This is a genomic window from Kocuria sp. CPCC 205263, assembly GCF_040981075.1.
In the GTDB taxonomy this organism is placed as follows: Bacteria; Actinomycetota; Actinomycetes; order Actinomycetales; family Micrococcaceae; genus Kocuria; species Kocuria rosea.
Map to the genome: position 1 here is coordinate 1 of NZ_JAVKPV010000001.1, position 113,945 is coordinate 113,945.

A 113,945-nucleotide genomic window follows, 5' to 3' on the forward strand; every position below is an offset into this window, starting at 1 on the left:
GCCTGCGCGCCAAGCTGGGCGCCGACCACGAGCACCTGATCACCACGGTGCGTAACGTGGGCTACAGCTTCGCCACGACGCGGGCCCGGGAGGGCTGAGCACCTCCCGACCCGGTCCGCGCGCCCCACCCCGTTCCGCAGGAGGCCCCCATGTCCCGTTCCGTGCCGTACGACCTCGACCGCCCGGACGTCCCGCCGGCCGAGGAGATCGTGGCGCTCGCGTCCCGCGCCGCCGCCGCGGACGGCGACCCGCCGTTCTCCGACCAGACCCTGGTGGACCTGCGCTCGGCGCGCGACGGCCGGGTCCGCGCCGTCCTGGCGCGCTCGCGCGAGGGGGAGCTCCTCGGCGCCGCCGTGCGCGTGCCCGAGCCCGACGGCGCCCACCTCGTGGAGCTCGTGGTCGACCCCGCCCACCGCGGCGCCGGGATCGGCGCGGCGCTGGCCGGCGCCGTGGCCGCCGGGACCACCGGCACGGTGCGCGCCTGGGCGCACGGCGGGCACCCCGTCGCCGCCGCGCTCGCCGCCCGGCACGGCCTGGCCCCCGTGCGGGACCTGCACCGGCTGCTGCGCCCGCTGCGCGGCGCGGCGGACCTGCCCCTCCCGGAGACGATGCCCGAGGGCTTCCGCCTGCGCGCGTTCGAGCCCGGCCGCGACGAGCAGGAGTGGCTGCGGGTCAACGCGGCCGCGTTCGCCGAGCACCCGGAGCAGGGCAGGATGACCCTCGACGACCTCCGGCAGCGGGAGGCCGAGCCGTGGTTCGACGCCGCCGGCTTCCTGCTCGCCGTCCGGGAGGACGAGCCCGGGACCGTGGCCGGCTTCCACTGGACCAAGGTGCACGCGGCCGACGCCGAGCGCGGTCCCCTCGGCGAGGTGTACGCCGTGGGCGTGGCCCCCGGGCACCAGGGCACGGGGCTGGGCCGGGCGCTGACCGCCGCCGGCGTCAACCACCTCGCCCGGCAGGGGCTCGACGAGGTCATGCTCTACGTGGACGGGGACAACGCCGCCGCGATGCGGCTGTACGAGGCGCTGGGGTTCCGGCCCTGGCACCTCGACGTGATGTACGCCGGCACCCTCCCCGGCTGACCCGCCACCCGATCCTCCCGCGCCCGGACCGCCGGGGCGGGCACGACGAGACAGGACCGTGATGACCACCCACCAGCAGGACAGCCCGCAGTCCGCGCCGGCCCCGGGCGCCCCCGGGGCCCCGGCCGCCGAGCCCGGCACCGCACCCCTCGGGGGCCCCGACGAGCTCCCCGACTCCGCCCGGAGCCACGGGGACCGGGACCGGATCGACGACCCCGTGCCAGCGGCCCGGCAGGTGCTGGAGGGCCGGCACGGGCCCGAGCGCTTCCTGGACCGCGAGGCCAGCTGGGTGGCGTTCAACTCCCGGGTCCTGGAGCTCGCGGAGGACCCGGACCTCTTCCTCCTGGAGCGGGTGCACTTCCTGTCCATCGTGGCCTCCAACCTGGACGAGTTCTTCATGGTCCGGGTGGCCGGGCTCAAGCGGCGCATCGCCACGGGCATCGCCCGGCCGGCCGCCTCCGGGCACTCCCCCGCGGAGCAGATGGCCACCATCGCCGCGCGCGCCCACGAGCTCCAGGAGCGGCACGCGCGGGCCTTCCACGACCTGGTGCGGCCCGAGCTGACCCGGCAGAACATCCACCTGGTCGGCTGGGAGGACCTGGACGCCGCCACCCGGGAGCGGCTCACCGGGGACTTCCACCGTCAGGTGTTCCCCATCCTCACGCCGCTGGCCGTGGACCCGGCCCACCCGTTCCCCTACATCTCCGGGCTGAGCCTCAACCTGGCCGTGATGGTCCGCAACCCGCAGTCGGGCAAGCGGCTGTTCGCCCGCGTGAAGGTCCCGGACCAGCTGCCCCGGCTGCTGTCGGTGGACGGGTCCCGGGCCTCGCGCCTGCCGAACGGCCAGGCCCGGTTCATCCCGCTCGAGGACGTCATCGCCCAGCACCTGGACGACCTGTTCCCCGGGATGGAGGTCGAGGAGCACCAGGTGTTCCGCGTGACCCGCAACGAGGACCTGGAGGTCGAGGAGGACGACGCCGAGAACCTCCTGCAGGCCCTGGAGAAGGAGCTGCTGCGCCGCCGCTTCGGTCCCGCGGTGCGCCTGGAGGTCACGGACAGCATCAGCACGGAGGTGCTCGAGCTGCTCGTCTCCGAGCTGGGCATCGACGAGTCCGAGATCTACCGGCTGCCCGCCCCGCTGGACCTGCGCGGGCTGGGGGTCATCGCCGGCATCGACCGCCCCGAGCTGCACTACGCCCGCCACGTGGCCCACACCTCCCGCTACCTCAACGCCGCGGAGACCGCCAAGGCGGCGGACGTCTTCGCCGCGACCCGGGCCCGGGACGTGCTGCTACACCACCCCTACGACTCGTTCGCCACGAGCGTCCAGGCCTTCCTGGAGCAGGCCGCCGCGGACCCGAAGGTCCAGGCCATCAAGCAGACCCTGTACCGGACCTCGGGCGACTCCCCCATCGTGGACGCGCTCATCGACGCCGCCGAGGCCGGCAAGCAGGTGCTCGCCCTCGTGGAGATCAAGGCCCGCTTCGACGAGCAGGCCAACATCTCCTGGGCCCGCAAGCTCGAGCAGGCCGGGGTGCACGTGGTCTACGGCATCGTGGGGCTGAAGACCCACTGCAAGCTCTCCCTCGTGGTCCGTCAGGAGGAGCACGGGCTGCGCCGGTACGTGCACATCGGCACCGGCAACTACCACCCCTCCACCGCGCGCTTCTACGAGGACCTGGGATTGCTCACGTGCGACCCGGAGGTCGGGGAGGACGTCTCCCGGCTCTTCAACCAGCTCTCCGGCTACGCGCCCAAGACCACCTTCCAGCGCCTGCTCGTGGCGCCCCGCTCCGTGCGCTCCGGGCTCGTCGACCTCGTGGAGGCCGAGATCCGCCACCACCGGGCCGGCCGCCCGGCCCGGATCCAGGTCAAGTGCAACTCGATCGTGGACGAGGCCGTGATCGACGCCCTCTACCGGGCCTCGCAGGCCGGGGTGCCCGTGGACGTGGTGGTCCGCGGGATCTGCGCCCTGCGCCCCGGGGTGCCGGGGCTGAGCGAGAACATCCGGGTCCGCTCGGTGCTGGGCCGGTTCCTGGAGCACTCCCGGGTTTTCGCGTTCTGCAACGCCGGCGAGCCCCTCGTCTACATCGGCTCGGCGGACATGATGCACCGCAACCTCGACCGCCGGGTGGAGACCCTGGTGCGGATCACGGACCCCCAGCAGGCGGCGGCTCTCGTGCGGCTGCTGACCCGCTACGTCTCGGACACCACGGCCAGCTGGCACCTGGACGCCGAGGGCGTGTGGACCCGCCACCACCGGGACGCCGAGGGGAACCCGCTCGTGGACGTCCAGGAGCACCTGCTGCGCAGCAGGGCCCTCGGCCGGCCGACGATCTAGTCGGCGGTGGAACCGGTCAGCGGTAGCATCGTGGGGGTGCCGCCCGACGGTCCGGACCGCGGGCCCCGGCACGCCCGTGCACCACGGACAGGGGACGAAAGAGGGGCCATGCCCAGGACCGCAGAGAAGACCGCCGAGCAGCGCACGGCCGAGAGCCCCGGCCGGGCGAGCGGCAGGACCGGCACGAGCGGTGCGGCCGGGAGCGGGCGGCCCGCCGACGTGCTCGCGGCCGGGTGCCTGTGCTGGCGCCGGACGGGCGGCGGGCTCGAGGTGCTGGTCATCCACCGGCCGCGCTACGACGACTGGTCCTTCCCTAAGGGCAAGCAGGACGACGGCGAGACGCTGCCCGAGACCGCCCACCGGGAGGTCAGCGAGGAGATCGGCCTGCTCCCGCGCCTGGGCGTGCCCCTGCCCACGATCCGCTACGACGTCAAGGACGGGTGCAAGGACGTGCACTACTGGGCCGCGGAGTTCGGCCCCGGCGCACGGCCCGAGCCCGACGGCAAGGAGGTGGACGCCGTCCGCTGGGTCTCGCCCGAGGACGCGCACCGGATGCTGACCAACCCCTCCGACCGGGAGCCGCTGGCGGCCCTGGTGGACCTGCACCAGCGCGGGGACCTCGCCACGCGCCCGGCGATCGTGGTGCGCCACGCCAAGGCGAAGCCGCGCTCGGCCTGGTCCCGGGCCGAGGGCGACAGGCCGCTGGCCGCGACCGGCAAGCGCCAGGCCCTCGCCGTGACCCGACTGCTCCGGGCGTGGTCCCCCGAGCGGGTCCTCACGTCCCCCTGGCTGCGCTGCCTGTCCACCGTGGTGCCGTACGCGCGCAAGGCCGGGGTCTCCGTGCGGGAGCGCCCGCAGCTCACGGAGGCCTCGCACAAGCGCCACCCCAAGAAGGCGGCCGCCGTGGCCCAGACCATGTTCGACAAGGACACGCCGGTGGCGCTGTGCACCCACCGCCCGGTGCTGCCCACGGTCCTCAAGGTCATCGCCCGGCACGCGAGCCCCGAGCTCGCCGCCCAGCTGCCGGCCAAGGACCCCTACCTCTCCCCCGGCGAGATGATCGTGCTGCAGGTCTCCCGCCGGCACCGCCGGCGGGTGGTCTCCGTGGAGCTCGTGAAGCCCTTCGACGACTGACCTCCGGCCCGGCGCCGCAGGACCCGCGGCGCACCGTCCCGCAACCGCCGGGACCGCAACGCACCACCCGCCACGAGCCACCCGCTACGGACCGCCCGGCCCCGACCGGCCCGCCCCGACTTCCCCCGAGGAGACCCGCATGACCTCCCCCGACCCCGTGCCCGCCCCGGTGCCGACGCCCTACGAAGACCTCCTGCGCGAGGTCCTCGAGCAGGGGGTGCACAAGTCCGACCGCACGGGCACCGGGACGCGCAGCGTCTTCGGGCGCCAGATCCGCTTCGACCTGGCGGAGTCCTTCCCGCTGCTGACCACCAAGCGGGTGCACTTCCGGTCGGTGGCCCTCGAGCTGCTGTGGTTCCTGCGCGGGGACTCGAACGTGCGGTGGCTGCAGGAGCGCGGCGTGACCATCTGGGACGAGTGGGCGGACCGGGACGGGGAGCTCGGACCCGTCTACGGCGTGCAGTGGAGGTCCTGGCCCACCGCCGGCGGCGGGTCGATCGACCAGATCGCCAAGGTCGTGGAGCAGATCCGCACGAACCCCGACTCGCGGCGCCACGTGGTGACCGCGTGGAACCCCGCCGAGGTGGACGAGATGGCCCTGCCGCCGTGCCACGCCCTGTTCCAGTTCTACGTCGAGCCCCGGGAGGACGGGCCGGGGCGGCTGTCCTGCCAGCTCTACCAGCGCTCCGCGGACATGTTCCTGGGCGTGCCCTTCAACATCGCCTCATACGCGCTGCTCACCGTCATGATCGCCCAGCAGACCGGTCTGGAGCCCGGGGAGTTCGTCTGGACCGGCGGGGACTGCCACGTCTACGACAACCACGTGGCGCAGGTCCGCGAGCAGCTCTCCCGGGACCCCTACCCCTATCCGCGGCTGCGGCTCGCCCGGCGGCCCGCCACCGTCTTCGACTACGAGCTCGAGGACTTCGAGGTCCTCGACTACCGCCACCACCCCGCGATCAAGGCCCCGGTGGCCGTATGACCGCCGCGCCGGGACGGGCCCGCGCGTCCGGCCCTGCCGGGACGGCCGGGGTGATCGGGGCGATCTGGGCGCAGACCGCCGACGGCGTCATCGGCCGCGCCGGGGCGATGCCCTGGTCGCTGCCGGAGGACATGGCGTTCTTCCGGCGCACGACGACCGGCCACCCCGTGATCATGGGCCGGCGCACGTGGGAGTCCTTCCCGGAGCGCTTCCGGCCCCTGCCCGGACGGACCAACATCGTCATCACCTCCTCCCCCGGCCGGGTGGACCGGGGCGAGGCTCCCGGCGCGGTGCTGACGGCGTCCTCGTACGCCGAGGCCGTGCGCCTGGCCCGGACGAGCCCCGGCGCGGAGCGCATCTGGGTGATCGGCGGCGGGGAGGTCTACCGGCAGGCCCTGGCCGACGCCGAGCACCCCGTGACGGAGGCGCTCGTGACCGTCATCGACCTCGACACGGACGGGGACACGCATGCCCCGGTGCTCGACGACGGCTGGGCCACGGAGCCGGTCCTCGGCCCGTCGGTGTCCCGCACGGGCGTGGGCTACCGGATCGAGCGGCGCACGCGCGACCGGCGGGGACCGGGCGGAAGGACGCCCGGTTCCGGTAGCCCGGCGGCTCCGGTAGCGTGAGCTGCACCACGACCAGGAGGAACACCGTGACCGACCGGCACCCCGACCCCGCGATCCGGGACGACGAGCAGCTGCGCGTCGTGAAGAACACGGACCTCGACCGCTACGAGCTGTGGCGGGGGGAGCAGTTCATCGGCTTCGAGGGCTTCCAGGACCACGAGGACGGCACGGTCGAGCTCCAGCACACCATCATCGGCGAGCAGTTCGGCCGGCAGGGCTACGCGCGCACCCTCGTCACGCTCCTGCTGGACGGCTTCCGGGAGCAGGGCGTCGCGGTGCGCCCCACGTGCACCTACGTCCAGGACTACCTCCACCGCTTCCCGCAGTACGGGGACCTGGTGGTGCCCGGCCTCGAGCTCCCGCCGGCGCAGAAGGTGAAGGAGAAGCGCCGGCGCTGGGCCCTGCACCGCGCCCACTAGACTGGGGGCCATGACTTTTCGCTCGGGTGATTCGGTAGGGTTCGTCGGCTGGCGGGGCATGGTGGGTTCCGTGCTCATGCAGCGCATGCAGGAGGAGGGGGACTTCGGGGGCATCACCCCGGTGTTCTTCTCCACCTCCAGCGCCGGCCGGCCCGCCCCGTCCTTCGCCGGGGACGCCGGCACGCTGCAGGACGGCTACGACCTCGAGACCCTGGCGAAGCTCCCGATCGTCGTCACCGCGCAGGGCGGGGACTACACCAAGGACGTGCACGGGAGGCTGCGCGCCGCCGGCTGGGACGGGCTGTGGATCGACGCCGCGTCGACCCTGCGGATGAACGACGACGCGATCATCGTCCTCGACCCCGTCAACCGGGACGTCATCGACCGCGGTCTCGCGAGCGGCGTGAAGGACTTCGTGGGCGGCAACTGCACGGTCTCCTGCCTGCTCGTGGGTCTCGGCGGGCTGTTCCGCAACGACCTCGTGGAGTGGGCCACGTCGATGACCTACCAGGCCGCCTCGGGCGGCGGGGCCCGGCACATGCGCGAGGTGCTGGCCCAGTTCGGCGCCCTCCACGGCGTCGTCGCGGACGAGCTTGCCGATCCCGCCTCGGCGATCCTGGACATCGACCGCAAGGTGCTCGCCGCCCAGCGCGGCGACGCCCTCGACACCTCGATGTTCGGTGCGCCCCTGTCCGGCTCCCTCATCCCCTGGATCGACGCTGACCTCGGCAACGGGCAGTCCCGCGAGGAGTGGAAGTCCGCGGCCGAGACCAACAAGATCCTCGGCCGCACGGACCGGTACGCCCAGGACTGGGTGCCCATGGACGGGCTGTGCGTGCGGATCGCCACGATGCGCTCGCACTCCCAGGCCCTCACGATCAAGCTGCGGGAGGACCTGCCCGTGGAGGAGATCGAGCGGATCGTCGACGCCGACAACGAGTGGGCCACCGTGGTGCCCAACACCAAGGAGGACTCGATGCGGGACCTCACCCCCGTGGCGACCTCCGGCACCCTGGACATCCCCGTGGGCCGGATCCGCAAGCTCGCCATGGGGCCGGGCTACATCAGCGCCTTCACGATCGGCGACCAGCTGCTGTGGGGCGCGGCCGAGCCGCTGCGCCGCATGCTGCGCATCGCCACCGGCACCCTGTAGCCGGTGGAGGAGACCTCGATCCCGCCGGGGCTGTCGCTCGACGCGGGCGACGACCGCCCGCCCTCCGAGCAGCTCAGGCACCGGGTGCAGCAGGGCCGCGCGGACGGCACCCTGCCGGCGGGCACCCGGCTCCCACCGGTGCGCCGGCTCGCCGAGGCGCTCGGCCTCGCGGCCGGGACCGTGGCCAAGGCCTACCGCGAGCTCGAGGCCGCCGGCGTGATCGAGACCCGGGGCCGCCGGGGCAGCTTCGTGCGCGCCGCCGACCGGACCGAGGACCTGGCGGTGCAGGCCGCCCGGCGCTTCGCCGACGAGATCGCGGACCTCGGGATCCCGGCCGAGCACGCGCTGGAGCTGGTGGCCGCGCAGCTCGGCCGCGCCCGCTGACCGGGAGGACCCGTCCGGAGGGCTCAATGCGCGCACCGGCGCGGGCCCGTGCGACCGCGGCCGCGGGGCTCCCCGGCAGGAGGCCGTCCCGGCTCAGGCTCCCGGGGACCGCAGGTGCCGGGGGCCCGGCACGAGGTTGCCCGTCCCGGCGAGGGCCCGGCGGTGCCGCCCCTCGGCGGTGCGCCCCAGCCACCACCGCCAGCCGCGCACCACCTGGCCCTTCGCCCACTGGTTGAGCCGGTGCGCCCAGTGGAACTCGGTGCCCCAGATGCCGAGTCCCAGGAAGATGGCGAGCCACCCCGGGCCCGGCGTCACGAGCATGATCAGGCCCGCCAGCACGAAGACGCCCCCGAGGACCGTCACGAGCGTCCGGTAGGCCACGAACAGCAAGGGGTGGCCGCGGGACCAGCGGCGCAGCCGGCCGAGGGCCTGCCGCACGCGGCTGTCGGAGCTCTCCCCCTGGGCGATCTCCTCCTCGAGGCTGCTCACGGCCGCCGCCTCAGACCGCCGTGCCCACGATGACGGGCTCGGCGACGAGGTCCACCCCGTAGACGGACGCGACGCCGTCGCGCACCGTCCGGGCCAGCGCCATGAGGTCCTGGGCGGAGGCGCCGCCGCGGTTGGTGAGGGCGAGCGTGTGTTTGGTGGACAGGGAGGCGCGGCCCCCGGCGACGGCGGCGCCGTCGAGGTCCAGGAGCTCGTTGCGGGTCCCGGGCAGGCCGAAGCCCTTGCCGAAGCCGGCGTGGTCGATGAGCCACGCGGCGGAGAGCTTGACCCGGTCCTCGAGCGGGCGCCCCGCGGCGTCCACCACGGGGAAGCGGGGGGCGTCGGCGGGCAGCCGCTCCCCCAGGGCGTCGGCCGGGAGGATGGGGTTGGTGAAGAACGACCCGGTGCTGTAGGTGTCGCGGTCCTCCGGGTCGAGGACCATGCCCTTGCCCGCGCGCAGGGCTAGGACCGTCTCCCGCACCCGCTCCAGCGGGGCGCGCTCCCCCACCTGGACGCCGAGCCGGCGGGCGAGCTCGCCGTAGCGCACCGGGGCGCTCTCGGCGCCGCGCTCGAGCCGGAACCGCACGGCGAGCACCACGTGGCGCGGGGAGCCGGCCACCGTGCTGCGCTTGAGGGCCGAGTCCCGGTAGGAGAACGCCAGGTCGGCCGGGGCGAAGTCCCGCACGCGCCGCTCCCGGCGGTCCCAGACCCGCACCAGCTCGACGGTCTGGGCCACCTCCTGGCCGTAGGCCCCCACGTTCTGCACCGGGGTGGCGCCCGTGGTGCCGGGGATCCCGGACAGGGCCTCGATGCCGACCAGCCCCTCGGCCACGGCCTGCGCCACGAGCTCGTCCCACGGGTGGCCGGCCTGGACCTCGAGGAGGGCGCCGGCGGGGTCGTCGGCGAGGACCTCGACGCCGCGCGAGAGCACGTGCACCACGGTGCCCGCGAACCCGGCGTCGGCCGCGATGAGGTTGGAGCCGCCGCCGACCACGAGCACGTCCCGACCGGCGGCGTCGGCCGCCGCCACGGCGTCGACGACCGCCTGCTCGGACTCCGCCCGCACGTAGTCGCGGGCGGGCCCGCCCACGGCGGCGGTCGTGAGGTCTGCGATGCGAGGGGACGTCATGGCGACCACCCTATCGGGCGGCCCGCGGTGCCCCGGCCCGGACTCACGCCAGCCGCACCACGGCCTGGGCCTTGACCAGCACCTTCAGCGCCGCGGCGGTCGCCGGGTCGGCTCCCGCCGCGGAGAGGTCGGGGGCGGTCACGGTGAGGTCGACGCGCACGGTGCGGGCAGCGTCGTCGAGGGCGCCGATTTTCCCGGACACCGTGAGGGCCGTGGAGGCCTCGACCGCGGTCCCGAACCGGTTGGGGACGACCACCGGCTTGGTGAAGCGCGTCTGGTAGTCGACCACGGCGCCGGGGTCGCCCACCCAGTCGGTCACGAGCTGCACGGCGGCGCCCATCGTGAGCATCCCGTGCGCGATGACGTCGGGCAGGTCCACGGAGCGGGCGAACTCCTCGTTCCAGTGGATCGGGTTGAGGTCCCCGGACGCCCCCGCGTACCGGACCAGGTCCGCGCGGGAGAGCTCGATCCGGCGCTGCCCGATCTCCTGGCCCTTCTCGAGGCTGTCGAAGGCGATGCTCACGGTCACTGGTCCTCTCCGCGCACGAGCAGGGACGAGACGGTGGTGGCGACGTGCTCGCCGCCCGCGGCGCGGATCTCGGCGCGGGACGTCACCATCGCCCCGGAGCCCATGGCCCGGACCTGGTCGACGTGCAGCTCGGCCACGAGCTCGTCCCCGGCGACGATCGGGCGGTGGTGGGTGAAGCGCTGGTCGGCGTGGACCACGCGGGAGAAGTCGATGCCGGCCTCGGGGTCGGCGATCAGGGCGGCGTCGGCGCGCTGGGCCACCACGATCGCGAAGGTGGGGGGCGCCACGAGGTCGGGGTGGCCGAGGGACCGGGCCGCCTCGACGTCGTGGTGGGCGGGGTGGGCGGCCTGGACGGCGCGGGCGAAGTCGCGGATCGCCTCCCGGCCGACGCTGTAGGGCTCGGCCGGCGGGTAGGTCCGCCCGACGAGATCGGGGTTCACGGGCATGGCAGCTCCTCGCTGGACGGGCCGCGCGCGGGCGGCGGGACCCGTCCAGTCTACGGCGGCGCCCCGCCCCGCCGGGCGCCGCCCGGGGCACGTACACTCCTGCCCATGGATCTCCTGGACGTCGGCCGGATCGTCGCAGGACTGGCTCTGCTGGTCCTCGGCGGAGAACTCCTGGTGCGGGGGGCGTCCGCGCTCGCCCGGCGGGTGGGGATCTCCTCCCTCGTGGTCGGGCTCACCGTGGTCTCGGCCGCCACCTCGGCGCCGGAGCTCGCCGTCACCGTCGGCGCCGTGCTGCGCGACGAGCCGGGCCTGGCCGTCGGGAACGTGGTCGGCAGCAACATCGTCAACGTCCTGCTCATCCTCGGGCTCTCCGCCCTCGTCGTTCCCCTCGCGGTGAAGCAGCGGCTGGTGCGCTTCGACCTCCCCTGGATGGTCGTGCTGTCGATCGGGCTGCTGCTCGTGGCCTTCGACGGGCGGATCGGCGCGGTGGACGGAGTGGTCCTCCTCTCCGCCGTGGTGCTGCACACGGTGCTGACCGTCGTGATCGGCCGGCGCGGTGCCCACGTCCCCGCGGCGGCATCGTCCGGGGACCGCGAAGCCGGCGGCGGCATCGGCGGTGCCGAGGACGTCAGGACCGAGGGGGAGCCTCCCCCGGCCTCGGTCCCCCGGTCCGTGCTGCTCGTGGTGCTGGGGATCGCCCTGCTGGTCGCCGGCGCGACCCTGCTCGTCGACGGGGCGGTGAGCATCGCCACGTCGCTGGGGGTCAGCAGCCTGGTGGTCGGGCTGACCGTGGTGGCCGTCGGGACATCGCTGCCCGAGCTGGCGACCTCCGTCATCGCGGTGCGCCGCGGTGAGCGCGACCTGGCCGTGGGCAACGTGGTGGGCAGCAACATCTTCAACATCGGGGTGGTGCTCGGCCTGCCGGCGCTGATCTCCCCCGGGGGCATCCCGGTGTCCGGTGCCGCGGTGGCCCTCGACATCCCGGTGATGCTGGCCGCCGCGGTCGCCCTGCTCCCCATCGCGTTCACCGGGTTCGCGGTGGCCCGCTGGGAGGGCGCCCTGTTCGTGGCCCTGTACGCCGCCTACACCGGCTACGTGGTGCTCGCGGCCACCGAGCACGACGCCCTGGAGGGGTTCACGTGGACCATGGCGTGGTTCGTCCTGCCGCTGGTCGCGCTGACGCTCGCCGTCTTCACCGCCTACGAGATCGGCCTGCGCCGGGGCCGCCGGGATCCGCTGCGCTCGCCGTGACCGGCCCGCCAGGGGACGACAAAAGCCCGTGACCGGAGGGGTCACGGGCTTTTCGCCGTAGCGGTGGACGGGCTCGATCCGTCGACCTCACGATTATGAGTCGTGCGCTCTAACCAGCTGAGCTACACCGCCAGAGGGATGGGACACCGCGGCTGACGGCCTTGACGGCCGGGCCACGGGATCTCATCACGAGAGCCCCGACCGGGAATCGATCCCGGGACCTCCATCTTACCAAGATGGCGCTCTACCACTGAGCTATCGGGGCAACGACGAAGACTCTACCAGCACGTTTCGGGAGAACCAAAATCGCCGGGCAGCCCTCTCCAGCACCTCCGGAACCGTACTGCCGGCCCCGGACCGGACAGGGTTCTCCGGCCCGTCGGCGCCGTCCAGCCCGTCCGGGCCGGGGCCCCCCGGCCCGGCCCGGCAGGCGCCCCGGACCCGGTGCTCAGTCGTCCACGTCGTCGTCCCGATCGTCGTCCCAGTCGTCGTCCCAGTCGTCGTCGAGCGGGGCGGGCTGCACGGGCAGCGGGACCTGGGCCGGCGGGGCGGGGACGGGGGCGGCCGGCGGGGCAGGATCGGGGGCGGCCGGCGGAGCGGGCGGGGCCGGCGGCGGCTCGACCGGAGGGAACGGCGCCGCGGAGCCCCCCGCGTCCCCGGTGTCCGGTCCCGGGGCGTCTCTCCCGTCCTGCGCGGGGCCGGTGGGGGACGGCGACGACGACGGGTCCCCGGCCGGCGGCGCCGTGCCGGCCGACGGCCCCGGAACGGGGCCGCCGCTCACGGAGACGCCGCCGCGCACGACCTCCACGCGGTCCGAGCCGCTCGCCGCGTTCCACAGCAGGAGCGCCAGGCCCGCGACGACCAGGAGGGAGACTGCCGACCAGAGGATCCTCATGCCCACCAGTGTCCCGGAACCGGTTGAGGGAGGCATGAGAACATGAGAGCCCTCTCAGGAACGCAGCCCGTCGAGCAGGTCCTGCCCCACACCGCGCCACCGCGGGCGGAACGCGTAGACGCAGGCGAGCCGCAGCCGGGTCGCCTCGGCGTGCACGGCGAGACGGCCGGGGTCGGCGCCCAGCACCCGGGCCACCGCGGTCACGGCCTCCTGTCCCGCCGCCCGGAGCGCGGGGTCGAGCAGACCCTGCGCCGCACGCAGCTCCAGGTGCACGGAGAGGTTCGCGAGGTCGAGCTCGGGCTCGCCGAGGGCCGCGGTGTCGAAGTCCAGGAGCCCCAGCCGTGCGCCGTCGAAGAGCAGCTGCTGGTCGTGCAGGTCCCGGTGCAGCACGACCCGGCCCCGCCGGTCGGCGGGCAGGGCCGAGAGCTCCGCCCCGATCCGCCGTGCCCGTGCGGCGACCGCCCCCGGCGGGGCCTCGAGCAGACCCGGGAACGCCTCGAGGTGGCCTGCCCAGCGGGCCAGCGTGCGGGCCTCGTCCTCGGCCGTGTGCGCGGGCAGCGGCTCCGTGCCCGGCGCGGCGGTGGCCAGTGCCGGCCAGCACCGCGCCCACTCCGTCCAGGCGGCACGGTAGGCGTCGTTCCGTCCCGCGGCCCCCAGCTCGTGCAGGCTCCGGCCGGGCAGCACGGAGAACTCGACCCGGTCCTCGGCTCGGGTCAGGACCGCCGGCACGGCGAAGCCCGTCGCCGTGCCCAGTCCGTGCAGCCGGTCGGACAGCTCGGCGACCCGGACGGCCCGGCCGCGGGCCAGGAACTTGACGAAGCGGTCCGGGGTGCCGACCACCGCCCGCCGGCGGTGCCGGTGCACGACCACCCGGCCGCCGGCCGCGGCCGCCGCGGCGAGTCCGGGGAGGCGGGGGTCCTCGCCGTGGGGCAGGACGCGGACGGCCCACGGCCGTCCCGCGCCGGGGGCCGCCTCGCCCGCGCGGACGCGTCCGTGCTCGTCCTCGAGCTCGAGCACGAGCCGGGTGCCGTCCGCCGGCCAGGCGCGGCGCACCCGCAGCGGCCGCCCGTCGGCGTCCGGCACGGTCTCCGGCACGCGCACGGGGCGGGTCCGCGGGATGCGCGCCCCGTCGGTGTGCACGCCGTGCACCGGGTCCGCGCCGGCAGGCACGGGGCCGGCGGGCACAGGGCCGGTGGGGACGGCGCCGAGCGGCACGGACGGCGGGGCGACCGGCGCGGACGGCACGGGCCCCGGCGCGGGAGTCGCGGTCACCGGCGCCCGGCGCGCCTGCTCCACCAGCCGCTGCGCGAGCGCGATCCGCCGGTCCGTGCGCTCCCGCCAGTCGGCGGCGGCCGAGCGGAAGGGCTCCATGCTCCGGGCGAGGACGTGGAACGCGGCCCAGGCCAGGATCTCGGGCCACGGCGGCAGCGCCACCCCGGTCCCGTACCCGCGCAGCAGGGCGCCCGTCAGGGGGAGCTCCTCGGGTGCGGCAGGGGCCTGTCCGGCGCCCGGGCCGAGGAGCTCCACGGCGAGGAAGCTGCCGAGGTCGTCGGCCGCCGTGCCGGTGCGGATCCGGTCGAGGTCGGCGAGCCGGAGCTCCGGCGCCCCCGGGCCCCCGTCGCCGCGCACGAGCACCTGGTCCGCGGAGAAGTCCCCGTGCAGCAGCCGCTCGGGGGCCCCGGTGCGGTCCGCCAGGGCCTCCGCGACGGCCCGGCCGGTCCAGGCGCAGCGCGCGCCCGACCGCCGGTCGAGGGCGGACAGGTCGGCGGCCAGCGAGCGCAGCTTCCGGCCCGCTTCCAGGGGGGCGCCGACCCGTGCGGGGCCGAGGAGCGCCGGTCCGCGCCCGTGCAGCTGCGCCAGTGCGGCGCCCGCGACGGCGGCGGACTCGAGCACGGGCCCTCCGGGTCCGGTGCCGGGGCCTGGGCCGTCCGGGGCCGCGGCCCGGGCCGCGAGGTCGCCGGCCTCGAACCAGGGGTAGTGCAGCACGTGCGGCGACACGGGGAGGCCGGGGACGGGCACCGGGGCGAGCACCGGGAGCCCGGCGGCGGCGAGCCGGGTCAGCAGCACCGGGTCCGCCGGCGCGGCGCCGGCGGTGAGCTTCGTGACCCGGCCGGCCCCGTCGTCGTCGGCGCCTGTGAGGACCGCGCGGCGGCGGGGGTTGTAGCGCAGCAGCCGGGCGGGGTCCCCCGGCTGCCCGAGCCGCCGGGCCCGGGCCGGGCCGAGCACGGCGAGCGCGCGCCGCAGCTCGGGGTCCGTGCCGATCGTCCCCACGGCCAGGCGGTGACCGGTGCGTCCCGGCACGTCCGCGACCAGCACGGGTGCCGGCCGGCCGTGCCGCGCGGCTCGGCCGGCGCGGGCCAGGACCTTCTCGAGCTTGTCCCGCCCGTCCCCGGCGGGGGCGTAGGCCGCGACCCAGTGCACCGCGCCCGTGGTCCCGGCGTCCACGCGGGCCACGACCGAGACGCCGGGCTTGTAGCGCAGGTGGCTGGTGCGCAGCGGACCGCCGAGCTGGTGGCCGAAGAGCTCGGTGAGCCGGCCGGGGTCGAGGACCGCGGCGAGCGCGGGCAGGCTCTCCCAGGAGTCGGGCAGGTGCCGCGTCACGAGCGGACCTCCCGGCGGTCCTGCGCCCGCTGCTGCTCGACCCACGCGGCGAACACGCCGTCCGGCCGGGCGAGCAGCTCCTCGGGGGCGCCGTCGAGCAGGACGCGCCCGTCCTCGACCCACAGCACGCGGTCGGCGGCGAGCGCGAGCGCGGCGTCGTGGGTCACCGCCAGGGACGTGCGGCCGCGGACCAGGCGGCCGAGGGCGTCCAGCACGTCCCGGGTGGACCGGGGGTCGAGTCCGGTGGTGGCCTCGTCGAGCAGCACGACCGGCGCGTCGCGCAGCAGGGCGCGCGCGATGGCCAGCCGCTGGCGCTGCCCGCCCGAGACGGTCGAACCGCGCTCCCCCACCGGGGTGTCGTAGCCCTGCGGGAACGCCGTCACGAACTCGTGGGCCTGGGCGGCGGACGCGGCGGCCTCGACCTCGGCGTCGGTGGCCCCCGGGCGGCCGAGCCGGATGTTCTCCCGCACGGTGCCGTGGAAGAGGACGGAGTCCTGCAGCAGGAGGGCGGTGCTGCCGCGCACCGTGCCGAGGCTCAGGGCGCGCAGGTCGTGGCCGTCGAGGGTCACGGACCCGGCGACCGGATCCATCATCCGCACCAGCAGGGAGACGAGGGTCGACTTCCCGGAGCCGGACGGGCCGACGACGGCGACGTGCTGGCCCGCCGGGATCACGAGGTCGACGTCGCGCAGCACGGTGCGCCCGCCGTGCTCCGGGTCCCCGTACGCGGCGTCCACGTGGTGGAGTGCGATCTCCCCGCGCACCCCGGGCAGGACCAGGGCGCCCGGGGCCTCCCGCACGTCCACGGGCTCCGCCACGAGGTCGGCCACCCGCTCCCCGGAGGCCGCGGCGCGGGCGATGCGCCCGGTGTACTTGGCCATGTCCCGCAGGGGCTTCATGCACGTCTTGAGATAGGTCGTGAACAGGACCAGGTCGCCCAGGCTCATGGCGCCCTCGAGCACCCGCAGGCCGCCGCCGAAGATCACGGCCGCGGTGGCCACCCCCACGATCACGTCCGTGGCCCGCTCGAGCGCGGCGGCCAGACGGCGGGACTGCACGCCCTGGGTGAGGGCCTGCCGGTTGGCGCGGCCGAAGGAGCCGGCCATGTGCTCCTCCAGCCCGTAGGCCTGGACGGTGCGGATCGCGCCGAGGGACTCGTGGGCGGTGTTCGCCAGCGCGCCCTCCCCCTGCCGGGTCCGGCGCGAGGCCTCGGTGATCCGCCCGGAGGACCCTCGGCCCACCAGCAGGAAGGCGAGGATCGCGACGACCACCACGAGGGCCAGGAGCCAGTCGAGGAAGAGCATCACCGTGCACATGACCACGAGGGTGATGACGTTGGCCAGCAGCGGCAGGCCCGCGGTGACGGCCACCTCCTGGAGCTTGCCGATGTCCGAGACGAGGCGCTGGACCGTGTCCCCGGCACGGGAGACCGAGTGGTAGCGGTCCGACAGCGCCTGGACGTGCGCGAACACCCGTTCGCGCAGGGCGGTGGAGACCCGGGCGCCGACGAGGGCGAACGCGACCGTGGCGAGGTAGTTGGCGAGCGCGCGGAACCCCACCACCGCGACCGTGGCCAGCCCGGCGGCCGCGAGCAGCTGCCACGAGGCCTCCGGGATCCACGGGTCGACGTTGTCGGCGCCGAGGGAGAGGGACACGGCGTCGACGACGATCTTCAGCGGCCACGGCTCGAGCACGCGGAAGGCCACCTCGGCCAGGAGCACCACGACGCCGCCCGCGGCGAGCAGCCGGTGCTCGCGCAGGTGCGGGGTGAGCAGCCCGAGGGTGCGCCGGAGGGCCCGGCGGTCGAGCCGCCTGTCCCCGCTCACCGCGGCACTTCCTGTAGTGCTCCCGGGGCGGCCGGGCGCGGCGGGGCGGCGGCGCCGCGGGGCTGTGTGCCGGTGGGATCCGGACGGGCGAGGTCCGTGCCGGCGAGGATGCCGTCGAGCACCGCGGTCCAGGAGCGCCGGGCGACCGCGTCGCGGCGGCCGGCGCGTCCCAGGGCACGCCGCCGGCCGGGATCGGCCACCAGCGCGTCGACGGCGCCGGCCAGGGCGGTGGGGTCCGAGGGCGCCACGAGCAGCCCGGTCACCCCGTCCTCGACCGCGGCCGGCACCTGGCCCACGCGGGACGCGACGACCGGCAGGGCCGCGGCGGCGTACTCGTAGATCTTCAGCGGCGAGAAGTACTGGTCCGCGGCGTCCTCCGTGGCGGGATAGGGCGCGACGGCCACGGCGCAGTCGGCCAGCAGCCCGGGCACCGCGGCGGGGGTCACCGCGCCCGCGAACTCGGCCTCGACACCCAGCTCGGCGGCCAGCTCCTCGAGGGACGCCCGCTGGGGGCCGTCCCCCACCACGCGCAGGCGCCAGTCGGCGGCGGCCTCCGCGCGGGCCCGGAGCAGGTGCTCCACGCCGTGCCAGGGCTTGAGCGTGCCGACGAACACGACGACCGGCGGCACGCGGTCCGGTCCCCTGGCGGCGGAGTCGCGGCACGGACGGATGCGCTCCAGGTTCACGCCGTTGGGGGCGACCAGGACACGGCCGGCCCGCCCGCCGGTGGCGGCCACGGTCCGCTCCACCCAGCGGGCGACCGGCTCGGAGACGCAGGCCGTGCGCTCGGCGGCGGCGACCTGCGCGGCGAGCGCGGCGCGGGCGGCCGTCCCGTCCACGAGGTCGCGGTGGGTCCGCTGCTCGTCGATCAGGGGCGAGTTCACCTCGAGGACGCCCGGGACGCCGAGCGCGCCCGTGATCCCGGCCAGGGCGGTCGAGAACAGGGAGTGCCGCTCGTGCACCGCGTCGGCGCCGTCGGCGACGACGCGCTCCGTGATCCGGCGGGCGGCGTCGGCCTGGGCCCGCTCCCGGGCGGCGACGCGCGCGGCGCGGCCGGGGGCGGTGGACGCGGGGGCCTCCGGGACCGGGACGTGGACGACCGGGACGTCGGCGAGGTCGGCGGGGACGTCGTCGCCGACCCGGGTGGCGTAGAGACGGACCTCGGCGCCGCGGGCGCGCCAGGCGCGCAGGATCTCCTGGACGTGGACGGAGGCGCCCTTGGTGCCGAACACGGGGACGCCGGGGTCGGCGCAGACGTAGGCGAGGCGCATCAGCGGTCGGCTCCTTCGGGGACCGGGTCGAGGCCCGGGACGGGATCGGCGGCTTGGGCGGTGGCGGGCCCCGGGACCGGGGCGGGGCGCTGGGCGGGCGCCGGCGGCAGCAGCGCCCGCAGGGCGGCGGCCCGGCCGGTGGAGTCGTGGTTCCGGGCGACGAGCGCGCGGGCGGCGCGGGCGGCGCCCACCCGGTCGAACGCGGGGTCGGCGACCGCGGCGAGCGCGCCGAGCAGGGCCTCGTCGTCGTCGGCGGGGACGAGGACCCCGGTGCGCGGGGCCGCGTTGCGGACCACCTCGGGGATGCCGGTGACGTCGCTCGCGATCACGGGCACGCCCATGGCCATCGCCTCGAGCAGCACGGTGGGCAGGCCGTCGGCGTTGCCGTCGGCGCCCACCGTGCACGGGGCCGCGAAGACGTCCGCGGCGCGCAGCAGCCGGCCGACCTCGGCCTGGGTGCGGGGCCCGACCAGGTCGACGACGTCCCCGGCGCCGAGCTCCGCGACCAGGGCGCGCAGCGGCTGCTCCAGCTCGCCGCCGCCGGCGACGGTGACGGACAGCCGTCCGCCCTGCTCCCGGTACCGGGCGGCCGCCCGCACGAGGCGGTCGAAGCCCTTCTTCTCCACGAGCCGCCCCACGGCCACGACCCGCAGGGTCTCCCCCACGGGCGCGGGGTCCCGGTAAGGGAAGCGGGCGAGCTCCAGGCCGTTGCGCACGAGCCGCAGCCGGTGCGCGTGCGCGGGGAACGCGGAGGCCAGGTGCCGCCGGTTGTACTCGGAGATCGCCACTACGTGCTCCGCCCGCTCGAGGGTGCGGCGCAGCCGGGCGGGGTCCACGGACTCGTGGAAGATGTCCTTCGCGTGGGTCGTCACGGAGAACGGCACCCCCGTGAGCCGGGAGGCGATCTCGGCGACGTGCGCGGCGAGGGTCGCGAAGTGCGCGTGCAGGTGCGTGATGCCCTGCTCCACGACTTGGGTGGCCAGCGCCACCCCCTGGTGGACCTCGGAGGCCTCCGTGCCGGCCAGCTCCGGGAGGAGGGCGGCGAAACGGGGGCCGAAGCCGGGGACCACCTCCGCCGCGCGGGCCAGGACGGCCCAGCCGGCGGAGGCCCGCTCGGGACGCTCCACCTGGTGGACCGGTGCCTGGACGCGGGCCAGCTCGGGGTGGAAGCGCGGGTCGGTGCTGTGCCGGAGGGCGAAGATCGTGAGGTCCTCGCCCTGGGCCTCCCGGGCCAGGACCTCGGTGACCACGAAGGTCTCCGAGAAGCGGGGGTAGACCTTCAGCACGTAGCCGATGCGGTGGCCGCTCACCGGAGGCCCCCGGCACGGGCCGGCACGGCCTGCGCGGGCACCGGCGGCGGGCCCGCGGGCAGGAGCCGCGCCGCGAGGACGGGCACGGCGTGCAGCCCGTCGAGCGCCAGGTGCCGGCGCAGCCGCACGGTGCCGACCACGCGGTGCAGCCAGCCGCTGAGCGCGGCGCTGGTGAGGGCGTCGGCGGTCAGCACGTCCACCGCGCCGTGGGCCTGGAGGGCGCGGGCCCGGATCAGCTGCTCCTGCCGGGGCCGGTCTCGCGGCACCAGGAGCGCGGGGGTGTTCGTGGTGAGGATCTCGGCGACCGAGTTGTAGCCGCCCATCGACACCACCGCGCTCGCGTCGACCACCTCCGCGAGCGCGTCGGGCACGGACGGCAGGACGAGGGTGCCCGGCACGGCGGCGGCGCGCACCTGCTCGGCGTGCTCCTCCGGCATCTGCGGACCCGTGATCACCACGTGCCGGTGGCCGTGGGGCACCCGGGCGCGCGCCGCCGCGAGGGTCAGGCGGTGGCCGTCGGAGCCCCCGCCGGCCATGGTGAGGACGTAGGGGCGGTCCACGCCGCTCGTGCGCCGTCCGGCGGCCCGGCCGGTGGCGAGGTAGCCGGTGTGGCGGACCAGGTCGGCGAGCTCGGCGGGGATCTCGCCGGAGGCCACCGGGTCGTGCACCGCGCGGTCGCCGTAGACCCAGACCTGGTCGTAGACCTCCCGCACGGGGTCCAGGTCCCCGAGCGCGGCCCACTCGCGGGTCGCGGCCGCGGGCTCGTCGAGGACCTCGCGCAGGCCGAGGACCACCGCTGTGCCGGGGCTCCGGTCCCGCAGCCTCCGCAGCGGCTCCAGCAGCTCCCGGTCCACCCCCCAGGCGTGGCGGTCGACGACGACGAGGTGCGGGCGGAAGGCCGTGAGCGCGGCGTCCACCATCCCGGAGCGCAGGGCGGTCAGGTGGCGCATGTCCACGGAGAGGTTGCGGGGCGCGTAGCCGCCCGCGCCCTTGCGGATCCCGGGCAGCACCACCCAGTCGAACCCGTCGGGGCGCCCGTAGGAGGTGGCGGCGTCGATGCCGGTCAGCAGCATGCCCGTCACCGGGCGCCCCGTCAGCGCCGGCAGGTGCTGGGCGAGGGACCGGGCGAGGGCCAGGTTCCGGCGGGTGTGGCCCAGGCCCTGGGAGTCGTGCGAGTACAGCACCACCCGCAGCTCGTCGTCGCTCATCGTGTCCTCCTCGGGGGATCAGCGCCGGTGGGTCCGGCGCCGGTGCGGCTGCCGCCCACTGTGGCCGAGGGACATGATGAGAACATGAGCCGTCGATGAAAAGGTTCTCATCTGAGGACGCCCGGTCCGCCGGGACCGGCCCGGAGGCCCCGGCGGACCGGTTCGCCCGGGTGGATCTGCCGCGGGCCGGCTCAGCCGCCGAAGACCGGCGCGACCGCCTTGACCAGCTGCTGGCCGCCCAGGACGGCGAAGAGCAGGGCCGTGATGCCCAGGGCGATGTTGGTGTGGAGCTTGTTGGCCCACTCCTTCGGGATCCGGCTGCCGTTGAGCAGTCCCAGCAGCGTGAGGGCGAGGAACGGCATGAAAAGCGAGCCGAGGACGCCGTAGGCCAGGATCAGGCCGATCGGCTGCCCCAGGGCGAAGAGGACCATGGGCGGGAACGTCAGCCACAGCACGTAGAAGCGGAAGTACTTGCCGCCCACTCGGGTGTCGGGGTGGCCGGACTCCTTGCCGCGGATGTTGCCCCAGAAGTCCGCGAACATGAGGGAGACGCCGTTCCAGACGCCGATGATCGAGGAGAAGGACGCGGCCCAGAAGCCGATGAGGAAGCCGGTGCCGACCACGTCGCCGTACTCCGCGCGCAGCACGGCGTAGAGGTCGAGCAGGCCCTCGTCACCGGAGCTGAGCGCCACCCCGGCGGAGCGGACCACCTCGGCGCCCACGACGAGCATGGCGATGACGAAGACCCCCGTCACGACGTAGGCCATGGAGTTGTCGATCCGCATGACGCGCATCCACTTGGGCGTGTACCACCCCTTCTCGCGCAGCCAGTACCCGTAGGCGGCCAGCGTGATGGTGCCTCCCACGCCCCCGGCGAGCGCCAGCGTGTAGAGCACGCCGCCCTCCGGGATGACGGGGACCAGGCCCGTCAGCATCTCGGGGACGTTGGGGGCGGCGATGACCGCCAGCCCCACCACGGTGACGAACATCAGGCCGACCAGGGCTGCGGTGACCTTCTCGAAGAAGGAGTACTTGCCGAACCACACCATGACGAACCCGAGCAGCCCCATGATGACGGCCCAGGCCCACAGGGGCAGGACGGGGAACACCGCCGCGAGGGGCAGCGCCGCCGAGGACATCGCGGTGGCGCCGTAGACGAAGCCCCAGATCATGATGTACGGGCCGAAGTACCAGGTGGTCCACCGGCCCAGTGACCGCCAGCCCTCGAAGATCGTCCTGCCGGTGGCCAGGGTGAAGCGCCCGGCGCCCTCCACGAGGATGATCTTGAGGATCACGCCGAGGATCACCGCCCACAGCAGTCCGTACCCGTACCGGGACCCGGCGACCAGGGTGGCGACCATGTCGGCGGCGCCGACGCCCGTGGCGGCGACCACCAGGCCGGGGCCGACGATCTTCCACTTGGCGGGTGCCCCGCCGTCGTCGTCCGTGCGGGCACGATGGGCCGCGAAAGACTTCTCGTTCGCTTCGCTCATAAGGATTCCTCATAGGGTCGGTGGATCGGATGGCTGGGTTCGTGGCACGGCCCGGCGGCGGCCGGGGCGTCGTGGAGCGCGGGGTCCGGGGTCGGGGAGGGGTGCCGGACCGCTCGGGGGCGGCCGGGATCGTGCGGTGCTCCGCCCGGCCGGCTCCGGTGCACGCCGGACGCGGCTGTGCACCGGATCACCCTACCGGGCCGGTGCCGCTCAGAGCTTGGCGAGGCGGTAGCCGGCTCCGCGCACGGTGACGATGCGCTCCGCGCCGAGCTTGTTGCGCAGGTAGCGGACGTAGACGTCCACCACGTTGGACGAGCCGTCGAAGTCGTAGCCCCATACCTTGTTCAGCAGCTGCTCGCGCGTGAGCACCTGACCGGGGCTCTCGAGGAACGCCCTGGCCATGGCGAACTCTCGGGCGGAGAGCTCGACCTGCCGGTCCTCGAGCACCGCGCACCGGGTCCCGACGTCGAGGGCGAGCCCGCCGTAGCGCAGCCCGTCGGCGGTCTGCTCGGTCACCGCGCGGTCCCGGAGCCGGGCTCGGACGCGGGCCAGCAGCTCCTGGAACCGGAACGGCTTCGCGAGGTAGTCGTCGGCCCCCTGCTCCAGCCCCGCGACGGTGTCCTCGACCGAGTCGCGGGCGGTGCACATGATCACGGGGATCGAGAAGCCCAGGGACCGCAGCACCGAGAGCACCTGGAAGCCGTCCATGCCCGGCAGGCCCACGTCGAGGACGAGCAGGTCGAACTCCCCGGTGCTCGCGTAGTCGAGGGCGCTCGTGCCGTCCTCGACCACGGTGGTCGTGTAGCCCGCGGCGCGCAGGCCCTTCTGGATGAAGCGCGCGATGCGCTCCTCGTCCTCGGCGATGAGGATGCTGGCCATGGGGTGCCTCTACTTCCTGGAGGGGGCGGTGCTGAGGTCGGGACCGGGCACGGGGGCCGGAGACACCGCGGCGCCGGGCCCGGCGGCACCGGACGGGGGGACCGGGGCCGCGGCGGGCGGGGACTCCGGCAGCCGGAGCGTGAACGTGGCGCCGCGGCCGGGGCTCGACCGCAGCCCCACGGTCCCGCCGTGCCCGTGGGCGATGGCCGCCACGATCGCGAGGCCGAGCCCGGAGCCCTCCACGGTGCGCCCGGTCTCGGCCCGGCCGAAGCGCTCGAAGATCCGCTGCTGGTCCTCCGGGGCCACGCCCACGCCGGTGTCCCGGACCCACACCTCGAGGCTGCGCGCGGGGGCGTCCTCGCCGGGCGCGGCGGGCCCGGTGGCCCAGGCGGCGCCGAGGGCCACGAGGTCCCCGGGGGCGGAGAACTTCACCGCGTTGGCGGCGAGCTGCACGACCGCCTGGGTGAGCCGCTGCGCGTCGGCCACGACCTGCCCCTCGGTCCGCGCCTCGAGCTCCCAGCGCCGGTCCCCCAGCGCGCGCAGCCGGTCCATCGTGTCGTCGAGCCAGGCGGGGACGTCCACGGGGCCGGGGCGGATGAAGTCGGCGCGCTGGGCCTTGGCGAGCAGCAGCAGGTCCTCCACGAGGCGGTTCATCCGCTCGATCTCGTCGAGGAGCATGGCCCGGGTCTCCTCGACGTCGGCGGGGTCGTGCTCGTCCATCAGCTCGAGGTTGCCGTGCAGGATGGTCAGGGGGGTGCGCAGCTCGTGCGCGGCGTCGTCGAGGAACTGGCGCTGCTGGACGAAGGCCGCCTCGATCCGGCTGAGCATGCCGTTGAAGTTCACGGCGAGCTGGCCCACGTCCGAGTCGTCCTGCGTGACGGGAACGCGCCGTCCCAGGTCGTCCGGGCTGATCTGCTCCGTGGCCCGGCGCAGGCGGGTGATCGGGGCGGTGACCCGGCCCACCAGGACGTAGGCCACCAGCCCCGCCACGACCGTCGTGAGCGCGGCGATGCCGAGGTAGCGCCACAGCGAGTCCAGCACGATCCGGCGCTGGGCGCTCATGTCGAAGCCGACCACCAGGTAGCCCTGGCGCGGGTCCTCGTCCAGGACCACCGAGATGACGCCGAGGCGGAGCGTCCGGCCGCCCTGCTCGAGGTCGAAGACGACGGTCTGCCCGGGCCGGGCCCGCTCCACGGCCGCGGCGAGCGTGGCAGGGGCGTCGAGCTGGAAGCGTGACCGGTCGGCGTGCTCGAACGCCGGCTCGCCGCCGACAAGCGCGAGGATGCTCTCGTGCTCCCCGGGCACCGTGGTGGTCATGAAGGTGTAGAAGAGCTGCGGCAGGTCCGTGAACGGCTCCTCGGCCGTGGCGTCCAGGTCCTCCGAGAGGGAGGCGTCCGGGCCGAGGGGTCCGCGCTGCGCGAGCCGCTGCAGCTCCCCCGCCTCCTGGACGATGTCCTGGCGGACGGACTCGTCGAGGTCCACCAGGCGCAGGTAGTGGGTGATCCCGCCCACGGCGAGGAGGGCGACGGCCAGGAAGGCGATGGTCGTGGCGAGCACCCGGCTGCGCACGGACCGCAGCTCCGTCCGCGCCCTCTCCCACCGCCCGCCCGACATGCGCCCCAGCCTATCGACGGCACGTGAGAGGCAGATGAAGGAGGGGACGGGCCGTGCGGCCCGTCCCCTCCTTCCGGTCCGGGGTCCAGCCCCCGGGCTCAGTACTTCTTGCTGCGCGGCTTGCGGAACGGCTTCTCGCCGTCCCGGTCGCCCGCGGAGTACCCGGAGCGCTTGCCCTGGTAGCCGCCGCGGGAGTCGTCGCCCCGGGCGCCGCCGCCGCGGCGGGGGCGGTCCTGGTAGGAGGACGAGGTGCTGCGGGGCCGGGTCCGGGCGCCGGCACCCGGGCCGCGGTCGGCCTCGAGCTGGATAAGCTCACCGTTGATGCGCGTGCGGGAGAGCCGGTCCAGGGTGGAGGCGGGCAGGTTCTCGGGCAGGCCCACGAGGGTGTGGGTCGAGCGGATGTCGATCGCCCCGATCTGCTCGCCGCTCAGCCCGCCCTCGTTGGTGAGGGCCCCCACCACGGAGCCTGGCGAGACGCGGTGCCGGTGGCCGACGGACATCCGGTAGGTGGCCATGCCCTTCTCGGTACGCGGCTCGCGCCGCGGACGGTCGTCGCCGTCCCGCCCCGGACGGTCCCGGTCGCGGGTGCGCTGCACCGGCTCGGGCAGCTCCTCCACGAAGAAGGGCCGCCCGTCCTGGGCCATCACGGCGATCGCGGCGGCGATCTCCACGGCGTCGACGTCGTGCTCGGCCTGGTACTGCTCGACGAGCTCGCGGAACTGGCCGAGGTCCTCGGACTCCATGGTGTCCGTGATCTGCTGGGCGAACTTGTCCTTGCGGGTCTGGTTCACGTCCTCCGTGGAGGGCATGCGCATGAGCTCCACCGGCTGGCGGGTGGCCTTCTCGATCGCCCGCAGCAGGTACTTCTCCCGCGGGGTCATGAACAGGATCGCCTCGCCGGAGCGCCCGGCGCGGCCGGTGCGCCCGATCCGGTGCACGTAGGACTCGGTGTCGTGCGGGATGTCGTAGTTGACCACGAGCGAGATGCGCTCGACGTCGAGCCCGCGGGCCGCGACGTCCGTGGCCACGAGGACGTCGATCTTGCCCTCGCGCAGGGCCTCGACCGTGCGCTCGCGCATGTTCTGCGGGATGTCGCCGTTGATCGCGGCGGCCGCGTAGCCGCGGGCCTTGAGCCGGTCGGCGACCTCCTCGGTGGCGGCCTTGGTGCGCACGAAGACGATGACGCCGTCGTAGTCCCCCACCTCGAGGATGCGGGTCATGGCCTCCATCTTGTGGGAGCCCATGACCTGCAGGTACCGCTGGCGGGTGTTGGTGCCCGTGGTGGTCTTGCCCTTGACGGCGATCTCCTGCGGGTCCCGCAGGTACTGCTTGGCGATCTTGCGGATCGCGGGGGGCATGGTCGCCGAGAACAGCGCGACCTGCTTCTCGACGGGCGTCTGCGAGAGGATCTGCTCGACGTCCTCGGCGAAGCCCATGCGCAGCATCTCGTCGGCCTCGTCGAGGACCACGTACTGCAGGTGGGACAGGTCCAAGGACCCCTTCTTGAGGTGGTCGATCACGCGGCCGGGCGTGCCGACGACCACCTGGGCGCCGCGGCGCAGCCCGGCCAGCTGCGGGCCGTAGGGGGAGCCGCCGTAGACCGGCAGGACGGTGAAGTCCTCGAGGTGGGTCGCGTAGGAGGAGAACGCCTCGCCGACCTGGAGGGCGAGCTCGCGGGTCGGGGCGAGCACCAGGACCTGGGTGTCGCGGGAGACGCCGTTGACGTCGGAGAGCTCGGCGAGCCGGGACAGCGCGGGCACGGCGAAGGCCGCGGTCTTGCCGGTGCCGGTCTGGGCCAGGCCCACCACGTCCTTGCCCTGCAGCAGCACCGGGATGGTGGCGGCCTGGATGGGCGTGGGGTTCTCGTAGCCGACCTCGTCGAGGGTGGCGAGCACCCGGGAGTCGATGCCGAGCTCGGCGAAGGTAATGGTGTGCTCCTCGGCGGTGCCGGGGGTGTCGACGGTCATGGAGAAGTGCCTCGTTATCTGTGCGGGTGGCGGCCCGGGAGCATGCCCAGGGGCGTCGGCCACGGTCGTGGTGTCCGGACGTCCCTGCCAACCACTTGGAGCCCCGCACGGGGCGGGAGCGTCGGACTCGGCGCGGCGCGGGCCGCGGCCGAACACGATGCGCGGACGGCATCGCGTTGCACGAGAAAGTGAGGGAGTGACCGGATTCGGTCCGTCCAGTCTAGCGCACGCGGCGGCGCGGTCAGCCCCGGCGGCGCACCAGCACGAGGTGCTTCTCGTCACGCACCTCGGTGTAGCCGGCGCCGTAGCGCTGCCGGGCCCAGTCGGCGACGTCCCCCGGCGGGCTCCCGCCCCACGCGGCCCCGAGCCGGTCGACCACCACGTAGTCGGGGGCGGGATCGCCCTCGGACCCCAGCCAGTGCACCTGCGCGCCGGGCACGAGGTGGTGCAGGAGGGACAGGTCCGTGGCCACGCTCGCCCCCTCGGGGACGGCCGCGACGACCGCGGCCTTGGCGTCCGCCCGGGGGTCCGGACGGTAGGCGGCGGGGTCCACGAGGTCGGCCAGCGGGCGCCCCGGGACCAGCAGGAGCGCGACGACGAGCGCCAGTGCCGGCGCGGCCCGGGCGAGCCGCCGGAGGCGTCCGCCGCGCAGCCGCAGCACGGCGTCGAGCAGGGCGACGAGGACAATGGGCATGAGGACGGCGCTGTAGTGCCAGCCCGTGCCCCAGTAGCCGTGGTTCGGCGAGAGCATCCGCCAGAGCAGCGTGGGCAGCGCCACGAGCGCCAGCGGCGAGCGCACGGCGACCACCACTCCCACCGCCAGCACGGCCAGCCAGGTGAGCGCCTTCTGGCCCGGCAGCACCAGGGAGACCAGGGCCCCGGCGGGGTCGGCCGCCACCGCCGCGAGGTCCAGCCGGTCCGCGTACGCGAACCGGCCGTCCGGGTTCAGGGCGGGCAGCACCACGGTCACCGCGAGCGCCGACCAGGCCGCGCCCCACGCGGCGAGGGCGAGCCCCAGCGCCACCGGGCGCCGGTCCCCGTCCGCCTCGCGGTGCGCCCGCCAGGCGAGCACTAGGCCGAGCACCGCGACCGTGACGCCCAGGTCCTCCTTGACGAACGCGACGGGGGCGGCCCACAGCGCGGCCGCCGTCCACCGCCGCTCCACCAGGCAGCCGAGGGCGAGGACCAGCAGCGGCAGGGCGAAGGCCACCTCGTGGAACTGCACCGCGACGGCGGCCTGCAGCCCGAAGCTGATCCCGTAGGCGAGCCCTAGGGCCGCGCCCGGGCCCGGGCCCAGCGCCCGGACCGCGAAGCCCGTCAGTGCCCCCGCGGAGACGGCCACGAGGACGTCCTGGACCACGAGGAGGGTCAGCGCGGACGGGAACAGCGCGTAGACCGGTCCCAGCAGCACCAGGATCGGGTGGAAGTGGTCGCCCAGCAGGTTCGCGCCGTGGCCCTTGATGTGCACGACCGGGCCGTCCCCGGCGGCGTAGGACTTGGCGAGCTGGGTGAAGATCCCCAGGTCCCAGGACGGGACCTCCCAGCGGTGCCACTGGAGCAGGGACCACCACACGTACAGGACGAGCACGAGGAGCCCCACGCCCACCGGCACCAGCCGCGCCCGCCCGGTGAGCGGCGCGGGACGGACCGGCGGGGCGGCACGACGGAGCGCGGTGGCGGGCATGGCCTCCTCGGTGGCGGGGGGGGGCGCCGTCGGACAGGACTGCCATCATGGTCTCATGGCCGTCACCGCTCCCCCGCCCGCCCGCTGGCTCCCGGTGGCCCCGGACGCCGAGCTCGTGTGGGACCCCGAGGGCGCGCTGCACCTGGGCCAGACGCTCGGCGTGCTGGGCCGGGGCAGCGCCGATCCCCTGGTCCGGGTCGCGGCGCCCGACGCCGTGTGGGTCACCGCCCGGACCCCGGCGGGCCCGGTCACGGCGCTCTTCTCCCGCACCGGCGCCGGCCGGCCCCTGCAGCGGCCCGTGCGCGTGCGCGCGTGGGGACCTGGCGCCGAGCAGTTCCTGCCGGAGGCCCCACGCTGGGCGGGCGCGGAGGACGCGTGGGAGCGGTTCGAGGCCTCGGACGCCTTCGGCGCCCTCCCACACCGGCTGCGCGCCGCCCGGCACCACCACCCGGGGCTGCGGCTGCCCTCGACCGGTCGGGTGCTGGACCGCGCCGTGCTCTCGGTGCTCGAGCAGCGCGTCACCGTGCGCGAGGCCGTGGCGGCCCACCGGCAGCTCGTCCGGCGCCACGGCGAGCCCGCCCCCGGCCCGGCGCCGGAGGGGATGCGGATCGCCCCGACCGCCGAGGCGTGGTGCCGGGTGCCCGTGTGGGAGTGGCACCGGGCGGGGGTCGACGGCGCCCGGGCCGCCACCGTCCGCCGCGTGGCCGGACGGGCCGCCGCCCTGGAGCGCCTGGGCCGGGCCCCGCTGGACGCCGAGCTGCACCGGGGGCTGCGCTCGATCCCCGGCCTCGGGCCCTGGACGGTCGCGGAGATCGTCCAGTGCACGCACGGGGACCCGGACTCGGTCAGCGTCTTCGACTTCCATCTCGCGGACACGGTGTGCTGGTTCTTCGACCGGCGTCCCGGCGACGACCGCCGGATGCTGGAGCTGCTGGAGCCGTGGCGGGGTGACCGGCAGCGGGTGGTGCGCCTGCTGCGGGCCTCCGGCTTCCGCAAGCCCTCGTTCGCTCCGCGGCTGCACCCGGAGGACCACCGGCGCCGGTGAGGACACCCTGTCCTTGCTGGCAGGGCCGCACCGGCGGGCGTTCAATGGAGCCATGACCACCGAACACGTGATCCAGGAGCCCCACGGCGTGGGCTACACCGAGCGGATGAACAAGCTGCGGGCCGGGGTGCTGGGCGCCAACGACGGCATCGTCTCGGTCGCCGCGACGGTCGTCGGCGTCGCGGGCGCCACCGCCAGCTCGAGCGCGATCCTCACCGCGGGCGCCGCCGCGCTCGTGGGCGGGGCCCTGTCCATGGCCCTGGGCGAGTACGTCTCCGTGTCCAGCCAGTCGGACTCCCACCGGGCCCTGATCGAGAAGGAGGAGCGGGAGCTCGCCGAGATGCCCGAGGCGGAGCTGCAGGAGCTCGCCGAGATCTACCAGGCCAAGGGACTCTCCGAGGCCACCGCACGGCGGGTCGCGGAGGAGCTGACCGAGCACGACGCCCTGGCCGCGCACCTCGACGCCGAGCTCAACATCGACGCGGAGGACATCGTCAGCCCCTGGAACGCGGCGGTCGCCTCCGCGCTGTCCTTCCTGCTCGGCGCCCTGCTGCCGCTCCTGGCGATCCTGCTGCCGCCGGAGGACTGGCGGCTCCCCGTGACGTTCGTCGCCGTGCTCGCGGCGCTCGCCCTGACCGGCTGGCTCGGGGCCCGTCTCGGGGGCACGCCGCAGACGGGTCGCGCGGCCCTGCGCGTCGTCGTCGGCGGCGCCCTCGCCCTCGTCGCGACGTTCGCCGTGGGCTCCCTGCTCGGCGTCACAGGCCTCGTCTGAGCTGCTCCGGTGCCCCTGCGCCCGGGGCACGGGGGCACCGGGGGTGCCGGGCACGACGACGCCGGGCCCCGCCTCTCGGAGAGGCGGGGCCCGGCGCGGTGGTGCGGGAAGGGTCAGGCGTTGGGCGCGTCCTGGGACTGCTTGGCGACCTCGGCGCGGACCTCTTCCATGTCGAGGCCCTTGACGGCGTCGATGACCTGGTCGAGGGCGGAGGCGGGCAGGGCGCCCGGCTGGGAGAAGACCAGGATGCCCTCGCGGAAGGCCATGAGCGTGGGGATCGACGAGATCTGGGCCGACGCGGCGAGCATCTGCTGCTCCTCGGTGTCGACCTTCCCGAAGACGATGTCCTCGTGCTTCTCCGAGGCGGCCTCGTAGGTCGGTGCGAACTGCTTGCAGGGTCCGCACCACTCGGCCCACCAGTCGAGCAGGACGATGTCGTTCTCGGCGATGGTCTGGCCCAGGGTGTCCTGGGTGATGTCAACAGTAGCCATGCCCTCCAGCGTAGAGGCAGAGCCGTCCGAGGGCACAGGATTTCACTGCCGGCTCAAGACCGCACCGCGGGCGCACACTAGACTGGGCGTCCGGGCCGGGCCTCCGGCGCGGGCTCCGGGACCGGGACGCCGGTCCGGGGCGGACCCCGTGCACGCCGAGGTGCGCCATGAACTTCGAGATCGGCATCTTCTCGCTGGGCGAGGTGGTCCCGGACCCCGTCACGGGCACCCGGCCCGACAGCCGCCAGCGCCTGCGGGACATCATCGAGCAGGCCGAGGCCGCGGAGCGCGCCGGGCTCACCGTGATCGGCGTCGGGGAGAACCACGGGACGGACGTGGTGGCGGCCTCCCCCGTGGTGCTGCTCTCCGCCATCGCCGGCCGCACCCACCTCCTGCGGCTCACCACGGCCGTCTCCGTGCTCACGGCCGGGGACCCGGTGCGGCTCTACGAGCAGATCGCCATGCTGGACAACATCTCCGGCGGCCGGGCCGAGATGATCGTGGGCCGCGGCGCCTCGCAGCGCGTGCTGCGCGCCCTCGGGCTGGAGCAGCAGGACCACGACGCCCTGTTCGAGGAGAAGCTGCGCCGGCTCCTCGCGCTGCGGGAGACCAGTCCCCCGGCCTTCGCCGGTCCGCTCGCCCAGGACGGCGTCGAGCTCGAGCTCGAGCCGCGACCGCTGCAGCCGTGCCTGCCGATCTGGCTGGGCAGCTCCGGCACGCCGGCCTCCGTGGCCCGCGCCGGCGCCCTGGGGCTGCCCCTCGCCCTGCTGCGCACCCACGGCCCCTTCGCCGGGGCGGTGCCCGTCGTCGCGGCCTACCGGCGGGCCCTCGAGGCGTCCGGCCGGGACGTCGGCACCCCGGTGGGCCTGAACGTGCCGGGCTTCGTCGCGCGCACCCCGGCGCAGGCCCGGGAGCTCAGCCACCCCTACTTCGCGGCGGGGGCCCGCAGCCACGGGCCCGTCGAGCCGGCGGATCCCCGCTGGTCCCGGGAGGAGTACGGCCGGGAGTGCGGCCCGGACGGGACCCTCGTGGTGGGGGACGTGGACGAGGTGGTCGCCAAGATCGTGGCGCAGCAGCGCGCGCTCGGCCACCAGCGCCTCCTGCTCCGGATGGACGCGGGGGGCGTCCCGCACCACCTGGTGCTCGAGTCGACCACGCTGCTCGGCGCCGAGGTGGTGCCGCGGGTCCGCGCCGCCCTGGGCTGACGCCCGGTGCCGGGACCCGGCGCTCGGGGCCCGGGCTTCGGCTCAGGCCTGCGCGGGGGACGCCGTGAGCACCACGTTCTTCCCCCAGAGGTCCTCGGTATAGCAGCTGACGATGACCAGCCGGTCCGGGACGATGCGCCAGATGTCGCTGTCCTTCAGGGTGTTCTTGTCGTGGGTGACCACCGAGTCCACCACGTACTCCAGGGTCCCGGACCCGGTCTCCAGCTCGATCTCGCTGCCCACGAGCCCGGGATCGCTCAGCCGGTTGAACGGGGCGTCCCGGTCCTCCCAGCTGTGGCCGGTGATGTACGTGGTGTTCTCCGAGCCCTCGCCCGGCATGCCGTACGGGGTGAGCCAGTAGCCGTCCAGGGTGTCCGGCGGGACCAGCAGCTCCGTGGCCAGCTCCTGCTCGCTCGGCGTCAGCGGCAGGACGGTCACGTCGAACCGGGCGTCCTCGACGGTCAGCCGCACGGGGGCCGCCGCCGCCGGCCGCTCGGAGGTGGCCGCGGCCGAGGGGGTGCCCGTGGGCGCCGCGGTGGGGGGTGCCGCCGAGACGGCCTCCACCGGGGCGGTCGCCGTCGCGGCCGGGGAGCCGGTGTCCTCCGCGCCCCAGGGGTCCGTCAGCAGGACCGCGGACAGGGCGGCCACGGCGCCGAGACCGCCGACGGCGGCCCAGCGCGTGCCCGAACGACGGCGCGGCGCGGTCTGCTGCTCGGGTGCGTCCATGCTCTGGTCCTCCGGGGGTCGGCTCGGGAAATGGCTGCGCCCTGGTGCCGCGCGAGCGCGGCACCAGGGCGGTCAGCGGATCGGGATCAGGCGCGTGCGCGGCGCACCCGGAAGGCCACGGCCCCGGACACGGCCGCACCGGCGGCCAGCAGACCGGCCAGCACGCCGGTGCTGAGCCCGCCCTCCTCGGCGGTCTGCATGTTGATGCCCTGGTTCACGCCGGAGTCGGTGCCGGTGCCGGCTCCGTCCTCCGAGTCGCTCCAGTCGTCGGAGTCGCCCCCGACGCCCAGGACGTCGCAGTTGCCCTGGAAGAGCGCCACGAGATCGGCGCCGTCCTCCATGAAGACCTCGCCCTGCGCGCGGGCCTCCAGGGCGGCGGTCTGGAAGTCGGCCGCGGCGGCGGAGCTCGCCGCGTAGGCCTCGTCCACGGCAGGGTCGCTGCTCGAGGCGGCGTAGGACTCCTGCAGGCGCAGGATCTCGGTCCAGGCAGCCTGCGCGCGGTCGACGGTGTCGTCGTTCACGATGGCATCCTCCAGCACGGCCTGCTGGGTCTGGAGCTGCCCCAGGACCGCCTGGTCGGTGACGAGGGAGTTGAAGTGCGTGCCCGCGTCGTAGAGGTGGTCGGCGGCGGTGACCAGGTTGGTCACCGCGGTGCTGGCGGCGGGGGCCACACAGGTGTCGGCGTGGGCGGCGGGGGCGCCCAGGAACAGGCCTCCGGCCAGGACGGCAGCCGACGAACCCGCGGCCACCCACTTCTTCACAGCAGTCATATCGGTCTGTCTCCTCAATCAATCAGAACCCCGGGCCTGCCCCTGGGGTACCAGCGCGCGGCACAGTCCTTCCCAGCGTCCTCGGCGTGGCACACCGGCGGGAGCGCTGCGGGGTCGGTCGTGCTGCTGGTCATCCGGAGTGGGGGGTCCCGACGTGCCGGCTCGGGGTGTGCTGGCACGTGGCCGGATGATGCTGTCGCCTCAAGCTACAAGGATATTCATGCTCTTAGCAATTGTTAAGGCTGGAACGGCGCGGCGGCCCCTTCGGCGTGTCCCCGGATCGGGGGACTCAGGCACGGAATTCCGCACGAGCCGGGGGGCTTCCGGCACCGGCCCGGGCACCGCCCCGGCGCTCTCCGGGCGGCCAGGGAGCGGCGAGTGCGTCCCGGCGGCGGGGGACGCGGCGACTCCGCCGTGACCGGGGACGACGAAGGCCCCGGTCCGCGGACCGGGGCCTTCGTGGTGGAACTCGTGGCAGATGAGGGATTCGAACCCCCGTAGGCATTGCCAGCTGATTTACAGTCAGCCCCCTTTGGCCGCTCGGGTAATCTGCCGGGGTGCTCCCGCCGGCTCTTCCGGACCGGTGGTGGCCGCCCCCGCGTGCGGGAGCAGTTCAACAGTACAGAAGATCCGGCGCGATGCGAAATTGCCGGGGACGGCTCAGGCGGCGAGCCGCTCGCACACCTGCTGGAGGAACTTCTCCGCCTGCTCCGCGGTGATCTCGCCGTGGGTCACGGCGTCCGCGAGGTCCTCGGCGACGCCGATCAGCCGCTGCGCCGCCTGGGGGTCGAGCCGTTCGGTGGCCGAGGCCCCCGTGCCCGGTCGGGCCGGCGGCGCCGTCCCGTCGGCGGTCGCGGCCGCCGGTCCCAGCCCGATGCCCATCAGCAGGACCGCCGCCAACGCGGTGGCCGCCACGGCGCTTCCGCGCCGGGTCCGCCCCGGGCCGGGCGTCACGTCGTCGTGACCCTCGGATGTGCTCATGCCGCCATCCTGGGAGATCGACCTGGACGGATCCTTGGGCGCAGGTCACGAAACGGTGACGGGGCCCTCCCCGGTAGGCTGGGACACAGTCCTGCGGGCCGCACGCCGCCCGTCCACCGTCCCAGCCCAGGAGGCAGCATGGCCAGCGATTCCTCGTTCGACGTCGTCAGCAAGGTCGACAAGCAGGAGGTGTCCAACGCCCTGAACCAGGCCCAGAAGGAGATCGCGCAGCGCTACGACTTCAAGGGCGTGGGCGCCGAGATCGACTTCTCCGGCGAGAAGATCCTCATGAAGGCGAACTCCGAGGAGCGCGTCAACGCCGTCCTCGACGTCTTCCAGTCGAAGCTGGTCAAGCGCGGCATCTCCCTGAAGTCCCTCGACGCCGGGGAGCCCTTCGCCTCCGGCAAGGAGTACCGGATCGAGGCCTCCGTGAAGGAGGGCATCGCCCAGGACCAGGCTAAGAAGATCACCAAGCTCATCCGCGACGAGGGCCCCAAGGGCGTGAAGGCCACCATCCAGGGCGACGAGCTCCGGGTGTCGTCGAAGTCCCGCGACGATCTCCAGGACGTCATCACGCTGCTCAAGGGCTCGGATCTCGAGGTGGACCTGCAGTTCATCAACTACCGCTGAGCTCGTCCCGGGGCGCGGCTCGTGCCGCTCCCCCGGTGCGACGACGGAGCCGCCCACCTCGCGAGGTGGGCGGCTCCGTCGTCGGCGGGCGGGCTCAGCGGCGGCCGATCCCCGCCATGCCCTCGAGCCGGGCCACGCGGTCCGCGGTCGGCGGGTGGGTCCGGAACAGGCTCGAGGCGCCCCCGCCACGGAACGGGTTGGCGATCATCAGGTGCGAGGTGTTGACGAGCTTCTGGTCGGCGGGGTTCAGCGGCCGGGCGTTCGTGCCCATCTCGATCTTGCGCAGGGCCGAGGCCAGCGCGAGCGGATCGCCCGTGAGCTGCGCGCCGTCCTCGTCGGCGTCGTACTCGCGGGTGCGGGAGACCGCGAGCTGGATGACGGTCGCGGCGAGCGGTGCCAGGAAGGCCAGGAGCAGCCCCACGAGGGGGTTGCCGCGGTCACCGCCCCGCCCCCCGCCGAAGATGGCCGAGAACTGGAGGAACTGCGCGGCCGAGGTGATGATGCCGGCCACGGCCGCGGCGATCGAGGACGTGAGGATGTCCCGGTTGTAGACGTGCATCAGCTCGTGGCCCAGCACGCCCCGCAGCTCGCGCTCGTCGAGCAGCTGGAGGATGCCCTCGGTCACGCACACCGCCGAGTTCTCCGGGTTCCGCCCGGTGGCGAACGCGTTGGGGCTCATCGTCGGGGCGATGAACAGACGGGGCATCGGCTGGTTCGCCCGCTGCGAGAGCTCCCGCACGATGCGGTAGTAGCCCGGCGCCTGCTGCTCGGTGATCGGGATGGCGCGCATGGAGCGCAGGGCGAGCTTGTCGCTGTTCCAGTAGCTGTACGCCGTGGACGCCAGGCCGATCAGCGCGAAGACCCAGATGAAGACGCTGCTGCCCGTCCCGCTCGCCACGACCCACCCGATGGCCAGCAGCACCGCCCACAGGCCGCCGAGCAGCAGGACGGTCTTGAGCCCGTTGTTGTGGCTGTGCATCGCGGGTGCGGCTCCTTCATCGGGAACGGGGTCTTTCGTTGGGCACAACTGCGCCGGCGGCGCCGGTCTTCCCGGGCCCAGCGACGCCCAGAAATCTCCCAGCCAGCGCCGGGCGTCCTCGTCGCCCGGCGCCGGAAGGAGCGCCGCGGTCACCCGCCGGGGGTGGGAGGAGTGGCACTGCCGGGACCGGGCTCCGGGGACGGGGTCCCCGGCCCGGTTGCTCCGGTCGACGGGAGCTCCTCGGCCGGAGGCACCGTTGCCGGGGGCTCGGACTCGGGAGCCCCAGGGTCCACCGGCGACGGGGCCCCGACCGGGGGCTGTTCCGCGCCCGGGGTCTCCGGAACCGGGACCTCCTCCGCGGGGGGCTCGGTGTCCGGGCTCTCGGTCACCGGCGTCCTGGGCTCGGTCGGCCCGGCGCCCGGAGGCTGCTCGACAGGGGCGCCTCCAGCAGGGCTGCCGTCGTCGTCGGCCGCGGGCGGCGGCGCAGGAGCACCGCCCACGGCCGACGAGGAGCCGCCGGAGGTGCCGCTGCCCGAGGCCTGCCCACCCGGCGCCGCGGGCCGGGTCGCTCGGCCGTCGCCCTGGACGCTCCCCCGGGTGGAGGGCGCCGCCTCGGTGCGACCACCGGTCGACGCGCCGGCATCGGCCGCGGCCTCCTGTGAGCCGTCGGCCGGTCCGTCCGTCGTGGCCGCGGTGGTGATCGTTCCGCCGTCCGCCCCGGCGGTCCGTGCCTCGGCCGCGGCCTCGGTCAGGGGGCCGGGGGACGGCTCGGAGGTCGGCAGCGACAGCACCCCGCCGGCACCACCGGGCACCGCGCCACCGGCGCCGCGGGCCATGGCCGCCGAACCGTCGTCCCCGGCGGAGGCTGCGGGCGCGGAGACGGAGGGGGCCGTCGCGCCGGAGCCTCCGAGACGCCCTGTGGCCTGTGTCGTCCCGTCGCCGGGACCGCCGGAGCCGGTCACGGCGACCCCGGCCAGCGCCGCCGCGGCCGCCAGGGCCCCGGCGCCGAGCAGCACCTTCCGGCCCCGTCGGGTGACGTGGACGGCGGCGAGGGCCCCGCCGGCGACGTCGGTGCCCGGGGCCGCGCCGAGTCGTCCGGCGCTCATCCGTCCCGCGGCCCGGACCAGCTCCACGAGCTCGTCGGTCCGGACGTCCCACAGCGGCACCCCGGCGAGCACGGGCAGCAGCCAGCCGCGCAGGCCTGCTTCGGTGTCCTGCAGATACAGGTGGTCGGCGGTGCAGCGCGGGCACTCGTCGAGGTGGTCCTGCACGGCCTGCGTCCGCTCGGCGGACAGGCCGCCGTCGGCGAAGGCGCCGAGATCGGCCGCGCAGTCCCAGCACCCGGGGAGGGTCGGCAGCTCCTGCCTGGCCCGGCGGTAGGCGGCCCGCAGCCCGGCGCGCGCCTCGAGGTGCAGCGCGGTGGTGGCGGCGGGGCTCAGCCCGAGCACCGCGGCCGTCCGCTCGAGCCCGAGGGCCTCGACCTCCAGGTGCCACAGCACGGCCTGCCACGAGGCGGGAAGGCCGAGATAGATGCCGGTGACCGTCCCGGCCGCGCTCGCCCGCTCCACGCCGGCCCGGCCTACGACGGCGACCAGCCGTGCCCGCAGGAAGACTCCCGGCCCGTCCTCGTCCCGCGCCTCCTCGCCGAGCTCCGCGAGGACCTGGTCGAAGGCCGTGCCGGCCAGCTGCTCCGCGTCCTGGCGGCTCGGCGTGTGGAGCCGGGCCACGACCACGGCGGTGTGCCAGTGCCGGTCCCGCAGGTCCGGGAAGGCGTCGGGCTGCTGCGCCCGCACCGCGGCGAGCAGCTCCTCGTCGGTGCGCGGGGTGCGCCCCTGGGCGAGCGGCTCGGTCGTGCGCGTCATGGGGTCTCCGTCGGTCTCGGGAACGCTCGGTCACCTTGCGGTGCGGGCGACCCGGGAGCGGTGCCGCAGGGCCGTGCCCCCGGCGAAGACGATGACGGCGCACGCCGACGGCGCGCGGTTCCAGAACTGTGGACCCCCCGGTCCCCCGAGCCCATGGTAGAGCGCCCCGGCGGAGGGCGGCACGCCGCCCCTGTCACGAGCTGTTCCCGTTCGTAACACAGTGCCGCCGAGGGTAGCGGGGCCGCCGGGCGACGCCCGGTCTCCGGGAGCCGCGGGCGGGGCGGTGCGCTCAGCGGTGGGAGCGGCCCTCCCCCTGGTCGGCGTGGCCGCCGGAGCGGCCGGGCGCCCCGTCCGACCCCCGCTGGTGCTCGCGGCTGTGGCGCCCCGAGTGCTTCCGCTCGCGGGACCCGTCGTCGTCCCAGCTCGTCCCACGGTGTCGGGGCCCGCGCTCGGCGTACCGCACCCCGGGGGCGCCGGTCCCCTGCTGCGCGTGCCGGCGTCCGGGAGCGGCGTCCGAGCTCGTGGGGTCGCTCGGCGGTCCGGCCGTCCGGGCCGGGGGCGCCGGCGCCTTGAACGGCGCGGGGCTCGCGTCCACGGCCGGCCGCGGGATCAGCACCGACGGGACGGGCGCGGGGATGCCCGCCTCTCGCGCCGGTGTGGGAGCGGTCGCGGGCGCGTCGGCCCTGCGGGCCGGCGGCGCGCTCGTCGGCGCGTCCCCGGACGACGCGTCCCGGGCAGCTCCAGCTCCATCGCTCGACGCCGCGCCGGGCGCCCCGGTCTCCGGGGCGGGGGCCCCGCCCGGCACGGACGCCGGCCGCTCCGCACCGGACCGCGGCAGGGTTGCACCCTCGTCCGCGGACGGACCTTGCACGCCGCCGGCGCCGCCGGCCGCCGCAACGCCCGCGTCGTCACCGCTGCGGCCGGCACCGGCCACGTCGTCACCGCCGCCACCGGCGTCGGCCACGAGGGCCGCGGCCTCCGGCCCGGCACCGTCTCGGGACACGCCGGCCGGGGCGTCGCCCGGCGCCTGCCCGGCCGCGGCCTCGTCCGACCCGGACGGGCTCCCGTCCCTCTCCGCCGCGGAAACCCCGGCACCGGACTCGTCGTCCTCTTGCTCCTCCCCGGCCGCAGGAGCGTCCGCGCGCGGCTTCTCCAGGTCCTCGGCGGTGCGCGGCGCCCGCTCGGCGGCGAGGCTGTCGGCGGCCGGCACCGGGTCGCCCCCGCCGGACACGCCCACCGCGGCGACCACCACGGCGGTCGCCAGGGCCCCGGCGCCCAGGAGGACCTTCGTCCTGCGGCTCGACCACGGCGAGGTCCCCGGCGCGTCCTCCGGACGGGAACGGGAGGCCCCCGCACCGACGGCGGCGGCACCGGCCGGGGCATCCGCACCGGCCGCGGCGGCGCTCGTTCCGGCTCCTGCTCCGGCGGCCGCGCCGGTCCCCGCACCCGCGGCGGCGATGAGGTTGGCGAGCTCGAGGGACTCGGTGCCCCACAGCGGCAGACCGGCCAGCACGGGCAGCGTCCACGTGCGCAGGCCCGTCCCGACGTCCTGTCGGCTCAGGTACTCGGCGGTGCAGCGGGCGCACCCGTCCAGGTGCGCCTTGACGTCCCGCCGGCTCCGCTGCCCGCGGGTGCCCCGGACGAAGTGGGGCAGCTCGGCGGAGAACTCCGCGCAGTCCGGTCCGGCCGCCCGGTCCGCCGCTGCCTGGCCGTAGAGCCCGCGGAGACCCCGGACCATGTCACGGTGCAGACCGGCGGCCGCGACCGCGCCGAGCCCCAGCGCCGCCGAGGCCCGGCGGGCGCTCTGGCCCAGGACCTCGGTGCGCCAGAGGAAGCCCTGCCACTCGGCGGGCAGGCCGCTGAAGACGCGGACCAGGGACGCGGGGTCGGCGGGATCGTCCGGCAGCGCGACCGGCCGAGTGCCGCCGTCGGCCTCCCGTCCGACCATCCACACGACGAAGGCGCCGAGGAAGGCGCGGGGTCCGCCGCCCTCGCCGACGATCTGCTCGATCCGTCCGAGAGCCGCCGCGGCGACGCCCTCCGCATCCTCCGTGCTGCCGGTCCGCGACCGCGCCACGGCGAGGGCCGTGCCGTGGTACCGCTCCCGCAGCACCCCGAAGGCGTCGGCGTCCCCGGAGTGGGCGGCATCGAGGAGGACGTCGTCACGGAGCGCCCCCGGGTCGCCGGTGGGGCCGTTCGGACGGGCGTGGGCAGGACGCGTCATGTCTGTCTCCGTGGTGGTCGCGGTCGTTCGGGAAGAAAGTGCTCCGGGAACGTCCCGTCCGACCCGCGGGCGCGCACGCCACGACGACGGTGCCGGACCCCCATCCCCCGCGCACATCGTAAGCGCAGGTCAGAGGCGGGTGAAAGCCGGTGCCCGCCGGTGCGACCAGAACTGTCACGAGGGATCGACCTTGTCGGACACGGGCGGGGCGGATGCGCACCGCTATTGTGAGTCCATCGTGATAACGCTACGGTAGAAGGATGCAGACAACGGAACGCCCCGCACCGGACACCGCCCGGGCCGCCGCGTGGTCGGACCTGTTGCGCTCCCACGGCCGCCGGGTCACCAAGCAGCGGCTGGCCGTCCTCGACGCGGTGGACCGCCGCCCGCACTCCACCGCAGACGAGGTCCTCGCGGACGTCCGCACGGTGCTGCCGGCGATCACCCTGCAGTCCGTCTACGTGGTCCTCTCCGACCTCACGGCCGTCGGCATGCTCCGCAAGTTCGAGCCGCCAGCGTCCCCGGCCCGGTACGAGACCCGCACCGGGGACAACCACCACCACGCGTACTGCGTGCGCTGCGGAACGGTGGCCGACGTCGACTGCGCCGTCGGCCACGCCCCGTGCCTCACGCCCTCCGAGCACCACGGCATGCAGCTGCTCACCGCCGACGTCGTCTACCAGGGCATCTGCGCCGACTGCCTCGCGGCCGGCGCCTCCCGCGAGCAGGCCGCCCCGGAGCAGCCCTCCGCAGAGCAGCCCCTCCCCGCCGCGGGCTGAGCCACCCGCCGGGACTCAGCTCCGCCCGGTGCCGTCCCCGGCCGGACCCGGCCCGGCCTCGGCGCCCCCTGCCTGCCCCGGCTCCTTCTCCACGAGGGCCAGGAGCTCCCGGAGCTGGTCGGCGGTCAGCGTGGCCACCGGGGGGTGCGCGTTGATGCTGACCTTCCGCGCCCCGGCGTCGAGGGCGAAGCGCAGCGCCTGGCGGGCCGGCGCGGAGCGGACCTCCAGGGTGGTGTCCAGCACGGCGACCTCGGGCGCGGACGTGAACAGCAGGAGGGTGTCCGGTGCGGCGCCCTCCTCCTGCGGCTTCGCGTAGACCGGCACGGCGCGCCCGTCCTGCACGCGCGCGCCGAGCAGCAGCACCGCGTCCGGGGCCAGGAGCCCGGCGAGCAGCTGCGACATGTTGTTCTCGAGCATCGCGGCCTTCACGGCGTCGTTGCGCGGCGCCCGCATCGCCCACTCCACCTGGGGGCGGCTGATCCGGCAGCCGCTGTGGGCCGGGTCGATGACCAGGTGGTCGTGCTGCGGGTCGTCGGCGAGCATCTTCAGGACCTTCACGGCGGACTCGCGCAGCAGCACGGGCTTGCCGCCGTCCGGGTGGTGGCGGTCGAACATGGCCTGGGCCTCCGCCGCCGAGGTGTAGGCGGCGAGGGATCGCGTGCCGTCCGGCTCTCCCAGGGTCTGGACGCGCAGGGTGGACTCCGGTCCCACGGCCTCCCCGCCCGGGCCCGCCACGAGGTCGCTGGCCGTGACGTCCAGCAGCAGGGAGCCCGCCATGCACTGCCGGACGACCTCGATCATCGCCTTGTTGTCGGGGGCGCTCACGAACCGGTCGACGGCCGCCCGCACGAGGGGGTTGACGACTCCCTCGGGGTCGGCCTGCTGCTCGGCGCCCGGGGCGAGGGCGGGCAGCTCGACGCCGTCCCGTCGGGCGAGCTCGAGGGCCCACGCGGGGATCCGGGCGCGGGTGCGGGGGAAGCGCTCGAGGTGCGCCAGGACGTCCTGGGCCGTGAACGGCCCCTCGGTCCCCCACTGGCTGGGCTCGCCGTCGAGGTCGTAGGTGCCTCCGATCCGGTGGGTCGGCTCGGGCCAGCCCTCGGCGAGGATCACGACCGTGGCCGTGAACCACGTCCCGCGCCCGGGGACGTGGACGTTCTCCCGCAGCTGCTCGACGGCGGGGATGACGGCGCTGTCCTCCTTGATGGGCCCGGCGGTGCCGGGCACCACCTCGTCGCCCCGCTGCTCGCGCACGCGCAGGTGCACGCGCCCGTCCTGAACCTTGAGGTCCACGACCATCCGGTCCCATCCCGGCTCCGTGCGCAGCACGGAGAGCACCCACGAGCCGATCGTGTTCAGCAGCTCCTGCCGGGCCGGTCCGGGGGTCGGGGTGGCGGGGGTCTCGCTCATGCGGTGGCTCGTTCCCGGCCCGCGAGGGGGCCTGCTCGGATCGTGTGGTCACGGGACGGGCGCGGCACCCGCTGGGCCCCGGGGGTCTCGCCCCACCCTACCCAAGCGGTCCCCGGCCGCCGCGGGCGGAGCGGCCGTCCGGCGCCCCCGCCGACGCACCGGGCGGCGCCCGCCATGACGCTCCCGCACCCGCGAGGGTTGCTAGCCTGGACGCATGACGAAAACGCTGCAGGAACTGATCGACGAGTCGATCTTCATCTCCACCGAGTACCAGGCCAGGCTGGCCGAGCTGACCCAGGGCGCCGGGTGGGACGTCGACTTCTCCGCGCCGGCGTTCACCCTGCAGACCGAGCCCCCCGTGACCCTGACGCCCTATCTGCTGGGCACCGATTCCGCCTCCCGCGGCTCCTGGATCTGGTCCTGGCAGGAGCTGGGCCACTTCCCGGCCGCAGTGGTCTCCGCCGCGGTCCAGGCCCGCGAGGCCGGGGAACGGCTGGGAGTGGACGAGCTGTCCACCGACGAGCTGCCCGTGGCGGAGGGCCTCGCCCGCCGGCTGACGCTGGCGGCCAAGGCCGTGACGGGCGTGTACGCGCACTACCCCGCGGGAGCGGGCGGCGGCGTCACCGCGTGGCTGCTGCTGGACGGACCCGAGTTCGAGCTCCCCGAGCTCACCGTGGAGCGGATGATGCGGGTCATCGCCGAGGCGCTGACCACGGACACCGCGGTGGACCACAACCTCGCCGTGGACTCCTACGCCAAGCTGCGCGGCGCCCACATCGAGTGGGACACCGAGGCCACGTGCGTGGTGACCGTGCGGGACGGCGCGCAGCGGTTCTGGTTCGACGACCACCAGATCTCCGGTGTGGAGCCTGCTGAGCCGTCCGTCGGCCCCGAGATCCTGGTGGACCTGGCCGCCGACGCCCGGGAGCGCGCTGCCACCCTGCGCGAGGACCGTGCCGCCGCCGAGGCCACGGCCGCCCGGCAGGAGGCCGAGCCGCACCGCGCCGCGGCCCCGGCGGCTCCCGCGGAGACCCCGGTGCCCGAGGAGGCCCCGCGGGAGCATCCCGAGCCGATCGAGGTGCCCGACTTCGTCGAGACGGAGCACGTCCGGCTCGAGCCGGCCGAGGAGCCCCGGCCGGCCGAGGAGCCGGCCGCCGCGCACGCCGGTGCCGCCGAGACCGACCTCCCGTTCGACCAGGAGCCCTCGGACCGGGAGGTGCGCCCGGGCCGTGTGAGCACCACGGTGGTGCCCGGCCCCGAGCCCGTCCGCCCGGCCCGCGAGGAGGTGCCCGAGCCCGCCGCCGCGCAGCACCGGGAGCCTGTTGCGGAGCCGCAGGTGGAGCGCGAGGTCGTGGCCGGCCCCGGTGTCCCGGGCAGCGCCGGGACGGAGCCCGTGGTGGAGGGCGAGGAGACCGCCGAGGAGGAGCAGGGCGAGCGGAAGAAGGGCTTCTTCAGCCGATTCTTCGGCCTCTGACCCCCGGCGGTACCCTCGAGCGTGACCGCCTACAACACCGCACCCGGCCCGGATCCCGACGAGCAGTCCAGGACCCGGGCCGGTGTGCTCTCCGGATTCGCCGCCTACGGGATCTGGGGCCTGCTCCCGCTGTACTTCGTGGCCCTGGAGCCGGCCACGCCGGTGGAGATCGTGGCGATGCGCGTGCTCTTCTCCCTGGTCTTCTGCCTGGCGCTGCTGGCGCTCACCGGGCAGCTGCACCCCCTGGGCCGGGCGCTGCGCGCTCCGCGCGCCCTCGGGACCCTGGCCGTGGCCGGCCTGCTGATCGGGGTCAACTGGTGGCTCTACACGGTCGCCACGACCACGGGGAACACCTTGGAGGCCTCTCTCGGCTACTTCATCAACCCCCTCGTGGCCATCCTGCTCGGCGTGCTGGTGCTGCGGGAGCGGATGCGGGCCCTGCAGTGGACGGCCGTGGGGATCGGGTTCGTGGCGGTCGTGGTCATGGCCGTCTTCTACGGGCGGGTGCCGTGGCTCTCGCTGGGCCTGGCCTTCTCCTTCGGCTTCTACGGCCTCGTGAAGAACCGGATGGGCGGGTCCTACCCGGCGATCGTGACGCTGACCGTGGAGACGATGGCGCTGACCCCGGTGGCCGCGATCGTCGTGGCGCTGCTCGGGGCGGACGGCCGGCTGACCCTGGGCAGCGAGGGCACCGGCCACCTCCTGCTGATGCTGTCCTCGGGCGTGATCACGGCCGTGCCGCTGATCCTGTTCGGGATCGCCGCGACCCGCCTGCCGCTGAGCACCGTGGGCATGATCCAGTACGTGGCGCCCATCGGGCAGTTCCTGCTGGCCGTGCTCGTGTTCGGCGAGCAGATGCCCCTGGAGCGCTGGGTCAGCTTCTGCTTCGTGTGGCTCGCGGTGCTGCTCCTCGTGCTGGATGCGGTGCGCGCCCCGCGGGCGCGCCGCGCCTGAGCACCTCGCCCCGGGTCCGGCGCGTGGCGGCGGCCCGTTCCGGGTTCGCCGCACCCGGGCTCCGGGCCGGGGGGCGCGGACCCGGGTCACCACGTGCAGGAGGGCTCCCGGCGCCGCGCGGCGCCGGAAGCCCTCCTGCTGGTCCCGGGGGTCCGGGACGGGGTCAGGTGGTGCGGACGTAGTCGTCGCCGCCGAAGCCCTGGTCGTTCTCGTCCACCTCCGGCGTGCGCCGCAGGTGGAGCACGGCGGCGATGAAGCCGCCCCACACCGTGCACACGGCCACGATGAGCATGATGATGGCGGGAGTGGTCATCGGGGGTCCTCCTGGGATCCGGTGGTGCTGGACGGGGTGCCGGAGCTCCAGGGCGCCGTGCCGGTCCCCTCGGCGGGGGCCTCCGCGTGCCGGCCCGTGGACCCGGCCGTGCCCTCGGCGAGGGTGCGGTAGGAGAAGTCCTGGTCGAGGGCCGGGGTGCGCAGGGCGGTGTCCGACCAGCGCGAGAGCGGCTGGCCGCCCTGCAGTCGGCGCCGGTCCACGGAGGCGTCGACGATCGCCGGGGACGGGCTGAGGTCCGAGGCCGCCGAGCCGGCGGGCCACGGCAGCCGGGAGAGCAGCAGCGCGACGACGACGATCGCGAGCGCCGTGCCCCAGCCGAACGTGTTGACGAACCACGCGGGCATCTCGCCGTAGCCCTCCGCCAGGGTGGTGGTGAGCGTGTTGATGAGGATGTAGCCCAGCATGATCGGGGTGATCCCGCCGACCACGACCATCCAGGTGCGCCCCAGCTTGAAGGAGGACACCGAGTTCAGGTGGTCCCGCAGGGTGGGCAGCGCGGAGAAGCCGGCCGTGAGCAGCATGATGGACACCAGCGCCGCGGCGACGATGCCGAACTGGTTGACGAAGTTGTCCGTGACGTCGAGCAGGTTCAGCCCCGTGGTGGTCGTGAACAGGGCCAGGGAGATCAGCGCCATGGGCACCACGACGGCCACCACGGCGGTGCGCCGGCGCAGGCCGAGCTTGTCCTGGGCGGCCGCCACGACGACCTCGACGATCGACACGAGCGACGTGAAGCCCGCGAAGGTGAGGGTCGCGAAGAAGAGGACGCCGATGAGCGTGCCGAGCGGCGCCTGGGAGATGATCGTCGGGAACGCGATGAACGCGAGGCCGATGCCCGAGGTGGCGACCTCGTCCACGCCCACGCCGGAGACCCCGGCCATGAAGCCCAGCGCCGCGAAGACGCCGATGCCGGCGAGGATCTCGAAGCTGGAGTTGCCGAAGCCGACCACGAGCCCCGAGCCGGTGAGGTCCGTCTTGGGCTTGAGGTAGGAGGAGTAGGTGATCATGATGCCGAACCCGACCGAGAGCGAGAAGAAGATCTGGCCGTAGGCGGCGACCCACACGGCGCTGTCGGTGAGCGCCGCCCAGTCCGGGGTGAAGAAGGCGTTGAGGCCGTCGGTGGCGCCCGGCAGCGTCAGGGCGATGACCACGATGGTGAGGAACATCAGCACGAGCAGCGGGATGAGCACGAGGTTGACCCGGCCGATGCCCTTCTGCACGCCCAGCAGCAGCACCACGAGCAGCGCGATCCACGCGACGGTCGTGACGGCCAGCACGTTGGGGACGAAGTCGAGGCCCACACCGACCTCCTCGGAGGTCTGCAGGACGTCCGAGAGGAAGAACGCGGCGGGGTCGTCCCCCCAGGCCTTGCCGAACGAGAAGTAGGTGTACAGCATCGCCCAGCCGAGGATGACGGCGTAGTATACGGCGATCACGAAGCTGATGCCCATCTGCCACCAGCCGATCCACTCCGTCTTGGGGTGCAGGCGGCGGTAGGCCAGCGGCGCCGAGGCGCGGAAGCGGTGGCCGATGCCGTACTCGAGCATCAGCAGCGGCAGACCGGCCGTCAGCAGCGCGACGAGGTACGGGATCAGGAACGCCCCGCCGCCGTTCTCGTAGGCGATGTAGGGGAAGCGCCAGATGTTGCCGAGGCCGACGGCGGAGCCGATCGCGGCCAGGATGAAGACGGTGCGGCTGGAGAACGCCTCGCGTGGCGCGGCGGCACCGCCGGGTGGGGACTGAGGGGTCATGGTCGTCCTCGGGTGCGGGAAGTGGTCTGCGGACGGCTACAGGCTAGCCCGTGGGACCGCGGGAACCACACCCGGCGCCACGGCCCGGGACGCACGGTGCGGGGCCGGCTCAGGCCTCGCGGTGGACGACGGCGTGCGCGAACGCCACGAGCGCGCGCTTGGCCACCGTGTCCGGCAGCGGCTCCAGCGACGCGATGGCCTCGTCGGCCCAGTGCCGGGCGATCCGCCACGCCTCCTCGGTGGCCCGGTGCCCCGAGACCGCGGTCACGGCCCGGGCCAGGGCCTCGTCCGAGGCGAGGTCGGAGTCGAGGTGCTCGAGGGCGCGCACCGCGGCGACGTCGCCCTCTCCCGCCATCCGGCGCAGGATGAGCACCGGCAGGGTGGGCACCCCCTCGCGCAGGTCGGTGCCGGGGGACTTCCCGGAGACCTCGTCCTCGCCGGTCACGTCGATCACGTCGTCGGCGAGCTGGAAGGCGATGCCGACCTTCTCCCCGTACTCGACCATGACGTCCACGACGTCCTGGTCGGCCCCGGCCAGGACCGCGCCGAAGTGCCCGCACGCCGCGATGAGGGAGCCGGTCTTGCCCGAGAGGACGTCGAGGTAGTGCTCCAGCGGGTCCTGCCCCTCGCGGGGGCCGACCGTCTCGTGCAGCTGGCCGAGCACGAGCCGCTCGAACGTGTCCGCCTGGATCTTGAGGGCCCGCTGGCCGAGCTCGGAGACCATCGAGGAGGCGCGGGCGAAGATGAGGTCGCCGGTGAGGATGGCCACCGAGTTGCCCCACACGGTCTGCGCGGTCGCGACGCCGCGGCGCAGCGGCGCGGAGTCCATGACGTCGTCGTGGTAGAGGGTCGCCAGGTGCGTGAGCTCCACGACGGCCGCGGACTCGAGGACGGCGTCGTTGATTCCGCCGCCGATCTCCCCGGCCAGCACGGTCAGCAGGGGCCGCACGCGCTTGCCCCCGGCCTGGAGCAGGTGGCGGGAGGTGACGTCGGCCAGGTGGTCGGCGCTGCGCACCGCCTCGTCGAGCCGCTCCTCGATCCGGGCCAGCGACCCGAGCACGACCGGGCCCAACCGGTCGTCGGACGCGATGAGGTCGAAGCCTGCGGGCAGCTTCACCTGATCGGTGCCGAGGCCTGCGGCGGGGCCGTCGGCGCTCGGGGAGGAGGATTCAGTCACGGTCCACCACTCTAGCGAGTTTTCGGGGGGCGGGTGTTGCCGGTCGCGGGCGTCAGGGCGTCCAGGAGGGAGACCACCCGGTCCTCCCACGTGGCGGCGGGGCGGTCGGAGAGCTCCGCCATGACCCGGACCACGAAGCGCATCAGCGCGGGCACGGCCATGCCGGTGCGCACGGCCGCCTTCATCACGGCAGGGCTGCCGATGAGCTGGGCCAGGACCCGGCCCTGGGTGAAGTGGGCGCCCCACTCCTGCCGGACCCGGTCGGGGTAGCCGGCGAGCACGAGCTCCCGCTGGGCGGGGCCGTTGGCGGCCGCGGCCGCCACAACGTGCTCGGCGGCGTAGCGGGCGGACTCCATCGCGTTGGAGATGCCCTCCCCGTTGAACGGGGACACCAGGCCCGCGGCGTCGCCCAGCAGCAGCATCCCCGGGACGTGGTGCGGCGTGCGGTTGAAGGCCATCGGTAGGGCCGCGCCGAGCACGCGGCCGCGGCGGTGCTCCTCGTCGAACGTCCACTCGGCGGGCATGGACGCGGTCCAGTCCGCGAGCACCTTCCGGTAGTCCAGGGCCCCGAACGCCGGGGAGGTGTCCAGGATCCCGAGTCCCACGTTGGCGGTGCCGTCCCCGACGCCGAAGACCCAGCCGTAGCCCGGCAGCAGCGCCCGCTGCGGGTCGGTGCCGTCGGTGAGCTCGAGCCATCCCTCCATCCAGTCCAGGTCCGAGCGCGGGGACTCGAAGTAGGCGCGCACCGCCACCCCCATCGGGCGGTCGTCCCGCTTGTGCAGCCCGGCGGACACCGCGGTGCGGGAGGAGTTGCCGTCGGCGGCGAGCACGACGTCCGCCCGGTGCTCCTCGGTCTCGCCGGTGCGCCGCCCGGCGGCGTCGAGAACGTTGGCGCGGGCGCCGACGACCTGGCCGGAGCCGTCGCGGAACACCCCGGTCACGGCCCGGCGCTCGAGCACCCGGGCCCCGGCGGCGCGGGCGTGCCCGGCCAGGTGCTCGTCGAAGCCCAGCCGGGTGCGCACGAGCCCGTAGGGCGGGAAGTCGCTCAGCTCGGGCCACGGCACCTCGACGGTGCGCTCGCGGGCCACGAGCCGCAGCCCCCGGTTGCGGGCGTAGCCGAGCTCGGGCCCGTGCGGGAGGTCCATGAGCCGCATCTCGCGCACGGCGCGCGGGGTCAGCCCGTCGCCGCAGACCTTCTCCCGCGGGAACGCGGTCTTCTCCAGGACGGTGACCTCGATCCCGTGCGCCGCGAGCCAGTACCCGGCCGTGGCGCCGGCGGGGCCGCCGCCGAGGACGAGGGCCCTCATCGGGCGGGGGCGTCCGCGGCGGGCTTGACGGCCCGGTGCACGGCGACGATGCCGCCGGTGAGGTTGCGGTACTGCACACCGGTCCAGCCGGCCGCGAGGATCTCGGCGGCGAGGTCCTCCTGGTCGGGCCACGCCGCGATGGATTCGGCGAGGTACCGGTAGGCCTCCGGGTTGGACGCCGCGCGCGCGGCGATCCCGGGCAGCGCCTTCATGAGGTACTCCGTGTAGACGGTGCGCAGCGGGGCGGCCGTGGGGGTCGAGAACTCGCAGATCACGAGCCGGCCGCCCGGCCGGGCGACCCGCAGCATCTCGGCGAGCGCGCGGCGGTAGTCCTGGATGTTGCGCAGCCCGAAGGAGATGGTCACGGCGTCGAAGGACGCGTCCGCGAACGGAAGCCGGGTGGCGTCGGCCTGGACGAACTCGATGTCGGGGCGGCGGGCGCGGCCCACCTCGAGCATCCCGAGCGAGAGGTCCGCGGCCACGACGTCGACGCCCGCGTCCGCGTACGGCTCGGACGAGGTCCCGGTCCCGGCGGCGAGGTCGAGGACCTTCTCCCCCGGGACGGCGCCGACGGCCTCCGCGACGACCCTGCGCCAGCCGCGGGTCCGCCCCAGCGAGAGGACGTCGTTGACGAGGTCGTAGCGGGGCGCCACGTCGTCGAACATGGCGGAGACTTCGTGCGGCTGCTTGGACAGGTCTGCTCGGTTCACCCGGTCATTGTCGCACCTCGCTCCGACGCCCCCGCCCGGGCTCCTCCCCCGGCGCCCACCCCGGACGCACTCCAGGCGGCCTCGCCCGCGGGAGCGGGGCCAGGGGCTGTCCGGCGGTCGGCCTAGACTGGGGGGCGATGTCTCCCACCGCCCCCGCCGCCGACCCCGCAGCCGCCCCGCCGGTCCCCGTGCTGCACGCCCTGACGGTGCCGCTGTCCGCGCTGGGCGCGGATCCCGCGCCCGCCCCGGACCTGCGGGACCTGCTCGTCGGACCGGAGCTGCTCACCTGGACGGTGGACGGGCGCGGACTCGTGGCCTGGGGCCGGGTCGCCGAGCACACGGTGCGCGGCGCGGACCGGTTCACGGCGGCCCGCGTGTGGTGGGACGACCTGGTCGGCGCGGCCGTGGTCGAGGACCGCGTGGGAGTGCCCGGGACCGGGCTGGCCGCCTTCGGCGCGTTCACGTTCGCGACCGCCTCCGCCGTGGACTCCGGGCTCGTGGTCCCGGAGCTGCTCGTGGGCCGCCGGGGCGACGTCGCGTGGGTGACCCTCGTGGTGGCCGTGGCCCCCGGGACCCCCTTCGCGCTGGGCGCCGACGACGTCGCAGCCGCCTGGCTGCGCCGGATCGGCTCCGCCCCGGGGCGTCCGCCCGCCGCGGGCGGGCCGCCCGCGGCGCCGGCCGTGGTCCGGCTGTCCTCGGGGACCCTGGGCGAGCACGAGTGGACGGAGGCGGTGCGCGAGGGCGTCGAGCGCATCCGCTCCGGCCGGATGGAGAAGCTGGTCCTGGCCCGGGACGTCGTGGCGCGCACGGACGCCCCGCTGGACGCCGTGGCCGTGGTGCGGGACCTCGCCCGGCGCTACGAGCAGTGCTGGACGTACTGCGTGGGCCTCGGCGGGGACCCTGCGGGCGCGGGCCGGCTCATGGGGGCCACCCCCGAGATGCTGGTGCGGGTCCTCGACGGCGTGGCTCACGCCCGGGTCCTCGCCGGCACCCTGGACCGGGACGCCGCGCCCCCGGATGAGGACCCGCACGAGTACGCCGCGCGGGTGCTCGGCGAGTCCGAGAAGCAGCAGCACGAGCACGGGTTCGCGATCGACTCCCTCGAGGCGTCGCTGGCCCCCTACACCGACGCCGTCACGACCTCCCCGGAGCCGTTCATCCTCGAGCTGCCCAACGTGTGGCACCTCGCCTCGGACGTCACCGCCGCGCTGCGCCCGGGTCCGGCCGGGGACCCGCCGTCCTCCCTCGAGCTCGCCGAGGCCCTGCACCCCACCGCCGCGGTGTGCGGGACGCCCACGGCGGTGGCCGCCGCCGCGATCCCGGAGCTGGAGCAGATGGACCGGGGACTCTACGCGGGCCCGGTCGGCTGGCTCGACGCGGCCGGCAACGGGGACTGGGGCATCGCTCTGCGCGGGGCGGTGCAGGAGGACGAGCGCACGGTGCGGCTCTACGCCGGGTGCGGCATCGTGGCCGCCTCCGACCCCGAGGCCGAGCTGGCCGAGACCTGGGCGAAGCTGCGGCCGATGCTCCAGGCCCTGGGGCAGCGGGCCGCCGGGGCCCGGGAGCGCCTCGTGCCCGCCCCGGGCCTGTTCGCCGGCTGAGCCGGACCCGGGCCCGCACCGTATCCTGGTGCCCGAACACGCGCGGGGCCACCGCCCCGCAGGGCCGGCCCCGCGCCCGGCCCGACCGCGCCGATGACCACTGCTCCCACCGGAGGAACCCCGCATGCCCCGTCCGACGACCCGCCCGTCCCGCGCGCACGCCCTGGCGGCGCTGTCCGCGATCGCCGCCCTCGCCCTGACCGCCTGCACGTCCGAGAGCCCCTCCGGGGAGGCCGCGGACGGCGGCGGGGAGACCGCGGGGGCCGCCGCGTCCTCGGCCGTGGCCCTGGTGGAGCCCGGGTTCCTCACCGTGTGCTCGGAGTCCAACTACCCGCCGTTCGAGATGGAGGAGGGCGGCGAGATGGTCGGCCTCGACATGGACCTCGGCCGGGAGATCGCCGAGGACCTCGGCGTGGAGATGAAGAACGTCACGCTCGCCTTCGAGTCGATTCAGTCCGGCGCGGCCCTCGAGACCGACCAGTGCGACGTCGCGATCTCCGCCCTGTCCATCACCGAGGAGCGGCGGACGGTCATGGACTTCTCCGACCCCTACTACGACAACGAGGTCGGCCTCGTGACCGACGGGGAGGACGGGGTCGACTCGATCGACGCCGCCCGCGAGGAGCAGGTGCGGGTCGGGGTCATGCAGGGCACGGTCGGCGAGACCCAGGCCCGGGAGCTCGGCCTCAACGCCGTCCAGTTCGAGGACGCCACCACGCTGTTCACCGGCCTCAGCACCGGGAGCGTGGACGCGGTGCTCGACGACGTCACGGCGATCGCCCAGCACGCCCAGGACGACCCGGACTTCGTGGTGCAGGAGACCGCCGACCTCGACGACCAGCTCGGCGTGGCCGTGGCTAAGGGCGACGAGGCGATGCTCGCGGCGGTCGACGCCACCCTGGACCGCATCGAGGAGGACGGCACGCTCGAGCGGATCGTCGAGACGTGGATCCCCGTCCAGGAGAACTGACCCGGGGCCGGCGACCCGCACCCGGGACGCCGGCCCCGTCACCGTCCCACCCGTACCACCCAGAACGGACCAACCCATGGCCATGACCATGCACCAGAGAGCACGGCTCTCCCGCGGCGTCCAGTACGCCGTCCTGATCCTCGTCGTCCTCGCCCTCATCGCGGTCGCCGACTGGCCGCTGCTGGTCGAGAAGGTGTTCAACCCGGCCATCGCGGCCCAGCAGTTCCCCGGCATCATCGTGGTCGCGCTGAAGAACACGCTCATCTACACGCTCCTCGGCTTCGTGGTCGGCCTCACCGGCGGTGTGGTGCTCGCGCTCATGAAGCTCTCGTCCGTGGCGCCCTACCGGTGGCTGGCCACGATCTACATCGAGTTCTTCCGCGGCGTGCCCGCCCTGCTGGTCTTCCTCGCCTTCGGCTACGGCATCCCGCTGGCCTTCGGCTTCCGCTTCAACCACTACGTCACGGTGATGATCGCCCTGGGCCTCGTGGCCGCCGCCTACATCGCGGAGTCCCTGCGGGCAGGTCTGCAGGCCGTGCCGAAGGGCCAGTACGAGGCCGCGCGCTCCCTGGGCATGTCCCACGCCCGGGCCATGGTCACGATCGTCATCCCGCAGGCGCTGCGGATCGTGCTGCCCCCGCTGACCAACGAGGTGATCCTGCTGACCAAGGACTCGTCGCTGGTCTACCTGCTGGGCATGGGCGTGGGCCAGTACGAGCTCACCAAGTACGGCCGCGAGGCCATCTCCGGTGCCGGGGCGGGGCTCACGCCGCTGGTGGTGGCGGGTGTCTGCTACCTCATCATCACGGTGCCCCTGGGCATCCTGACCCGCCGCTTCGAGTCCAAGACCGACCGCATGAAGAAGTCCTAGGAGCCTGACTGTGAGCACTGCATCCTCCCCCACTCCCCGGTCCGGGCCCGGCGGCGCCGACGGCCTCGCGGACGCGGCCTCCGTCGTCGTCGAGGGCCTGCACAAGTCCTACGGCTCCCTCGAGGTCCTCAAGGGCATCTCCCTCAGCGTCGGCGCCGGCCAGGTGGTCTGCCTCATCGGTCCCTCCGGCTCCGGCAAGTCCACGCTGCTGCGCTGCGTCAACCTGCTCGAGACCCCCCAGCAGGGGCGGATCACGATCGGCGACTTCGACGTGACCGACCCCGAGGCCGACGTCGACCGGATGCGCCGGCACGTGGGCATGGTCTTCCAGCAGTTCAACCTGTTCCCGCACCTGAACGTGCTCGAGAACTGCACCGTGGCCCAGCTCAAGGTGCTCAAGCGGGACCGGGCCGAGGCCGAGCGGATCGCCCGCGGCAACCTGGAGCGCGTGGGCCTGGCCGAGAAGGCGGACAAGTACCCCGACCAGCTCTCCGGCGGGCAGCAGCAGCGCGTGGCGATCGCCCGGGCCCTGTCGATGGACCCGTCCCTCATGCTCTTCGACGAGCCGACCTCCGCCCTCGACCCCGAGACGGTGGGCGACGTCCTGGCCATCATGCGCAACCTCGCCGCCGAGGGCATGACCATGCTGGTGGTCACCCACGAGATGGAGTTCGCCCGCGACGTCGCCGACAAGGTGGTGTTCATGGACGGCGGGGTGGTCGTCGAGGAGGGCCCCGCCGCCGAGGTGATCCGCCACCCCCGCGAGCCCCGCACCCAGGCGTTCCTCTCCCGCGTGCTCAACCCCACGCAGGTGCAGGCCCCGGAGCAGTGACCCGGTGCGGTCCGGGCCCGTCGTCTACGGACGACGGGCCCGGACTCATATCCAGGACAGTCTCGATCGAGGACATCAATATTCCATCCATGTGAATCCCCCCCTGGTGGATCCCTGGGTCTTTGCCTCATATGACCCGGATCACAGCTCTGCCAGGCTGGACGCAGCCAGGGGACGCACCGCCGGTCTCCCCCGCTTCCTGCCTTGTCCACGCGCTGCCCAGAGAGGTCCCGGGGAACATGACCCAACCACACACCATCATCGCGGAGAATCCGCTGCTCGAGCAGAGGACCGCCCGCTTCGTGGCGTTCATCATCTGCCTCGCCCTGCTCTTCGACGGCTACGACCTCGTCATCTACGGGGTGGTCCTGCCGGGCCTGCTCGCCGACCCCACCCAGATCGGGGCCCTGGAGCCGGCCGTCGCCGGCCTGGTGGGTTCTTACGCCCTCATCGGCGTGCTCATCGGCTCGCTCGTCTGCGGGGCCATCGGCGACTTCTTCGGCCGCCGCCGGCTGCTGATCACCGGTGTCGCCTGGTTCTCCGTGGGCATGTTCGTCACTGCGCTGACCACCAGCGTGCTGGCCTTCGGCGCGATGCGCTTCCTCACCGGCATCGGCCTCGGCCTCGTGATCGCCACCGCCGGCGCCACCATGGCCGAGTTCGCCCCCGCCGGCCGCCGCCAGTTCTACAACGGCATCGTCTACTCCGGCATCCCCGCCGGTGGCGTCTTCGCCGCCCTCATGGGCATCGCCTTCCTCACCGACCTGAGCTGGCGCGGGCTCTTCATGATCGGGGCCCTCCCCCTCCTCCTGCTCGTCCCGCTCATGCTGTGGAAGCTCCCCGAGTCCCCGCGCTGGCTGCTCACCCGCGGCGAGACCGAGCGGGCCGAGGCCGTCGCCCTCCGGACCGGCGTCCCGCTAATCGAGGAGCAGGTCATCCAGAAGGCGGGGGCCGCACCGCGCAGGACCGGCTACGCGGCCGTGTTCTCCAGGCAGTTCGCCCTGGCCTCGATCCTGCTGGGCTTCATGTCCTTCTGCGGCCTGCTGCTCACCTACGGACTGAACACCTGGCTCGCCGTCATCATGAACGGCTACGGCCACAGCATCAGCCCGCTGTACTTCGTCCTCGTGCTCAATGGCTCCGCCCTGGTCGGCGGTCTGCTGGCCTCCCGCCTCGCGGACCGCACCGGCCCGCAACGGATGATCGCCACCACCTTCGCGCTGGCCGCGATCGCCCTGGTCCTGATGACCTTCAGCTTCCCGCTGCCGCTGCTGTTCCTCTTCATCGCCGTGGCCGGCGTGGGCACCATCGGCACCCAGGTCCTGGTCTACGGGTTCCAGTCGAACTACTACACCACCAACGCCCGGGCCGCCGGCGTGGCGTTCTGCGCCAGCATGGGCCGGTTCGGCGGCATCTTCGGCCCGATCATCGGCGGCTGGCTCGCCGCGGCCGGCTTCGGCGGCCCCCAGGCGTTCTACGTCTTCGCCGGCGTGGCCCTGCTCGGCGCACTGGTCACCCTCGTGGTGCCCCACCAGCGTAGGCTGGAGGAGGCCGAGCACCGGGTGGAGGAGCTCGCCGGGCACCCGCAGGCGCCCGCCGAGCGCGAGGGGCCCACCGTGCGCGGCTGACCCCCGCGGCACCGCCTCCGGGCCCCGTCCCCCTCGCCAGGGGGCGGGGCCCGTCCGCGTCCCCGGCCCCGGGGCGCCGGCCGGCGCAGGGCACCCGGCGCACCTCGACGCCCCTCAGGGGCCGGCGCGGTCTCCTGCACCGTTGTCCGCAGCCGTGTCCTGCGCCATGTCCTGCGCGGCGGCCTCCGCGGCGGCCCGGGCGACGGCGGCCCGGATCCGCGCGTGGAGGTCACGCAGCCCGCGCCGGTCCACCACGACCTCCAGGACCGAGCGCCCCCGCACGGGCGCGGCGAGCGACTGCTCGAGTTCGGCGACGCCGGCCGCACGCCGGTGGGCCACGCCGTAGCCGGCGCACAGCGCGTCGAGCCGGGCCTCGTGCGGGGTGCCGAAGAACCGCTCCACGACCGCCCGGTACTCCTCCTGCTCCCCCAGCGCGCCGTGCTCCAGGGTCGTGAAGATCCCCCCGCCGCCGTCGTTGAGGACCACGAGCTGGAGGTCGGGCTCGCGCTCGCCCGGGCCCAGCAGCAGGGACGAGACGTCGTACAGGAACGTCAGGTCGCCCAGGAGGGCGCGGACCGGCCGGCCCCCGCCGAGCGCCGCGCCGGTGGCCGTGGCCACCGTTCCGTCGATCCCGGCGAGCCCCCGGTTGGCGAGCACGAGCGGGGAGCCGGGGCCGGGCCGGGCGGCCAGGTCGAGGTCGCGCACCGGGTTGGAGGAGCCCGCCAGCAGCACGGCCCCGTCCCGCCGGCAGGCCTCCCACACCGCGGCGGCCACGGCCGGGCCCGTGGCCCGCTCCGGCGGCTCGGCGGCGAGCAGCCCGGCGACGGCGCCGTCCGCGGCGGCGCCCGCCTCCCGCCAGGTCTGCGCCCAACCGGGGGCGCCGCGGCCGGTGAAGGCGGCCGCCTCGGCCCAGCTCATGAGCACCCGCTCACGGCGCCGCCCGGGCTCGTACCAGGCCACGGGTGCCGGCCGCACGGCCGCGGTGGCGACGTCCTCCCGGGCGAGCAGGGCCCCGACCGGGCGGGAGAGCGTGGGCCGGCCCACGAGCAGGACCCGCTCGATCCGCCGGCCCAGCGGGGAGTCCAGCAGCAGCCGGTAGGCCCCCACGGCGTGCGGACCGCTCCGCGCGTTCGAGGAGGGCTCCGCGAGCAGCGGCAGTCCGCACGCCTCGGCGAAGCGTGCCGCGTCCGGTCCGGCGCCGTCCCCTGCGACGACGACGGAGCGCGCCGTCCCGGCGTCCGGCGGCGGGACCGCGACGGGTCCGGCCGCCACCGCGGCCGGCCCCGGGTCCGGCCGTGCTCCCGTCCGGGCGGCCAGCAGCCGGGCCCGGGCCTCGAGCACCGGGCCGTCCTCCGGCGCGGGGTGCAGCGGCTCTCGCAGGGCCACGTTGAGCTGGACCGGTCCTGCCGGCCGTGGCCCCTGCCGTGCACGGCCGGCCAGGGCGGCGAGGACCTCCTCGAGACGGGCGGGCACGTCGTCGTCCGGGAGGAGGTCCACGGCGGCGCGCACGTGGTCGCCGAAGATCCCCGGCTGGCGGGTGGTCTGGTTGGCGCCGGTGCCCCGAAGCTCCGGCGGGCGGTCGGCGGAGAGCACGACCAGGGGCACCTCGGCGTGGTCGGCCTCCAGCACCGCGGGGAGCAGGTTGCCCACGGCCGTGCCCGAGGTGGTGAGCACCCCGGCCGGCCGGCCGGTGGCCCGTGCGATGCCGAGGGCGGTGAACGCCGCGCCCCGCTCGTCCACCCGCACGTGGACCTCGAGGGCCCCGGCGGCCTGGGCGGCCGCCGCGGCGTAGGCCAGCGGCGCGGACCGGGAGCCGGGGGCCACGACGAGGTGCCGCATCCCGGCGGCGACGAGCTCTTCCAGGACGGTGCGGGCGGTGTCGAGAGAGGGGGTGGTCACAGGAGACCAGGGTAGTCCGGGAACGCCCCGGTCCCCGGCCCGCCGCGGGGCGGGCCGGGGACCGGGGGGGGCGCCGGACGCCTCCGGAGGCGGGGCTCAGTAGGCGCGGGACGCGGTCCTCGCCGCCGCCTTCGTCTCCGCGGTGGCCTTGCCCTTGTAGCCGCGGTAGCGGGGCCCGCGCTCGCCGTTCTTTCGCCGCTTGTGCTGGTTGCGGCCCTGGCCCGGCCGGTCGTGGATCGCGCCGGGGAACTCGGGCTCCCCGGCCCGGTCCACGGCGAAGACCTGGGCCACGGACGGCCGCGGCAGGGACCACTCGCCCTCGCCCTGGCGGGTCTCCACCACGTAGTCCGGGAAGTAGGAGCGGGGCTCCTCGAAGGAGCCGTCCTCGCCCGGGTGCTGCACGGCCACGTAGACCATGCGCTCGCGGTCGTGGATCACGGGCCCGCAGGTCTCGGCGTCCTGCGGCACGGCGAGGAACTGCTCGACGTTGCCGCGCTTGCGCCCGGACAGTCCCACCTTGAACAGGCCGTCGTTGTAGCCGATGGTCCCCGGGGCGCCGTCCGTGGAGATCCACAGGTTGCCCTCCGAGTCGAAGGCCAGGTTGTCCGGGCAGGAGATCGGGGAGACCTTCTCCACCGGGTAGCCGGAGAAATAGGTGGAGGCGTTCTTCGCCGGGTCGCCGGCGACGAGGAGGATGTTCCAGCCGAACTCGGTGGCGTCGGCACGGTGGTGGCGCTCCGTGATCTCGAGGACGTGCCCGTCGCGGTTCTGGGTGCGCGGGTTGGCCTCGTCCGGGCCGGCCTTGCCCGGGGTGCCGCGGTCGGTGTTGTTGGTCAGCGCCACGTAGACCTTGCCGGTGTGCGGGGAGGGCTCGACGTCCTCGGGGCGGTCCATCTTGGTGGCACCGACCTGGTCCGCGGCCAGGCGGGTGAAGACGAGGACCTCCTCCACGGACATGCCGGCCACGGCCGACTCCCCGTCCACCACCAGGGGCAACCACTCGCCGGAGCCGTCGAACGCGCCGTCGGAGGGCAGCCGGCCGGAGCCGTCGATCTCGGCCGCGGTGTCCCCGGTGAACTTCGCGACGTACAGGTTGCCCTCGGAGAGCAGCGTCATGTTGTGGGCGCGGTCGCCCTCCACGTACTTCTGGGCGGAGACGAACTTGTAGAGGTAGTCGAAGCGCTCGTCGTCGCCGGAGTAGGCCACCACGGTGCCGTCCTCGGCCACGCGCACGTTGGCGCCCTCGTGCTTGAAGCGGCCCAGGGCGGTGTGCTTGACCGGGGTGGAGGCGGGGTCCTGGGGGTCGAGCTCCACGATCCAGCCGAACCGGTTCGGCTCGTTCGCGTAGCCCGGCAGGGTCGAGTCGAAGCGGGGGTCCACCTCGTGCCAGCGCCGGCTCGGGGCCTCGGTGGAGATCCCGTAGCGCTTCTGCTCGGCGGAGCCGTTGCCCTTGAAGTACTGGTTGAAGTTCTCCTCGCCGGACAGGACGGTGCCCCACGGGGTGGTGCCGCCGGCGCAGTTGTTCTGCGTGCCGAGGACCACGGTGCCGGTCGGGTCGTCCTGCGTCCTCAGCAGCGCGGAGCCGGCGGCCGGGCCGTCCACGGCGAAGGGTGTGCTCAGGGTGATGCGCCGGTTGCGGGCGCCGCCGCGCACGTAGGACCAGGGCCGGCCGGGGCCGGTGCGGGCGATCTCCACGACGGACATGCCGTGGGCGGCCATGGCCACCCGGGCCACGCGCTGGAGGTCGTCCTGCTGCTCGGCGGGGAACATGAGGTTCTCGTTCGTGTACTCGTGGTTGTTCACGAGCACGCCGCTGCGCCCGCCGCGGTCCTGGAGGATGTCCAGGTAGTCGCTGTTGTAGCCGAACTGGCGCGCCTGGGACTCCGGGGTCTGCCGGAGGGGGTCGAACTCCGGGGAGTCCGCGAACAGGGGGTCGCCCCAGCGGATGATCGGGGACCAGTCGAAGCCCTCGGGGACCGTGAGGTCGTCCACGGTGTTCGGGACGGGGGCGATGGGCGCGAAGGACAGCCCGGAGCGTCCGCGGCCGTGGGCCTGGGCGGTCTCCGGGGTGGCGCCGACGACGCCGACGGTCACGGCCGCCGCGGCGCCCAGGCCCAGGGCGGAGCGGCGGGACAGCGCGGCGCTCGCGATGTCGCGGAAGTAGCCGTTGCCGGAGGTGTTGCACTCCGGTCCTGCGCAGGCGCTGCCGCACTTGAGCTGGCACGTGACGGGGCTGCGCTTGCCGCGCGTGTGGCCGAGCAGGGGCAGGACGGTGCGCTTGGCGGTTTCGGTCATGGCTCTCCCAGGGGACGGGGCCCGCGGCGGACCGCGGTCGGGGAACGGGTGCTCCGCCACTGCACCACCGCCCGGTGAGGCCCCGGGGGCGGCCGTGTGAACCGCAGGTGAACGGGCAGTGACCGGCCGGGGACCCATCCGCCCCTGATCAGCGGGTCCGTCCCGGGCCGAGTTCACTCAAAGAAACAATGCGCCGGCGGATTCCGCGGCCGCCCCGGCTCTGGGATGCTCGTGGCGTCAGGCCGTCCCATCCGTCCAGCGCCCCGGGCCGTGACCGGGAACTTACGGAAGACCCCCCTCCTTCTGCTCGATCCGCTCACGGGCCGTGCCGCCGCGGCGGCGGAGCCGGCCGGGACACCGGCGGAGGAGGCGCGCGATGCACACCGAACCAGAGGGGGGACTGCTGTCCCCGCGGGAGCACGGGGGGAACGTTCCGCACGAGCACGGCGCGCGCGGGTACCGGCGTGCGGCCGTGGACTGCCTGAGCGTCCACCGCGCGTGGGACCTCCACCCGGGGGACTGCCTGCACGGACGGATCATCGCCTCCGTCCGCGGGGTGGTGGGGCTCGCCTGCAGCCCCGTGGCGGTCTTCTCCTTCACGGGCGACGACCCCGAGCACACGGCCCAGACCCGGATCGGCGCCGCCCACCCCGACATGGAGCTCGGCTGCGACGACGTGTGGCGCGCCGCCCGGGCCTGGGTCCGGGGCCACGGGCTGCACGAGGGCGAGCCGGTGGACCTGGACCGGCTCCGGGCCGAGGTCCTGGGGGTCGTGGGTCAGGGTTGAGGCGCGGCCCCGGCCAGGGCGTGCACGCGGCGCAGCCGCTCCAGCCACCACCGGCGACGGTCGGCGGTCACGGCGTGGCGCGCCAGCAGCTCGGGGTCCGGGACCGCGTCCCGCAGCTCGAGCATCCCGCCCACCGGCCGCAGCGGCTCCCGCAGGACGTCCGCCCGCATGAGGGACACCGTCCCGAGCCCGCAGGCGTACGGGAGCTCGGGCAGGGCGGCGGCGAGCGCGAGACCCGCCCGGATGCCCACGGAGGTGTCCAGGGCGGAGCTGACCACCGCCGGCAGGCCGGCCTGCGCGACCACGTCCAGGGCTCGGCGCACCCCGCCCAGCGGCGCCGCCTTGACCACGAGCAGGTCGGCGGCGCCCGCCCGGGTCACCGCCAGGGGGTCGTCCTCCTTGCGCACGGACTCGTCCGCGGCCACCAGCACCGGCACGCCCCGGTGGGCGAGGCCCTCCCGGACGGCGGCGAGGCCCACGATCGTGGGCACGGGCTGCTCCGCGTACGCGAGCCCGTGCCGCCCGAGCCGCTCCAGGGCCGCGAGGGCCGTGGGCACGTCCCACCCGCCGTTGGCGTCCACCCGCAGCTCGGCCTCCGGCAGTAGGGCCCGCACGGCCGCGACCCGGGCGTCGTCGTCCCCCTGCCCCTGGCCGCGCTCGGCGACCTTGATCTTCACGGCACGCACCCCGCCCCCGAACCCGGCGAGGACCTCCTGGACCCGGGCCGCCGGCACGGCGGGCACGGTGGCGTTGACGGGGATGCGCGTGCGCCGGGGCGCCGGGAAGCCGTGCCATGCGGCGTCGACCGCGGCGCGGAGCCAGGCGCCGGCCTCGGCGTCCCCGTACTCGGGGAACGGGCCGAACTCCCCCCACCCCGCCGGGCCGCGCAGGAGCACCGACTCGCGCACGTCGACGCCGCGGAAGCGCACCCGCATCGGCAGGGCGACGACGTGCGCGTGCGCGAGCAGGTCGTCGAGCGGGGGCAGGACCACGGCGGGGAGCATGCTCCCCAGCCTAGGCGGCGCCTCTCAGTCCGCTCCGATCCGTGCGTGGAATGATGAGGGCTCCGCGGGTGCCCGCACGGCCGCGGCCGTGCCCGCGCCCCGACGATCCGCACCACCGCCCAGGAGCTCGATGACCACGACCGCCCGCCGCCCCGCCCCCACCGTCCTGCAGGTCCTGGGCCACCTGCTCGGCGCCGCCGCCCTGTGGGCGTCGGCCGCGCTGGTCGGGATCGTGGCCCTCACCACCGCGACCGGGCAGTGGCTCGACGAACTGGCCCTGCGCCAGGCGAGCGGCGCCTTCCCCGACCTCTCCGACCGCGCCGCCCAGCTGCTCGACTCGGTCCCGTGGGTGGTGGGCGCCGTCTCCGCCCTGTGCCTGGCGGTCCTGGCCGTGCGCTCCCGGCGCCTCGCCCCGGCGGTGGTCGGGGCGGCGGTGGTCGTGCTCTCCAACCTCACGGTCCAGCTGCTCAAGCGGGTGCTGCTGGAGAAGCCGGACCTCGGGATCCAGGAGGCCGCCGTCAACTCCTTCCCGTCCGGGCACACGGCCGCCGCGGCCGCCGCCGTGGCGGTGGTGCTGCTCGCGGCCCCCGCCCCCTCCCGGCCGGTGGTCGCGCTGCTGGGGGCCGGCGCCACGACCGCGACCGGGGTGGCCACGCTGCTGAACGGCTGGCACCGGCCCTCGGACGTCGTGGCGTCCCTGCTGGTCGTGGCGGGCTGGGCCGCCCTCGGCGGGCTCGTGCTGCGCCTGACCGGGCCCGTGGAGCGCCCCGTGCCCGGCGGGGGCCTGACCGCCCTGCTGGCCGTCTCCGGCGCGGGGGCCCTGCTGGTCGGCCTGCTGCCGCTGTGGGCGGCCCTGCGCGTGCCGGGCGGGGGCTGGGCTGCGGTCGCGGCGTGCGCGGCGATCCTCGGGGTCAGTCTCCTGGCGGCAGCGGCGCTGACAGCGCTGCAAGCTCCTCGGTCGCGGCGTCCTCGGCCCTGATCCGCTCGAGCCGGTCCAGGAGGATCCGCGCCGCCCCCGGGTTGTAGGGCAGGCGGAACATCGAGGCGGTCACGGGCCGCATGCCGTCCGGCTGCGCCGCGGCGGCCTCGCTCGCGTCCACCCGCTCTATCGCGGTGCGCATGAGCCGGGCCTGCTGGAGCACGAAGCCGCGCTCCACCGGGTTGCCGTGGCCGGGGACGAAGACCTGGTACCGGTCGAGGGCGGCCAGGCTTTCGAGGGCCGTGGCCCAGCCTCGCGGGTAGGAGTCGTCGAAGCTGGGGTCGGCGCCCTGCTCCACGAGGTCCCCGGTGAACACGACGTCGTCGACGCCCACGCAGAGGTCGTTGTCGGTGTGGCCCGGGCCTAAGGAGAAGAGCACCGCCGCCCGCTCCCCCAGGTCCACCCGGGTCAGGGCGGGGCGCCGGCCCGTGCCCGGCAGGTGCCGGTTGGGCACGACGAGACGGGTGTCCGGCCCCTCGGCGGCGGCCATCTCGGGCTCGTGGGTGCCCACGAAGGAGCGCTGGAAGTCGCCGTGCGCCTGGATCGCCGCCGCGCAGCCGCGGTGGGCCCAGAAGTCCTCGGCCCCGGCGCGCTGGAACACGGCGTTGCCCAGGAAGTGGTCGTAGTGGGCGTGGGTGTTCACCACCGTCAGCGGCAGGCCCGTGAGCGAGCGGACGGCCTCCAGGATCTCGCGGGCCTGGCGCGGGCCCGCGCCCGTGTCGATCACGAGGGCGCGACGGGACCCGAGCACGACCCCGGAGTTCAGCCTCCAGTTGTCCGTGCTCACGGCGAAGACGCCGTCGCGGATTTCGTTGATGCGCGCCACCCGACCAGGGTACCGACCGCCGCTGGCTATCCTGGCAACCATGACCGCTCCGTCCTCGGGCCGTGCGGCCGGAGGCGCCGGCCGCTATGCTCCGTCCCCCTCGGGGGACCTCCACCTCGGCAACCTCCGCACGGCGCTGCTCGCGTGGGCCCTCGCGCGCTCCACGGGCCGGGGCTTCGTCCTGCGCGTCGAGGACATCGACCGGGTGCGGCCGGGGGCGGCCGAGCGGCAGCTCGCGGACCTCGCCCGGCTGGGCCTCGACTGGGACGGCCCGCCCCTGCTGCAGTCCTCGCGGGAGGCCGAGCACCGGGCCGTGGTGGAGCGTCTCACCGCGGCGGGGGGCACCTACGAGTGCTACTGCACGCGCCGGGAGGTGCAGGCGGCCGCGAGCGCGCCGCACGGGGCCCCGGGCGCCTATCCGGGCACGTGCCGGGACCTCGGCGACGCCGAGCGGGCGCGGCGCCGCCGGGAGCGGCCCCCGGCGGTGCGGCTGCGCGCGGACGTGCGCTCCCGCACGGTCGTGGACCGCTGGGCCGGGGCGTTCACGGGGCTCGTCGACGACTTCGTGCTGCTGCGCAACGACGGCCGCCCCGCCTACAACCTCGCGGTGGTCCTCGACGACGCCCACCAGGGCGTGGACCAGGTGGTCCGGGGCGACGACCTGCTGCCCTCGACCCCCCGGCAGGCGTACCTGGCCTCGGTGCTCGGTCTGGACGAGCCGGAGTGGGTGCACGTGCCCCTCGTGCTCAACGCGCACGGGCAGCGCCTCGCCAAGCGGGACGGCGCCGTGACCCTCGCCGAGCTCGCCGCGGCGGGGCACGGCGCCGAGGCGGTGCTGGGCTGGATGGCCGCGTCGCTAGGCCTCCCCGGCCCGGTCCGGTCGGCGCAGGACGTCCTCGCCGTGTTCGACGAGGACGTCCTGCCCCGGGAGCCCTGGGCCGTGGACCCGGACCGGTGGGCCGCTCAGGCGCGCGTGGACGCGGAGGTGCCGGCCTCCTCCGGGGCGTGCGGGTCCTCGGGCTCGGCCAGGAACCGCTCGTAGGCGGGGGTGGTCAGGAACGCGGGGTAGTCGTCGCCCAGGGCCACCTCCTCGAAGATGGCGCGGGCGTCGTCGAAGCGGTCGCCCTCGGCGCGCTCGATCTTCGCGAACTCCTCCTCCAGCAGCTCCTGCACCCAGTCCCGGGTGATCTCCTCGCCCTCGTCCGTGATGGCGCGGGTGTTCACCCACTGCCAGATCTGGGAGCGGGAGATCTCCGCGGTCGCGGCGTCCTCCATCAGGTTGTGGATGCCCACGGCGCCGTTGCCGCGCAGCCACGCCTCGATGTAGCGGATCCCCACCTCCACGTTGTTGCGGATCCCCACCTCGGTGATCCTCCCCTCGGCCGAGGCGATGTCGATGAGCGCCTTGTCGTCGGGCACCACGTCCTCGCGGAGCCGGTCCAGCTGGTTCGGCCGGTCGCCGAGCACCGCGTCGAAGACCTCGCGGCACACGGGGACCAGGTCGGGGTGGGCCACCCAGGACCCGTCGAACCCGTCCTCGGCCTCGCGGGTCTTGTCGGCCTGCACCTTCTCGATCGCGGTGCGGTTGACCTCCTCGTCCCGGCGGGAGGGGATGAACGCGGCCATCCCGCCGATGGCCATCGCCCCGCGGCGGTGGCAGGCCCGCACGAGCTGCTCGGTGTAGGCCCGCATGAACGGCTGCGTCATGGTCACCGCGTTGCGGTCCGGGAGGATGAAGCGGGGCCCTCGGGTCCGGAAGTTCTTGATGATGGAGAAGATGTAGTCCCAGCGGCCGGCGTTGAGCCCCGCGGCGTGCTCCCCCAGCTCGTGGAGGATCTCCTCCATCTCGAGGGCCGCGGTGATCGTCTCGATCAGCACGGTGGCGCGGATGGTGCCGCGGTCCGTCCCCAGCATGGACTCCGCCCGGCTGAAGATGTCGTGCCACAGCCGCGCCTCCTGGTGGGACTCGGTCTTGGGCAGGTAGAAGTAGGGGCCCAGGCCGAGCTTCTTGAGCCGGCGCGCGTTGTGGAAGAAGTACAGGCCGAAGTCCACGATGGCGCCCGCGATGGGCTCGTCCCGCACGGACAGGTGCCTCTCCTCGAAGTGCCACCCGCGGGGCCGCACCACGATGGTCGGGTTGGCCCGGGCGTCCCTGTTCTTCAGCGCGTACTTCTTGCCGTCCGGGTTGGTGAACTCGATGGTCCCCTCGAGCGCGTCGATGAGGTTGAGCTGGTTGGTGACCACGTTCGTCCAGTGCGGGGTGTTGGCGTCCTCCATGTCCGCGAGCCACACCTTCGCCCCGGAGTTGAGGGCGTTGATGGTCATCTTCCGCTCGGTGGGACCGGTGATCTCCACCCGGCGGTCCACGAGCCCGGGCGGGGGCGGGGGCACGCGCCAGGAGTCGTCCTCCCGGATCCTCCGCGTCTCGGGCAGGAACGTGGGGTCGGTGCCGCGGGCGATCGCCTTGCGCCGCTCCTCGCGGGCGGCCAGCAGCTCGCGCCGGCGGGGCTCGAACTCGCGGTGCAGCGCCGCGAGGAAGCCGAGCGCGTCGGGGGTGAGCACACTGTTCTGCCGGGGCACGTGGTGACCGGTGAGGGTCACGCCGTTGATCGTCACGGGGTTGCTGGTCATGGTCATCATGGCTGGGTCCTCGCCTGAAGAGTGTCCTGGGGAGTTCGGGTGGGGCGGCTCCGGAGGGCACCGGAGCGGGTCGTCGTCGGATGCGGCGCGGCCGGGGACCCTGTCGGGCCCCCGGCCGGTCACGGCCGTTCGGCTCAGGGCCGTTCGGCTCAGAACTGGGCGGTCTCGGTGGACCCGGCCAGCGCCGTGGTGGAGGACTGCGGGTTGAGGACGGTGGAGACCAGGTCGAAGTAGCCGGTGCCGACCTCGCGCTGGTGGCGGGTGGCGGTGTAGCCGCGCTCCTCGGCCGCGAACTCCCGCTCCTGCAGCTCCACGTAGGCCGTCATCTGGTTGCGGGCGTAGCCGTGGGCGAGGTCGAACATCGAGTAGTTCAGGGCGTGGAAGCCGGCCAGGGTGATGAACTGGAACTTGAAGCCCATCGCGCCCAGCTCGCGCTGGAACTTGGCGATCGTGGCGTCGTCCAGGTGCTTCTTCCAGTTGAAGGACGGCGAGCAGTTGTAGGCGAGCATCTGGTCGGGGTGCTCCGCGTGGATGCCGTCGGCGAACTTCTTGGCCAGCTCGAGGTCCGGGGTGCCCGTCTCCATCCACAGCAGGTCGGCGTACGGGGCGTACGCGTTGCCGCGGGCGATGCAGGCCTCGAGGCCGTTGCGGACCTTGTAGTAGCCCTCCGCGGTGCGCTCGCCGGTGACGAACGGCTTGTCGCGGTCGTCCACGTCCGAGGTGATCAGGGTGGCCGCCTCCGCGTCGGTGCGGGCGATGATCAGCGAGGGGACGTCGGCGACGTCGGCCGCGAGCCGGGCCGCGCTCAGGGTGCGGACGTGCTGCTGGGTGGGGATGAGCACCTTGCCGCCCAGGTGGCCGCACTTCTTCTCGGAGGCCAGCTGGTCCTCCCAGTGCACGCCGGCCGCGCCGGCGGCGATCATGGACTTCATGAGCTCGTAGGCGTTGAGCGGGCCGCCGAAGCCGGCCTCGGCGTCGGCCACGATCGGGACCAGCCAGTCGTCGACCGTGCTCGTGCCCTCGGAGTGCTCGATCTGGTCGGCGCGCATCAGCGCGTTGTTGATCCGCCGCACGACCGCCGGGACGGAGTTCGCGGGGTAGATCGACTGGTCGGGGTAGGTCTGGCCCGCGAGGTTCGCGTCGCCGGCGACCTGCCAGCCGGAGAGGTAGATGGCCTTGAGACCGGCCTTCACCTGCTGGACCGCCTGGTTGCCGGTCAGGGCGCCCAGGGAGTTGACGAAGTCCTCGGTGTGCAGCTTCTCCCACAGCTGCTCCGCGCCGCGGCGGGCCAGGGTCATCTCCTCCTGCACCGTGCCGCGCAGGCGGACGACCTCCTCCGCCGTGTAGTCGCGGGTGATCTGCGCCCAGCGGGGATCGGCGTCCCACTCCTGGCGGATCTCGTCGGCGGTCTTGGGGGCGTTGGGGTAGGACATGTCGGCTCCTCGTTGAGTGGTCCGAGAACGGGTGCTTCGGTTTCGGGGTTACCAGGAAGTTCGCTCTTCCGTGGTGACACATCCCACTTTGCCCCAGTTCAACCCGGATCAACCCCACATTTCTCGTCGAACTTTCGGTGTTTTTCGTCTATCGTGAAGAAATGACGACCAGCGCTTGGGGCACCGAGGAACCGACGACGGCGGAGCCGGCCGGCAGCACCGATCTGATCGGTCTCGGCCGGCGCATCCGCTCGCTGCGCAAGGACCGCGGCATGACGCTCGCGGAGCTCGCCGACCGGGCGGGCACCGCCACCTCGCAGCTGTCCGTGATCGAGAACGGGCGCCGCGAGCCCCGGCTCAGCCTGCTGCGGCGCCTCGCCGAGGTCCTGGGCACGAGCGTGGACGCCCTGCTCGGGGCCGAGCCCGGCACCCGGCGGGAGGCGCTCGAGATCCAGCTCGAGCGCGCCCAGCGCTCCCCGTTCTACGAGCAGCTGGGGCTGCCGACCGTCCGGGTCAGCTCCGCGCTGTCCACCGAGGTGCTCGAGGCGCTCGTGGCCCTGCAGGAGCGGCTGGCCGAGGCCCTCGAGAAGAACTCGGCCACCCCGGAGGAGGCCCGCCGGGCCAACGTGCAGCTGCGCCGGCTCATGCGGGCGCAGGACAACTACTTCCCGGACCTGGAGCAGGCCGCCAAGGAGCTGCTGACCCTGGGCGGCTACTCCTCGGGGCCCGTGTCCAACTCCGTGATCTCCGAGATGGTGGGCAGGCTCGGCTACAGCATCCACCACGTCACCGACCTCCCGCACTCGACCCGCTCGGTGACCGACCTGCTCAACCGGCGGATCTACCTGGTGCAGAGCCCCCGGGCGGACCACGACCCCCGCGCGGTGCTGCTCCAGGCCGTGGGGCACCAGGTGCTGGGCCACGAGCCGCCGAAGGACTACGCCGAGTTCCTCGCCCAGCGCGTGCAGACCAACTACTTCGCCGCCGCGGTGATGCTGCCGGAGAACAAGACCGTCCCGTTCCTGCTCGAGGCGAAGAAGGACCGGGACCTCTTCCTGGAGGACCTCAAGGACCGCTTCGCCGTCTCCCACGAGACGGCGGGCCACCGCTTCACGAACCTGGCCACCCGGCACCTGGGGATCCGCACCCACTTCCACAAGGTGCACTCGTCCGGGGTGATCCACAAGGCCTACGAGAACAACGGGCTGGCGTTCCCGACGGACCACACCGGGGCGATCGAGGGCCAGATCTCCTGCCGCAAGTGGTCCGGGCGCACCGTCTTCGACCAGCCCAACCAGTTCACGGCGTTCGCCCAGTACACGGACACCCCCTCCGGCACGTACTGGTGCTCCACGCGCACGGAGCTCTCCAGCCAGGGCGTGTTCTCCATCGGCGTGGGCGTCGCGTTCACCGACGCCCGCTGGTTCCGCGGCCGCGACACCCCGCACCGCACGGTGTCGACCTGCCCGGACCCCTCGTGCTGCCGGCGCCCGCCCGAGGAGCTCAGCCGGGTGTGGGCGGGCCACGCCTGGCCCAACACCCGGGCCCACTCGCACGTGCTCGCCGCCCTCCCGGAGGGGGCCTTCCCCGGCGTCGACGAGCGGGAGGTCTACGAGTTCCTGCAGGCGCACGACGACGCCTGAGCCGGCCCCGCGGGCCGCCGGCGCGGTCTCCCCGCACCCCCGGGACCGCCTCCCTGTACCCGTAATGGCTGGCCACTGCCCGGGAGCGGGCGTAAAGTTCTGTGGGACCTCTGCTCCACCCACCCCCCTGGACGCTGCGCTCCACCGGGCCGGCTCCGGGCGGAAAGGACACCATGCCCCAAGAGATAGCCCAGACGATCGCGATCGTCATCTACTTCGCCGCCATGATCGGGATCGGCCTCTACGCCAACAGCAGGACGAAGAACCTCGACGACTACATGCTCGGCGGGCGCAACCTCAAGCCCGGGACCGCCGCCCTCAGCGCCGGTGCCTCGGACATGTCCGGCTGGCTGCTGCTCGGTCTGCCCGGCGCGGTGTTCCTCTCCGGTCTGGTCGAGGCGTGGATCGCCGTCGGCCTGATCGTCGGCGCATGGGTCAACTGGAAGTTCATCGCGCCCCGGCTGCGCTCCTACACCGAGGTCTCGCACAACTCGATCACGATCCCGTCCTTCCTGGACAACCGGCTCAAGGGCGGCAGCCGGCTGCTGCGCATCGTCTCCGGGCTCATCATCCTGGTGTTCTTCACGTTCTACGTCTCCTCCGGCATGGTGGCCGGCGGGCTGTTCTTCCAGTCGTCCTTCGGCTCGACGTACCACGCCGGGCTGCTCCTCGTCGTCGGCGTCACCATCGCCTACACGCTCTTCGGCGGCTTCCTCGGCGCGACCTACACGGACGTGGCCCAGGGCCTCCTGATGTTCGCGGCCCTGCTCCTCGTCCCCGTCGTGGGCGTGATCAACGTGGGCGGCTTCGGCCAGATGGCGGAGAACATCCGCGCCGTCCAGCCCGACGCCCTCTCCATGGTGTCCGGGGCCACGGCCATCGGTGTCATCTCGGCCTTGGCGTGGGGCCTCGGCTACTTCGGCCAGCCGCACATCATCGTCCGCTTCATGGCCATGCGCTCTCCCTCCGACGCCAAGACCGGCCGCCGGATCGGCCTGACCTGGATGGTGCTCAGCGTCATCGGGGCCATCGCCACCGCCCTCGTCGGCGTCGCCTACTACGGCAACCGCCCGGACGAGAGCCCGACCGACCCGGAGTCCGTGTTCCTGGACCTCGCGCAGGTCTTCTTCCACCCCGTGATCGCCGGCTTCGTGCTGGCGGCCGTGCTCGCGGCGATCATGTCCACGGTCTCCTCCCAGCTCATCGTCTCCTCCTCCGCCCTGGTGGAGGACCTGTACAAGCTGACGGTCAAGGAGTCCCCGTCCGAGCGCAAGCAGGTGTGGATGGGCCGCGCGGGCGTGGCCCTCGTCGCCCTCGTGGCCACGTTCCTGGCCTGGGAGCAGAACAACACGATCCTCGGCCTCGTGGCGTTCGCGTGGGCCGGCTTCGGCGCCTCGTTCGGCCCGATCGTGATCCTGTCCCTGTTCTGGCGCAAGCTCACGAACCTGGGCGCGATCACCGGCATGGTCCTGGGCGCGGTCACCGTGTTCGTGTGGACCGTGACCCCGTGGGCCGACCTCTACGAGATCATCCCCGGCTTCCTCGTGAGCCTCCTCTCCGCCGTGCTGGTCTCGAAGGCCACCTACCGGCGCGACGAGGAGGTCGAGCGCGAGTTCGACGACGCCGTGCGCCTCGCCCACGCGGCGGAGGACGAGATGGCCGCCCGCTGACCTCTCGCACCGCTCCGCCGGGGCCCGTTCCGCACGCCGGAACGGGCCCCGTCGCCGTCCGGGCTCAGTACCCGATCGTGGCCAGGGTGGCCCGGATCGCCTCGGCGGAGCGGTGCAGCATGGCCAGCTCCTGCTCGTCCATGGGCACGACCAGCCGCGCGACGACGCCCCGCCGCGCGACGATCGACGGCACGGACAGGGCGACCCCGCTGATCCCCCGGTAGTCGTCGAGGACCGTGGAGACGGGCAGCACGGCGTGCTCGTCCCGCAGCACCGCCTCGGCCACGCGCGCCCCGGCCAGGCCGATCGCGTAGTTGGTGGCGCCCTTGCCCTGGATCACCGTGTACGCCGCGTTGATCGTCCGGTGCGTGATTTCGTCCAGCCGCTCGTCGGTGAAGGGCCGCCGGCCCTCGACGGTCCAGTCCCGCAGCGGGATCTGCCCGATGTTCGCGTTCGACCACAGGGGGAACTCGGTGTCCCCGTGCTCGCCGACGATCGTGGCGTGCACGCTCGTGGTGGACACCCCGCCCTCCTCGGCCAGCAGCCACCGCAGCCGCGACGTGTCCAGCACGGTCCCGGAGGACATCACCCGCTCCGTGGGCAGGCCGGTGAGCTTCTGCGCGATGACCGTGAGCACGTCGCACGGATTGGTCACCAGCACGTACACGGCCTCGGGCGCCTGCTCCACCAGCCGCGGCATCAGCTGCTCGAGGATCGCGGCGTTGGCGCCCGCCAGCTCCATCCGGGTCTGGCCGGGCCGCTGCTTGGCCCCGGCGGTCACGAAGACGACGTCCGAGCCCGCCAGCACGGCGACGTCGTCGGAGCCGGTCACCCGGGAGCTGGTGGTGAACATGGCCCCGTGGGCGAGGTCCAGGCCCTCGGCGCGGACCCGGTCCCCGGCCAGGTCGTAGAGGGCCACCTCCTGGGCGACGCCCTTGATGAGGACCGCGTAGGCCAGGGACGAGCCGACGGAGCCGGCGCCGACCACGCCGATCTTGGTTCTCGCGGGAGTGGTGGGCACGGTCTCGGGCACGAGGAACTCCTCGGGGGTCCGGTGGTCCGCGGCTGCGGACGGTGTGCTCCCATCCTGGGCCAGCGGCGCGGGTCGCGGAAGGGCCCGGGCCACCGTGTCGCGGCTCAGCCGGCGGTGGACGCGGAGGCCGCGGCCAGGAAGTCCCGCATGACGGGCCCGCCGGTGACCGAGCCCAGGCCGCCGTCCTCCACGAAGACCGCCACGGCGAGGTCCTCGTGCTCGGCGATCACCCACGAGTGGGTGCGGGGCGGGTCCTCGTCGCCGAACTCGGCCGTGCCGGTCTTGCCGATCGCGGTGTCCGGCTCGAGCCCCTGCAGCACGCCCAGGTGCCCGGACGAGACGACGGCCCGCATCATGGTGCGCAGCTGCTCCGCCTCCTCGGCGGTCAGGGGCTCCTCCGGTCCGGGCCCGGTCGCGGCGCCCTCGTCGAGCAGGCCCTCGGTGCTGACCAGCCGGGGGGTGACCAGCTCTCCGGCGGCGACCGAGGCGGTGAGCCCGGCCATGCTCAGCGGGGACACGAGCGTGCGGCCCTGCCCGAACATCGCGGCGGCGTGCTGGGCCGGCGGCTCCTCCTGCGGGAGCTCACCCCAGAACGCGGGCACGGACAGCTCCGCGGGCACCCCGATCCCGAGCGCGGCCGCGGCCTCGGCCAGCTCCGCCTGGTCGATCCGGTCGTGCTGGTCCACGAAGGTGGTGTTGCAGGAGTGGGCGAGCGCCTCGGTGAGGGTGATCGAGCCGGTGAACTCGGCCGGATAGGACTCGACGTTGTCGATCCGCACGCCCGCGGCGGTCGTGGACGGCGGGCACTGCACGACCGTCCCGGGGGTGTCGCCCTGCCGGAGCATCCCGAGGGCCGTGACCACCTTGAAGGTGGAGCCGGGCGCGTACCGGCCCAGCAGCGCGGTGGAGTAGCCCTCGGAGCCGGGCCCGTTGGCCGAGGCGACGAGCTCGCCCGTGGAGGGCCGGACGGCCACGACCGCAGAGGGGGACTCGACCCCGGCCAGCAGCTCCTCGGCGGTGGCCTGGAGCCCGCGGTCCAGGGTCACGGCGACCGGCTCGCCGGCCGCCGCCGGGACCTCGAACAGCGGCTCGCCGGCCGCGGGCTCGTCCCCGATCTCCTCGACGACGACGCCGGGTGTGCCGCGCAGCCGGTCGTCGAAGCGCTCCTGCACTCCCCCGCGGCCGATCGTCGTCCCCGGGGCGAGCTCCCCGCCGGAGTCCGCCACGTCCTCGGCCGTCGCCTCGGCCACCCCGCCCAGCAGGTCGGCGGCGAAGCCGCGGGAGGGTGCCAGCGGCAGCTCGTCCTCGACCACGAGCAGGCCCGGGACCGCCTCCATCTCCGCCGCGTCCAGCTCCCGGAAGTCCTCCAGCCGCAGCGGGACGGCCTCGACGAACGCCTCGGGCCCGGCCTGTCCGACGGCCTCGGCGTAGGCGTCGGCGTCGATGTCCACGGCCTCGGCGAGCCGGCGGGCCGCTTCCTCGGGGTCCGCCCCGTCGAGCTGCGACCGGTCGATGCCCACCCGCCGGATCGGGCGCTCCGTCACCAGCGTCTCGCCGTCCGCCCCGAGGATGTCCCCGCGGTCCGCGGCCACCGTCCGGGCGCGCAGGGCCTCCCCCTCCGCCAGGCCCGGGTGCACCACGGCCGGGGACCACTCGGCGGCCCAATCGCCGGCCCCGGTCCGGACCAGCGGGAGGACCGAGTCGTACGCCCAGTCCTGCGCCACGCCCGGGAGGTCCCACGACCAGGACAGGGTGGCCTCGCGGCGGTCCTCCTGTCCGGTGTCCTCGACCGCGGAGACCTCGACGGCCGGGGCGGCCTCCCCGAGCGGCGCGGTGATCCGCTCGTACTGCTCCTGGGCGGAGGGACCCTCGACGTCGCCGAAGGACAGCTCCTGGACGCTGCCCGCGCCCAGGGCCGCGGCGACCCGGTCGGCGGTCGCCCGCCCGCCGTCGGGGGCGAGCGCCGAGCAGCCGGTGGCGAGGAGGGCCGCGGAGAGGGCGACCGGGAGGGCCGTCCTCGGCCGCCGGGGGCGGGGCCGGGACGCCGGGGGCTGCGGGGCGGGGCGGGGAGTCTGCACGGTGTCGAATCTAGTCCGTCCCGCCCCGGACAGGACAGGCCGGGGCGGAGGGATCCGGACACGGAAGAACCGGTGGGCGCCGTGTCTGCACGGCGCCCACCGGTCCGTCGGACGCGCGGGGAGGGGGTGCGCTCCCGCGCGGGGGCGGGGCCGGGTGCCGGCCCCTCACCACCGGATCAGCAGTGGTACGTGTCGGTCGGCGCCTCGAAGTGGACGTCGTAGCCCTCGGGGATGCTCAGGCCGAAGGCGCCGGCCAGGCCCAGGATCTTCTTGGCGCGGGCGAGGCGCGGCAGGTCGGAGCCGTTGCGGATCTCCCCGCCGTCGGCGTCGAACTCCTGGAGGAACTCGGTGGCCCAGGACAGCTCGGACAGGGACGGGCTCAGGCCCTCGTTGACCGTGGCGGTCTGCTCCGGCATCAGGCACAGCTTGCCCGTCATGCCGAACTCCAGGGTCACGGACGTGGCCTCGGCCAGCTTGGGGCCGAGCGCGCCGACGGCGGGCCCGTCGATGGGGCCGGGCAGGTTGGCCGCCCGGGAGGCGATGGTGAACTGCGAGCGCGTGTAGGCCAGCGTCATGGGGTTCTCCCCGAAGCCCGTGTCGCGCCGGAAGTCGCCCAGGCCGAAGCCGAGGCGGTACGTGGAGCGGGCGCCGGCGATGGCCTGCAGGTGCTGCACGCCGCGGGCCGTCTCGACGAGCGCCACGATCCGCGTGTCCTTGAGCAGCTCCGCGGTGCGGGTGACGTGCTCCGGGGACTCGACCATGGCCAGCATGACACCGTCCAGGCCGCGGACGCCGGCGAGGGCCCGGAGGTCCTCCTCCCACCACTGGGTGCCGAAGCCGTTGACGCGCACCCAAGCGTGGTGCTGCTCGCCGTGCTCGTCCCGGGCGTCCAGCCAGCTGATGACGTTGCGGCGGGCGCGCTCCTTGTCCTTGGGCGCCACGGAGTCCTCGATGTCCAGGACGACGACGTCGGCCGCGCTCGCCCGGGCCGCCGCGAACCGCTCGGCCTGGGCGCCGTTGACGAGCAACCAGGAACGGGCGAGCTCCGGGCCGACCGCGGGAGCGGCGACCTGGGGAACCAGCGGCAGGGACGAGGTGGTCGGGGTCGTCGGCGAGGTCTCGATCGAGGTGGCAGTCATGAGGGCGTACCCGTTCTCCGTGAGGTGCAGCGAGCTGCGGTGTGACAGATGTGCCGGGGCACCCGTGCTGGGAGGGCAGGTGCTGCCCGGCGGAACCGTGACCGGTACCGGGCCCGCGGGAACGATCGCGTCGCGGGGGTCCGGCCGGTGCGTGCCCCGGACCGGGGATCGCGAGGTGGGCGAGCCGGTCCGTGCGCGCTGGATCAACGCGCTCGGCAGGTGCGGTGACTCCACCGTAACCCAGATCACACGGCGACGCCACCCGCCGTGCCCGGGCACGGGCCGGGCTCAGGAGCGGCGCGCGGTGCGGGCGGTCGCGGGCGCGGTCCAGGGGTCCTCGGGCCAGGGGTGCCGGGGGTAGCGGCCGCGCATCTCGGCGCGCACCTGGGCGTAGGGGCCGGACCAGAAGGAGGCGAGGTCGTCGGTCACGGCCAGCGGCCGCCCCGCCGGGGAGAGCAGGTGGAAGAGGACCGGGACCCGGCCGCCGGCCACGGCCGGGGACGCCGCCCACCCGAAGCACTCCTGGAGCTTGACGCTGACCACGGGACGGCCGGCGGGGTCGTCGGCGGCCGGGTAGTCGATCCGGGCCCGGGAGCCGCTGGCCACGGTCAGCCGCTCGGGCGCGAGCTCGTCGAGGCGGGCGGCCTCCGGCCACGGGAGCAGCCGCCGCAGGGGCGCGACGAGGTCGGCCCGGCGGCCGGCGGCGAGGGCGTCGAGCTCGGGGGCGAGCCACTCGTCGAGCCGGTCGAGCAGGGCGGCGTCGGACACGTCGGGCCACGGGCCCCCGAGCCGGTGGTGGAGCAGCGCGAGCCGGCGCCTCAGCCGGTCGGCGCCGTCCGACCAGCCGAGCAGGCCGAGTCCCTGCTCGGCCAGGGCGGCGCGCACCGCCCCGCGGGCCTCCCCCGGGGCGGGCCGCACGGGTGTCGAGGACAGCTCGATCGCCCCGAGCGCGCGGACCCGGCGGGCGCTCGCCCGCCCGTCCTCGAAGCGGGTGCGGACCTCGTCGGTGAGCAGGTGCTCGGCGCAGCGCTCGGCGAGGGGCCGGTCGAGCGCGGCCGCGGCGCGCACGACCGCCCCGGTCCCGGCGGCGGCCTGGCCGGACGCCCGGGTGACGTCCGCGACGGCGAGCCACTCGTGGCCCGCCAGGCCGCTCCCCGGGGCCAGTCCCGCGCGGGTCCCGGAGGCGAGCAGGTAGGTGTCCCCCACCTTCCGGGCGACCCGCTCCGGCAGGGCCAGCGCCACGACGGCACCGGTCAAGACATCGGCCGGGACGTCCCCGGCCGCCGGCGGGGCGGGCACTGCGGAGAACGGCGGGTCCGTGGCGATCCGCTCCAGCCGGCGGGCCTCGTCGGCCCAGCGGCGGGCCTCCGGGGCCCGCCCGGCGCGCAGCTCGACGAGCAGGCGGGACAGGTCCCCGCCGGGCGGGCGGTGGTCGTCCGAGACCATCGCGACGACCTCGGCCGCCGGCCGGGCGCCCACCGCGCGGGCGCCGTCGAGCAGGCCGCGGGCCAGGCGCGGGTCCACGGGCACCGCCGCGAGCAGCCGGCCGGTGGCGGTGGCCCGGCCGTCCTCGTCGAGCGCGCCGAGCCCGTGCAGCACGGCGACGGCGTCGGCCAGGGCCGGTGCGGGCAGGGGGTCCGGCAGGGGCAGGCCCCGTCCGCCGGGGGCGCCCCAGCAGGCGAGCAGCAGCGCGGCGCCCGTGAGGTCGGCGGCCGCGAGCTCCGGGGTGAGGTGGCGGGGCATCGCGGCCCAGGTCCGCTCGTCGTAGCAGCGCACGACCTCCCCGGGCCCGAGCCGGGCGGCACGGCCCGCCCGCTGCTCGGCCGAGGCCCGGGAGGCCGCCACCGTGACCAGGCCCGTCATGCCGCGGCCGGCGTCCCGCCGGGGCTCGCGGGAGAGCCCGGAGTCGACCACGAGGCGCACGCCCGGCACCGTCAGGGAGGACTCGGCCAGGGATGTGGAGACCACCACGCGGGGCGGGTCCCCGGGCCGGCGTCCCGAGGTCGCCCGGTCCTGCTCGGCGGACCCGACCCGGCCGTGCAGCTCGAGCACCTCGGTCCCGCGGCAGGTCTCCCGCAGCCGCCGGGCGACCTGGGCGACCTCCCACGCCCCGGGGACGAACACGAGCGCGTCCGTGGCGCCGTCCCGGGCCAGGGCCCGCGCGTGGGCGTCGGCCGCGGTCCGGGCGACGTGGTCGAGGAACGGGCGGGTGACCCCGCGCTCGTCGGTGCGCCGGCCGGGGGCCGGGGCCCACCGGACCGTGAGCGGGTGGAGGGCCGCCGGGCAGTCGACCACGGGGGCCTGGGCGCCCTCGCCCAGCAGCCCGGCGAAGCGCGGGGCGTCGAGGGTCGCGGACATCGCGACGAGCACCAGGTCCTCGCGCAGCTGCCGGACCTCGGCCAGCATGCCGACGAGCAGGTCGGACTCGAGACCGCGCTCGTGGACCTCGTCGAGGACCACGGCGCCCACCCCGGGCAGCCCGGGGTCCTGCAGCAGCCGGCGCAGGAGCACGCCGGGCGTGACGAACTCGACGAGGGTGCCGGCCCCGGTGCGCCGGTCGCCGCGCACCGTGTGGCCCACGAGCTCGCCCACCCGGGTCCCGGCCAGGTGCGCCAGCCGCCGGGCTGCCGCGCGGGCGGCGACCCGGCGGGGCTGGGTGACGACCACCCGACCGGGCCCGAGGTCCGTGGCGCGCTCGTGCAGCAGGTCGGCGACCAGCGGGGGCACCAGGGTGGTCTTGCCGGTGCCGGGCGGCGCCTGCACCACGGCGACGCCGCCGGCGAGGGCCGCGCGGAGCTCGCCGAGCACCCCGGCGACCGGCAGGCCGGCGCCGATCCGGGCGAGGTCGAAGGGGACGGGGCTCATCGTCCCAGTCTCCCACCGCCGCGGGGGACGGCCGCGGCGGACGGCGGCCGCCGCACCCGGCGCGCACCGTCCGGGGCGGCCGCGACCCGGACGGGGAGGGAGGTCAGGGCTCGGTGCGGGCCAGGAACCCGCGCAGCACCGCGGCGAACTTCTCCGGCTCCTGCGAGTGGACCCAGTGGCCGGCCTCGCGGATCGTCACCCGGTGTGCCCGGGGGAACAGCCGGCGCATGACCGGCGCGTGCTCGTCGCGGACGTAGTCCGAGCGCCCGCCGGCGACCCAGAGCACCGGCCCCTCGTAGACGGCGTCCCCGGTGTCCGGGAAGCCGCCGATGGTGTCCAGGCTCGACCGCAGCAGCTCGAGGTTCGGCTCCCAGGAGAGGCCCTCCGGACCGCGGCGCAGGTTCTGCAGCAGGAAGCTCCGGGTGGTGTCCCACGGGATGGGCCCCCGGAGGGCCACGTCCGCGTCCGAGCGGCGCTCGACGGCCGTGAGGTCCACGGCCGCGAGGCTGTCCAGCAGGTGGGCGAACTCGCCCTCGCCGCCCCCGGCCCGGGCGGGGGCGATGTCCACCACGACGAGCCGGGAGACGAGGCCCGGGTGCCGCAGCGCCAGCACCATCGCCACCTTGCCGCCGAGGGAGTGCCCGACGACGGCGACCGGCCCCGCCGCGGCGAAGTCGTCGCGCAGGGTCTCGGCCACGGAGTCCGCCATCTGCTCGTAGTCCACCCGGTCCGTCCACGCGGACCCGCCGTGGTTGGGCAGGTCCACGAGCAGGCTCCGGAAGTCCGGCTGGAGGTCCTTGGCGATCCGGGTGAAGTTCTTGCCCCGGCCGAACAGACCGTGCAGGAAGACGACGCGGTCGCCGTCGTCCCCGACAGCGGTGGTGTGCAGGATGCTCGTCCCGATCTCAGCCATCCTCCGAGCTTAGGGTCTCGGCCGCCGCAGGCCGGCACTGCGGGAGGTCAGCGCGGCGTCCTGGAGCAGTCCCGGCGGCGGGGGCGCGGGGCCGGCCGCCGTGGGACGGCGCTCTCGTCGTGCGCCGAGGACTCAATGCCCCACAGTCGTCCGGAACTGTTGTCACGACCACCGGCGGAGTGGTCGGATAGGGCACATGAAGAAGCTCATCAACGACCCGGCCGACGTCGTCGGGGAGGCCCTGCTCGGCATGCAGGCGGCGCACGGGGACCGCCTGCGCGTCGACCACTCCAACCGCGTCGTCTTCCGCGCCGACGCGCCCCGGCGCGGCAAGGTGGGCCTGGTGTCCGGCGGCGGCTCCGGACACGAGCCGATGCACGGCGGGTTCGTGGGCCCGGGGATGCTGGACGCGGCCTGCGCCGGCGAGGTGTTCACCTCCCCGGTGCCGGACCAGATGCTCGCCGCGACCCTCGGCGTCGACGGCGGCGCCGGCGTCCTGCACATCGTGAAGAACTACACCGGCGACGTCATGAACTTCGAGATGGCCGCCGAGCTCGCCGCCGAGAACGGTGTCGAGGTGGTCTCGGTCGTCACCGACGACGACGTCGCCGTGCAGGACAGCCTGTACACCGCCGGACGTCGCGGCGTGGGAGTCACCGTGCTGCTGGAGAAGATCGCCGGTGCGGCCGCCGAGGAGGGCCGTCCGCTCGCCGAGGTCGCCGACATCGCGCGGCGGGTCGACGAGCAGGGGCGCAGCATGGGCATGGCGCTCACCTCGTGCACGGTCCCGGCCGCGGGCAGGCCGACGTTCGAGCTCGGCGAGAACGAGATCGAGGTCGGCATCGGCATCCACGGCGAGCCCGGACGCGAACGGCGCCCGATCGCTCCCGCGCGGGAGGTCGCGGCCATGCTCGTCGAGCCGGTCCTGGCCGACCTGCCCGCGGCCGACGGCGCCCCGGTGATCGCGCTCCTCAACGGCATGGGCGGCACGCCGCTGATCGAGCTGTACATCATGTACTCCGAGGTGCAGCAGCTGCTGCAGAAGGCCGGCATCCCGGTCGCCCGCGGCCTGGTCGGCAACTACATCACCTCGCTGGACATGGCCGGCTGCTCCGTGACCCTGCTGCGCGCGGACGACGAGATCGTCCGCCTGTGGGACGCGCCGGTCAACACCCCCGGCCTGCGCTGGGGCACGTGATGCCGGAGGTCACCGCCGAGGGTCTCGACCGCTGGCTGCGGAGGTTCGCGGAGGTCGTCCACGACCACGCCGCCGAGCTCACGGAGCTCGACTCCGCCATCGGCGACGCCGACCACGGGAGCAACATGGACCGTGGCATGCGGGCGGTCGTCGGCGCGCTGGACGCGGGCGACGCCGGGGACGCCGGCGCGATGCTGAAGAAGGCCGGCATGACCCTGGTCAGCACCGTCGGCGGGGCCAGCGGCCCGCTGTACGGCACGTTCTTCTTGCGGCTCGGCGGCGGGCTGGCCGGTGGGCAGGCCGTCGACGCCGCCGCGCTGGGCGGGGCGCTGCGGGCCGGGCTGGAGGGCGTGGTCGCCCGGGGCAAGGCCCAGCAGGGCGACAAGACGATGGTGGACGCCCTGGTGCCGGCACTCGACGCCTACGACGTGGCGGTGGCCGGGGGCGCCGGCATCGCCGACGCGCTGTCCGCCGCGGCCGATGCGGCGGAGGCGGGCTGCGCCGCGACGATCCCGCTCGTGGCCCGCAAGGGCCGGGCCAGCTACCTGGGCCAGCGCAGCGCCGGGCACCAGGACCCGGGCGCCACCAGCACGGCGCTGCTGCTGCGGTCCGCCGTCGACAGCCTGCCGTGATCGGCATCGTCGTCGTCTCGCACAGCCGCGCGCTGGCCGGGGCGGCCGTCGAGCTGGCCTGCGAGATGGTCGCGGAGCGCCCGCCGATCGCCGTGGCGGCGGGTGCCGGCGCCGGGTTCGGCACGGACGCCGTCGCGGTCGCCGACGCCATCACCGCCGTCGACTCACCGGACGGTGTGCTGGTGCTCCTCGACCTCGGCAGCGCCGTGCTCAGCGCGGAGATGGCGCGGGAGCTCGTGCCGCCCGACGTCGCCGAGCGGGTGCGCCTGTCGCCCGCTCCGCTCGTCGAAGGGCTGGTCGCTGCCGTCGTGACGGCCGCGACCGGCGCGCCGCTGGACGCGGTGCTCGAGGAGGCCGGCCGCGGACTGGCCGCCAAGCTGGATCACCTGGGGGAGGCGGCGGGCCCGTCGGCGGCGGGCACGACGGCGCCGCCCGAGGCACCCGAGGTTGTCGCCGAGCTGCCCGTGGACACCCCGCACGGCCTGCACGCGCGCCCGGCCGCCCGGCTGGTCGGGCTCGTGCGGGCCGCCGACGCGGCCGCCGTGGTCACGAACCTGCGCACGAGCCGCGGTCCGGTCGACGCCCGCAGCCTCTCTGGGCTCGTGACGCTCGCCGTCCGGCAGGGCGACCGGCTGCGCTTCGAGGCGTCCGGACCCGGCGCCGAGTCGTTGACCGAGGCGGTGCGGGCGCTGGCCGCGGACTCCTGGGGCGACCGGCCCTCCGGCCAGGCGCCCCCGGCGGCCCCGGGGTCGGCCAGTCCGACGGTCGTGACCGCGCCGCCCGCCGCCGGACCGGGCGTCGACGTCGCCCTCGGCCCGGCGGTCGTGCGGGGCGGCGCGATCGACCTCTCCGGTTACCGACCGGGGGAGCCTGCCGAGGAGCAGCGGCGCTCGGACGCGGCCGTCGCCCGCGCCCTCGCCGAGCTGGCCGCGCTGCGCCGTTCCGCCACCGGAGGCCCCGGCCCGGTGGGCGCCGTCCTCGAGGCCCACGAGGCCCTGCTCGTCGACCCCGGGCTGACCGAGGCCGTCTCCGCCGGCATCGCCGCCGGCGCGCCCGCGCCCACGGCGTGGGAGGACCGGCTCTCCGCGCTGGGCGGAGAGCTCGAGGCGATGGACGACCCCTACCTGCGGGCGCGCGCCGAGGACGTCCGCAGCGTGCGGCAGCGGGTGCTCGCCGCACTGGCCGGAGCCGGCGCGCCCGAGGACTCCGTCCCGGCCGAGGGTCCGCCCTCGGTCCTCGTCGTGCGGGAGCTCGACGCCGCGACGGCGGCGACGCTGGACCCGCACCGGGTCGCGGGCGTGGTCACGCTGGCGGGCGGGGACACCGGTCACGGCGTCCTCGTCGCCCGCTCACGCGGCATCCCGGTGTACCACGACGCCGAGCCGGTCGCGGCCGCTGTGGCACCCGGCACCGTCGTCGGCTTCGACGCGCGGGACCGGCGGTTCGTCGTCGACCCCGACGAGAGCACCCGGCGCTCCCTTCGCGAGCTGTCGGCCGCCCGGGCCGTCGAGGCCGAGCGCGTCCTGGCCACCGCCCGCGAACCGGGGGCGACGGCGGACGGCCACCCGGTGCCCGTGCTCGCCAACGTCACGACGCCTGCCGACGCCGACCGGGCCGTCGCGTTCGGCGCGCAGGGGTGCGGGCTGCTGCGCACCGAGGTCCTGTTCGGCCACCTGGACGACGCCCCGTCGGTCGAGGCGCAGGCGGCCGCGTTCGCCGGGATCGCCGAGGCGTTCGCCGGGCGGCCGGTGACCATCCGCACCTGGGACGTCGGCGGCGACAAGCCGCTGTCCTTCCTGCCGGCGCCCGACGAGGCGAACCCGTTCCTCGGCGAGCGCGGGCTCCGGCTCATGCGGCGGGCACCGGAGGTGCTCCGCGACCAGCTGACCGCGATCTGTCTGGTGGCCCGGGACCACCCGGTGCACGTCATGTTCCCCATGGTCAGCACCGCCGAGGAGGTGGCGTGGGCGCTGGAGCGGCTCGACGAGGCCTCCTCGGCGATCGGCGGCCGCCCGGCGGGCATGAGGGTCGGCGTCATGATCGAGGTCCCGGCCGCGGCCCTGGCCGTCCGCCGCGTGGCGCAGGGGCTCGACTTCGTGAGCATCGGCACCAACGACCTCGCGCAGTACACGATGGCCGCCGAGCGGGGCAACACCGCGGTCTCGGCGCTGGCGGACGCCCGGCAGCCCGCCGTGCTCGACCTGGTGTCCCGGGTGTGCGCCGAGGTGCCCGAGGGTACGCACGTCGCGGTGTGCGGCGACCTCGCCGGTGACCCGGCCGCGGCGGTGGTGCTCGCCGGGCTGGGCGTCGAGGAGCTCAGCGTGGTGCCCACCCAGGTGGCCCTCGTCAAGGCGCGGCTGCGGGACGTGACGCTGGCCGGTGCGCAGGACCTCGCGCGGCGGGCCCTGGCGTGCGGGTCCGCCGCGGAGGTGCGGGCGCTGCTGGCGGGCGCTGCGAGCGCGATCCCGAGCTGACGGGCGGTGGCTGTCGTGGGGCGATCTCCTCCCGCCCTCCACGGCACCGTTGTCGACGGTCCGGGGGCCGGGCTCGAGGCCGGCGGAGAAGTCCCCGTAGACTCGGACCCGTGACCGACACGACCCCGACCCCCGCCAGCAGCCACCTCCCCGAGCAGGTCTCGGAGCTCTTCGACCCCGTGCAGTGGCGGACGGTCGAGGGCTTCCAGGACCTGCAGGACCTCACCTACCACCGAGGTGTGGAGCGGGACGCGGACGGCGCGGTGCTCCGGGACCTGCCGTGGGTGCGGATCGCCTTCGACCGCCCGGAGGTGCGCAACGCCTTCCGGCCGGGCACGGTCGACGAGCTCTACCGCGCGCTCGACCACGCGCGGATGAGCTCGGACGTGGGCGCCGTGGTCCTCACCGGCAACGGGCCCTCCGCCAAGGACGGCGGCTGGGCGTTCTGCTCCGGCGGGGACCAGCGCATCCGCGGCCGCGACGGCTACCGCTACGCCGGGGGCGAGACCGCCGAGAGCATCGACCCGGCCCGCGCCGGGCGGCTGCACATCCTTGAGGTGCAGCGCCTGATCCGCACCATGCCTAAGGTGGTCATCGCCGCCGTCCCCGGGTGGGCCGCGGGCGGCGGGCACTCCCTGCACGTGGTCTGCGACCTCACGATCGCGTCCCGGGAGCACGGGAGGTTCAAGCAGACGGACGCCACCGTCGGCTCCTTCGACGCCGGCTACGGCTCCGCGCTGCTCGCCCGGCAGGTGGGGCAGAAGGCGGCCCGCGAGATCTTCTTCCTCGCCCGGGAGTACGACGCGCAGCGGATGCTCGAGATGGGCGCGGTCAACGAGGTCGTCCCGCACGCGGAGCTGGAGGACGCGGCGATCGCCGCCGCCCGGGACGTGGCGGCCCAGTCCCCGCAGGCGATCCGGATGCTGAAGTTCGCGTTCAACCTGCCCGACGACGGGATGGTGGGCCAGCAGGTCTTCGCCGGCGAGGCGACCCGCATGGCGTACATGACCGACGAGGCCGTCGAGGGCCGGGACGCGTTCCTGGGCAAGCGCGACCCGGACTGGTCCGGCTTCCCCTACTACTTCTAGGCCGGCTGCCGCCGGTGCACGACCCGTTCCCGGGTCGGGAGCCGACCGGCGGCGCGAGGAGGAGGCCCGCGATGGCCGAGCTGATCGTCCCCGGCGACGCCGTGGTCCTCGACGGGCCGGTGCCCGGCGACCCCCTGCGGCTGCTGTCCCCGCTGACCCGCGCGCTGGGCCGGGAGGGCCCCGCCGTCGTCGTGCGGACCTCCGGGTCCACGGGCCGGGCCAAGCGCACGGTCCTCGCCCGGGACGCGCTCGCGGCGTCCTCGATGGCCACCGCGGTGCGCACCGGCGGGGTGGGCCAGTGGCTGCTCGCGCTGCCCGTCCACTACGTGGCGGGGCTCCAGGTGCTCGTGCGCTCCCTCTACGCCGGGACGGACCCCGTGGTCCTCGACCCCGCGGCCCGCTTCACCCCGGAGGCCTTCGCGGCGGCGGCCGAGGAGCTGGAGGACCCTGTGCGGTTCACCTCGCTCGTGCCCACCCAGCTGCAGCGGATCCTGGAGCCGGCGTCCGGGGTGCGCAACGGGGACGCGGTCTCCGCGCTGAAGAGCTTCTCCGCGGTCCTGCTCGGCGGCTCGGCCGCTCCCCCGCGGCTGCTGGCGGCTGCCCGGGCCGCCGACGTCCGGGTGGTCGTCACCTACGGGATGTCGGAGACGTGCGGGGGCTGCGTCTACGACGGCGTGCCCCTGGACGGCGTCTCCGTGCACGTGGGGACGGAGGGGGCCGAGGACGACGTCCCGCGCCCCGGGGTCACCGGCGGGTCCGGGCCGGGCCGGATCTGGCTCGGCGGGGACGTCGTCGCCGCCGGCTACGCCGGGGACCCGGAGCAGACCGCACGGCACTTCCGGGAGGCCGCCGGGACCCGCTGGTACCGCACGGACGATCTCGGCGAGATCTCCGCCGACGGCGTGCTCACGGTGCACGGGCGGGTCGACGACGTCGTGAACACCGGCGGGGTCAAGGTCGCCGCGGGGCTCGTGACCGCCGCGCTCACGGAGCACCCGGGGGTGCGCCAGGCCCTGGTGCTCGGCGTGCCCGACCCCGAGTGGGGGCAGGCGGTCGGGGCGGCGGTCGTCGCGGCCCCCGGCGCGGACCGCCGGCGGCTGCGCGCCGAGCTCGAGGAGTCGGTGCGCGCCCGGCACGGCGCCGCCGCGGTGCCCCGGCGCTGGGCCTGGCCGGACGAGCTGCCCCTGCTGCCCACCGGGAAGCCGGACCGCGCCGCCGTGGGCCGGCTGCTGGGCTGAGCCCCCGCCCGAGCCGGGTCCGGGGCCGGGCCGTGACACAATGGTTCGCGGCCACGGACCCCCACCGCGGCCCGCATCCCGCACCCCGCACCCGCGCGGGTCGTTCCCGACGGAGGTAGCCCGTGGCCACGCCAGCACAGTGGATCGAGGGGGCCCGGCTCCGGACGCTGCCGATGGCCCTCGCCCCCGTGGTGGCCGGCTCCGCCGCGGCCCAGGCCCTGCACTCGTTCGACCCCGTCCGCGCGCTGCTCGCGCTGCTGGTCGCCCTCCTCCTGCAGATCGGCGTGAACTACGCCAACGACTACTCCGACGGCATCCGGGGCACCGACGACGACCGCGTGGGCCCCCTGCGCCTGACGGGCTCCGGGGCCGCCGCGCCGGGGCAGGTGCGGGCGGCGGCGCTGCTGTGCTTCGGCCTCGCCGCGCTCGCCGGCGCGGCCCTGGTGGTGCTGAGCCGTCAGTGGTGGTTCATCCCCGTGGGCCTCTCTGCCGTGCTCGCCGCGTGGGGGTACACCGGCGGACGCAGCCCGTACGGGTACCGCGGGCTCGGGGACGTGTTCGTGTTCGTGTACTTCGGACTCGTGGCCGTGCTCGGCACCACGCTCACCCAGGCGGGCACCCTCAACCTCGAGGCCTTCGTCGCGGCCCTGTCCACCGGTCTGATCGCCACCGCCCTGCTGATGGCCAACAACATCCGGGACCTGCCCGGGGACCGGGAGGTCGGCAAGCGGACCCTGGCCGTGCGGCTGGGCGACCCGCTGGCGCGGGTGGTGTTCACCGCGGAGATCGCCGTGGCGTTCGCGCTCGTGCTGTTCCTGGTGCCCGACAACCCGTGGATGCTCCTCGTGCTGCTGCTCCTGCCCCTGGCGTGGGCGCCCGTGGCCACGGTGCTGCGGGTGCAGGACCGGCGCCAGCTCATCCCCGTGCTCCGGCAGTGCGGGGTGCTCAACGTGGGCTGGGCCGTGCTCTTCCTGCTGGCGGTGCTGCTGCGGCAGTGGTCGTGAGGACCGGCTGAGGAGGCGACGGCGGGTGGCTCAGACCTCGCGGCCGTCCTCGCGCAGGCGCCGGTCAACGTAGGCGTCCTCGACCTCCTGGTCCTCGAGCGCCACCCGGTTGCGGGGCTTCGGCGCCCGCTCGAACCACCGGTGGAGCTCCTCCCCCGCGGCGCTGTGCAGGCGCGGTAAGAACAGGTAGGAGACCGCGAAGGAGATGACCACCGCGGCGACCCCGGACAGGACCAGCCCCACGCCCAGCCACATGCTGAGCAGGAAGGCCAGCACGAGCAGCGCGAACCGGAGCAGGGAGTACTTCAGGAAATTCACGCGCCCAGTGTAGCGGGAGCTCCTGACAGGATCCCCGGGCCGGTGGAACGGCGGACAGGGCGTCCGGAGCGCTGAGCTGGCGTCCAGGCAACTCCCCTACGATTGTCGGCATGGGCAGAGCCATCCTCATCATCGGCGCGGCCGCTTTGGCGGTGGGCGTGATCGTCTACTCCCTCATCGAGTGCGCCCGGACCGACAGCACCGACATGCGCGGTCTCCGCAAGGGCGGCTGGATCGCGGTGATCCTCCTCCTCCCCCTCCTCGGCGCCCTCCTGTGGCTGTTCCTCGGGCGGCCCAAGGGCACCGCGGAGTCCTCGCGTCCCGTGCGCGGCAGGGGGCCCGACGACGACCCCCAGTTCCTGCGCAACCTCGAGGAGCGCCGCCGGCAGCAGGAGAAGGCCGAGAAGCTCCGGCAGTGGGAGGAGAAGCTGCGGCGCAACGGCGGACCAGGAGCGTCCGGCGGCACCGGGCCGGACGGCGCTCCCGGCGAGCGCCCCGACGACGGGCCCTCCGGCGGCTCGTCCGCCGGCCGCAGCGACGGACCGACGGACGGCTCCCCCGGCAGCCGGCCCCCTCACGGCTGATCCGCACGGCTGATCCGCCCGGCAGGACCACCCGGCGGCACCACCCGACAGGACCACGGGACGGAACCGCCCCGCCGTGGACCCGACCGGGTCCGACGGCCCGGCCACGACCGCCCCGACCACGACGAACGGCCCGCACCTCCCGGTGCGGGCCGTTCCTGTGCCGTCGCCCGGCGGGGCGGCCGGGGTCAGACCCCGGAGTAGGAGTGCAGGCCGGGGAAGACGGTGTTGACCACGGTGAAGTTGAAGATCACGCAGAGATAGCCGACGATCGACAGCCAGGCCGACCGGTTGCCGGTCCAGCCCCGGGTGGCGCGGGCGTGCATGTAGGCGGCGTAGACCACCCAGATCACGAAGGTCCAGACCTCCTTGGTGTCCCAGCCCCAGTAGCGACCCCAGGCCTGCTCCGCCCAGATGGCGCCGGCGGCGAGGGTGAAGGTCCAGAACGCGAACCCGACCGCGTTGAGCCGGAAGGACAGGTTCTCGAGCGCCTGGGAGGACGGGACCATCGCCAGGAACCCCGCGCCGGGCCGCTCGCCGGACAGGATCGCCTGCTCCCGCCGGGCCTGCAGCAGCTGCAGGACGGCCATGGCGAACGTGATGGTGAAGACCCCGGAGGCGGCCACGGCGATGGACACGTGGATCACCAGCCACCAGGACTGCAGGGCGGGCTGCAGCGGTCCCACCGGGGTGGGGAAGCCGATGGTGGCCGCGCAGAGCATGATCACCACGAGCCCGGACACCAGGGAGCCCACGAAGCGCAGGTCCCGGGCCAGCAGGGCCAGCAGGAACACGCCCGCGACGACCAGGGCGCCCGTGGTGCAGAACTCGTACATGTTGCCCCACGGCACCCGCCCGGCCGCGAAGGCCCGGCTGAGCACGGCGGCGGCGTGCACGGCGAAGCCCAGGACCATGACGGCCACGGCCACGCGGGCGGCGGGCCGGCGCTCGCCGGTGTAGCGCATCTCCTCGTCCGCCACGTGGCCGGACAGGGCGGAGCGCGCGCTCGTGCGGTAGCCGCGCCCGCGGTGGCCCGCGCCGTGGCCGGCCCGGGAGTCCGCGGGCTCGGCGGCGTCCCCGGAGGTCGCCGCGGAGGCTCCCGCGGCGGCACCCACGAGCTCGCGCTCGCCGCTGCCCTCGACCCCGCGCAGGGTCTTGGAGTGGGACGCCACGTCCCACGCGAAGGCCACGAAGGCGACCAGGTAGGTCATGGCCGCCAGGAGCATGAAGAGCTCGCTCCAGGCGCCCAGTGTCTCGTTGACGGTCATGCCGCCCATCCTCTCACTCGTGGTCCGGCCGGGCGTCCGGCACGGAGTCCGTCCGACCGTCCGGCCGGCCGGCGCGCCCGGTGCTCCCGGCCGCCGCCGTGGTCGCTGTTGCTGTCACTGTCGCTGGTGCCGGCGTCGGCGTGGTCGCCGTCCCGGTCGTGGTTGTGGTCGTGGTGTCGGTGTCCCGCACGCCGGCGTCCTGCCACTGCTCGGTCCAGAGCCGGTCCAGCCGCTCGGTCTCCGCGGCGAGCCGGGGGTCCTCGCCGCGGGCCAGCAGCCCGTACTCCAGCACCGTGCACGGCCGGCCGTCCGCGTCGACGCCCTCCGCCGCCCGTACCCAGACGCGGCGGCGGGCGATGAACAGGGACATGAGCAGGCCGGCGAAGGCCGCGACGAAGGAGACGAAGGCGCCCGTCTTGCCGGGGTCGTAGTGGACGTCCAGACCCACGTAGCGCTTGACGTCCAGGAACTCCACGGTGCCCTTGCCGTCGGGCAGCTCGTGCACGGGGTTCGCGGCGTCGAGCGTGATGGCGCCGTTCTCGTTGGTCATGGCGTTGAGTTCGGTGAGCGGCTCGACGTCGAGCACGTACACGTTCTGCGGTTCGCCCCCGTCCAGGCCGAGGTCCCCGTGGTACGCGGAGAGGATCAGCCGGGGGTTGGCGAGGCCGGGGTCCACGGAGCGGGGCATCTCGCCCTCGCCGCCCACGGCGGTGGGCAGCAGCAGCCCCACGAGGCCGAGCTGGTCGGGACGGGCGTCCGGGACCTTGAGCACGAGCGAGGACGTGTAGACGCCGTCGGAGGGGATGGTCACGACCGGCCCCTCGAAGGCGACGTCCCCGTTGCCGTCGGTCACCCGCACCACCGGGGCGTAGCCGTTGCCCACGAGGTAGCTCTTCACGCCGTGCACGTTGAGCGGCTGGTTCACCTTCAGGACCTCCTGCCGCGGCTCGGCGCCGGGCTCGTCCTGCACGGTGACCTCCGCGGTGAAGTCGAGCGGCGCCCCGTAGTTGCGCGGGTCCGTGGTGTCCCGGTTGAACACGGCCTCGAAGCTGTCGAGCCGCACCGAGAAGGGGTCGAGCCAGTCGGCGTCGTAGTTGGGGCCGGGGGTGAAGGAGTCGTAGCCGATGAGGGTGTTGACGAAGGACTCGCCCTCCACGACCACCCGCTGGCCCTTGTAGCCGAAGAGGGAGCCGACGGCCACGGACACCAGCACGCCCAGCAGGGCCAGGTGGAAGACGATGTTGCCGACCTCCTTCCACATGCCGCGCTCGGCGGCCACCGACGGGGCGGCCGTGCCGGCGTCCCGCACCGCCACCCGGTAGCCGCGCTTCTTCAGCAGCCGGGCGGCGTCGGCCACGACGTCGTCCGGGGCCGGCGCCCCGGCCCCGTCCCGTCCGCCCAGGGCCAGGGAGCGGTGCTCCGGCAGCCGCTCGAGCCGGCGCGGGGTGCGCGGGGGCTCGGCCCGCCACGCCCGCCAGTGCTTGGCCGCGCGCGGCAGGACGCACCCCACGAGGGAGACGAACAGCAGGATGTAGATCGCGGAGAACCACGCCGACGAGAAGACGTCGAACAGCTGCACCCGGTCCAGCCACTCCCCCAGGACGGGGTTGTTGTCGATGTAGTCCTGGACCGCCGCCGGGTCCTGGATCCGCTGCGGGAAGATCGATCCCGGCACCGCGGCGACCGCCAGGAGCAGCAGCAGGAACAGGGCGGTGTTCATCTTGGTCAGCTGCGTCCAGGCCCACCGGGCCATGCCGAGGGGCCCCAGGGCGGGGAGCTCGACGTCCGGAGTGCGCTGTCCGGACGGGTCCGGGGACGCGGGGCCCGACGACGACGGGGGCGCTGCGGTGCTCATGGCGGCCTTTCTGCTGTCGGTGCGGGCTCGCGGGTCGGAGGTGCTCAGATCGGCATCACCCAGTCGGTGACGAGCTCGGCCTGCACCCAGGAGACGAACGCGGTCCACGCGCCCGTCATCATGAGCAGGCCGACGAGGACGAGCAGGCCGCCGCCGGCGCGCTGGATGCCGAGGCGGTGCCGGCGGAAGAAGCCCATGGCGCCCATGCCCCGGCGCAGGGCGAGGGCGAGCAGCAGGAACGGCACGCCCAGGCCCAGGCAGTAGGCAACCGTGAGGACGGCCGCCTTGCCGGTCGAGGCGCCGTCCACGTAGACGAGCGCCTGCACGGCCGCGAAGGTGGGGCCGATGCAGGGGGCCCAGCCGAGGCCGAACGTCACGCCGAGCAGCGGGGCGCCCCAGAGCCCGGGCGGTGGGCGGTGGGCGATCTTGCGGTCCCGCTGGAAGAAGGACACCCCGCCGAGGAACACGACGCCCATGAGCACCACGAGCCCGCCGAGGACCACGGTGATCCAGTTCTGGCCCAGGAACCAGGCGTAGGCGCCCAGCTGGGCCAGCAGCACGGACATCAGCAGGAACACGGCGGAGAAGCCGAGGACGAACAGCGTGATCCCCGCGAGCACGCGGCCGCGCCGCTGCTCCTGCAGGTCCGCGCCGGTCAGGCCGGTGACGTAGCCGAGGTAGCCGGGCACGAGGGGCAGCACGCACGGGGAGGCGAAGGAGACGAGGCCGGCGAGCAGCGCCACGGGCAGCGCGACGAGGAGGGAGCCGTCGAGGACGATCTCGGCGAAGGGGTTGCCAGCCGTCATGCCGCTTCGGCCACCGTGTCCTCGAGGAGGGTCTCGAGCACGGAGCGATCCGCGATGCCGAGGATGCGGGCGGCCACCCGCCCCTGGGCGTCGAGCACGAGCGTGGTCGGCACGGCCTGCGGCGGCACGTACGCGCTCAGCGCCATGAGCACGCCCCCGTCCTTGTCCGCGACGGAGGGGTACGGGATCTCGAAGGTGCGCTCGAACGCCTCGGCGGTGGCCCGCTCGTCGCGCAGGTTCACACCGTAGAAGGCGGCCTGCCCCTCGAACCGCTCGGCGAGCTCGCGGAGGTCGGGGGCCTCCACGCGGCACGGGGCGCAGCCCGCGTACCAGAAGTTCAGCAGCGCGGGCCGCCCGCGCAGGTCCTCGGCGGCGAGGGGCGTGCCGTCGAACAGCGTGCCGGCGAACTGCACCGGCTCCCCGCGCTCGGCGGCCGGGTACTCGGAGACCGTGCCGTCCCCGGCGATGTAGCCCTTCTGGTCCCCCGAGTTCGCCTGCTGGGCGAGGGAGTCCTCCTCCGTGCACCCGGCGAGGGCGAGTCCGAGGACGCCGAGGCCCGCGAGCGAGAGCACGCGGCGGCGGGACGGACGGGGGGCGGGCGAGGGGCGGGAGGTCACGGACGGATCACCTGGTGCTCTGGACGGGACGGGGAGGGCGGCGGCGCCCGGCCATTATGAACCGGGAAGCTGGTTGACCCCTGGGTAGAGGTCGGCGGCGGGCTCGCTGTAGACGACCCGGGGCGGGCGCCCGGAGTCGAGGTCGTCGAAGACCAGCGAGGTGATGGAGGCGAGGTTGCACTGCCGCCGCCGGGGGTCGTGCGGCAGGGGGCGCCCCTCGGCGGAGAGCCGGGTGAGCCAGATCGGCAGCTGGTGGGACACGAGCACGGCCTCGGCGCCGTCCCCGCCGCGCTCCGCGGCGGCGCGCCCGGCGTCCAGCACCGCCTCCGCCATGCGCGCGACCTGGTGCCGGTAGGGCTCGCCCCAGGAGGGCCGCAGCGGGTTGCGCAGGTGCGGCCAGTGCCGGGGCCTCAGCAGCTCGGGGAGGTCCACGTGCAGGCCCTCGAAGTGGTTGTGCGCCTCGATGATCCGCTCGTCCGGGTGCACCGGCAGGTGCAGCTCCCGGGCCACGGGCGCGGCCGTCTCCCGGGCGCGCTGCAACGGCGAGGAGACGAGGTGGACGATGCGCGAGCCGGTGTTCACGCGGTGGGCGAGCTCCGCGGCGGCGGCCTCCGCCATCCGCGCACCGAGCTCGGTGAGGCCGTAGCTGGGCATCCTCCCGTAGACGATGCGGTCCGGGTTGAGGACCTGGCCGTGGCGCAGCAGGTGGACGGTCGAGGAGGGCATGCCCCCATGGTCCCAGACCGGGCGCACCGGCCCCAAAACGGGGGGCGGCTCAGCCTGCCAGGCGCTCGCGCAGCAGCCGGGCGAGGCGGCGCTCGTCGATCTGCCAGAAGTCGCGCGGGACGCCGTCCACGAGGACCACGGGGATCTCCTCGGCGTGCCGGCGGGCCAGCTCGGGGTCGGTGTCGACGTCGACGTCCTCCCACTCCAGCCCCAGCGCGGAGGCGACCCGGTCCACGGACTCCCGGGCGGCCTCGCAGAGGTGGCACCCCGGGCGGGTGAGGAGGATCACGGCGGGCGGCGGAGAAGTCATGGAGCCCATGCTACGGGCCCGCCGCGCGGTGCGGACGGGCCCGGGAACGCACCGGGGGCCGCCGTCCTGGATCGGACGGCGGCCCCCGGTGGCGCTCAGCGCAGGGTCACTTCTTGTTGCGGCGCTGGTGACGGGTCTTGCGGAGCAGCTTGCGGTGCTTCTTCTTGGACATCCGCTTGCGGCGCTTCTTGATCACTGAACCCATAGGATCCCTCGCATCTTCATGTCTCGGTGGTGTGCCCCCGGGGACTCCGCGCGACAGGCGGGAACCAGGGGTGCCGGCCTGCGGACGGTGACGGCCGGGCAAACGTTCACTGACACCCTACCGTCTTGTGGGGAGATTGCTGTACTCGGTCCGGCCGCGGCCGGCTCAGGCGCTGCGGGAGACCGGCGCGGGCCCGTCCCCGGGCTCCTCCTCGAACGCGTCCGCGAGCTCGTGCGCGCCGGTGTCCGGCTGCGCCGCGGCGCCGGGCGGGTTGAGCTCGGCGGGCGCGTCCGGAGCCGGACCGGGGGTGCGCTGCTCCTGGTCCGGGTCCACGCCGGCCTCGCGGTACTGGTACTCGATGTGCTCCGCCACCAGCCGGGACGCCAGCCGGCGGTCACCGGCCGCCACGGCGGAGTAGATGGCGTGGTGCTCCGCGCGCAGCCGGTCCGCGGTGGTGCTCCACAGGGGCACGTGTCCCACCAGGGCCATCGTGTACTCGTAGATCGAGTCCCGCAGGGAGGACATCAGGGCGGAGACCACCGAGTTGCCGGCGGTCTTGCACAGGGCGATGTGGAAGCTCACCTCGAGGTGGTGGAACTCCTTGAGCGACAGGTCGTCCCGGGCCATCTGCTCGAGCAGCGCCCGCAGCTCGGCCATCGCCGGGTGCTCCGGGTCCGAGCGCTCCAGGGCCCACGTCTCGAGCAGCACCCGGGTCTGCACGATGTCCCGCAGGGGGTAGTCCGAGGTGGCCATGTGCAGCTGCAGCGCGGGCCCCGCGGACGCGGCGGGCTCCCGCACCAGCATGGGCAGGATCGACTTGCGCGGCCCGTCGAACAGCCGCACGATGCCCTGGGCCTCCAGGATCTTGAGCGCCTCCCGCATGGTGTTGCGGGACACGCGGTGGATGGCCGCGAGGTCGCGGTCCGAGGGCAGTTGTTGGCCCAGCACGAGGTGGCCGTCGAACAGCTCGTTCTCCAGCCACTGCAGGACCTGCCGATGCGTTGCCATAGTCTCCAGGGTAGGACCACCGCGGCCCTCCGTGGGACGAACGCGGGTCCGGACGTGTCGGAAGTGCGGACGGGGAACCCCTGCCGGGCCCGGCGGACCGGACCCGGCACGGGTCAGATGAGGCCCTGCGCCATCATGGCGCCGGCGACCTTCATGAACCCGGCGATGTTCGCGCCGGCCACGTAGTTGCCGGGCATGCCGTAGTCCTCGGCGGTCTCGGCGCAGGTGTCGTGGATCGACTTCATGATCTGGCCGAGCCGCTCCTCCGTGTACTCGAAGGTCCACGAGTCGCGGGAGGCGTTCTGCTGCATCTCGAGCGCGGACGTGGCCACGCCCCCGGCGTTGGCCGCCTTGCCCGGGCCGAAGAGCACGTCCGCCTCCTGGAACAGGCGGGTGGCCTCGCCCGTGGTGGGCATGTTCGCGCCCTCCGCCACGGCGAGCACGCCGTGGCCGAGCAGCTTCTTGGCGTGGGAGCCGTCCAGCTCGTTCTGGGTGGCGCACGGCAGCGCCACCGTGCCGGGGACGTCCCAGACGGAGCCCTTGGCGATGAACCGGGCGCGTCCGCCGCGGCGCTCGGCGTACTCGGAAATCCGGCCGCGCTCCACCTCCTTGACCTCGCGGAGCAGGTCCAGCTCGATGCCGTCCGGGTCCACCACGTAGCCGCTGGAGTCCGAGGCGGTGACCACGGTGGCCCCGAGCTGCTGCGCCCGGTGGATCGCGAAGGTCGCCACGTTGCCCGAGCCGGAGACCAGCACGGTCTGACCGTCGAAGGACTGCCCGCGGGTCTGCAGCATCTCCTCGGCGAACATCACGGTGCCGAAGCCGGTGGCCTCGGTGCGCACCAGGGAACCGCCCCAGCTGAGGCCCTTGCCGGTGAGCACGCTGGACTCGTAGCGGTTGGTGATCCGCTTGTACTGGCCGAACAGGTAGCCGATCTCGCGTCCGCCCACCCCGATGTCACCGGCGGGGACGTCCGTGTACTCGCCGATGTGGCGGTAGAGCTCGGTCATGAAGGACTGGCAGAAGCGCATGATCTCGCCGTCGGAGCGCCCGCTCGGGTCGAAGTCCGACCCGCCCTTGCCCCCGCCGATCGGCATGCCCGTGAGGGCGTTCTTGAAGATCTGCTCGAAGCCCAGGAACTTCACGATGCCCAGGTACACGGAGGGGTGGAAGCGCAGCCCGCCCTTGTAGGGCCCGAGCGCGGAGTTGAACTCCACGCGGAAGCCTCGGTTGATGTGCACGCGGCCCTCGTCGTCGGTCCACGGCACGCGGAAGATGATCTGCCGCTCCGGCTCGCAGATCCGCTCGAGCACGGCGGCGTCGAGCAGCTCGGGGTGGCGTGCGACCACGGGGCCCAGGGAGTCGAAGACCTCGTCCACGGCCTGGTGGAACTCCACCTCTCCGGGGTTGCGGGCGAGTACGGCCTGGCGGATCGGGTACAGGTCCTCGTGCATGGTGCTCCTCGTTCGGATCGATTGGGCCCGGCCGGTCACCGCCGCGGATTCCTGGTGCGGCGGCGCAGGCCGGAGAGGCTGGACAGGATGTCCGCCGCACGAGCCCCCGCGCCCCTGCCCGGGCGCGCGGGGGTGCCGCCGACCATCGGCTCCGGAACGACCACCGCCGCGGCGTCCAGCACGTCCGTCCCGGGCGTCACCTCCGGAGCCGTCCCGGCCCCATCGGCCCCCGCGGTCACGACGACGTCAGGTCCGGCGACGCCGGCCCCGGCAGTGCCGCTGTCCGCGGCGTCCCCCGGGGCGGCCGGCTGGTGCGCCGCACCGCCCACGACCTCGTGGACCCATGCGGTGACCTCGGCCAGCGGCTCCGGCTGCACGGCGTAGAGACGTCGTTGCCCCTGTGCCTCCATGGACACCATACCGGCCTCGCGCAGGATCTTCAGATGCTTCGAGACGGTCGGCTGGGAGACCCCCAGCTCTGCCACGAGGTCGCCCACGGGTCGTTCGCCGTCCTTGAGCGCGGCGAGGATCCCCCGCCGGGTCTTGTCGGCGATCACCGCGAACACGTCGTTGTTGCCCATCCGATCACTGTAAACGGGTTGCCGCGCGGCTCCCGGCACCGGCACGTCCGTGCCGCCCCCGTGGCTGCCCCCGCCGCTGCCGGAGCCCGCGGGCGGCGGGCTCAGTCGAACCACGGGTCCAGCCCCCACTGGGGGAAGACCTCCTTGCGGGTGGCCATGATGGTGCGGTCCGTCTCGTCGTTGGGGTCGAAGCCCACCTCCCAGGAGCGCCACCACAGGTCCACCTCGTCGCCCATGGCCCGCGGCGCGTCGGCGCCGTAGCGTTCGCGCACGTAGTCGCGCCACGGCTGCGGCACCGCGGTGCCCACGTCGATCGGGTGGCCGGCGGCGACTCCCACCAGGTGCGTCCAGGAGCGGGGCACCACGTCGTAGCAGTTGTACCCGCCCCCGCCCGTGGCGATCCACCGGCCCTCGCACAGCTCGTGGGCCAGCCCTGCCAGGGCCACGGCGGTCTGCCGCTGCGCGTCGACGCTGACGCGCAGGTGTGTGAGCTCGTCGGCGAAGTGCGAGTCGCAGCCGTGCTGGCTCACGATCACCTCGGGCCGGAACTGGCGCAGCAGGGGCGGGACCACGGCGTCGAACGCGCGCAGCCACATGGAGTCGTCGGAGGCCGTGGGCATCGCCACGTTCACGGAGTGCCCCTCGGCCTCCCCGCGGCCGGTCTCGTTGGCGAAGCCCGTGCCCGGGAACAGCGTCAGGCCCGTCTCGTGCAGCGAGACGGTGAGCACGCGGAGGTCGTCGTAGAAGATCGACTGGGTGCCGTCGCCGTGGTGGCCGTCGACGTCCACGTAGGCCACGCGCCGGACACCCTGGTCCAGCAGGTGCTGGACCGCCACGGCGCAGTCGTTGTAGATGCAGAATCCGCTGGCCTTCTCCGCGTGGGCGTGGTGCATCCCGCCCCCGAAGTTCACGGCGTGCACCGCGTCCCCCGCGAGAACGGCCACGGCGCCCTGGTAGGTGCCGCCCACGAGCCGGGCGCTCGCCTCGTGCACCCCCGGGTACCCGGGGGTGTCCTCGGTGCCGAGACCGCACTCGGGGACCTCCACGGTGGGGTCGGCGCTGACGGCCCGGACCGAGTCCACGTAGTGCTGCGGGTGGACGAGGTTGAGCACCTCGTCCGGGGCCACCTCGGGCGCCTCCACCGTGACGTTGTCCCGGCGGTCCAGGCCGAACTCCTGGACCAGCCGGTAGGTGGCCTCGAGCCGGGACGGGTGCATGGGGTGGTGGTCCCCGAAGTTGTACTCGAGCAGGGCGGGGTCCCAGAACAGTCGCGTGGGGTACGGGGCGCCGGGCCCGGACGTAGCAGGGGTCACACCGCCATTAGACCACTCGGGGCCGGCGCCCGCCGTCGCGGGCGTGGCACCGGCACCCTTTGTGTCACCCCGGCGCGGCTCAGTCGAGGTCGCTGAAGGCCTCGACCGCACGGGTGGGTCCCGTCACGAGGATCTGGTCGTTCTCGTAGAGGACCGTGCCGGGCTCGGTGGCCTCCCAGCCCTGGCCCAGGCGGCGGACCGCGACGATCGAGACCCCGTGGGTGCGCCGGATGCTGAGGGTGTCCAGCGGCCGCTGCTGGACGGCCTCCGGGGCCGGGCAGCGGATGAGGGCGAATCCCTCGTCGATCGTCACGAAGTCGAGGACCCGGCCCTGGATCAGGTGGGCGGAGCGCACGCCCATGTCGTGCTCGGGGCTGATGACGTGGTGGACCCCGAGCTGCTCGAGGATCTCGGCGTGGGGCGTGGTGATGGCCTTCGCCCAGATCTCGGGGTGGGCGAACTTCAGCAGCCGGGAGGCGACCAGGATGCTGGCCTGGACGTCGGAGCCGATGCCGACCACGACCTTGTCGAACTCGTCGACGCCCAGCTGGCGCAGCACCTGTTCCTGGGTGGCGTCGGCGCGCACCACGGTCGTCAGCTGCCCGTTGAGCTCCTGGACGACGTCCTCGTCGACGTCGATGCCCAGCACCTCCGCGCCGTTGCGGATCAGCTCGAGGGCCAGGGCGGCGCCGAAGCGGCCCAGGCCGATCACGGCCACCGTGCCCGGTGGCCGGCGGCGGTCGGAGTGGTGGTACGAGGCAGTGCCGGGGCGGGAGGGGAACAAGTGGGGACCTCCAGGAGGTGTCGGGGTGGGCCGCAGGGCCCCGTGGGGTGGTGTGCCGGGCGAGCGCGGTGGACTCAGCCGATCAGCGGGCGTTCCTTGGGCAGTTCATACAGGGCCTTCCGGGGACGGGCCGCCATGGCGGTGGCCACGGTGATGGGCCCCAGCCGGCCCAGGAACATCAGGGCGATGAGCACCCCCTGGGCCGCCGGCGAGAGATCCGCGGTGATGCCCGTGGACAGGCCCACGGTGGCGAACGCGGAGATCGTCTCGAACAGGATTTGGTCCAGGCCGATGTTCTCGTGCAGCAACATCAGCACCATCGTGGCGGTGGTCACCGCGCCCAGCGCCAGGACGACCACCGTGATCGCCTGGCGCTGCACCGACCGGGACAGGCGCTTGCCGAGGACGTGCACGGCCGTTCCCCCGGTGATCTCGGTCCAGGCGATGAAGCCGAGGACGGCGACGGTGGTGACCTTCAGCCCGCCGGCCGTTCCGGCGGGGGCGCCGCCGATGAGCATCAGGAGGTCCAGCCCCAGCCAGGACACCGGGTGCATCGCCGAGATGTCGATGCTGTTGAACCCGGCCGTGCGGGCGATGGTGGACTGGAAGAACCCGGCAAGCAGCTTCTCGTCGGCCCGCATCGGCCCGAGGGTGGCGGGGTTGGACCACTCCACCGCGCACAGGAACACCGTGCCGGCGCTGAGCAGGACCACGGTGGCGAACAGCACGATCCGGGTGTTCATGCTCCACCGCCGGGGCCGGCGCCACTCCCGGCGCAGCTGGTAGAGCACCGGGAACCCCAGCCCGCCCAGGACCGCGGCGACGACGATCGGCAGGTTGACCCAGGGGTCGGCAGCGAAGTCCATGATCGACAGGGTGTACAGGGCGAAGCCGGCGTTGTTGAACGCCGAGACCGCGTGGAACACGCCGTGCCACACCGCCTGACCGGGTCCGTACCCGTAGCCGGCGAAGAAGCGCAGGGCGAGCGCCGCGGCCACGACCGTCTCGATCAGCAGCGTGGTGGCGAGGATGCGCAGCAGTACGCGGCGCATGTCCCCGTAGCCGGGATTCTTCGTCTCGGTCGAGCTCATGATCCGGGCCGTCAGGCCCAGCCGACGGGCCAGGAGGATCCCGAGCACGGTGGCGAAGGACATCACCCCGAACCCGCCGATCTGGATCAGGGCCAGGATCACCGCCTGCCCGAACGGGGTCCAGTAGGTCGGCGTGTCCACCACGACCAGCCCGGTCACGCAGATCGCCGAGGTCGCGGTGAAGAACGCCTCCATGAACGACGCCCCGCCGGGGCCCGACCTCGCGATCGGGAGCATCAGCAGGACGGTGCCGACGGCCAGGGCGGTCGCGAACGCACCGATGATCAGCTGCGCCGTGCGCGCCGCGGTCACCTCCCGCGGATCGGTGCTCCGCCGTTGTCCCGGCCGGCGACCGTGGGGGGAGCGGATCCCGTGCCGTCGGGTCAGTCGACGGACCCGGGCGCGCAGCAGGGCCTCTTCCAGGGGCATGGGCGACAACCTACACCCGCGGCTGCCCGCCGCGGACGGGCTCGGGTGGAATACTGTCTCGGGTCGAGGCGAACGCCGCGGCCGCCGCCCCGCCCGGGCGGTCAGGACACCAGGAGGAGAGCCCGTGAGCCACCTGCAGCGCGCGCCCTGGACCCGTCCGGAGGAGCGCGGCCGGTTCTGGCTGCTCACCTCGCTGCGCGACCTCGTGGACCGGATCGCCGCTGGCTCCCCCGCCCGTCTCGCCGTCATCTCCTTCGCCGCGGTCGTGTCCGTGTTCTCCTTCCTGCTGTGGCTGCCCGTGGCCTCGGCCCCCGGCGTCGTGACACCGGTCGAGGACGCCGTGTTCACGGCCACCTCCGCGGTCACCGTGACGGGCCTGACCACGGTGTCGACGGCGGCCAACTGGTCGTTCTTCGGCCAGTTCGTGATCCTGGTCGCGATGCAGATCGGCGGTCTGGGCACCCTCACCATGACCTCGATCCTGGCCCTGGCCATCGGTCGCAAGCTCGGCCTGAAGTCCCGGCTGATCACCCAGGAGGCCCTGAACATCGGGCGCCTGGGCGAGGTGGGCTCGCTCCTGCAGATCATCGTGCTGATGTCCGTGACGATCGAGGCGATCCTGGCCACGGTGCTGACGATCGGCTTCCTGGTGGTCGGGGAGCCGTTCCTCACCGCTCTGTGGCACGGGGTGTTCTACGCGGTCTCCGCGTTCAACAACGGGGGGTTCACCCCGCACTCGGACGGCCTCGTCCCGTACACGGACGCGGTGCTGATCCTCCTGCCGATCGCCCTGGGGGTCCTCCTGGGCTCCCTCGGCTTCCCCGTGGTCCTCGTGCTGCGGCAGACCGGGCTGCGCTTCTCGCGGTGGAACCTCAACACGAAGCTGGTGATCGTGACCACCACGATCCTGCTGTTCGTGGGGTGGGCCCTGTTCCTGGCCTTCGAGTGGTCCAATCCGGACACCCTGCGGGACCGGCCCGTGCACGAGAAGATCTTCGAGGGATTCTTCCACTCCGTCATGGTCCGCTCCGGGGGCTTCAACCTCGTGGACATGAACAGCCTGGAGCCGGTGAGCCTGCTGATGACCGACGCGCTGATGTTCGCGGGCGGCGGCCCGGCCTCCGTGGCCGGCGGCATCAAGGTCACCACCCTCGCCGTGGTCTTCCTGGCGATCCTGGCCGAGGCCCGGGGCGACCGGTCCGTGATCGCGTTCTACCGGACCATCCCCGAGGACGCCCTCCGCATCGCGATCTCGGTGATCATGATGGGGGCGACCGTCGTCCTGGTGGGCTGCGGGATCCTCGTCGAGATCTCCCAGGAGCCGCTGGACCGGGTCCTGTTCGAGGTGATCTCCGCGTACGCGACGTGCGGTCTCAGCGTGGGGCTCTCCGGCGAGCTGCCCCCCGCCGGCAAGTACGTCCTGGTCCTGATCATGCTCATCGGGCGCATCGGCACGACCACCGTGGCCGCCGCCCTGGCGCTGCGCTCACGCCGGCGCCTGTACCGGTACCCCGAGGAAAGGCCCATCATTGGCTGACCGTTCGTCCCACAGCGTCCCCGTCCTGGTGATCGGCCTCGGCCGCTTCGGCACCGCCACCGCGCTCCAGCTGGCCCGGCAGGGCCGGGAGGTCCTGGGCGTGGAGCGGGACGCCCAGCTGGTCCAGAAGCTCTCCGGGCAGCTCACCCACGTGGTCGAGGCCGAGGCCACGGACATCGACGCCCTGCGCCAGCTGGGAGCGGCCGAGTTCGACTCCGCCGTGGTGGGCGTCGGCACGTCCATCGAGTCGAGCGTGCTCATCACGGCGAACCTCGTGGACCTCGGCGTGAGCCGGATCTGGGCGAAGGCCATCACGCCCTCGCACGGCAAGATCCTCTCCCGCATCGGGGCGCACCACGTGATCTTCCCCGAGGCGGACGCCGGGCGGCGCACCGCGCACCTGGTCTCGGGCCGGCTGCTGGACTACATCGAGTTCGACGACGACTTCGCGATCGTCAAGATGTATCCGCCGCGGGAGGTGCAGGGCTTCACGCTGGGCGACTCCAACGTCCGCTCCAAGTACGGCGTGACCGTGGTGGGCGTGAAGTCCCCGGGCGAGGACTTCACGTACGCCCGCCCCGACACCAAGGTCACCTCCCGCGACCTGCTGATCGTCTCGGGGCACGTGGACCTGCTCGAGCGCTTCGCGGCCCGCCCCTGACCCGGGGACCGGCCGGTCCGCGGCTCAGTCGCCGCTGAACTCGCGCGTGAGCTCCGCGGAGCGGTCCGCCGAGGCGCGGGCCGCGGAGGCGACGAGAGCCTCGAAGCCGTTGTCCTGGAAGGTCGTGATGGCCCGGTCCGTGGTGCCCTTGGGGCTCGTGACGGCCCTGCGCAGGGCCGCGGGGTCGGCCTCCGCCGGGCGCAGCAGCTCCCCGGCGCCGGAGACGGTCTCCTTCGCGAGGACCCGCGCGACGTCCGCCGGCAGCCCCATCCGCTCCCCCGCCTGCTGCATAGCCTCGGCCAGCAGGAACACGTAGGCGGGCCCGGAGCCCGAGACGCCGGTCACGGCGTCCACCTGCTCCTCGGGCACCTCGACCACGGTGCCCACGGCCTCGAGCACCCCGCGCACGGCCTCCGTCTGCTCGGGGGTGGTGGCGGCCCCCGGGGTCACCGAAACCACCCCGCGGCCCACGCTGGAGGGAGTGTTCGGCATCGTGCGCACGACCGGCTGTCCGGCGGGGAGGGCGCGCTCGAGGGCGCCGACGGAGATCCCCGCCGCCACCGAGGCCACGACCGTGCCGGGGCGCAGGGCGGGGGCGATCTCGCGGGCGAGGTCGAGGATGCCGACGGGCTTGACGCCGAGCAGCACGACGTCCGCCTCACGGGCGGCCCGCCGGTTGGCCTCGGGATCGTCCCCGGTGACGTAGGGCCGCACGCCCGTCTCGTCCTCGAGCCGGCGGGCGCTCTCCGCGGAGCGGACGGTGGCCCGGACCTGCTCGACGGGCACGCCGGAGGCCAGCACCCCCCGCAGGATGGATCCGTTCATGGAGCCGCAGCCCAGGAAGGCGAGCACAGGGGTCATGGTCGGTGAGGTCCTCTCATCGGTGGAATCGGAACGGTGGGATCGGAACGGCGCCGGTGGGACGGCGGGTGTGCATCGGTCAGTGTGGATCGGTCAGTGTGGATCGGACGGAGCGGGACGAGGCGGGCGGGCCGGCGGGCCGGATGCGCCCGGGCCTCAGCCCTGGCTGCCGTCCGCGCCCTCCGTGCCGTCGGGGCCGCCGGCGCTCGGGGCGCCGTCGGAGCGGCTCGTGTGCCGGCGGGCGAACTCGAGGGACTCCGCGAGCCACTGGGTGCGCTGGTCGGCGTTCTTCGAGCGGCGGGTCGAGACCTCGACCCCGATGATGCCCTGCCACCGGGTGGAGGCGAGGAACTCGAGGGACTCGGCCACCGGCTGCACCCCGTGGCCGGGCAGCAGGTGCTCGTCCGCCGTGGTCTCCCCCGACCCGTCGGTCAGGTGGACGTGGCCCAGCCGGGGGCCCAGCTCCCGGATGGCGGCCAGGGAGTCCATCCGGGCGGTGGCGGCGTGCGAGAAGTCCCACGTCACCCAGTCGTAGTCAAGGCCCAGCGGGCTGTAGTGCGGGGCGTAGACCACGGTGTCACGGCCGCGGACCCGCCAGGGGTACATGTTCTCCACGGAGATCTTCACGCCGGTGGCCTGGGAGACCACCCGCACCCCCTCCACGAAGTTCGCGGCGTACCGGCGCTGCCACCGGAAGGGCGGGTGGACCACGACGACCTCAGCGCCCACCTGCTCGGTGAGCGCGGCCGCCATCTGGATTTTGGTCCACGACTTGCCCCACACCTGCTGGGTCAGCAGCAGGGTCGGGGCGTGGATGGTCGAGATGGGGAGCTGGTGGCGCTGCACGAGGTCCTGCAGCTGGTGGGTGAGCTGGCTCATCCGCTCGTGCGTGACGAGCACCTCCACGCTGTCGTAGCCCAGCTCCACGGCCGCCTCGAAGGTCTCCGGCACCCCGAGCGGATAGAGGGAGCTGGTGGACAGCGCCACGTGCGGACGGTACGGCTCCGCGGCCGCGCCCTGTTGCTCGCTCATGCCGCCCCCACCAGGTGCCGGGGGTCCACGGTGCGGACGTCGGAGTGGCTGCTCAGCTGGTCCAGGCGGCGCAGGATCAGCCCCTCGCGGAGCGCCCACGGGCAGATCCGGATCGACTCGACGCCGTAGGCGTCCATCGCCGACTCCGCCACCACGGCCCCGGCGAGGATCTGCCGGGCCCGTGCGGCGGAGACCCCCGGCAGCTCGGCGCGCTCCTCCGGGGACATGGCCTCCATCCGGCGGGTCCACAGCCGCAGGTCCTCGAGGTGGAGGGTGCGGGGCACGTACGGGCCCATCTCGTACGGAGCCGCCCCGCAGATCCGGGCCAGGGAGCGGAACGTCTTGGAGGTGCCGGCCACGCAGGTGGGCTCCCCGGCCGCGCGGACCCGGTCGACCGCGGGCCGGAGCTCCTGGCGCACGTGCTTGCGCAGGGCCTTCATCTCCTTCGGGGTCGCGACGTCCCCGGCGACGAAGGTGCGGGTGAGCCGCCCCGCGCCGAGGGGCACCGAGGTCGCCACGGTGGGCAGCGCGTTGTCCCCCAGGGCCATCTCGAAGGATCCGCCGCCGATGTCGAGGTCGAGAACGGTCCCCGCGCCCCAGCCGAACCAGCGGCGCACCGCGAAAAACGTCACGGCCGCCTCCTGGTCCCCGGCCAGCTCCGTGAGGGTGACGCCGGAGCGGGACTGCACGTGGTCCAGCACCTGCGCCCCGTTGCCGGCCTCACGGATCGCGGAGGTCGCGAAGGCCAGGAAGTCCTCGGCCCGGTTGTCCACGGCGAAGTCCCGGGCTTCGACCACGAACGCGGTGAGGGCGTCCCGGCCGGCGTCGGAGATGTTGCCGTCGGCGTCGAGGTACTGCACCAGCCGCAGGGCGAGCTTGTGGGACGCGTACGGCTCGGGCCGGGAGCCCGGGTAGACGTCCAGCAGGAGGAGGTGGACGGTGTTCGACCCCACGTCGAGGACTCCGAGACGCATGCCGTGGTGCTCCTTCGAGTTCCGTGTCCGTCCCGCGCGTGCGGAGCGGATCAGCCCTTGGACCCGGCGCGGGCGGGCTTGGCCGCCGCGGGCTTCTTGGCCGTGCTCTTCTTCGCCGTGCTGCTCCTGGCCGTCGTCCCCTTGGCAGTGGACCGGGCCGTCTTCTTCGGGGCGGGGCCCTGGGCGCGCTTCTCCGCGAGCAGCTGGCTGGCGCGCGCCGGCGTGATCTGCTCCACGGTCTCGCCGCGCGGGACCGTCACGTTGGTCTCGCCGTCGGTGATGTAGGGGCCGAAGCGCCCGTCCTTGATGACCATGGGCCGTTCCGTGATCTGGTCGGTGCCGAGGTCCGCGAGCGGAGGCTTGGCGGCGCCGCGGCCGCGCTGCTTGGGCTGGGCGTAGATCGCCAGGGCCTCGTCGAGGGTGACCGTGAACAGCTGCTCCTCGGACTGCAGGGAGCGCGAGTCGCCGCCCTTCTTCAGGTAGGGGCCGAAGCGGCCGTTCTGCACCGTGATCTCGTTGCCCTCGGCGTCCGTGCCCAGCGTGCGCGGCAGGGACAGGATCTTGAGCGCGTCCTCGAGGGTCACGTCCTGCAGGGTCATCGTGGAGAGCAGGGAGCCTGTGCGGGGCTTCTCCTTGACCGGCTTCTTCGGGGGCTTGGGCTTGCCGTTCTTGTAGTACTCGACGGGCTGGGCCGCGAGCTCCTCGGCGGTGGGCTCGGGGATCACCTCGGTGACGTAGGGCCCGTAGCGGCCGTCCTTGGCCACGATGGCGCGCCCGGTCACGGGGTCGCGGCCGAGCTCCCGGCCGTCGGCCTTGCCCGTCTCGATGAGCTCGCGCGCCTTGTCGGGCGTGAGCTCGTCGGGGGCGAGGTCCTCCGGCACGTTGGCCCGGATCGGGTCGGTGATCTCCCCGGTCTCCGGGTCGACGGCGCCCGCCACCTCCAGGTAGGGGCCGAACTTGCCGACCCGCAGGGTGATGTCCTCGGTCACGGGGATGGAGTTCACGGCGCGGGCGTCGATCTCGCCGAGGTCGTCGACGATGGGCTTGAGCCCGTTCTCGTGACCCTGGGAGCCGAAGTAGAAGTCTTGCAGCCAGTCGGTGCTGTCCTCCTCGCCGCGGGCGATCCGGTCGAGGCCCTCCTCCATCTCCGCCGTGAAGTCGTAGTCCACGTAGTCGGAGAAGTGCTCCTCGAGCAGGCGCACCACGGAGAACGCGGTCCACGAGGGGATGAGCGCGGAGCCCCGCACACGGACGTAGCCGCGGTCCATGATCGTGGAGATGGTCGCCGCGTAGGTCGAGGGCCGGCCGATGCCGAGCTCGTCGAGGACCTTCACGAGGGACGCCTCGGTGTAGCGCGGCGGCGGCGAGGTGCGGTGCCCGTCCGCCTCGACCTCGGTGGCGTCCAGGCGGTCGCCCTCCGCCATGCGCGGGAGCCGCTTGTCGCCGTCCTTGCCGTCCTTGGCGCTGTCCTTGTCCGTGGCGGGGTCCTCGTCCCGGCCCTCCTCGTAGGCCGCCAGGAAACCGCGGAACGTGATGACGGTGCCGGACGCGGAGAACTCGGCGTCCCGGCCGGCCGAGGACGTCGCCCCGAGCCGCACGGTCGCCGTCGACCCCTTGGCGTCGGCCATCTGGGAGGCCACGGTGCGCTTCCAGATCAGCTCGTAGAGCCGGAACGCGTCCGCGGAGAGCTCACCGCGGACCTGGTTCGGGGCGCGGAAGGAGTCCCCCGCGGGGCGCACGGCCTCGTGCGCCTCCTGCGCGTTCTTCGACTTGGAGCTGTAGAGCCGCGGGGAGCCGGGCACGAAGTCGGCGCCGTAGAGCTCCGTGGCCTGGCGCCGGGCGGCCGTGACCGCCTGGTCGGACAGCGCCACGGAGTCGGTGCGCATGTAGGTGATGTAGCCGTTCTCGTACAGCTTCTGCGCCACCTGCATGGTGGTGCGGGAAGTGAAGCGCAGCTTGCGCGCCGCCTCCTGCTGCAGCGTGGAGGTGGTGAACGGGGCGGCCGGGCGGCGGGTGTAGGGCTTGGTCTCCAGCGACCGGACCGTGAACGCCGCGTTCTCGAGACCGGCGGCCAGTTCCCGGGCGGCCTGCTCGTCCAGGTGCGCGAGCTTGTCCGCGGCGCCCTTGAGCACGCCGTCGTCGCCGAAGTCGCGGCCGCCCGCCACCCGCTTGCCGTCCACGGAGGAGAGCCGGGCGCTGAAGGCGGTGCCGGCGTCCTCGCCGTCGGAGCGGGCGAACGTCCCGCTGAGGTCCCAGTAGTCGGCGGGCACGAACGCCATGCGCTTGCGCTCCCGCTCCACGACCAGGCGGGTGGCCACGGACTGCACGCGTCCGGCGGACAGGCCCGAGGCGATCTTGCGCCACAGCACCGGGGAGATCTCGTAGCCGTAGAGCCGGTCCAGGATGCGCCGGGTCTCCTGCGCGTCGACCAGGTCCTGGTCGAGCTCGCGCAGCTCCCCGAAGGCCCGCTCGATGGCCTCGCGGGTGATCTCCGAGAAGGTCAGCCGGTAGACGGGGATCTTGGGCTTGAGCACCTCCAGGAGGTGCCACGCAATGGCCTCCCCCTCGCGGTCGCCGTCGGTGGCGAGGTAGAGGGCGTCCGCGTCCTTGAGCTTGCGCCGGAGCTCGGTGACCTTCTTCTTCTTGTCCGGGTTCACCACGTAGTACGGCTCGAAGCCGTGCTCCACGTCCACCGCGAACTTGCCGTAGGGACCCTTCTTGAGCTCCGCCGGCAGCTCCGAGGGCTGCGGGAGGTCGCGGATGTGCCCCATCGAGGACTCGACCTCGTAGGCGTCGCCGAGGTACCCGGCGATGGTCTTGACCTTGGAGGGGGACTCCACGATGAGCAGGCTCTTGCCCGTTCCCGGGCTCTGGGTGGCCTTCGTTGGCACGGTACTCCTTGCTGCGGTCCGCGGTGCCGCGGGCCACGGCGCTGCTGGACGTCGGGTCGAACGGGCGGGCGTCGGCCCGCCGTTGCGCTCCACCATAACGCGTCACCGCCGTCAACCCCCGCGCGGCGGGGACCCGGAGGACATCGGCTTCCCCGGGCGGGTCGCGCGGGCCGCCCGGCCCGGGCGTCCCGGCCCGGCCTCAGGAGGGGTAGCGCTCGGGCTCGTCGCCGATCGTGAACTCGCGGCCCGTGGCGTGCTCCACGTCGATGACCACGAAGTTGTACTTCAGCGTGGGCGCCCACGGCTTGAGCGGCAGCTCCTCCGCGGCGTCGATCTCGGCGCGCGTCTCGAGCCGGCGGGCCCGGCCGTGGACCACCACGGAGCGCACGACGTGCTCCTCCGAGACCTCGTCGATCTCGAACGCCACCTGGTCGTTGACGATGAGGCTCGAGAGCTTGGAGCCCTGGGCCGTGCGGAAGTACAGCTTGCGCTGGTGGACCACGTAGTTCACCGGGAAGATGTCCACGAGACCGGCGGCCTCGACAGCCAGCCGGCCGAAGGGGTGCTGCTCGAGGAGCTGCCAGACGGTGTCCTTGTCAAGGGTCTTGATGGGGTTCAGATTGTCTCCGATGCTCATGCTCCCATCCTCCCACCCCCACGGTCGCGGCGTCGCATGCTCATCCGCCCACAACGGTGCTCAAGCGGCGGGCGGCACCGGCTCCTGCGGCACGAGGAAGCCGTCGAGCACGAGGTTCCGGACCTCCTCGGTCAGCCGCTGCCGCTCCTCGCCCGCCCAGTCCAGCAGGGCGGCGAGCGCCCCGAGGATCTGCCGGGCGCTCAGCTCGCCGTCGCAGGCCCCGGCGAAGCCCGCGGCCTCGCTCGAGAGCACCACGGTCCGGCGCAGCCCGGCCCCCTGCCGGAGCAGGATCACGCCGGGGTGCTCCGCGCCGGGGCGCTGGTGGCGCTCCTCGGTGACGTCCTCGGCGGCCACGAGGTGGGCGTCCAGCCAGTCCTGCGGGTGGGCCGCGAGCCAGTCGGCCCGTTCCCACGTGGCGGCGAGCGCGGGGGCGAGCGGCTGCTGGACCGGGTGGGGGACGTGCTCGAAGCGGCGGAGCGCGCCCCCGGGCCGGGTCCGGGACGGGCGGCGGAGGCGGATCATCCCGAAGCCCACGGCCTCGACGCCGCGGGCGGCGAAGTCGTCGAGATAGGCGCGGTAGGCGCGTTCGTAGTGCTCGAGGTCGCGGGACTCCGCCGCGTCCCGCAGCCACGTCTCGGCGTACTCCTCCGGGCCGGCCAGCTCCCGCTGGACGAACCACGCGTCGACGCCCTCGGACACCCACTGCTCGGGCCGCTGCGCCCAGCGCTCGGCGGCCGGGCGCGCGTCCCCGGGCGGCGGGGCGAGGACCTCCCAGTTGCCGAGCAGGTGGGCGGTGGCCCCGGGGGCCATGACCCCGGGCAGCTCCCGCACCAGGTCGGCCACGATCCGGTCCCCCGGCAGACCGCCGTCCCGGTAGGTGTAGCGGTCGAGAGGGGTCTCCCCGGCGGGTCGCGGGGTGATGACGAACGGCGGGTTGGACACCACGAGGTCGAACCGCTCACTGCGCACGGGCTCCAGGAGGGAGCCCGCCCGCAGGCTCACGCGGTCCTCGAGCCGGTCATGGTCGATCCCGAGCGCCTGCGCGTTGAGCAGCAGGTTGAACCGGGTGAAGCCCAGGGCCCGGTCCGAGACGTCGGTGGCGGTCACGTGCCCCGCGTGCGCGAGCAGGTGGAACGTCTGGATGCCGCACCCGGTCCCCAGGTCCAGCGCCCGGTCCACCCGGCGGCGGTCGGTCGTCTGGGCCAGCGTCAGGGAGGCCTGGCCGATGCCCAGCACGTGGTCGCGGCGCAGCACGCCGGGGCGCTGGGACTCCCCCAGGTCGCTCGCCACGTACAGCTCCGTCCCGTCGTCGGAGGCGTGGGGGCGCAGGTCCACGGTGGAGCGCAGCCCGCCCTCCGTCTCCTCGGCAAGTCCCAGGCCCACGAGCTGCTCCGGGCGCACCGGGGCGGGCGCGAGCGTCTCCGCGGGGACGGTGCGGCCGAGCAGGAAGAGCGAGACGACCCCGGCGAGGCCCCGGTCCGGGTGCCCGGGCGTGCGGAGGGCCGGCTCGAGGACCCGCAGCGCGGGCACCGCCTGGTCCCGTGCGAGCGCGTCCATGGCGGCCTCCCCCAGCAGCTCCGCCACGCGGTCGTGGGTGAAGCCCGTCCGGCGGAGGGCGTCGTGCAGCTCGGCCGGCGCCCGCGGGTCGTCGGAGGCGGGGGTCCCCGGGACCCGGGAGAAGGCCGGCGTCGCGGAGGGGCCGGGGGCGGCGGGGCTCATGCGGCGCCCGTCGGCACGGGCACGGGTGTCGTGGCGGTGCGGGAGGCGGCCGGGGTTCCGTCGCCGGGCAGGGATGCGGTGGCGGACGGGACGGCGACCGGGGCGCCGTCGTCGGCCCCGGGTGCCGTGGTGGTGCCGCACCCGGCCGGGCAGGTGAGCCGCGGCCGCTCCCCGAGGCAGGCCGGGCACGCGAGCACGAGGGCGCGGCAGGAGCCGTCCGCGCAGTTGACGAAGCGGTTCGCGGGGCCGGCGCACCGGTCGCAGCGCCCGATCGTGACCGCGGCCGGGGTGAACCGCACGTGCATGCGCCGGTCGAAGACGTACAGGGACCCCTCCCACAGCCCCCGGTCCCCGCGCTCGCGGCCGTACTCGGCGATGCCGCCGTCGAGCTGGTAGACCTCCTGGAAGCCGCGGTTGCGCATCAGTGCGGAGAGCACCTCGCAGCGGATCCCGCCGGTGCAGTAGGTGACCACGGGCCGGGTCTTGAGGTGGTCGTACTTCCCGGAGTCCAGCTCGGCCACGAAGTCGCGGGTGTGCGCCACGTCCGGGACCACGGCCCCGCGGAAGCGCCCGATCCGGGCCTCGTGGGCGTTGCGTCCGTCGAAGAACACGACGTCCTCGCCGCGGCGGGCCACGAGCTCGTCCACGGCGTCGGGCGCCAGCCGGGTGCCGCCGCCGACCACGCCGCGCTCGTCGACCTCGAGCTCGCCGGGCGCGCCGAAGGACACGAGCTCGTCCCGGACCTTGACCGACAGCCGCGGGAAGTCCTCGGCCGAGCCGTCCGACCACTTGAACACCGTGTCCCGGAGACCGGGGTGGGAGTGGGTGGCCCGGGCGTACTGCTTGAGCGCCCCGACCTCACCGCCCACGGTGGCGTTGAGCCCGTGCGGGGAGACGATGATCCGCCCGCGCAGGCCCAGCCCCTCGCACAGGGCGCGCTGCCAGAGCATCACGGCCGTGGGGTCGGGGAGCGGGGTGAAGACGTAGTGCAGGACGATCCGGTGCTGTGCCACGGGTCCAGGCTACAAGCGCGGCGGGGCGTCCGGCGCCGCGCGGGTCGGGCGCCGGGTCAGTGGCCCAGGTGGAACACGCGGCCGGTGACCTTCGTGGGGGCCACCTCCACGTACTCGAGCTTGGTGGTCCCGACCCACGGCCGCAGCGGCAGCTCGTCCACCCGGCCGGTCTCCTCCGGGTCGGTCAGCTGGCGGGCCGTGCCGCGCACGATCACGGACCAGGCCTCCCCGCCCTGCGCCTGGTCGACCTGCACGGCGACGTGCTCGTTGAGCACCAGGTGCAGCAGCTTGGTGCCCTTGGCCGTGCGGAAGTAGATCCGCCCGTCGTCGGCCACGAGGTTGATGGGGGTGATCTCGATCTCGTCGCCGTCCATGGTGGCGATCCGGCCGAAGCGTGCGCTGTAGAGGTGCTCCCAGCACTGCTCCGGGGTCAGCTCCGTGACCGGCGGCCGGTGCGCCCGGGCCTCCTTGTCGGGATTGTGCCCGGAGATGTTCATGGGGTTGCTCATGCGGTCATCCTGGCACGGGGCCTCCGCCGGCGTGACCCGTGTCATGTTCGTGACCGGAGCCCGGTCCGGGACGGGCGGACGCCCCGGCCGGGGTGACCGGCCGGGGCGTCCGCCCTCGTCAGCACTTCCGGAGCGCTCAGCGGCCGGAGGCGGTGCCCGCCCCCTGCAGCCTCTCCAGCTCGGCCGCCTCGGTGCGGGTGGTGTGCAGGTCGTCGATCTGGCCCAGGGTCCTGTCCTTGGTCTCCGTGGCCGTCAGGGCGGCGGCCACGGCGATCAGGCAGGCGCCGGTGACGAACCCCGCCACGCCCAGCCAGTTGTCCCCCTCGGCCCCGGCCAGGGAGCTGGCCAGGACGGGGGCGAAACCGCCGGAGATCGCGAAGCCGATCTGGGTGCCCAGAGCCAGCCCCGTCACGCGCACCCGGGTGGGGAACATCTCCGCGTAGAAGGAGGGCCAGATGCCGTTGGACATGGAGTAGAAGAAGCCGGACATGACGGCGCCGAGGAGGAAGATCAGCGTCCAGTTCCCGGCGTGGACGGCCGCCAGGTAGGGATACATCATCGCGGCCGCGCCGGCCGCCCCGGTGATGAACACCGGCTTGCGCCCGACCCGGTCGGCGACCGTGGCCGCCACGGGGATCACGAGCAGGGCCACGGCGTTGGCGATGACGGAGACCCAGAGCATGGTCGAGCGGTCCAGGCCCACCACGGAGGTGGCGAACGACAGCGACCACACCAGGAAGACCACGTTGACGGTGTTGATCATCGCGGCCGCGGCCACGCGCAGCACCGCGGTCTTGTGGTGCTTGAACATCAGGGCGAGAGGGGTGGCCGGCTTCTCGCCGGGCAGCACGGCCCGGGCCTGCTCGAAGGCGGGCGGCTCCTCCAGATGGCGGCGGATCAGATAGGCCACGACCACCACGACGGCGGAGAGCCAGAACGGGACCCGCCAGCCCCAGCTGAACAGCTGCTCCTCGGTGAGCACGAGCGTGAAGGGGATGAAGACGGCGGTGGCGAGGAGGGTGCCGAACTGGGTGCCCTGCAGCGTCCAACTCGTGGTGAAGGCCCGCCGGTGCTCCTCGGAGTGCTCCAGGGAGACCGAGATCGCGCTGGCCTGCTCGCCGGAGGCCGACAGCCCCTGGATGACGCGGCAGGTCACCAGCAGGGCCGGGGCCAGCAGGCCGGCCTGGTCGTAGGTCGGCAGGCAGCCGACGGCGAACGTGCCGGCACCCATCATGAACAGGGTCAGCATCAGCACGAACTTGCGCCCGAACCGGTCTCCGAGGGGGCCCATGATGAGGGCCCCCAGGGGGCGGACGACATAGGCGACGCCCACGGTGCCCATCGACAGCAGGATCGCCACCCCGGGGGACGTGTCGGCCGGGAAGAACAGGTGGTTGAGCACCAGGGCGGCGGCCGTCCCGTAGACGGCGAAGTCGTAGTACTCCAGCGCGGAGCCGATCCAGCTGGCCAGGGCCGCCTTCTTCGGGGTCTTGCCGTGGGTCGCGGCCGCGGCCGGTGGAGGAGCGTTGTGCATGGGAGGTCCTTCGCTGAGTGCACCCCGGACGGCGGGGGGCACGGGACGTGAGCGGAGCTGGAGAGAGGTGCACCGGCGGGTGGACGGGTTCGCGAGGAGCTCGGCCGGCCGGGCTGTTGCCATATGCTGGCAACTGTGTTTATATCTTGAACACAAGGATGATCCGGATCACACTGCACGTCAAGAGTGCGCACTGC

General features: G+C 74.5%; 97 protein-coding genes, 3 tRNA genes and 1 pseudogene. 36 read left to right on the top strand and 65 right to left on the bottom strand.

Features of this window, described 5'->3' with window-relative positions; genetic code table 11:
• The 9 genes and pseudogenes from RF647_RS00005 to RF647_RS00045 form a co-directional block, all read left to right on the top strand.
• A pseudogene (locus RF647_RS00005) lies at positions 1-98 on the top strand (DNA-binding response regulator); the annotation flags it as partial.
• 51 nt (positions 99-149) lie between these two features.
• The gene (gene mshD / locus RF647_RS00010; RefSeq protein ID WP_368809912.1) at positions 150-1,082 is read left to right on the top strand and encodes a mycothiol synthase; all 933 of its coding nucleotides are present in this window, start codon (positions 150-152) and stop codon (positions 1,080-1,082) included.
• Between the two features lie 61 nt (positions 1,083-1,143).
• Positions 1,144-3,423, top strand: coding sequence for an RNA degradosome polyphosphate kinase (locus RF647_RS00015; protein ID WP_368809913.1), 2,280 nt, complete (start codon positions 1,144-1,146; stop codon positions 3,421-3,423).
• A gap of 108 nt (positions 3,424-3,531) precedes the next feature.
• On the top strand, positions 3,532-4,557 hold the full coding sequence (locus tag RF647_RS00020; RefSeq protein ID WP_368809914.1) for an NUDIX domain-containing protein: 1,026 nt from the start codon (positions 3,532-3,534) through the stop codon (positions 4,555-4,557).
• A gap of 139 nt (positions 4,558-4,696) precedes the next feature.
• Positions 4,697-5,539: a thymidylate synthase gene (locus RF647_RS00025; protein ID WP_368809915.1), complete on the top strand. Its 843-nt coding sequence runs from the start codon at positions 4,697-4,699 to the stop codon at positions 5,537-5,539.
• Positions 5,536-6,168: a dihydrofolate reductase gene (locus RF647_RS00030; protein WP_368809916.1), complete on the top strand. Its 633-nt coding sequence runs from the start codon at positions 5,536-5,538 to the stop codon at positions 6,166-6,168. The genes RF647_RS00025 and RF647_RS00030 overlap by 4 nt, the downstream gene beginning before the upstream one ends.
• A gap of 26 nt (positions 6,169-6,194) precedes the next feature.
• A complete protein-coding gene (locus tag RF647_RS00035; RefSeq protein ID WP_017834244.1) occupies positions 6,195-6,587 on the top strand; it encodes a GNAT family N-acetyltransferase in 393 nt (130 codons plus the stop codon).
• 10 nt (positions 6,588-6,597) lie between these two features.
• Complete coding sequence (gene asd, locus RF647_RS00040; protein WP_368809917.1) at positions 6,598-7,740, top strand: aspartate-semialdehyde dehydrogenase; 1,143 nt, start codon at positions 6,598-6,600, stop codon at positions 7,738-7,740.
• A 3-nt stretch (positions 7,741-7,743) separates the two neighbouring features.
• Positions 7,744-8,124, top strand: a complete 381-nt coding sequence (locus RF647_RS00045; RefSeq protein WP_368809918.1) for a GntR family transcriptional regulator — start codon at positions 7,744-7,746, stop codon at positions 8,122-8,124.
• 93 nt (positions 8,125-8,217) lie between these two features.
• Here the strand turns inward: RF647_RS00045 and RF647_RS00050 are convergent, their stop codons facing one another.
• The 4 genes from RF647_RS00050 to RF647_RS00065 are packed head-to-tail and all read right to left on the bottom strand — an operon-like array spanning position 8,218 to position 10,714.
• Positions 8,218-8,613 carry a PGPGW domain-containing protein gene (locus tag RF647_RS00050; protein ID WP_368809919.1) on the bottom strand — a complete coding sequence of 132 codons (396 nt, stop codon included), beginning with the start codon at positions 8,611-8,613 and terminating at the stop codon, positions 8,218-8,220.
• 10 nt (positions 8,614-8,623) lie between these two features.
• The gene (locus RF647_RS00055) at positions 8,624-9,739 is read right to left on the bottom strand and encodes a UDP-N-acetylmuramate dehydrogenase (RefSeq protein WP_368809920.1); all 1,116 of its coding nucleotides are present in this window, start codon (positions 9,737-9,739) and stop codon (positions 8,624-8,626) included.
• 43 nt (positions 9,740-9,782) lie between these two features.
• The gene (locus RF647_RS00060; protein WP_368809921.1) at positions 9,783-10,262 is read right to left on the bottom strand and encodes a MaoC family dehydratase; all 480 of its coding nucleotides are present in this window, start codon (positions 10,260-10,262) and stop codon (positions 9,783-9,785) included.
• Between the two features lie 2 nt (positions 10,263-10,264).
• Positions 10,265-10,714: a MaoC family dehydratase N-terminal domain-containing protein gene (locus tag RF647_RS00065; RefSeq protein WP_368809923.1), complete on the bottom strand. Its 450-nt coding sequence runs from the start codon at positions 10,712-10,714 to the stop codon at positions 10,265-10,267.
• A 105-nt stretch (positions 10,715-10,819) separates the two neighbouring features.
• Between RF647_RS00065 and RF647_RS00070 the strand changes: the two genes are divergently transcribed.
• Positions 10,820-11,965: a calcium/sodium antiporter gene (locus RF647_RS00070; protein ID WP_368809924.1), complete on the top strand. Its 1,146-nt coding sequence runs from the start codon at positions 10,820-10,822 to the stop codon at positions 11,963-11,965.
• Positions 11,966-12,023: 58 nt separating this feature from the next.
• On the opposite strand, the gene RF647_RS00075 is transcribed toward RF647_RS00070, so the two are convergent.
• The 13 genes from RF647_RS00075 to RF647_RS00135 form a co-directional block, all read right to left on the bottom strand.
• A tRNA-Met gene (locus RF647_RS00075) sits at positions 12,024-12,097 on the bottom strand.
• A 61-nt stretch (positions 12,098-12,158) separates the two neighbouring features.
• A tRNA-Thr gene (locus tag RF647_RS00080) sits at positions 12,159-12,230 on the bottom strand.
• Positions 12,231-12,413: 183 nt separating this feature from the next.
• Positions 12,414-12,860, bottom strand: a complete 447-nt coding sequence (locus RF647_RS00085; protein ID WP_368809925.1) for a hypothetical protein — start codon at positions 12,858-12,860, stop codon at positions 12,414-12,416.
• Between the two features lie 54 nt (positions 12,861-12,914).
• The gene (locus tag RF647_RS00090) at positions 12,915-15,461 is read right to left on the bottom strand and encodes a phosphotransferase (protein ID WP_368809927.1); all 2,547 of its coding nucleotides are present in this window, start codon (positions 15,459-15,461) and stop codon (positions 12,915-12,917) included.
• Entirely contained in the window at positions 15,458-17,287 is a 1,830-nt protein-coding gene (locus tag RF647_RS00095; protein WP_368809928.1) for an ABC transporter ATP-binding protein, read from the bottom strand. Before RF647_RS00095 ends, RF647_RS00090 begins: the two co-directional genes overlap by 4 nt.
• Positions 17,284-18,558 carry a glycosyltransferase family 4 protein gene (locus RF647_RS00100; RefSeq protein WP_368809929.1) on the bottom strand — a complete coding sequence of 425 codons (1,275 nt, stop codon included), beginning with the start codon at positions 18,556-18,558 and terminating at the stop codon, positions 17,284-17,286. Before RF647_RS00100 ends, RF647_RS00095 begins: the two co-directional genes overlap by 4 nt.
• Entirely contained in the window at positions 18,558-19,868 is a 1,311-nt protein-coding gene (locus tag RF647_RS00105; protein ID WP_368809931.1) for a glycosyltransferase, read from the bottom strand. The genes RF647_RS00100 and RF647_RS00105 overlap by 1 nt, the downstream gene beginning before the upstream one ends.
• The gene (locus RF647_RS00110; RefSeq protein WP_368809932.1) at positions 19,865-21,076 is read right to left on the bottom strand and encodes a glycosyltransferase family protein; all 1,212 of its coding nucleotides are present in this window, start codon (positions 21,074-21,076) and stop codon (positions 19,865-19,867) included. Before RF647_RS00110 ends, RF647_RS00105 begins: the two co-directional genes overlap by 4 nt.
• Positions 21,077-21,267: 191 nt before the next feature.
• Positions 21,268-22,569: an Nramp family divalent metal transporter gene (locus RF647_RS00115; protein ID WP_368809934.1), complete on the bottom strand. Its 1,302-nt coding sequence runs from the start codon at positions 22,567-22,569 to the stop codon at positions 21,268-21,270.
• A gap of 210 nt (positions 22,570-22,779) precedes the next feature.
• Positions 22,780-23,448 (bottom strand): response regulator transcription factor, encoded by a 669-nt coding sequence (locus tag RF647_RS00120; RefSeq protein WP_368809935.1) that lies wholly within the window; start codon positions 23,446-23,448, stop codon positions 22,780-22,782.
• 9 nt (positions 23,449-23,457) lie between these two features.
• A complete protein-coding gene (locus tag RF647_RS00125; protein WP_368809936.1) occupies positions 23,458-25,017 on the bottom strand; it encodes a sensor histidine kinase in 1,560 nt (519 codons plus the stop codon).
• Positions 25,018-25,160: 143 nt separating this feature from the next.
• Positions 25,161-27,029 carry a DEAD/DEAH box helicase gene (locus RF647_RS00130; RefSeq protein ID WP_368809937.1) on the bottom strand — a complete coding sequence of 623 codons (1,869 nt, stop codon included), beginning with the start codon at positions 27,027-27,029 and terminating at the stop codon, positions 25,161-25,163.
• A 241-nt stretch (positions 27,030-27,270) separates the two neighbouring features.
• The gene (locus RF647_RS00135) at positions 27,271-28,713 is read right to left on the bottom strand and encodes a DUF2079 domain-containing protein (protein WP_368809939.1); all 1,443 of its coding nucleotides are present in this window, start codon (positions 28,711-28,713) and stop codon (positions 27,271-27,273) included.
• Positions 28,714-28,768: 55 nt separating this feature from the next.
• On the opposite strand from RF647_RS00135, the gene RF647_RS00140 reads away from it, so the two are divergent.
• A complete protein-coding gene (locus tag RF647_RS00140) occupies positions 28,769-29,758 on the top strand; it encodes a DNA-3-methyladenine glycosylase (RefSeq protein ID WP_368809940.1) in 990 nt (329 codons plus the stop codon).
• A 52-nt stretch (positions 29,759-29,810) separates the two neighbouring features.
• Positions 29,811-30,530, top strand: coding sequence for a VIT family protein (locus RF647_RS00145; RefSeq protein WP_368809941.1), 720 nt, complete (start codon positions 29,811-29,813; stop codon positions 30,528-30,530).
• Between the two features lie 113 nt (positions 30,531-30,643).
• On the opposite strand, the gene trxA is transcribed toward RF647_RS00145, so the two are convergent.
• A complete protein-coding gene (trxA, locus tag RF647_RS00150; RefSeq protein WP_035924949.1) occupies positions 30,644-31,021 on the bottom strand; it encodes a thioredoxin in 378 nt (125 codons plus the stop codon).
• A gap of 167 nt (positions 31,022-31,188) precedes the next feature.
• On the opposite strand from trxA, the gene RF647_RS00155 reads away from it, so the two are divergent.
• Positions 31,189-32,226, top strand: coding sequence for an LLM class flavin-dependent oxidoreductase (locus RF647_RS00155; protein ID WP_368809943.1), 1,038 nt, complete (start codon positions 31,189-31,191; stop codon positions 32,224-32,226).
• Positions 32,227-32,268: 42 nt separating this feature from the next.
• Here the strand turns inward: RF647_RS00155 and RF647_RS00160 are convergent, their stop codons facing one another.
• The 4 genes from RF647_RS00160 to RF647_RS00175 all read right to left on the bottom strand — a co-directional run bounded on the left by RF647_RS00160 (position 32,269) and on the right by RF647_RS00175 (position 34,703).
• Positions 32,269-32,952 (bottom strand): sortase, encoded by a 684-nt coding sequence (locus RF647_RS00160; RefSeq protein ID WP_368809945.1) that lies wholly within the window; start codon positions 32,950-32,952, stop codon positions 32,269-32,271.
• 86 nt (positions 32,953-33,038) lie between these two features.
• Complete coding sequence (locus tag RF647_RS00165) at positions 33,039-33,722, bottom strand: hypothetical protein (protein ID WP_368809947.1); 684 nt, start codon at positions 33,720-33,722, stop codon at positions 33,039-33,041.
• Between the two features lie 472 nt (positions 33,723-34,194).
• A tRNA-Tyr gene (locus tag RF647_RS00170) sits at positions 34,195-34,276 on the bottom strand.
• A gap of 106 nt (positions 34,277-34,382) precedes the next feature.
• Positions 34,383-34,703 (bottom strand): hypothetical protein, encoded by a 321-nt coding sequence (locus tag RF647_RS00175; protein ID WP_017832434.1) that lies wholly within the window; start codon positions 34,701-34,703, stop codon positions 34,383-34,385.
• 138 nt (positions 34,704-34,841) lie between these two features.
• On the opposite strand from RF647_RS00175, the gene RF647_RS00180 reads away from it, so the two are divergent.
• Complete coding sequence (locus RF647_RS00180) at positions 34,842-35,333, top strand: YajQ family cyclic di-GMP-binding protein (RefSeq protein ID WP_017832435.1); 492 nt, start codon at positions 34,842-34,844, stop codon at positions 35,331-35,333.
• 94 nt (positions 35,334-35,427) lie between these two features.
• On the opposite strand, the gene htpX is transcribed toward RF647_RS00180, so the two are convergent.
• From htpX to RF647_RS00195, 3 genes are all read right to left on the bottom strand, one after another.
• Positions 35,428-36,312, bottom strand: coding sequence for a zinc metalloprotease HtpX (gene htpX / locus RF647_RS00185; RefSeq protein ID WP_017832436.1), 885 nt, complete (start codon positions 36,310-36,312; stop codon positions 35,428-35,430).
• Positions 36,313-36,461: 149 nt separating this feature from the next.
• Complete coding sequence (locus tag RF647_RS00190; RefSeq protein ID WP_368809948.1) at positions 36,462-38,174, bottom strand: zf-HC2 domain-containing protein; 1,713 nt, start codon at positions 38,172-38,174, stop codon at positions 36,462-36,464.
• A gap of 289 nt (positions 38,175-38,463) precedes the next feature.
• Positions 38,464-40,398, bottom strand: a complete 1,935-nt coding sequence (locus RF647_RS00195) for a zf-HC2 domain-containing protein (protein ID WP_368809949.1) — start codon at positions 40,396-40,398, stop codon at positions 38,464-38,466.
• A 260-nt stretch (positions 40,399-40,658) separates the two neighbouring features.
• On the opposite strand from RF647_RS00195, the gene RF647_RS00200 reads away from it, so the two are divergent.
• Positions 40,659-41,177 carry a Fur family transcriptional regulator gene (locus RF647_RS00200; RefSeq protein WP_368809951.1) on the top strand — a complete coding sequence of 173 codons (519 nt, stop codon included), beginning with the start codon at positions 40,659-40,661 and terminating at the stop codon, positions 41,175-41,177.
• A gap of 15 nt (positions 41,178-41,192) precedes the next feature.
• On the opposite strand, the gene RF647_RS00205 is transcribed toward RF647_RS00200, so the two are convergent.
• Complete coding sequence (locus tag RF647_RS00205; protein WP_368809953.1) at positions 41,193-42,584, bottom strand: SseB family protein; 1,392 nt, start codon at positions 42,582-42,584, stop codon at positions 41,193-41,195.
• A 214-nt stretch (positions 42,585-42,798) separates the two neighbouring features.
• Here RF647_RS00205 and RF647_RS00210 point away from each other — a divergent pair, with 214 nt between their 5' ends.
• Positions 42,799-44,058, top strand: a complete 1,260-nt coding sequence (locus RF647_RS00210) for a DUF6882 domain-containing protein (RefSeq protein ID WP_368809954.1) — start codon at positions 42,799-42,801, stop codon at positions 44,056-44,058.
• 21 nt (positions 44,059-44,079) lie between these two features.
• Positions 44,080-45,012: an EamA family transporter RarD gene (gene rarD, locus RF647_RS00215; protein WP_368809956.1), complete on the top strand. Its 933-nt coding sequence runs from the start codon at positions 44,080-44,082 to the stop codon at positions 45,010-45,012.
• A 163-nt stretch (positions 45,013-45,175) separates the two neighbouring features.
• On the opposite strand, the gene RF647_RS00220 is transcribed toward rarD, so the two are convergent.
• From RF647_RS00220 to RF647_RS00240, 5 genes are all read right to left on the bottom strand, one after another.
• Complete coding sequence (locus RF647_RS00220; RefSeq protein WP_126350305.1) at positions 45,176-45,325, bottom strand: methionine/alanine import family NSS transporter small subunit; 150 nt, start codon at positions 45,323-45,325, stop codon at positions 45,176-45,178.
• On the bottom strand, positions 45,322-47,097 hold the full coding sequence (locus tag RF647_RS00225) for a sodium-dependent transporter (RefSeq protein ID WP_368809957.1): 1,776 nt from the start codon (positions 47,095-47,097) through the stop codon (positions 45,322-45,324). Before RF647_RS00225 ends, RF647_RS00220 begins: the two co-directional genes overlap by 4 nt.
• Positions 47,098-47,206: 109 nt before the next feature.
• A complete protein-coding gene (locus tag RF647_RS00230; protein ID WP_368810347.1) occupies positions 47,207-48,214 on the bottom strand; it encodes a polyprenyl synthetase family protein in 1,008 nt (335 codons plus the stop codon).
• Positions 48,215-48,285: 71 nt separating this feature from the next.
• A complete protein-coding gene (locus tag RF647_RS00235) occupies positions 48,286-49,581 on the bottom strand; it encodes a geranylgeranyl reductase family protein (protein WP_368809958.1) in 1,296 nt (431 codons plus the stop codon).
• On the bottom strand, positions 49,578-50,291 hold the full coding sequence (locus tag RF647_RS00240; protein WP_368809959.1) for a demethylmenaquinone methyltransferase: 714 nt from the start codon (positions 50,289-50,291) through the stop codon (positions 49,578-49,580). Before RF647_RS00240 ends, RF647_RS00235 begins: the two co-directional genes overlap by 4 nt.
• Before the next feature lie 137 nt (positions 50,292-50,428).
• Here RF647_RS00240 and RF647_RS00245 point away from each other — a divergent pair, with 137 nt between their 5' ends.
• The 5 genes from RF647_RS00245 to RF647_RS00265 all read left to right on the top strand — a co-directional run bounded on the left by RF647_RS00245 (position 50,429) and on the right by RF647_RS00265 (position 56,193).
• On the top strand, positions 50,429-51,892 hold the full coding sequence (locus RF647_RS00245; protein ID WP_368809960.1) for an isochorismate synthase MenF: 1,464 nt from the start codon (positions 50,429-50,431) through the stop codon (positions 51,890-51,892).
• A 124-nt stretch (positions 51,893-52,016) separates the two neighbouring features.
• A complete protein-coding gene (locus RF647_RS00250) occupies positions 52,017-52,862 on the top strand; it encodes an ABC transporter substrate-binding protein (RefSeq protein WP_368809962.1) in 846 nt (281 codons plus the stop codon).
• Positions 52,863-52,938: 76 nt separating this feature from the next.
• The gene (locus tag RF647_RS00255) at positions 52,939-53,733 is read left to right on the top strand and encodes an amino acid ABC transporter permease (protein ID WP_035924981.1); all 795 of its coding nucleotides are present in this window, start codon (positions 52,939-52,941) and stop codon (positions 53,731-53,733) included.
• Positions 53,734-53,743: 10 nt separating this feature from the next.
• A complete protein-coding gene (locus tag RF647_RS00260; protein ID WP_368809964.1) occupies positions 53,744-54,565 on the top strand; it encodes an amino acid ABC transporter ATP-binding protein in 822 nt (273 codons plus the stop codon).
• A 239-nt stretch (positions 54,566-54,804) separates the two neighbouring features.
• Positions 54,805-56,193 carry an MFS transporter gene (locus tag RF647_RS00265; protein WP_368809965.1) on the top strand — a complete coding sequence of 463 codons (1,389 nt, stop codon included), beginning with the start codon at positions 54,805-54,807 and terminating at the stop codon, positions 56,191-56,193.
• 114 nt (positions 56,194-56,307) lie between these two features.
• On the opposite strand, the gene menD is transcribed toward RF647_RS00265, so the two are convergent.
• Positions 56,308-58,092, bottom strand: a complete 1,785-nt coding sequence (menD, locus tag RF647_RS00270; protein WP_368809967.1) for a 2-succinyl-5-enolpyruvyl-6-hydroxy-3-cyclohexene-1-carboxylic-acid synthase — start codon at positions 58,090-58,092, stop codon at positions 56,308-56,310.
• A gap of 96 nt (positions 58,093-58,188) precedes the next feature.
• The gene (locus tag RF647_RS00275) at positions 58,189-60,387 is read right to left on the bottom strand and encodes a PhoX family phosphatase (protein WP_368809968.1); all 2,199 of its coding nucleotides are present in this window, start codon (positions 60,385-60,387) and stop codon (positions 58,189-58,191) included.
• Between the two features lie 376 nt (positions 60,388-60,763).
• On the opposite strand from RF647_RS00275, the gene RF647_RS00280 reads away from it, so the two are divergent.
• Entirely contained in the window at positions 60,764-61,174 is a 411-nt protein-coding gene (locus RF647_RS00280) for a hypothetical protein (protein WP_368809969.1), read from the top strand.
• Here RF647_RS00280 and RF647_RS00285 read toward each other — a convergent pair.
• Entirely contained in the window at positions 61,165-62,178 is a 1,014-nt protein-coding gene (locus RF647_RS00285; protein ID WP_368809971.1) for an o-succinylbenzoate synthase, read from the bottom strand. The genes RF647_RS00280 and RF647_RS00285 overlap by 10 nt on opposite strands.
• Positions 62,179-62,308: 130 nt before the next feature.
• Between RF647_RS00285 and RF647_RS00290 the strand changes: the two genes are divergently transcribed.
• Positions 62,309-63,157: a phosphatase PAP2 family protein gene (locus RF647_RS00290; protein ID WP_368809973.1), complete on the top strand. Its 849-nt coding sequence runs from the start codon at positions 62,309-62,311 to the stop codon at positions 63,155-63,157.
• Here RF647_RS00290 and RF647_RS00295 read toward each other — a convergent pair.
• Positions 63,090-63,983 carry an MBL fold metallo-hydrolase gene (locus tag RF647_RS00295; protein WP_368809974.1) on the bottom strand — a complete coding sequence of 298 codons (894 nt, stop codon included), beginning with the start codon at positions 63,981-63,983 and terminating at the stop codon, positions 63,090-63,092. The two genes, RF647_RS00290 and RF647_RS00295, sit on opposite strands and share 68 nt — an antisense overlap.
• Before the next feature lie 40 nt (positions 63,984-64,023).
• On the opposite strand from RF647_RS00295, the gene gluQRS reads away from it, so the two are divergent.
• A complete protein-coding gene (gluQRS, locus tag RF647_RS00300; protein ID WP_368809976.1) occupies positions 64,024-65,025 on the top strand; it encodes a tRNA glutamyl-Q(34) synthetase GluQRS in 1,002 nt (333 codons plus the stop codon).
• Here the strand turns inward: gluQRS and aceB are convergent.
• Both aceB and aceA read right to left on the bottom strand, forming a co-directional pair.
• A complete protein-coding gene (aceB, locus tag RF647_RS00305) occupies positions 64,947-66,623 on the bottom strand; it encodes a malate synthase A (protein ID WP_368809978.1) in 1,677 nt (558 codons plus the stop codon). The two genes, gluQRS and aceB, sit on opposite strands and share 79 nt — an antisense overlap.
• Before the next feature lie 149 nt (positions 66,624-66,772).
• Entirely contained in the window at positions 66,773-68,056 is a 1,284-nt protein-coding gene (gene aceA / locus RF647_RS00310) for an isocitrate lyase (protein WP_133409274.1), read from the bottom strand.
• Between the two features lie 161 nt (positions 68,057-68,217).
• On the opposite strand from aceA, the gene RF647_RS00315 reads away from it, so the two are divergent.
• Both RF647_RS00315 and putP read left to right on the top strand, forming a co-directional pair.
• The gene (locus RF647_RS00315; RefSeq protein WP_368809980.1) at positions 68,218-69,699 is read left to right on the top strand and encodes a helix-turn-helix domain-containing protein; all 1,482 of its coding nucleotides are present in this window, start codon (positions 68,218-68,220) and stop codon (positions 69,697-69,699) included.
• 173 nt (positions 69,700-69,872) lie between these two features.
• Positions 69,873-71,369: a sodium/proline symporter PutP gene (gene putP / locus RF647_RS00320; protein WP_368809982.1), complete on the top strand. Its 1,497-nt coding sequence runs from the start codon at positions 69,873-69,875 to the stop codon at positions 71,367-71,369.
• A 64-nt stretch (positions 71,370-71,433) separates the two neighbouring features.
• Here putP and RF647_RS00325 read toward each other — a convergent pair whose 3' ends face one another.
• The 5 genes from RF647_RS00325 to RF647_RS00345 form a co-directional block, all read right to left on the bottom strand.
• Positions 71,434-72,402, bottom strand: coding sequence for an L-lactate dehydrogenase (locus RF647_RS00325; RefSeq protein WP_368809983.1), 969 nt, complete (start codon positions 72,400-72,402; stop codon positions 71,434-71,436).
• Positions 72,403-72,506: 104 nt separating this feature from the next.
• On the bottom strand, positions 72,507-74,480 hold the full coding sequence (locus tag RF647_RS00330) for a penicillin-binding transpeptidase domain-containing protein (RefSeq protein ID WP_368809984.1): 1,974 nt from the start codon (positions 74,478-74,480) through the stop codon (positions 72,507-72,509).
• 176 nt (positions 74,481-74,656) lie between these two features.
• Positions 74,657-75,619, bottom strand: a complete 963-nt coding sequence (locus RF647_RS00335) for a CoA ester lyase (RefSeq protein ID WP_240722364.1) — start codon at positions 75,617-75,619, stop codon at positions 74,657-74,659.
• A 288-nt stretch (positions 75,620-75,907) separates the two neighbouring features.
• Positions 75,908-78,484 carry an ATP-dependent helicase HrpB gene (gene hrpB / locus RF647_RS00340; protein ID WP_368809985.1) on the bottom strand — a complete coding sequence of 859 codons (2,577 nt, stop codon included), beginning with the start codon at positions 78,482-78,484 and terminating at the stop codon, positions 75,908-75,910.
• Positions 78,485-78,587: 103 nt separating this feature from the next.
• A complete protein-coding gene (locus tag RF647_RS00345) occupies positions 78,588-79,397 on the bottom strand; it encodes an alpha/beta fold hydrolase (RefSeq protein ID WP_368809986.1) in 810 nt (269 codons plus the stop codon).
• A gap of 196 nt (positions 79,398-79,593) precedes the next feature.
• Between RF647_RS00345 and dhaK the strand changes: the two genes are divergently transcribed.
• The 6 genes from dhaK to RF647_RS00375 all read left to right on the top strand — a co-directional run bounded on the left by dhaK (position 79,594) and on the right by RF647_RS00375 (position 87,031).
• The gene (gene dhaK, locus RF647_RS00350; RefSeq protein ID WP_368809989.1) at positions 79,594-80,595 is read left to right on the top strand and encodes a dihydroxyacetone kinase subunit DhaK; all 1,002 of its coding nucleotides are present in this window, start codon (positions 79,594-79,596) and stop codon (positions 80,593-80,595) included.
• Positions 80,595-81,227, top strand: coding sequence for a dihydroxyacetone kinase subunit DhaL (gene dhaL, locus RF647_RS00355; RefSeq protein WP_368809992.1), 633 nt, complete (start codon positions 80,595-80,597; stop codon positions 81,225-81,227). Before dhaK ends, dhaL begins: the two co-directional genes overlap by 1 nt.
• Complete coding sequence (ptsP, locus tag RF647_RS00360) at positions 81,224-83,701, top strand: phosphoenolpyruvate--protein phosphotransferase (protein WP_368809993.1); 2,478 nt, start codon at positions 81,224-81,226, stop codon at positions 83,699-83,701. The genes dhaL and ptsP overlap by 4 nt, the downstream gene beginning before the upstream one ends.
• Before the next feature lie 110 nt (positions 83,702-83,811).
• Complete coding sequence (locus RF647_RS00365) at positions 83,812-84,789, top strand: 1,4-dihydroxy-2-naphthoyl-CoA synthase (RefSeq protein WP_368809995.1); 978 nt, start codon at positions 83,812-83,814, stop codon at positions 84,787-84,789.
• Positions 84,790-84,860: 71 nt separating this feature from the next.
• Positions 84,861-86,027 (top strand): AMP-binding protein, encoded by a 1,167-nt coding sequence (locus RF647_RS00370; RefSeq protein WP_368809997.1) that lies wholly within the window; start codon positions 84,861-84,863, stop codon positions 86,025-86,027.
• A 122-nt stretch (positions 86,028-86,149) separates the two neighbouring features.
• Positions 86,150-87,031, top strand: a complete 882-nt coding sequence (locus RF647_RS00375; protein WP_368809999.1) for a 1,4-dihydroxy-2-naphthoate polyprenyltransferase — start codon at positions 86,150-86,152, stop codon at positions 87,029-87,031.
• Positions 87,032-87,061: 30 nt separating this feature from the next.
• Here RF647_RS00375 and RF647_RS00380 read toward each other — a convergent pair whose 3' ends face one another.
• Positions 87,062-87,349 (bottom strand): DUF4229 domain-containing protein, encoded by a 288-nt coding sequence (locus RF647_RS00380; RefSeq protein ID WP_368810001.1) that lies wholly within the window; start codon positions 87,347-87,349, stop codon positions 87,062-87,064.
• Positions 87,350-87,459: 110 nt separating this feature from the next.
• Between RF647_RS00380 and RF647_RS00385 the strand changes: the two genes are divergently transcribed.
• Positions 87,460-87,933, top strand: coding sequence for a PLDc N-terminal domain-containing protein (locus RF647_RS00385; RefSeq protein ID WP_368810003.1), 474 nt, complete (start codon positions 87,460-87,462; stop codon positions 87,931-87,933).
• A gap of 188 nt (positions 87,934-88,121) precedes the next feature.
• Here RF647_RS00385 and ccsB read toward each other — a convergent pair whose 3' ends face one another.
• The 13 genes from ccsB to RF647_RS00450 form a co-directional block, all read right to left on the bottom strand.
• Positions 88,122-89,201, bottom strand: a complete 1,080-nt coding sequence (gene ccsB, locus RF647_RS00390; RefSeq protein ID WP_368810005.1) for a c-type cytochrome biogenesis protein CcsB — start codon at positions 89,199-89,201, stop codon at positions 88,122-88,124.
• Positions 89,202-89,214: 13 nt separating this feature from the next.
• Positions 89,215-91,056, bottom strand: a complete 1,842-nt coding sequence (locus RF647_RS00395) for a cytochrome c biogenesis protein ResB (RefSeq protein ID WP_368810007.1) — start codon at positions 91,054-91,056, stop codon at positions 89,215-89,217.
• Positions 91,057-91,100: 44 nt separating this feature from the next.
• On the bottom strand, positions 91,101-91,862 hold the full coding sequence (locus RF647_RS00400; protein ID WP_368810009.1) for a cytochrome c biogenesis CcdA family protein: 762 nt from the start codon (positions 91,860-91,862) through the stop codon (positions 91,101-91,103).
• Complete coding sequence (locus tag RF647_RS00405) at positions 91,859-92,479, bottom strand: TlpA disulfide reductase family protein (protein WP_035925018.1); 621 nt, start codon at positions 92,477-92,479, stop codon at positions 91,859-91,861. The genes RF647_RS00400 and RF647_RS00405 overlap by 4 nt, the downstream gene beginning before the upstream one ends.
• A gap of 54 nt (positions 92,480-92,533) precedes the next feature.
• A complete protein-coding gene (locus RF647_RS00410; protein WP_368810011.1) occupies positions 92,534-93,205 on the bottom strand; it encodes a histidine phosphatase family protein in 672 nt (223 codons plus the stop codon).
• 49 nt (positions 93,206-93,254) lie between these two features.
• Positions 93,255-93,515 carry a glutaredoxin family protein gene (locus tag RF647_RS00415; protein ID WP_368810012.1) on the bottom strand — a complete coding sequence of 87 codons (261 nt, stop codon included), beginning with the start codon at positions 93,513-93,515 and terminating at the stop codon, positions 93,255-93,257.
• Between the two features lie 106 nt (positions 93,516-93,621).
• A complete protein-coding gene (locus tag RF647_RS00420; protein WP_005504750.1) occupies positions 93,622-93,720 on the bottom strand; it encodes an AURKAIP1/COX24 domain-containing protein in 99 nt (32 codons plus the stop codon).
• A gap of 165 nt (positions 93,721-93,885) precedes the next feature.
• Complete coding sequence (locus tag RF647_RS00425) at positions 93,886-94,728, bottom strand: FadR/GntR family transcriptional regulator (RefSeq protein ID WP_133409258.1); 843 nt, start codon at positions 94,726-94,728, stop codon at positions 93,886-93,888.
• 113 nt (positions 94,729-94,841) lie between these two features.
• Complete coding sequence (gene gdhA / locus RF647_RS00430) at positions 94,842-96,182, bottom strand: NADP-specific glutamate dehydrogenase (protein ID WP_017832485.1); 1,341 nt, start codon at positions 96,180-96,182, stop codon at positions 94,842-94,844.
• 35 nt (positions 96,183-96,217) lie between these two features.
• On the bottom strand, positions 96,218-96,763 hold the full coding sequence (locus tag RF647_RS00435) for an ArsR/SmtB family transcription factor (RefSeq protein WP_368810013.1): 546 nt from the start codon (positions 96,761-96,763) through the stop codon (positions 96,218-96,220).
• A 101-nt stretch (positions 96,764-96,864) separates the two neighbouring features.
• Positions 96,865-98,076 (bottom strand): acetoin utilization protein AcuC, encoded by a 1,212-nt coding sequence (locus RF647_RS00440; RefSeq protein ID WP_368810014.1) that lies wholly within the window; start codon positions 98,074-98,076, stop codon positions 96,865-96,867.
• Between the two features lie 79 nt (positions 98,077-98,155).
• The gene (locus RF647_RS00445) at positions 98,156-98,860 is read right to left on the bottom strand and encodes a TrkA family potassium uptake protein (protein WP_368810016.1); all 705 of its coding nucleotides are present in this window, start codon (positions 98,858-98,860) and stop codon (positions 98,156-98,158) included.
• Positions 98,861-98,934: 74 nt separating this feature from the next.
• A complete protein-coding gene (locus RF647_RS00450; protein WP_368810017.1) occupies positions 98,935-100,380 on the bottom strand; it encodes a TrkH family potassium uptake protein in 1,446 nt (481 codons plus the stop codon).
• A gap of 133 nt (positions 100,381-100,513) precedes the next feature.
• On the opposite strand from RF647_RS00450, the gene RF647_RS00455 reads away from it, so the two are divergent.
• Together RF647_RS00455 and RF647_RS00460 are read left to right on the top strand one after the other, a co-directional pair.
• Entirely contained in the window at positions 100,514-101,917 is a 1,404-nt protein-coding gene (locus tag RF647_RS00455; RefSeq protein ID WP_368810348.1) for a TrkH family potassium uptake protein, read from the top strand.
• Positions 101,910-102,578 (top strand): TrkA family potassium uptake protein, encoded by a 669-nt coding sequence (locus RF647_RS00460; protein WP_017832491.1) that lies wholly within the window; start codon positions 101,910-101,912, stop codon positions 102,576-102,578. Before RF647_RS00455 ends, RF647_RS00460 begins: the two co-directional genes overlap by 8 nt.
• A gap of 24 nt (positions 102,579-102,602) precedes the next feature.
• Here the strand turns inward: RF647_RS00460 and proC are convergent, their stop codons facing one another.
• The 9 genes from proC to RF647_RS00505 form a co-directional block, all read right to left on the bottom strand.
• Entirely contained in the window at positions 102,603-103,439 is an 837-nt protein-coding gene (gene proC, locus RF647_RS00465; protein WP_368810018.1) for a pyrroline-5-carboxylate reductase, read from the bottom strand.
• A gap of 156 nt (positions 103,440-103,595) precedes the next feature.
• Positions 103,596-104,471 carry a sugar phosphate isomerase/epimerase family protein gene (locus RF647_RS00470; protein ID WP_368810019.1) on the bottom strand — a complete coding sequence of 292 codons (876 nt, stop codon included), beginning with the start codon at positions 104,469-104,471 and terminating at the stop codon, positions 103,596-103,598.
• A complete protein-coding gene (locus RF647_RS00475; protein WP_035925036.1) occupies positions 104,468-105,445 on the bottom strand; it encodes a Ppx/GppA phosphatase family protein in 978 nt (325 codons plus the stop codon). Before RF647_RS00475 ends, RF647_RS00470 begins: the two co-directional genes overlap by 4 nt.
• Positions 105,446-105,495: 50 nt before the next feature.
• A complete protein-coding gene (topA, locus tag RF647_RS00480; RefSeq protein ID WP_368810020.1) occupies positions 105,496-108,336 on the bottom strand; it encodes a type I DNA topoisomerase in 2,841 nt (946 codons plus the stop codon).
• A 199-nt stretch (positions 108,337-108,535) separates the two neighbouring features.
• The gene (locus RF647_RS00485) at positions 108,536-108,973 is read right to left on the bottom strand and encodes a pyridoxamine 5'-phosphate oxidase family protein (RefSeq protein WP_133409250.1); all 438 of its coding nucleotides are present in this window, start codon (positions 108,971-108,973) and stop codon (positions 108,536-108,538) included.
• A 60-nt stretch (positions 108,974-109,033) separates the two neighbouring features.
• On the bottom strand, positions 109,034-110,692 hold the full coding sequence (locus RF647_RS00490; RefSeq protein WP_368810022.1) for a methyltransferase: 1,659 nt from the start codon (positions 110,690-110,692) through the stop codon (positions 109,034-109,036).
• On the bottom strand, positions 110,689-111,705 hold the full coding sequence (locus RF647_RS00495; protein ID WP_368810024.1) for a rhodanese-related sulfurtransferase: 1,017 nt from the start codon (positions 111,703-111,705) through the stop codon (positions 110,689-110,691). Before RF647_RS00495 ends, RF647_RS00490 begins: the two co-directional genes overlap by 4 nt.
• 56 nt (positions 111,706-111,761) lie before the next feature.
• Positions 111,762-112,214 carry a pyridoxamine 5'-phosphate oxidase family protein gene (locus tag RF647_RS00500; RefSeq protein ID WP_368810026.1) on the bottom strand — a complete coding sequence of 151 codons (453 nt, stop codon included), beginning with the start codon at positions 112,212-112,214 and terminating at the stop codon, positions 111,762-111,764.
• A gap of 136 nt (positions 112,215-112,350) precedes the next feature.
• Positions 112,351-113,748: an MFS transporter gene (locus RF647_RS00505; protein WP_284563433.1), complete on the bottom strand. Its 1,398-nt coding sequence runs from the start codon at positions 113,746-113,748 to the stop codon at positions 112,351-112,353.
• Positions 113,749-113,945: the final 197 nt, after the last annotated feature.

Bases quoted from the DNA above. Each gene is read 5' to 3' on its own strand.
- mshD (WP_368809912.1), top strand. From the start codon at position 150: ATGTCCCGTTCCGTGCCGTACGACCTCGACCGCCCGGACGTCCCGCCG.
- RF647_RS00015 (WP_368809913.1), top strand. From the start codon at position 1,144: ATGACCACCCACCAGCAGGACAGCCCGCAGTCCGCGCCGGCCCCGGGC.
- RF647_RS00020 (WP_368809914.1), top strand. From the start codon at position 3,532: ATGCCCAGGACCGCAGAGAAGACCGCCGAGCAGCGCACGGCCGAGAGC.
- RF647_RS00025 (WP_368809915.1), top strand. From the start codon at position 4,697: ATGACCTCCCCCGACCCCGTGCCCGCCCCGGTGCCGACGCCCTACGAA.
- RF647_RS00030 (WP_368809916.1), top strand. From the start codon at position 5,536: ATGACCGCCGCGCCGGGACGGGCCCGCGCGTCCGGCCCTGCCGGGACG.
- asd (WP_368809917.1), top strand. From the start codon at position 6,598: ATGACTTTTCGCTCGGGTGATTCGGTAGGGTTCGTCGGCTGGCGGGGC.
- RF647_RS00055 (WP_368809920.1), bottom strand. From the start codon at position 9,739: ATGACGTCCCCTCGCATCGCAGACCTCACGACCGCCGCCGTGGGCGGG.
- RF647_RS00065 (WP_368809923.1), bottom strand. From the start codon at position 10,714: ATGCCCGTGAACCCCGATCTCGTCGGGCGGACCTACCCGCCGGCCGAG.
- RF647_RS00070 (WP_368809924.1), top strand. From the start codon at position 10,820: ATGGATCTCCTGGACGTCGGCCGGATCGTCGCAGGACTGGCTCTGCTG.
- RF647_RS00085 (WP_368809925.1), bottom strand. From the start codon at position 12,860: ATGAGGATCCTCTGGTCGGCAGTCTCCCTCCTGGTCGTCGCGGGCCTG.
- RF647_RS00100 (WP_368809929.1), bottom strand. From the start codon at position 18,558: ATGCGCCTCGCCTACGTCTGCGCCGACCCCGGCGTCCCCGTGTTCGGC.
- RF647_RS00110 (WP_368809932.1), bottom strand. From the start codon at position 21,076: ATGAGCGACGACGAGCTGCGGGTGGTGCTGTACTCGCACGACTCCCAG.
- RF647_RS00115 (WP_368809934.1), bottom strand. From the start codon at position 22,569: ATGAGCGAAGCGAACGAGAAGTCTTTCGCGGCCCATCGTGCCCGCACG.
- RF647_RS00120 (WP_368809935.1), bottom strand. From the start codon at position 23,448: ATGGCCAGCATCCTCATCGCCGAGGACGAGGAGCGCATCGCGCGCTTC.
- RF647_RS00130 (WP_368809937.1), bottom strand. From the start codon at position 27,029: ATGACCGTCGACACCCCCGGCACCGCCGAGGAGCACACCATTACCTTC.
- RF647_RS00135 (WP_368809939.1), bottom strand. From the start codon at position 28,713: ATGCCCGCCACCGCGCTCCGTCGTGCCGCCCCGCCGGTCCGTCCCGCG.
- RF647_RS00140 (WP_368809940.1), top strand. From the start codon at position 28,769: ATGGCCGTCACCGCTCCCCCGCCCGCCCGCTGGCTCCCGGTGGCCCCG.
- RF647_RS00145 (WP_368809941.1), top strand. From the start codon at position 29,811: ATGACCACCGAACACGTGATCCAGGAGCCCCACGGCGTGGGCTACACC.
- trxA (WP_035924949.1), bottom strand. From the start codon at position 31,021: ATGGCTACTGTTGACATCACCCAGGACACCCTGGGCCAGACCATCGCC.
- RF647_RS00155 (WP_368809943.1), top strand. From the start codon at position 31,189: ATGAACTTCGAGATCGGCATCTTCTCGCTGGGCGAGGTGGTCCCGGAC.
- RF647_RS00160 (WP_368809945.1), bottom strand. From the start codon at position 32,952: ATGGACGCACCCGAGCAGCAGACCGCGCCGCGCCGTCGTTCGGGCACG.
- RF647_RS00165 (WP_368809947.1), bottom strand. From the start codon at position 33,722: ATGACTGCTGTGAAGAAGTGGGTGGCCGCGGGTTCGTCGGCTGCCGTC.
- RF647_RS00175 (WP_017832434.1), bottom strand. From the start codon at position 34,703: ATGAGCACATCCGAGGGTCACGACGACGTGACGCCCGGCCCGGGGCGG.
- RF647_RS00180 (WP_017832435.1), top strand. From the start codon at position 34,842: ATGGCCAGCGATTCCTCGTTCGACGTCGTCAGCAAGGTCGACAAGCAG.
- htpX (WP_017832436.1), bottom strand. From the start codon at position 36,312: ATGCACAGCCACAACAACGGGCTCAAGACCGTCCTGCTGCTCGGCGGC.
- RF647_RS00190 (WP_368809948.1), bottom strand. From the start codon at position 38,174: ATGACGCGCACGACCGAGCCGCTCGCCCAGGGGCGCACCCCGCGCACC.
- RF647_RS00195 (WP_368809949.1), bottom strand. From the start codon at position 40,398: ATGACGCGTCCTGCCCACGCCCGTCCGAACGGCCCCACCGGCGACCCG.
- RF647_RS00200 (WP_368809951.1), top strand. From the start codon at position 40,659: ATGCAGACAACGGAACGCCCCGCACCGGACACCGCCCGGGCCGCCGCG.
- RF647_RS00205 (WP_368809953.1), bottom strand. From the start codon at position 42,584: ATGAGCGAGACCCCCGCCACCCCGACCCCCGGACCGGCCCGGCAGGAG.
- RF647_RS00210 (WP_368809954.1), top strand. From the start codon at position 42,799: ATGACGAAAACGCTGCAGGAACTGATCGACGAGTCGATCTTCATCTCC.
- RF647_RS00220 (WP_126350305.1), bottom strand. From the start codon at position 45,325: ATGACCACTCCCGCCATCATCATGCTCATCGTGGCCGTGTGCACGGTG.
- RF647_RS00225 (WP_368809957.1), bottom strand. From the start codon at position 47,097: ATGACCCCTCAGTCCCCACCCGGCGGTGCCGCCGCGCCACGCGAGGCG.
- RF647_RS00235 (WP_368809958.1), bottom strand. From the start codon at position 49,581: ATGAGGGCCCTCGTCCTCGGCGGCGGCCCCGCCGGCGCCACGGCCGGG.
- RF647_RS00245 (WP_368809960.1), top strand. From the start codon at position 50,429: ATGTCTCCCACCGCCCCCGCCGCCGACCCCGCAGCCGCCCCGCCGGTC.
- RF647_RS00250 (WP_368809962.1), top strand. From the start codon at position 52,017: ATGCCCCGTCCGACGACCCGCCCGTCCCGCGCGCACGCCCTGGCGGCG.
- RF647_RS00255 (WP_035924981.1), top strand. From the start codon at position 52,939: ATGGCCATGACCATGCACCAGAGAGCACGGCTCTCCCGCGGCGTCCAG.
- RF647_RS00265 (WP_368809965.1), top strand. From the start codon at position 54,805: ATGACCCAACCACACACCATCATCGCGGAGAATCCGCTGCTCGAGCAG.
- RF647_RS00275 (WP_368809968.1), bottom strand. From the start codon at position 60,387: ATGACCGAAACCGCCAAGCGCACCGTCCTGCCCCTGCTCGGCCACACG.
- RF647_RS00280 (WP_368809969.1), top strand. From the start codon at position 60,764: ATGCACACCGAACCAGAGGGGGGACTGCTGTCCCCGCGGGAGCACGGG.
- RF647_RS00285 (WP_368809971.1), bottom strand. From the start codon at position 62,178: ATGCTCCCCGCCGTGGTCCTGCCCCCGCTCGACGACCTGCTCGCGCAC.
- RF647_RS00290 (WP_368809973.1), top strand. From the start codon at position 62,309: ATGACCACGACCGCCCGCCGCCCCGCCCCCACCGTCCTGCAGGTCCTG.
- gluQRS (WP_368809976.1), top strand. From the start codon at position 64,024: ATGACCGCTCCGTCCTCGGGCCGTGCGGCCGGAGGCGCCGGCCGCTAT.
- aceB (WP_368809978.1), bottom strand. From the start codon at position 66,623: ATGATGACCATGACCAGCAACCCCGTGACGATCAACGGCGTGACCCTC.
- aceA (WP_133409274.1), bottom strand. From the start codon at position 68,056: ATGTCCTACCCCAACGCCCCCAAGACCGCCGACGAGATCCGCCAGGAG.
- RF647_RS00315 (WP_368809980.1), top strand. From the start codon at position 68,218: ATGACGACCAGCGCTTGGGGCACCGAGGAACCGACGACGGCGGAGCCG.
- putP (WP_368809982.1), top strand. From the start codon at position 69,873: ATGCCCCAAGAGATAGCCCAGACGATCGCGATCGTCATCTACTTCGCC.
- RF647_RS00335 (WP_240722364.1), bottom strand. From the start codon at position 75,619: ATGACTGCCACCTCGATCGAGACCTCGCCGACGACCCCGACCACCTCG.
- hrpB (WP_368809985.1), bottom strand. From the start codon at position 78,484: ATGAGCCCCGTCCCCTTCGACCTCGCCCGGATCGGCGCCGGCCTGCCG.
- RF647_RS00345 (WP_368809986.1), bottom strand. From the start codon at position 79,397: ATGGCTGAGATCGGGACGAGCATCCTGCACACCACCGCTGTCGGGGAC.
- dhaK (WP_368809989.1), top strand. From the start codon at position 79,594: ATGAAGAAGCTCATCAACGACCCGGCCGACGTCGTCGGGGAGGCCCTG.
- dhaL (WP_368809992.1), top strand. From the start codon at position 80,595: ATGCCGGAGGTCACCGCCGAGGGTCTCGACCGCTGGCTGCGGAGGTTC.
- RF647_RS00370 (WP_368809997.1), top strand. From the start codon at position 84,861: ATGGCCGAGCTGATCGTCCCCGGCGACGCCGTGGTCCTCGACGGGCCG.
- RF647_RS00385 (WP_368810003.1), top strand. From the start codon at position 87,460: ATGGGCAGAGCCATCCTCATCATCGGCGCGGCCGCTTTGGCGGTGGGC.
- ccsB (WP_368810005.1), bottom strand. From the start codon at position 89,201: ATGACCGTCAACGAGACACTGGGCGCCTGGAGCGAGCTCTTCATGCTC.
- RF647_RS00395 (WP_368810007.1), bottom strand. From the start codon at position 91,056: ATGAGCACCGCAGCGCCCCCGTCGTCGTCGGGCCCCGCGTCCCCGGAC.
- RF647_RS00400 (WP_368810009.1), bottom strand. From the start codon at position 91,862: ATGACGGCTGGCAACCCCTTCGCCGAGATCGTCCTCGACGGCTCCCTC.
- RF647_RS00410 (WP_368810011.1), bottom strand. From the start codon at position 93,205: ATGCCCTCCTCGACCGTCCACCTGCTGCGCCACGGCCAGGTCCTCAAC.
- RF647_RS00415 (WP_368810012.1), bottom strand. From the start codon at position 93,515: ATGACTTCTCCGCCGCCCGCCGTGATCCTCCTCACCCGCCCGGGGTGC.
- RF647_RS00420 (WP_005504750.1), bottom strand. From the start codon at position 93,720: ATGGGTTCAGTGATCAAGAAGCGCCGCAAGCGGATGTCCAAGAAGAAG.
- RF647_RS00425 (WP_133409258.1), bottom strand. From the start codon at position 94,728: ATGGCAACGCATCGGCAGGTCCTGCAGTGGCTGGAGAACGAGCTGTTC.
- gdhA (WP_017832485.1), bottom strand. From the start codon at position 96,182: ATGCACGAGGACCTGTACCCGATCCGCCAGGCCGTACTCGCCCGCAAC.
- RF647_RS00435 (WP_368810013.1), bottom strand. From the start codon at position 96,763: ATGGGCAACAACGACGTGTTCGCGGTGATCGCCGACAAGACCCGGCGG.
- RF647_RS00450 (WP_368810017.1), bottom strand. From the start codon at position 100,380: ATGCCCCTGGAAGAGGCCCTGCTGCGCGCCCGGGTCCGTCGACTGACC.
- proC (WP_368810018.1), bottom strand. From the start codon at position 103,439: ATGACCCCTGTGCTCGCCTTCCTGGGCTGCGGCTCCATGAACGGATCC.
- RF647_RS00470 (WP_368810019.1), bottom strand. From the start codon at position 104,471: ATGAGCGAGCAACAGGGCGCGGCCGCGGAGCCGTACCGTCCGCACGTG.
- RF647_RS00475 (WP_035925036.1), bottom strand. From the start codon at position 105,445: ATGCGTCTCGGAGTCCTCGACGTGGGGTCGAACACCGTCCACCTCCTC.
- RF647_RS00485 (WP_133409250.1), bottom strand. From the start codon at position 108,973: ATGAGCATCGGAGACAATCTGAACCCCATCAAGACCCTTGACAAGGAC.
- RF647_RS00490 (WP_368810022.1), bottom strand. From the start codon at position 110,692: ATGAGCCCCGCCGCCCCCGGCCCCTCCGCGACGCCGGCCTTCTCCCGG.
- RF647_RS00500 (WP_368810026.1), bottom strand. From the start codon at position 112,214: ATGAGCAACCCCATGAACATCTCCGGGCACAATCCCGACAAGGAGGCC.
- RF647_RS00505 (WP_284563433.1), bottom strand. From the start codon at position 113,748: ATGCACAACGCTCCTCCACCGGCCGCGGCCGCGACCCACGGCAAGACC.